118 protein-coding genes and 1 other RNA gene (1 of these 119 running past the window's edge) are annotated in these 115,343 nt (G+C 41.6%); 34 read left to right on the forward strand and 85 right to left on the reverse strand.

Translation table 11 applies throughout. The annotated features are described in order from the left end of the window. The coding region (locus AKG37_RS00005) for a collagen-like protein (protein WP_149865057.1) at positions 1-1,378 on the forward strand (1,378 nt) is incomplete at its 5' end. Positions 1,379-1,397: 19 nt separating this feature from the next. Here the strand turns inward: AKG37_RS00005 and AKG37_RS00010 are convergent. From AKG37_RS00010 to gltB, 7 genes are all read right to left on the reverse strand, one after another. Beyond that, positions 1,398-1,958, reverse strand: a complete 561-nt coding sequence (locus tag AKG37_RS00010; protein WP_060697014.1) for a CatB-related O-acetyltransferase — start codon at positions 1,956-1,958, stop codon at positions 1,398-1,400. Positions 1,959-2,022: 64 nt separating this feature from the next. Next, positions 2,023-3,390, reverse strand: a complete 1,368-nt coding sequence (locus AKG37_RS00015) for an MATE family efflux transporter (RefSeq protein ID WP_060697015.1) — start codon at positions 3,388-3,390, stop codon at positions 2,023-2,025. A gap of 25 nt (positions 3,391-3,415) precedes the next feature. After that, entirely contained in the window at positions 3,416-4,900 is a 1,485-nt protein-coding gene (gene dacB / locus AKG37_RS00020) for a D-alanyl-D-alanine carboxypeptidase/D-alanyl-D-alanine endopeptidase (protein ID WP_060697016.1), read from the reverse strand. A gap of 127 nt (positions 4,901-5,027) precedes the next feature. After that, positions 5,028-6,014 (reverse strand): pectinesterase family protein, encoded by a 987-nt coding sequence (locus AKG37_RS00025; protein WP_060697017.1) that lies wholly within the window; start codon positions 6,012-6,014, stop codon positions 5,028-5,030. An 87-nt stretch (positions 6,015-6,101) separates the two neighbouring features. Beyond that, positions 6,102-6,803, reverse strand: coding sequence for a DUF421 domain-containing protein (locus tag AKG37_RS00030; RefSeq protein ID WP_060697739.1), 702 nt, complete (start codon positions 6,801-6,803; stop codon positions 6,102-6,104). Between the two features lie 179 nt (positions 6,804-6,982). Next, entirely contained in the window at positions 6,983-8,467 is a 1,485-nt protein-coding gene (gene gltD / locus AKG37_RS00035) for a glutamate synthase small subunit (protein WP_060697018.1), read from the reverse strand. 16 nt (positions 8,468-8,483) lie between these two features. Next, on the reverse strand, positions 8,484-13,055 hold the full coding sequence (gene gltB, locus AKG37_RS00040) for a glutamate synthase large subunit (RefSeq protein WP_060697019.1): 4,572 nt from the start codon (positions 13,053-13,055) through the stop codon (positions 8,484-8,486). Positions 13,056-13,207: 152 nt separating this feature from the next. Between gltB and gltC the strand changes: the two genes are divergently transcribed. From gltC to AKG37_RS00055, 3 genes are all read left to right on the forward strand, one after another. Next, positions 13,208-14,110, forward strand: coding sequence for a glutamate biosynthesis transcriptional regulator GltC (gene gltC, locus AKG37_RS00045; protein WP_060697020.1), 903 nt, complete (start codon positions 13,208-13,210; stop codon positions 14,108-14,110). Positions 14,111-14,204: 94 nt separating this feature from the next. Beyond that, on the forward strand, positions 14,205-15,938 hold the full coding sequence (locus AKG37_RS00050) for an ABC transporter ATP-binding protein (protein WP_060697021.1): 1,734 nt from the start codon (positions 14,205-14,207) through the stop codon (positions 15,936-15,938). Further along, a complete protein-coding gene (locus AKG37_RS00055; protein WP_060697022.1) occupies positions 15,931-17,760 on the forward strand; it encodes an ABC transporter ATP-binding protein in 1,830 nt (609 codons plus the stop codon). Before AKG37_RS00050 ends, AKG37_RS00055 begins: the two co-directional genes overlap by 8 nt. A gap of 38 nt (positions 17,761-17,798) precedes the next feature. Here the strand turns inward: AKG37_RS00055 and AKG37_RS00060 are convergent, their stop codons facing one another. Beyond that, positions 17,799-18,638, reverse strand: a complete 840-nt coding sequence (locus AKG37_RS00060) for a MerR family transcriptional regulator (RefSeq protein ID WP_060697023.1) — start codon at positions 18,636-18,638, stop codon at positions 17,799-17,801. Between the two features lie 87 nt (positions 18,639-18,725). Here AKG37_RS00060 and AKG37_RS00065 point away from each other — a divergent pair, with 87 nt between their 5' ends. Then, on the forward strand, positions 18,726-19,295 hold the full coding sequence (locus AKG37_RS00065) for a GNAT family N-acetyltransferase (RefSeq protein ID WP_060697024.1): 570 nt from the start codon (positions 18,726-18,728) through the stop codon (positions 19,293-19,295). A gap of 70 nt (positions 19,296-19,365) precedes the next feature. Here the strand turns inward: AKG37_RS00065 and AKG37_RS00070 are convergent, their stop codons facing one another. The 3 genes from AKG37_RS00070 to proC are packed head-to-tail and all read right to left on the reverse strand — an operon-like array spanning position 19,366 to position 22,596. Next, complete coding sequence (locus AKG37_RS00070; RefSeq protein ID WP_060697025.1) at positions 19,366-20,634, reverse strand: glutamate-5-semialdehyde dehydrogenase; 1,269 nt, start codon at positions 20,632-20,634, stop codon at positions 19,366-19,368. 18 nt (positions 20,635-20,652) lie between these two features. Beyond that, positions 20,653-21,771: a glutamate 5-kinase gene (proB, locus tag AKG37_RS00075; RefSeq protein ID WP_060697026.1), complete on the reverse strand. Its 1,119-nt coding sequence runs from the start codon at positions 21,769-21,771 to the stop codon at positions 20,653-20,655. A 27-nt stretch (positions 21,772-21,798) separates the two neighbouring features. Further along, the gene (gene proC, locus AKG37_RS00080; RefSeq protein ID WP_060697027.1) at positions 21,799-22,596 is read right to left on the reverse strand and encodes a pyrroline-5-carboxylate reductase; all 798 of its coding nucleotides are present in this window, start codon (positions 22,594-22,596) and stop codon (positions 21,799-21,801) included. 470 nt (positions 22,597-23,066) lie between these two features. Here proC and AKG37_RS00085 point away from each other — a divergent pair, with 470 nt between their 5' ends. Both AKG37_RS00085 and AKG37_RS00090 read left to right on the forward strand, forming a co-directional pair. After that, complete coding sequence (locus AKG37_RS00085) at positions 23,067-24,263, forward strand: cytochrome P450 (RefSeq protein ID WP_060697028.1); 1,197 nt, start codon at positions 23,067-23,069, stop codon at positions 24,261-24,263. Between the two features lie 129 nt (positions 24,264-24,392). Then, on the forward strand, positions 24,393-26,435 hold the full coding sequence (locus AKG37_RS00090; protein ID WP_060697029.1) for a molybdopterin oxidoreductase family protein: 2,043 nt from the start codon (positions 24,393-24,395) through the stop codon (positions 26,433-26,435). A gap of 42 nt (positions 26,436-26,477) precedes the next feature. On the opposite strand, the gene AKG37_RS00095 is transcribed toward AKG37_RS00090, so the two are convergent. The 3 genes from AKG37_RS00095 to xylA all read right to left on the reverse strand — a co-directional run bounded on the left by AKG37_RS00095 (position 26,478) and on the right by xylA (position 30,130). Then, on the reverse strand, positions 26,478-27,164 hold the full coding sequence (locus tag AKG37_RS00095; protein WP_060697030.1) for a glycoside hydrolase family 11 protein: 687 nt from the start codon (positions 27,162-27,164) through the stop codon (positions 26,478-26,480). A 93-nt stretch (positions 27,165-27,257) separates the two neighbouring features. Next, entirely contained in the window at positions 27,258-28,757 is a 1,500-nt protein-coding gene (gene xylB, locus AKG37_RS00100) for a xylulokinase (protein WP_060697031.1), read from the reverse strand. Between the two features lie 35 nt (positions 28,758-28,792). Next, on the reverse strand, positions 28,793-30,130 hold the full coding sequence (xylA, locus tag AKG37_RS00105; RefSeq protein WP_060697032.1) for a xylose isomerase: 1,338 nt from the start codon (positions 30,128-30,130) through the stop codon (positions 28,793-28,795). 211 nt (positions 30,131-30,341) lie between these two features. Here xylA and AKG37_RS00110 point away from each other — a divergent pair, with 211 nt between their 5' ends. Continuing rightward, positions 30,342-31,502: an ROK family transcriptional regulator gene (locus AKG37_RS00110; RefSeq protein ID WP_060697033.1), complete on the forward strand. Its 1,161-nt coding sequence runs from the start codon at positions 30,342-30,344 to the stop codon at positions 31,500-31,502. Positions 31,503-31,548: 46 nt separating this feature from the next. Here AKG37_RS00110 and AKG37_RS00115 read toward each other — a convergent pair whose 3' ends face one another. The 3 genes from AKG37_RS00115 to csaA all read right to left on the reverse strand — a co-directional run bounded on the left by AKG37_RS00115 (position 31,549) and on the right by csaA (position 35,418). Continuing rightward, the gene (locus tag AKG37_RS00115) at positions 31,549-33,156 is read right to left on the reverse strand and encodes a glycoside hydrolase family 43 protein (RefSeq protein ID WP_060697034.1); all 1,608 of its coding nucleotides are present in this window, start codon (positions 33,154-33,156) and stop codon (positions 31,549-31,551) included. Positions 33,157-33,180: 24 nt separating this feature from the next. Beyond that, a complete protein-coding gene (locus tag AKG37_RS00120; RefSeq protein ID WP_060697035.1) occupies positions 33,181-34,572 on the reverse strand; it encodes an MFS transporter in 1,392 nt (463 codons plus the stop codon). A 513-nt stretch (positions 34,573-35,085) separates the two neighbouring features. Beyond that, a complete protein-coding gene (gene csaA / locus AKG37_RS00125) occupies positions 35,086-35,418 on the reverse strand; it encodes a chaperone CsaA (RefSeq protein ID WP_060697036.1) in 333 nt (110 codons plus the stop codon). Between the two features lie 243 nt (positions 35,419-35,661). Between csaA and AKG37_RS00130 the strand changes: the two genes are divergently transcribed. Beyond that, positions 35,662-36,141 (forward strand): site-2 protease family protein, encoded by a 480-nt coding sequence (locus tag AKG37_RS00130; protein ID WP_060697037.1) that lies wholly within the window; start codon positions 35,662-35,664, stop codon positions 36,139-36,141. Here the strand turns inward: AKG37_RS00130 and AKG37_RS00135 are convergent. From AKG37_RS00135 to AKG37_RS00165, 7 genes are all read right to left on the reverse strand, one after another. Next, positions 36,131-37,762: a YndJ family protein gene (locus AKG37_RS00135; RefSeq protein WP_060697740.1), complete on the reverse strand. Its 1,632-nt coding sequence runs from the start codon at positions 37,760-37,762 to the stop codon at positions 36,131-36,133. The genes AKG37_RS00130 and AKG37_RS00135 overlap by 11 nt on opposite strands. Beyond that, positions 37,755-38,363 (reverse strand): DUF4166 domain-containing protein, encoded by a 609-nt coding sequence (locus AKG37_RS00140; protein WP_060697038.1) that lies wholly within the window; start codon positions 38,361-38,363, stop codon positions 37,755-37,757. Before AKG37_RS00140 ends, AKG37_RS00135 begins: the two co-directional genes overlap by 8 nt. A gap of 2 nt (positions 38,364-38,365) precedes the next feature. After that, on the reverse strand, positions 38,366-39,208 hold the full coding sequence (locus tag AKG37_RS00145) for a hypothetical protein (RefSeq protein ID WP_077233665.1): 843 nt from the start codon (positions 39,206-39,208) through the stop codon (positions 38,366-38,368). Positions 39,209-39,356: 148 nt separating this feature from the next. Continuing rightward, complete coding sequence (locus AKG37_RS00150; protein ID WP_060697039.1) at positions 39,357-39,929, reverse strand: TetR/AcrR family transcriptional regulator; 573 nt, start codon at positions 39,927-39,929, stop codon at positions 39,357-39,359. Positions 39,930-39,932: 3 nt separating this feature from the next. Continuing rightward, the gene (locus AKG37_RS00155; protein WP_060697040.1) at positions 39,933-40,652 is read right to left on the reverse strand and encodes an MBL fold metallo-hydrolase; all 720 of its coding nucleotides are present in this window, start codon (positions 40,650-40,652) and stop codon (positions 39,933-39,935) included. Positions 40,653-40,689: 37 nt separating this feature from the next. Continuing rightward, positions 40,690-41,163, reverse strand: a complete 474-nt coding sequence (locus tag AKG37_RS00160) for a GyrI-like domain-containing protein (protein WP_060697041.1) — start codon at positions 41,161-41,163, stop codon at positions 40,690-40,692. Positions 41,164-41,217: 54 nt separating this feature from the next. Beyond that, positions 41,218-42,150, reverse strand: a complete 933-nt coding sequence (locus AKG37_RS00165) for a helix-turn-helix transcriptional regulator (RefSeq protein ID WP_060697042.1) — start codon at positions 42,148-42,150, stop codon at positions 41,218-41,220. Positions 42,151-42,268: 118 nt separating this feature from the next. Between AKG37_RS00165 and AKG37_RS00170 the strand changes: the two genes are divergently transcribed. After that, positions 42,269-42,793, forward strand: a complete 525-nt coding sequence (locus tag AKG37_RS00170; RefSeq protein ID WP_060697043.1) for a CcdC protein domain-containing protein — start codon at positions 42,269-42,271, stop codon at positions 42,791-42,793. Positions 42,794-42,990: 197 nt separating this feature from the next. Here AKG37_RS00170 and czrA read toward each other — a convergent pair whose 3' ends face one another. After that, positions 42,991-43,320, reverse strand: coding sequence for a Zn(II)-responsive metalloregulatory transcriptional repressor CzrA (gene czrA, locus AKG37_RS00175; protein ID WP_060697044.1), 330 nt, complete (start codon positions 43,318-43,320; stop codon positions 42,991-42,993). Between the two features lie 186 nt (positions 43,321-43,506). Between czrA and AKG37_RS00180 the strand changes: the two genes are divergently transcribed. Both AKG37_RS00180 and AKG37_RS00185 read left to right on the forward strand, forming a co-directional pair. After that, positions 43,507-44,832, forward strand: a complete 1,326-nt coding sequence (locus tag AKG37_RS00180) for an APC family permease (RefSeq protein ID WP_060697045.1) — start codon at positions 43,507-43,509, stop codon at positions 44,830-44,832. Between the two features lie 97 nt (positions 44,833-44,929). Then, entirely contained in the window at positions 44,930-45,592 is a 663-nt protein-coding gene (locus AKG37_RS00185) for a lysozyme family protein (RefSeq protein ID WP_060697046.1), read from the forward strand. Between the two features lie 76 nt (positions 45,593-45,668). On the opposite strand, the gene prpB is transcribed toward AKG37_RS00185, so the two are convergent. The 4 genes from prpB to AKG37_RS00205 form a co-directional block, all read right to left on the reverse strand. Beyond that, the gene (gene prpB / locus AKG37_RS00190; RefSeq protein WP_060697047.1) at positions 45,669-46,586 is read right to left on the reverse strand and encodes a methylisocitrate lyase; all 918 of its coding nucleotides are present in this window, start codon (positions 46,584-46,586) and stop codon (positions 45,669-45,671) included. A 12-nt stretch (positions 46,587-46,598) separates the two neighbouring features. Continuing rightward, entirely contained in the window at positions 46,599-48,035 is a 1,437-nt protein-coding gene (locus AKG37_RS00195; protein ID WP_060697048.1) for a bifunctional 2-methylcitrate dehydratase/aconitate hydratase, read from the reverse strand. A 2-nt stretch (positions 48,036-48,037) separates the two neighbouring features. Then, positions 48,038-49,180 carry a citrate synthase gene (mmgD, locus tag AKG37_RS00200; RefSeq protein ID WP_060697049.1) on the reverse strand — a complete coding sequence of 381 codons (1,143 nt, stop codon included), beginning with the start codon at positions 49,178-49,180 and terminating at the stop codon, positions 48,038-48,040. Between the two features lie 168 nt (positions 49,181-49,348). After that, on the reverse strand, positions 49,349-49,888 hold the full coding sequence (locus AKG37_RS00205; protein WP_024422676.1) for a DUF420 domain-containing protein: 540 nt from the start codon (positions 49,886-49,888) through the stop codon (positions 49,349-49,351). A 198-nt stretch (positions 49,889-50,086) separates the two neighbouring features. Between AKG37_RS00205 and AKG37_RS00210 the strand changes: the two genes are divergently transcribed. Continuing rightward, a complete protein-coding gene (locus AKG37_RS00210; protein ID WP_060596695.1) occupies positions 50,087-50,599 on the forward strand; it encodes a GNAT family protein in 513 nt (170 codons plus the stop codon). Between the two features lie 153 nt (positions 50,600-50,752). Here the strand turns inward: AKG37_RS00210 and AKG37_RS00215 are convergent, their stop codons facing one another. From AKG37_RS00215 to AKG37_RS00245, 8 genes are all read right to left on the reverse strand, one after another. Next, positions 50,753-51,544: a LysM peptidoglycan-binding and 3D domain-containing protein gene (locus AKG37_RS00215; protein ID WP_060697050.1), complete on the reverse strand. Its 792-nt coding sequence runs from the start codon at positions 51,542-51,544 to the stop codon at positions 50,753-50,755. A gap of 255 nt (positions 51,545-51,799) precedes the next feature. Next, on the reverse strand, positions 51,800-53,581 hold the full coding sequence (gene recQ, locus AKG37_RS00220) for a DNA helicase RecQ (protein ID WP_060697051.1): 1,782 nt from the start codon (positions 53,579-53,581) through the stop codon (positions 51,800-51,802). Positions 53,582-53,714: 133 nt separating this feature from the next. Continuing rightward, positions 53,715-53,900, reverse strand: a non-coding RNA gene (ssrS, locus tag AKG37_RS00225) — 6S RNA. A gap of 132 nt (positions 53,901-54,032) precedes the next feature. After that, positions 54,033-54,533, reverse strand: coding sequence for a TraR/DksA family transcriptional regulator (locus AKG37_RS00230; protein ID WP_060697052.1), 501 nt, complete (start codon positions 54,531-54,533; stop codon positions 54,033-54,035). Positions 54,534-54,624: 91 nt separating this feature from the next. Next, positions 54,625-55,272, reverse strand: coding sequence for an SDR family oxidoreductase (locus AKG37_RS00235; RefSeq protein ID WP_060697053.1), 648 nt, complete (start codon positions 55,270-55,272; stop codon positions 54,625-54,627). 175 nt (positions 55,273-55,447) lie between these two features. Then, a complete protein-coding gene (locus AKG37_RS00240; RefSeq protein ID WP_024422682.1) occupies positions 55,448-55,786 on the reverse strand; it encodes a PH domain-containing protein in 339 nt (112 codons plus the stop codon). A gap of 278 nt (positions 55,787-56,064) precedes the next feature. Next, entirely contained in the window at positions 56,065-56,202 is a 138-nt protein-coding gene (locus AKG37_RS18320) for a DUF4025 domain-containing protein (RefSeq protein ID WP_078060949.1), read from the reverse strand. A gap of 49 nt (positions 56,203-56,251) precedes the next feature. Next, the gene (locus AKG37_RS00245) at positions 56,252-56,464 is read right to left on the reverse strand and encodes a DUF6501 family protein (protein ID WP_060697054.1); all 213 of its coding nucleotides are present in this window, start codon (positions 56,462-56,464) and stop codon (positions 56,252-56,254) included. Between the two features lie 214 nt (positions 56,465-56,678). Here AKG37_RS00245 and AKG37_RS00250 point away from each other — a divergent pair, with 214 nt between their 5' ends. The 4 genes from AKG37_RS00250 to AKG37_RS00265 all read left to right on the forward strand — a co-directional run bounded on the left by AKG37_RS00250 (position 56,679) and on the right by AKG37_RS00265 (position 62,063). Next, positions 56,679-58,163: an aldehyde dehydrogenase family protein gene (locus tag AKG37_RS00250; protein ID WP_060697055.1), complete on the forward strand. Its 1,485-nt coding sequence runs from the start codon at positions 56,679-56,681 to the stop codon at positions 58,161-58,163. A 103-nt stretch (positions 58,164-58,266) separates the two neighbouring features. Beyond that, positions 58,267-60,141 carry a terpene cyclase/mutase family protein gene (locus AKG37_RS00255; protein ID WP_060697056.1) on the forward strand — a complete coding sequence of 625 codons (1,875 nt, stop codon included), beginning with the start codon at positions 58,267-58,269 and terminating at the stop codon, positions 60,139-60,141. Beyond that, positions 60,134-60,955 carry a superoxide dismutase gene (locus AKG37_RS00260; RefSeq protein WP_060697057.1) on the forward strand — a complete coding sequence of 274 codons (822 nt, stop codon included), beginning with the start codon at positions 60,134-60,136 and terminating at the stop codon, positions 60,953-60,955. The genes AKG37_RS00255 and AKG37_RS00260 overlap by 8 nt, the downstream gene beginning before the upstream one ends. Before the next feature lie 151 nt (positions 60,956-61,106). After that, complete coding sequence (locus tag AKG37_RS00265; protein ID WP_060697058.1) at positions 61,107-62,063, forward strand: bile acid:sodium symporter family protein; 957 nt, start codon at positions 61,107-61,109, stop codon at positions 62,061-62,063. 27 nt (positions 62,064-62,090) lie between these two features. Here the strand turns inward: AKG37_RS00265 and odhB are convergent, their stop codons facing one another. The 7 genes from odhB to cdaS all read right to left on the reverse strand — a co-directional run bounded on the left by odhB (position 62,091) and on the right by cdaS (position 72,314). Beyond that, positions 62,091-63,347 carry a 2-oxoglutarate dehydrogenase complex dihydrolipoyllysine-residue succinyltransferase gene (gene odhB, locus AKG37_RS00270; RefSeq protein ID WP_060697059.1) on the reverse strand — a complete coding sequence of 419 codons (1,257 nt, stop codon included), beginning with the start codon at positions 63,345-63,347 and terminating at the stop codon, positions 62,091-62,093. 14 nt (positions 63,348-63,361) lie between these two features. After that, a complete protein-coding gene (gene sucA, locus AKG37_RS00275) occupies positions 63,362-66,196 on the reverse strand; it encodes a 2-oxoglutarate dehydrogenase E1 component (RefSeq protein ID WP_060697060.1) in 2,835 nt (944 codons plus the stop codon). A 224-nt stretch (positions 66,197-66,420) separates the two neighbouring features. After that, positions 66,421-68,337, reverse strand: coding sequence for a vWA domain-containing protein (locus tag AKG37_RS00280; protein WP_060697061.1), 1,917 nt, complete (start codon positions 68,335-68,337; stop codon positions 66,421-66,423). Between the two features lie 11 nt (positions 68,338-68,348). Further along, entirely contained in the window at positions 68,349-69,227 is an 879-nt protein-coding gene (locus AKG37_RS00285) for an ATP-binding protein (RefSeq protein ID WP_060697062.1), read from the reverse strand. 89 nt (positions 69,228-69,316) lie between these two features. Next, positions 69,317-69,895 (reverse strand): superoxide dismutase family protein, encoded by a 579-nt coding sequence (locus AKG37_RS00290; protein WP_060697063.1) that lies wholly within the window; start codon positions 69,893-69,895, stop codon positions 69,317-69,319. A 77-nt stretch (positions 69,896-69,972) separates the two neighbouring features. Continuing rightward, positions 69,973-71,283, reverse strand: a complete 1,311-nt coding sequence (locus AKG37_RS00295) for a peptidoglycan endopeptidase (protein WP_060697064.1) — start codon at positions 71,281-71,283, stop codon at positions 69,973-69,975. Positions 71,284-71,687: 404 nt separating this feature from the next. Continuing rightward, the gene (cdaS, locus tag AKG37_RS00300; protein WP_060697065.1) at positions 71,688-72,314 is read right to left on the reverse strand and encodes a sporulation-specific diadenylate cyclase CdaS; all 627 of its coding nucleotides are present in this window, start codon (positions 72,312-72,314) and stop codon (positions 71,688-71,690) included. Positions 72,315-72,397: 83 nt separating this feature from the next. Here cdaS and AKG37_RS19245 point away from each other — a divergent pair, with 83 nt between their 5' ends. Next, on the forward strand, positions 72,398-72,523 hold the full coding sequence (locus AKG37_RS19245) for a hypothetical protein (RefSeq protein ID WP_008359993.1): 126 nt from the start codon (positions 72,398-72,400) through the stop codon (positions 72,521-72,523). A 59-nt stretch (positions 72,524-72,582) separates the two neighbouring features. Continuing rightward, a complete protein-coding gene (locus AKG37_RS00305; protein WP_060697066.1) occupies positions 72,583-73,944 on the forward strand; it encodes an MATE family efflux transporter in 1,362 nt (453 codons plus the stop codon). 34 nt (positions 73,945-73,978) lie between these two features. Here the strand turns inward: AKG37_RS00305 and bshB2 are convergent, their stop codons facing one another. From bshB2 to rarD, 4 genes are all read right to left on the reverse strand, one after another. Continuing rightward, on the reverse strand, positions 73,979-74,644 hold the full coding sequence (bshB2, locus tag AKG37_RS00310) for a bacillithiol biosynthesis deacetylase BshB2 (RefSeq protein ID WP_060697067.1): 666 nt from the start codon (positions 74,642-74,644) through the stop codon (positions 73,979-73,981). 18 nt (positions 74,645-74,662) lie between these two features. Further along, positions 74,663-75,013, reverse strand: coding sequence for a YojF family protein (locus tag AKG37_RS00315; protein ID WP_060697068.1), 351 nt, complete (start codon positions 75,011-75,013; stop codon positions 74,663-74,665). Beyond that, positions 75,010-75,291, reverse strand: coding sequence for a hypothetical protein (locus AKG37_RS00320; protein ID WP_060697069.1), 282 nt, complete (start codon positions 75,289-75,291; stop codon positions 75,010-75,012). Before AKG37_RS00320 ends, AKG37_RS00315 begins: the two co-directional genes overlap by 4 nt. 78 nt (positions 75,292-75,369) lie before the next feature. Then, complete coding sequence (gene rarD / locus AKG37_RS00325) at positions 75,370-76,281, reverse strand: EamA family transporter RarD (RefSeq protein ID WP_060697070.1); 912 nt, start codon at positions 76,279-76,281, stop codon at positions 75,370-75,372. Between the two features lie 86 nt (positions 76,282-76,367). Between rarD and AKG37_RS00330 the strand changes: the two genes are divergently transcribed. Continuing rightward, positions 76,368-76,841, forward strand: coding sequence for an Hsp20/alpha crystallin family protein (locus tag AKG37_RS00330; RefSeq protein WP_060697071.1), 474 nt, complete (start codon positions 76,368-76,370; stop codon positions 76,839-76,841). Positions 76,842-76,881: 40 nt separating this feature from the next. Here AKG37_RS00330 and AKG37_RS00335 read toward each other — a convergent pair whose 3' ends face one another. Both AKG37_RS00335 and AKG37_RS00340 read right to left on the reverse strand, forming a co-directional pair. Beyond that, positions 76,882-77,103, reverse strand: a complete 222-nt coding sequence (locus tag AKG37_RS00335; RefSeq protein WP_060697072.1) for a hypothetical protein — start codon at positions 77,101-77,103, stop codon at positions 76,882-76,884. Between the two features lie 75 nt (positions 77,104-77,178). After that, complete coding sequence (locus AKG37_RS00340; protein WP_060697073.1) at positions 77,179-77,511, reverse strand: winged helix-turn-helix transcriptional regulator; 333 nt, start codon at positions 77,509-77,511, stop codon at positions 77,179-77,181. A 141-nt stretch (positions 77,512-77,652) separates the two neighbouring features. Between AKG37_RS00340 and AKG37_RS00345 the strand changes: the two genes are divergently transcribed. From AKG37_RS00345 to AKG37_RS00355, 3 genes are all read left to right on the forward strand, one after another. After that, a complete protein-coding gene (locus AKG37_RS00345; RefSeq protein WP_060697074.1) occupies positions 77,653-78,270 on the forward strand; it encodes a nitroreductase family protein in 618 nt (205 codons plus the stop codon). Positions 78,271-78,507: 237 nt separating this feature from the next. Next, positions 78,508-78,711: a DUF3311 domain-containing protein gene (locus AKG37_RS00350; RefSeq protein ID WP_060697075.1), complete on the forward strand. Its 204-nt coding sequence runs from the start codon at positions 78,508-78,510 to the stop codon at positions 78,709-78,711. Beyond that, a complete protein-coding gene (locus AKG37_RS00355; RefSeq protein ID WP_060697076.1) occupies positions 78,711-80,204 on the forward strand; it encodes a sodium:solute symporter family protein in 1,494 nt (497 codons plus the stop codon). The genes AKG37_RS00350 and AKG37_RS00355 overlap by 1 nt, the downstream gene beginning before the upstream one ends. Positions 80,205-80,242: 38 nt before the next feature. Here AKG37_RS00355 and AKG37_RS00360 read toward each other — a convergent pair whose 3' ends face one another. Further along, the gene (locus AKG37_RS00360; protein ID WP_060697077.1) at positions 80,243-81,628 is read right to left on the reverse strand and encodes a S41 family peptidase; all 1,386 of its coding nucleotides are present in this window, start codon (positions 81,626-81,628) and stop codon (positions 80,243-80,245) included. A gap of 151 nt (positions 81,629-81,779) precedes the next feature. Here AKG37_RS00360 and AKG37_RS00365 point away from each other — a divergent pair, with 151 nt between their 5' ends. Then, positions 81,780-82,478 carry a class I SAM-dependent methyltransferase gene (locus AKG37_RS00365; protein WP_060697078.1) on the forward strand — a complete coding sequence of 233 codons (699 nt, stop codon included), beginning with the start codon at positions 81,780-81,782 and terminating at the stop codon, positions 82,476-82,478. A gap of 92 nt (positions 82,479-82,570) precedes the next feature. Next, positions 82,571-82,822 carry a hypothetical protein gene (locus AKG37_RS00370; protein WP_060697079.1) on the forward strand — a complete coding sequence of 84 codons (252 nt, stop codon included), beginning with the start codon at positions 82,571-82,573 and terminating at the stop codon, positions 82,820-82,822. A gap of 50 nt (positions 82,823-82,872) precedes the next feature. On the opposite strand, the gene AKG37_RS00375 is transcribed toward AKG37_RS00370, so the two are convergent. The 5 genes from AKG37_RS00375 to AKG37_RS18325 form a co-directional block, all read right to left on the reverse strand. Next, positions 82,873-83,703, reverse strand: a complete 831-nt coding sequence (locus tag AKG37_RS00375; protein ID WP_060697080.1) for a M15 family metallopeptidase — start codon at positions 83,701-83,703, stop codon at positions 82,873-82,875. A 68-nt stretch (positions 83,704-83,771) separates the two neighbouring features. Further along, positions 83,772-84,467: a purine-nucleoside phosphorylase gene (gene deoD / locus AKG37_RS00380; protein ID WP_060697081.1), complete on the reverse strand. Its 696-nt coding sequence runs from the start codon at positions 84,465-84,467 to the stop codon at positions 83,772-83,774. A 112-nt stretch (positions 84,468-84,579) separates the two neighbouring features. After that, positions 84,580-84,897, reverse strand: a complete 318-nt coding sequence (locus AKG37_RS00385; protein ID WP_060697082.1) for a hypothetical protein — start codon at positions 84,895-84,897, stop codon at positions 84,580-84,582. A 54-nt stretch (positions 84,898-84,951) separates the two neighbouring features. Then, positions 84,952-85,560 (reverse strand): phosphatase PAP2 family protein, encoded by a 609-nt coding sequence (locus AKG37_RS00390; RefSeq protein WP_060697083.1) that lies wholly within the window; start codon positions 85,558-85,560, stop codon positions 84,952-84,954. Positions 85,561-85,610: 50 nt separating this feature from the next. Then, positions 85,611-85,781 (reverse strand): YozD family protein, encoded by a 171-nt coding sequence (locus tag AKG37_RS18325; protein WP_077233667.1) that lies wholly within the window; start codon positions 85,779-85,781, stop codon positions 85,611-85,613. A 119-nt stretch (positions 85,782-85,900) separates the two neighbouring features. On the opposite strand from AKG37_RS18325, the gene AKG37_RS19250 reads away from it, so the two are divergent. Beyond that, the gene (locus AKG37_RS19250) at positions 85,901-86,035 is read left to right on the forward strand and encodes a hypothetical protein (protein ID WP_255290989.1); all 135 of its coding nucleotides are present in this window, start codon (positions 85,901-85,903) and stop codon (positions 86,033-86,035) included. On the opposite strand, the gene AKG37_RS00395 is transcribed toward AKG37_RS19250, so the two are convergent. The 7 genes from AKG37_RS00395 to cgeC form a co-directional block, all read right to left on the reverse strand. Next, positions 86,032-86,712, reverse strand: a complete 681-nt coding sequence (locus tag AKG37_RS00395; protein WP_060697084.1) for a hypothetical protein — start codon at positions 86,710-86,712, stop codon at positions 86,032-86,034. The genes AKG37_RS19250 and AKG37_RS00395 overlap by 4 nt on opposite strands. A gap of 144 nt (positions 86,713-86,856) precedes the next feature. After that, entirely contained in the window at positions 86,857-87,081 is a 225-nt protein-coding gene (locus AKG37_RS00400) for a YozE family protein (RefSeq protein WP_060697085.1), read from the reverse strand. 80 nt (positions 87,082-87,161) lie between these two features. Beyond that, a complete protein-coding gene (locus tag AKG37_RS00405) occupies positions 87,162-87,443 on the reverse strand; it encodes a YokU family protein (RefSeq protein WP_060697086.1) in 282 nt (93 codons plus the stop codon). Between the two features lie 2 nt (positions 87,444-87,445). Continuing rightward, positions 87,446-88,846 carry a lysine 2,3-aminomutase gene (gene kamA, locus AKG37_RS00410; protein ID WP_060697087.1) on the reverse strand — a complete coding sequence of 467 codons (1,401 nt, stop codon included), beginning with the start codon at positions 88,844-88,846 and terminating at the stop codon, positions 87,446-87,448. A gap of 117 nt (positions 88,847-88,963) precedes the next feature. Then, a complete protein-coding gene (locus AKG37_RS00415; RefSeq protein WP_060697088.1) occupies positions 88,964-90,340 on the reverse strand; it encodes a sigma-54 interaction domain-containing protein in 1,377 nt (458 codons plus the stop codon). A gap of 148 nt (positions 90,341-90,488) precedes the next feature. Next, the gene (locus AKG37_RS00425) at positions 90,489-91,784 is read right to left on the reverse strand and encodes a glycosyltransferase family 2 protein (protein ID WP_060697090.1); all 1,296 of its coding nucleotides are present in this window, start codon (positions 91,782-91,784) and stop codon (positions 90,489-90,491) included. A 17-nt stretch (positions 91,785-91,801) separates the two neighbouring features. Continuing rightward, the gene (gene cgeC / locus AKG37_RS00430; RefSeq protein WP_060697091.1) at positions 91,802-92,122 is read right to left on the reverse strand and encodes a spore maturation protein CgeC; all 321 of its coding nucleotides are present in this window, start codon (positions 92,120-92,122) and stop codon (positions 91,802-91,804) included. Positions 92,123-92,329: 207 nt separating this feature from the next. Between cgeC and AKG37_RS00435 the strand changes: the two genes are divergently transcribed. Next, positions 92,330-92,731 carry a hypothetical protein gene (locus AKG37_RS00435; RefSeq protein WP_060697092.1) on the forward strand — a complete coding sequence of 134 codons (402 nt, stop codon included), beginning with the start codon at positions 92,330-92,332 and terminating at the stop codon, positions 92,729-92,731. Between the two features lie 15 nt (positions 92,732-92,746). Beyond that, positions 92,747-93,709: a CgeB family protein gene (locus AKG37_RS00440; protein ID WP_060697093.1), complete on the forward strand. Its 963-nt coding sequence runs from the start codon at positions 92,747-92,749 to the stop codon at positions 93,707-93,709. Positions 93,710-93,738: 29 nt separating this feature from the next. Here the strand turns inward: AKG37_RS00440 and AKG37_RS00445 are convergent, their stop codons facing one another. Continuing rightward, a complete protein-coding gene (locus AKG37_RS00445; RefSeq protein ID WP_060697094.1) occupies positions 93,739-94,461 on the reverse strand; it encodes an acylneuraminate cytidylyltransferase family protein in 723 nt (240 codons plus the stop codon). A gap of 250 nt (positions 94,462-94,711) precedes the next feature. Between AKG37_RS00445 and AKG37_RS00450 the strand changes: the two genes are divergently transcribed. Continuing rightward, positions 94,712-95,740: an SDR family NAD(P)-dependent oxidoreductase gene (locus AKG37_RS00450; RefSeq protein WP_060697095.1), complete on the forward strand. Its 1,029-nt coding sequence runs from the start codon at positions 94,712-94,714 to the stop codon at positions 95,738-95,740. A 47-nt stretch (positions 95,741-95,787) separates the two neighbouring features. Here the strand turns inward: AKG37_RS00450 and msrB are convergent, their stop codons facing one another. Next, positions 95,788-96,219, reverse strand: a complete 432-nt coding sequence (gene msrB / locus AKG37_RS00455; protein WP_048239398.1) for a peptide-methionine (R)-S-oxide reductase MsrB — start codon at positions 96,217-96,219, stop codon at positions 95,788-95,790. Further along, positions 96,219-96,752 (reverse strand): peptide-methionine (S)-S-oxide reductase MsrA, encoded by a 534-nt coding sequence (gene msrA / locus AKG37_RS00460; protein ID WP_060697096.1) that lies wholly within the window; start codon positions 96,750-96,752, stop codon positions 96,219-96,221. The genes msrB and msrA overlap by 1 nt, the downstream gene beginning before the upstream one ends. A gap of 137 nt (positions 96,753-96,889) precedes the next feature. Between msrA and AKG37_RS00465 the strand changes: the two genes are divergently transcribed. The 3 genes from AKG37_RS00465 (at position 96,890) to AKG37_RS00475 (ending at position 98,421) form a co-directional block, all read left to right on the forward strand. Further along, on the forward strand, positions 96,890-97,321 hold the full coding sequence (locus AKG37_RS00465; protein WP_041091282.1) for a MarR family transcriptional regulator: 432 nt from the start codon (positions 96,890-96,892) through the stop codon (positions 97,319-97,321). A gap of 54 nt (positions 97,322-97,375) precedes the next feature. Further along, positions 97,376-97,636, forward strand: a complete 261-nt coding sequence (locus AKG37_RS00470; protein ID WP_060697097.1) for a hypothetical protein — start codon at positions 97,376-97,378, stop codon at positions 97,634-97,636. Between the two features lie 119 nt (positions 97,637-97,755). Then, complete coding sequence (locus AKG37_RS00475; RefSeq protein ID WP_060697098.1) at positions 97,756-98,421, forward strand: DUF4397 domain-containing protein; 666 nt, start codon at positions 97,756-97,758, stop codon at positions 98,419-98,421. Positions 98,422-98,452: 31 nt separating this feature from the next. On the opposite strand, the gene ypmT is transcribed toward AKG37_RS00475, so the two are convergent. The 7 genes from ypmT to ilvA all read right to left on the reverse strand — a co-directional run bounded on the left by ypmT (position 98,453) and on the right by ilvA (position 103,278). Further along, positions 98,453-98,650, reverse strand: coding sequence for a protein YpmT (ypmT, locus tag AKG37_RS00480; RefSeq protein ID WP_060697099.1), 198 nt, complete (start codon positions 98,648-98,650; stop codon positions 98,453-98,455). A gap of 20 nt (positions 98,651-98,670) precedes the next feature. After that, complete coding sequence (locus tag AKG37_RS00485; protein WP_060697100.1) at positions 98,671-99,237, reverse strand: YpmS family protein; 567 nt, start codon at positions 99,235-99,237, stop codon at positions 98,671-98,673. 10 nt (positions 99,238-99,247) lie between these two features. Continuing rightward, positions 99,248-100,009, reverse strand: a complete 762-nt coding sequence (locus AKG37_RS00490; protein ID WP_060697741.1) for an SGNH/GDSL hydrolase family protein — start codon at positions 100,007-100,009, stop codon at positions 99,248-99,250. A 69-nt stretch (positions 100,010-100,078) separates the two neighbouring features. Beyond that, entirely contained in the window at positions 100,079-100,633 is a 555-nt protein-coding gene (locus AKG37_RS00495; RefSeq protein ID WP_237697593.1) for an SCO family protein, read from the reverse strand. A gap of 58 nt (positions 100,634-100,691) precedes the next feature. Next, positions 100,692-101,534 carry a DegV family protein gene (locus AKG37_RS00500; RefSeq protein ID WP_060697102.1) on the reverse strand — a complete coding sequence of 281 codons (843 nt, stop codon included), beginning with the start codon at positions 101,532-101,534 and terminating at the stop codon, positions 100,692-100,694. 187 nt (positions 101,535-101,721) lie between these two features. After that, positions 101,722-101,973 (reverse strand): YpmP family protein, encoded by a 252-nt coding sequence (locus tag AKG37_RS00505; RefSeq protein WP_060697103.1) that lies wholly within the window; start codon positions 101,971-101,973, stop codon positions 101,722-101,724. 36 nt (positions 101,974-102,009) lie between these two features. Beyond that, complete coding sequence (gene ilvA / locus AKG37_RS00510) at positions 102,010-103,278, reverse strand: threonine ammonia-lyase IlvA (RefSeq protein WP_060697742.1); 1,269 nt, start codon at positions 103,276-103,278, stop codon at positions 102,010-102,012. Between the two features lie 181 nt (positions 103,279-103,459). On the opposite strand from ilvA, the gene AKG37_RS00515 reads away from it, so the two are divergent. After that, positions 103,460-104,428, forward strand: a complete 969-nt coding sequence (locus tag AKG37_RS00515) for a sigma 54-interacting transcriptional regulator (RefSeq protein WP_060697104.1) — start codon at positions 103,460-103,462, stop codon at positions 104,426-104,428. A gap of 14 nt (positions 104,429-104,442) precedes the next feature. Beyond that, positions 104,443-105,081, forward strand: a complete 639-nt coding sequence (gene trhA / locus AKG37_RS00520; RefSeq protein ID WP_060697105.1) for a PAQR family membrane homeostasis protein TrhA — start codon at positions 104,443-104,445, stop codon at positions 105,079-105,081. A gap of 35 nt (positions 105,082-105,116) precedes the next feature. Here trhA and AKG37_RS00525 read toward each other — a convergent pair whose 3' ends face one another. The 12 genes from AKG37_RS00525 to AKG37_RS00580 form a co-directional block, all read right to left on the reverse strand. Further along, the gene (locus tag AKG37_RS00525; RefSeq protein WP_060697106.1) at positions 105,117-105,740 is read right to left on the reverse strand and encodes a lysophospholipid acyltransferase family protein; all 624 of its coding nucleotides are present in this window, start codon (positions 105,738-105,740) and stop codon (positions 105,117-105,119) included. Positions 105,741-105,759: 19 nt separating this feature from the next. Continuing rightward, positions 105,760-106,245 carry a type 3 dihydrofolate reductase gene (gene folA / locus AKG37_RS00530; RefSeq protein WP_060697107.1) on the reverse strand — a complete coding sequence of 162 codons (486 nt, stop codon included), beginning with the start codon at positions 106,243-106,245 and terminating at the stop codon, positions 105,760-105,762. Then, on the reverse strand, positions 106,242-107,036 hold the full coding sequence (locus AKG37_RS00535) for a thymidylate synthase (protein WP_060697108.1): 795 nt from the start codon (positions 107,034-107,036) through the stop codon (positions 106,242-106,244). Before AKG37_RS00535 ends, folA begins: the two co-directional genes overlap by 4 nt. Before the next feature lie 103 nt (positions 107,037-107,139). Beyond that, on the reverse strand, positions 107,140-107,667 hold the full coding sequence (locus tag AKG37_RS00540) for a phosphatidylglycerophosphatase A family protein (protein WP_058014866.1): 528 nt from the start codon (positions 107,665-107,667) through the stop codon (positions 107,140-107,142). An 18-nt stretch (positions 107,668-107,685) separates the two neighbouring features. Continuing rightward, positions 107,686-108,303 (reverse strand): YpjP family protein, encoded by a 618-nt coding sequence (locus AKG37_RS00545; protein ID WP_060697109.1) that lies wholly within the window; start codon positions 108,301-108,303, stop codon positions 107,686-107,688. A gap of 430 nt (positions 108,304-108,733) precedes the next feature. Further along, on the reverse strand, positions 108,734-109,522 hold the full coding sequence (locus AKG37_RS00550) for a class I SAM-dependent methyltransferase (RefSeq protein ID WP_060697110.1): 789 nt from the start codon (positions 109,520-109,522) through the stop codon (positions 108,734-108,736). A gap of 66 nt (positions 109,523-109,588) precedes the next feature. Continuing rightward, on the reverse strand, positions 109,589-110,023 hold the full coding sequence (locus AKG37_RS00555) for a BrxA/BrxB family bacilliredoxin (protein WP_060697111.1): 435 nt from the start codon (positions 110,021-110,023) through the stop codon (positions 109,589-109,591). Positions 110,024-110,104: 81 nt separating this feature from the next. After that, positions 110,105-111,781 carry a dihydroxy-acid dehydratase gene (gene ilvD / locus AKG37_RS00560; protein WP_024422739.1) on the reverse strand — a complete coding sequence of 559 codons (1,677 nt, stop codon included), beginning with the start codon at positions 111,779-111,781 and terminating at the stop codon, positions 110,105-110,107. 307 nt (positions 111,782-112,088) lie between these two features. Beyond that, positions 112,089-113,225: a conserved virulence factor C family protein gene (locus tag AKG37_RS00565; RefSeq protein ID WP_060697112.1), complete on the reverse strand. Its 1,137-nt coding sequence runs from the start codon at positions 113,223-113,225 to the stop codon at positions 112,089-112,091. Positions 113,226-113,255: 30 nt separating this feature from the next. After that, positions 113,256-113,867, reverse strand: a complete 612-nt coding sequence (locus AKG37_RS00570; protein WP_420805442.1) for an HD domain-containing protein — start codon at positions 113,865-113,867, stop codon at positions 113,256-113,258. 13 nt (positions 113,868-113,880) lie between these two features. Next, positions 113,881-114,363, reverse strand: a complete 483-nt coding sequence (locus AKG37_RS00575; protein ID WP_060697114.1) for a glutathione peroxidase — start codon at positions 114,361-114,363, stop codon at positions 113,881-113,883. A gap of 73 nt (positions 114,364-114,436) precedes the next feature. Continuing rightward, a protein-coding gene (locus AKG37_RS00580; RefSeq protein WP_060697115.1) for a formate--tetrahydrofolate ligase crosses the window boundary here: on the reverse strand, positions 114,437-115,343 show its 3' portion. The gene runs 776 nt beyond the window's last position; only the last 907 of its 1,683 coding nucleotides appear in the window; its start codon lies off the right edge, out of view; the stop codon is at positions 114,437-114,439.

Consider the following 115,343-nt stretch of genomic DNA (forward strand, 5'->3'; position numbering starts at 1 on the left):
AGGATCTACTGGTGCAACGGGTGGCACTGGACCAACTGGAGATACTGGGGCCACGGGTATCACTGGAGTAACCGGATCTACTGGTGCGACAGGTAGCACTGGAGCAACAGGACCTACCGGCGCAACGGGGATCACTGGTTCAACCGGTCCTACTGGAGCAACGGGGATCACTGGACCAACTGGTCTTACCGGCGCAACCGGTAGCACTGGAGCAACGGGCTCTACCGGTGCAACGGGAATCACTGGACCAACTGGAGATACTGGGGCCACGGGGATCACCGGTTCAACCGGATCTACTGGCGCAACGGGTGGCACTGGACCAACCGGACCTACTGGCGCCACTGGTAGCACTGGACCTACCGGACCTACTGGTGCGACAGGTAGCACTGGAGCAACAGGACCTACCGGCGCAACGGGGATCACTGGTTCAACCGGTCCTACTGGAGCAACGGGGATCACTGGACCAACGGGTGGCACTGGAGTAACTGGACCTACTGGCGCAACCGGTAGCACTGGAGTAACCGGATCTACTGGCGCAACGGGTGGCACTGGACCAACCGGACCTACTGGTGCAACCGGTAGCACTGGAGCAACTGGACCTACCGGCGCAACGGGGATCACTGGAGTAACTGGACCTACTGGCGCAACCGGTAGCACTGGAGTAACCGGATCTACTGGCGCAACGGGTGGCACTGGACCAACCGGACCTACTGGTGCAACAGGCAGCACTGGACCTACCGGCGCCACTGGTAGCACTGGGTCTACCGGTGCGACAGGGATCACTGGAGTAACTGGACCTACCGGTGCAACGGGGATCACTGGACCAACTGGACCTACCGGACCTACTGGCCGCACAGGTGCCACCGGTTCAACCGGACCTACTGGTGTCACAGGTATTACCGGTGTGACTGGACCTACTGGTCCTACTGGCGTGACCGGTATCACTGGGGCTACTGGAACAGGTGGCTTTACGGATACTGCACTTTATGCTGCTAATAGTTCTGGACCTACCATTGTTACTGTAGCTGGTGGAACGAATATTCCTCTGCCAAACTTCCAAAACATCACTGGATTTACAGCAAACGGAACAAACACTGTTTTTACTGTTCTGCAAACTGGTAAATATTATATTACGTATCAAGTCAACACCACTACAGCTCTTTTAATAAGTACACGTTTGCTTTTAAATGGAGATACTGTGCCCGGTTCTGTTCAATCACCGGTTCTCTCTACTTCGTTTATCAATAATACTTTAATCGTCAATTTAACAGCTGGAAGCACCATTTCACTTCAGTTTTTCGGGGCCATTGTCACAGCTATTTTAGTTGGAGGGGGCGGTGCTACAGGTGCTACCTTGACCATCATACGGCTTAGCTAAACGAAAAAAGAAAGGCTTTTCAGCCTTTCTTTTTTATGTCTTCTATTACATTGATACAATGTTCAATATCATGAGATTGCAAATGATGAAAAATAGATTGGATGATTGTAAACTCTAAATTCCACCATTCTAATAACTGCAGTTTTTCAATAACTTCAGATGAAAATCGATATTTCATGAGCTGCTGGGGATTTCCGGCAGCAATTGCATATGGCGGCACATCCTTTGTGATCACACTATTTGCTCCGATCACGGCCCCATTCCCTATACTTACTCCTGACATGATCGTTGCACCATATCCAATCCATACGTCATGTCCTATATGCACATCTCCCTTCGTTTTGGGATGTCCTTCGATATGGGCAGCTTCTTTGAAAATTTGATTAAACGGATACGTTGTGACCCAATCTGTACGGTGTTCACCGCCTAGAAAAATTTTCACTTCGTTTGCAATGGAACAAAACTTCCCAATATTTAATGTCGCTCCCTCTCCCCACGTCAGCACTTGGAAATCTGGTCCGGCATAAGAAAAGTCACCGATTTGATAAGAGCTTAGTTCACTTCTTTGATTTAAAAACATAGAAGATCTGACCTCCTTAAAAGTGATAGATCTTCGTATGTATATGCTGATTCACGCCTTCACATTATGACTGAACAAGCGCCACAATCTGTTTTTTCTTCCATACGAGCTGATAGTAGCTGTATTGAAGGAGTAAGTTCACAAAGAAAGCTGCAGGGTAGCCGATCCATATTCCCTTAATGCCAAGAGATGTATAGTGTGATAAAACATAAGCGACTGGTACTTCTACAAGCCAAATGGAACAAATGCTAAAGATCGTCGGCCAAAGAACTGTTCCACTTGCTCTCATCGTGGCTGCAACAATTTGTCCCGTTCCAAAAATGAGATAGCTCCATAGTGTGATGACGACCAAACTATAGGCAATGTCTATCGTTCCAGGATCTGTTAAAAAGATTGATAAAATCTGCGGTGCAAAAATATAAACGAAAATAATGATCAATCCGCCTATGGCGAAGTTGAGTCCTAACCCAATTTTAATCACATCTTTCAGACGATTCATATTCCCCGCACCGATGAATTGTGCAGCAAAAATAGAGACCGCAATACCAAGACTCACTGCCGGCATTTGCACATAACTTACGACTTGATTGACAACACCATAGGCAGCTGTCGCCTGTGATCCATAATCGTTGACAAAAGAAATCACAGCAATTTCTGATAAAGAAATGAGGATCATATTAATGCTTGATGGGATACTGAGCTTTAATAACGTTTTTAATAGATCCCCCTTCATCAATAAATGCTTTCGCACTGATGCATCGATGCGAAGTGGGTGCTTTGTTTTATATAAGTAGATATGTAGAATGATAAACGTCACAAAAGTTGAAATCACAGAAGCATATGCAGCGCCGTATAACCCAAACGCAGGCAATCCGAGCCAGCCAAATAATAAAATAGGCAGCATCAAAATATTCGTTACGGTACTAATCATTAAGAAATAAAAAGGCGTTTTCGAATCCCCTGTCCCTCGCAAGAAGGTCGTATAAACAAAATAAAGAAATAAGATCGGCATAGAGATGAATAGGATTCTGGCATATGCCGCACTTTCCTTCACGATATTAGCGGGTGTTCCCATAATGTTTAGGATGTCTGTTGCGAAAAACCCTCCAATGATCGCTAAAGATAGTCCAATTAAAAAAGTGAATGAAAGCGTTGTGCCGATAATTTCTTTTAATCTCTGTTCATTTTTTGCTCCATACGCTTGTCCAATCAGGATCGAGCTTCCCGATCCAATTCCAATGGAAAAAGAAACGAGTAAAAAGAAAAGCGGAAAGAATGCAGAAACGGCAGCCACTGCATCCTCTCCAATCCATCTACCGACAAGCACAATGGACACAAGCTGTCCGATCGATTGCAAGATATTGCTTAGCAACAACGGGATGAGAAAAATGGACATGGTTTTTACTAAAGATTGATTGTTATCTAACGTCATGATGGTTCCCCTTCTCTATCTAAATCTAAAGATTCTCAGCTAATATGCTGACAATACGGTCTTCTATCTCTTTCCCTTTTTCGTCATCAACAAGGTGATTGAATAAGATGGAAAAAGCAAGCGTCTTTCCGCCCTGCGTGTCAATATATCCAGAAAGTGTGCTGACCGCTGTTAACGATCCTGTTTTTGCACGGACTTTTTCTAGTGTAGCAGGTCCTTTCAATCTGTTTCTTAACGTTCCTCCTACCATTCGTTCACTTGCCCCTGCTAAAGGAAGCGCATGTTCATAGGTTTTAAACCATTGTTCCTTTTGAATGTTTGTCAAAAATAAAGTGAACTGGTTGGCAGAGACAAGATTAATAGGTGATATCCCCGATCCGTCACGCAGCACTGCAAGCGAAGGATCAACACCAAACGCAGGAAGCCGTTCATTCATGACATCCAGCCCAGCTTCAAAGCTCCCTTTGTTTTTTACTTTTTTACCAAGTTCTTTTAATAAAATTTCTGCATGGGTATTGTTGCTGAGTTTCATCATGGGAACAAGCAGCTCTGATAAAGGCATCGATGAATGGGAGGCGATTTTTTTGGCTTTTTTAGGAACTTGTTTTGTTTTCAGTGGTCCTTTTACTTGAATGCCTTCTGCCTTTAACGCTCGTTTCATTAAATCTAAAGCATAGGCTGCCGGGTCCCATAAAGCGACCCATTGTTTAGATGAGCTTGCTTTAACAGGGATGGTTCCCGTCAAAGTGATCTTGTTTGTTCCGTGAGAGCGCTTAAAAGAGATTTTCTTTTTTCCGTCTTCTGGGACTGTTTTCACTTGATTAATGACTTGAGCGACATCTGTCTTCGGGATCATCTCATAGTCGGCTTTCTGCCCTGCTTTCTTTCCTGGTTTTACTTCAAGAATGATAGTACCAGCATCATAATCTTGATTTGGCGAAGCCGTAAGAGCAGATATTTGTGCACCATAATATTGATCCTCATCACTCCAAGGCAGATCGATGGAGTATCTCGTATCATCATACCATGTGTCATCTGCCGCAAGCTGTCCGCGAATGGTATGTATTCCAGCCTTTTTGACCTGTTTGGCAAGTGCTGCAAAATCCTCCTCTAATAAAGTCGGATCTCCAGTACCGCGAAGATAAAGGCTACCATGTAACGTTTTCTTTTGAATAGAACCATCCATCCAGATGTCTGTAGGGAATGTGTGTGTTTCTCCAAGTATATCAAGTGCGATAGCTGATGTGAGCAGTTTCATATTAGAAGCAGGAGTAAGACGAATATCGGCTTGATGTTCATAAAGAAGAGAGGTGTCAGAAGTATCGCGGACGCTGATGCCAGAGATCGCGCCCTCTAAATCAGGTGCTGTTCGTATGAGTTCGTCTAAAGCTGTGACCCAAGTCAGAGAATCGTCACGAGCTGTGAGCTGTTCATCTTTCGCTGAAAAAGGGAGAAATAAAATCGACAGGATACATATTTGTAAAAACATGAGCTGTGAAAAACGCTTCACCCAATCCCTCCTTTATTGTAGCAGCCAATTTTAGAAGAATATGTTCATTATACACAAAAGAACGTTTGTTCTCAAAGGTTTTTTAAACAGAAAAGTCAGCTTTCTTTGACGAAAACTGACAAGCCCTTTACCTCTTTTCTGGATTCCAGCCATCGGCTCCGCCAAGAACTGCTTGAACCGTGATCTGCCTTGCTTCGTTATTGGTTAAAATAGTTGACCATTTGACGCGGTTTGCTGGACTGCTTCCTGCTCCTGTCGATCCAAACTCTTGATACCTGGCCGTTTTTTCGTTGTCACGGTTATCCCAGTTATGCCATCCCTCTGCTTTTATATGGTCATCCATTGTTGTATGAAGGAATGTCACAGCCGAATAAGGTCTCCACGGACGTCCCAAATAAACCGATTGCGCACCTGCCGTTCCCTTTTTCAACGTAGAATCCATAAATACGTAGCCGTACCTTTGTGCTTCTGTAGTGGATGCTGCAGTAATATACCCATTTCCAAGGCTTTTTATTTCAGCTCTTTTAAACACTGCTGTGGCTGATCCAAAAATAAAATCAACCGTACCCTCGATGTAGCAGTTTTCATAATATTGCCGCCCTGTGCCTGTTGCATAAAGTGTATCTTGATAGCCTAAGACCCTTATTTGCTTGAACACAGCCCGGTCTCCAGACACGTACAGCGCAACCGCCTGACCAGCATGTCTGCCGGCTGTATTTTGAAAGGTGATATTTTCTGCATAAAAGTCGTTTGCACGGATCATTGTGCTTGAGCTATTGGTTGTGCTGCCAGTGCTTGCATTTGTATCATCATACGTAAGAATCGTATTGTACTGATCTTCACCGATAAAAGATACGTGCGGTTTATTTTGCGGAAGCAGAATTTTTTCTTTATATACACCATTTTTAATATAAATCGTTACCTGTTGTTGATTATTTGCTGGAATGGCATCAATGGCTGACTGAACGGTGCGGTATGAGCCACTGCCCTTTTGATCAACCACGAGAACACGGTTCGTTTGATTATGATGCCCGGCTTCTGCTGCTTGAATTGAAGCTGAGTCAAAAAGAAATAAAAACAAAACGATGACAATCCATACGTTTCTATACTTCATCCCACATCTCCTCCTCGCTATGTGAACGTTTTCATTTAACATTCTTTTTGATCCTATTCCATACACACGGAAAAAACACCCACAAATTTATGTTGTGGATGTTTTTTTAGATTTTTCATATTGCATCGCATAAATCCCTTCATTTTCAATCCATTCACAAAATAGAACATCTCGATAGGAAGAAATATGTTGCTTTTTTAACTGATCATTCAGCCAGGATTCATCAAAGCCAGCTTCCTGTAAATCTTTTTTTAAAATTTCGCCATCGATAATAAATGTTCTAGGCAATTTCACTTCTTTTCCTTTCACGTTCACATCTTCTGCTGTGGCTGGTGCGTATTTCATTTTTGGTAGAACACTGATCGAGCCGTCTGTTTCCAAAATGGCGTATTCAATTTCATTCAGGGCAAAATGGCCTTTCGCTCGAATCAATGTCTGCAGCTGATTGAGATCAAGCATATTCTTCTTCAAGCGATTGTAGCGAATCTTCCCCTGATCAATCACAAGAGTAGGTCTTCCTTCTAAAAAAGCCCGAATGGATTTAAAGTGCTGCGAAAGCCATTCAACTGTATAAATGAGAACGCCCCATACCGCAACTGCAAATAAAATGTGCAGAATACTGACTTTTGGATCAAAAATAGCGTTTCCGACCATTTCTCCTAAAATCAGTGCAGAAATAAAATCAAACGGTGTGATCTGTGCAAATTGTGTTTTTCCTAATAATTTTGTAATAAAAAATAAGGCGAAAAATCCGATTAAGAGTTCAGTCAAAATATTAACGTACGGCACAAAAATTCCTTCCTTTCTTGCTGCATTTACATACAGCATATACATGAATGGAAGGATCTAAACGTTTTCGTCTTTTCAACCAATGCACCCACTCTTCATCTATACCTTCAATACATAAAAAGCCATGATCCAAAGTATGGTCATGGCTTTTCTATATATTGTAACACCCTTTGTTTGACCTATTTTGGCAGAACCGAACTCCCCATTAAATAACGGTCTACCTCGTGCGCCACTTGTCTGCCTTCATTAATTGCCCAGACAATCAAGCTTTGCCCGCGTCTTGCATCTCCCGCTGCAAATACGCCTTCTACATTTGTTGTATATTCCCCATATTTTGCGTCAATGCGATTGTTTTTGCTGTCCACGCCAAAGTGTTTCACAAGCGGCTGTTCAGTTCCCTCAAAACCAATTGCAATAAAGACTAGCTGAGCAGGCCATACCTTCTCTGTTCCTGGAATTTCATGAAATTCAAACTTCCCTTGTTCGTTTTTCACCTTTTCCATTTGAATGGTATGAAGCTCTTTTAATTTCCCATTTTTATCTGCCACAATTTTTGTGGTTTGAATCGAATATTGACGCGGATCTGCTCCGAATTTTGCTTGTGCTTCTTCATAAGCATAATCCAGTGAGAAGACATAAGGCTGTTCTGGCCACATGTTATCCCCTACACGTGTATCCGGAAGCTTTGGATGCTTCCCAAATTGAACAACACTTTTTGCTTTTTGGCGAAGTGCAGTTGCGACGCAGTCCGCACCTGTATCTCCTCCGCCAATCACAATCACGTCTTTTCCTTTTGCATCAATGAAATTTTTATCTTTAAATCCTGAATCAAGCATGCTTTTCGTTGCGAGGGTTAAATAATCCATCGCTAGGTGAATTCCCTTTGCTTCCCGGCCTTCAATTAACAAATCACGCTGTTTTTGTGCACCTGTACAAAGAATAACCGCATCAAACTGCTCTTTCAGCTCATCGGCAGTGATGTCCACACCGATCTCTGTGTTCGTCACAAAGTCAATGCCTTCTTGTCTTAGCAATTTGACTCTTCGTTCAACCACTTCTTTGTCCAGTTTCATATTTGGAATGCCATACGTCAGCAGTCCGCCAAGACGATCAGAACGTTCGAACACTGTCACGGCGTGTCCTGCTTGGTTTAATTGGTCAGCACTTGCAAGTCCTGCTGGTCCTGAGCCAACAATGGCAATTTTCTTTCCAGTACGGCTTGAAGGGATTCTTGGTGTGATCCATCCGTTTTCAAAGCCTTTATCAATGATCGTACGTTCGATATTTTTAATCGAAACAGCTGGATCATTGATGGCAACTGTACAGGAACCTTCGCAAGGTGCTGGACAAACTCTCCCAGTAAATTCAGGGAAATTGTTTGTTTTTTGCAATCTTTCAAGTGCTTCTTTCCATCTCCCGCGATAGACAAGGTCATTCCACTCTGGAATTAAATTATAGATCGGGCAGCCAGATACGCCGCCCCTGATCTCCATCCCGATTTGACAAAACGGTGTTCCGCAATCCATACATCTAGCGCCCTGCTTCTTCAATACGTCATCTGTATAAGGAGCTGAATATTCTTTCCAGTCATTTTGACGAGTGAGAGGGTCACGTTCATTTGGCTTTTCTCTTTTATATTCCATAAAACCTGTTGCTTTGCCCATTGTCCTCTCCCCTTTCTTAATGAGCGAGGGCTGCTTTTTGCCCGTTTGCCGTTTCCTGATTTTTCGGTTTTGTGTTTGCTTCGAAGGCGAACATCACCGCTTCTTCATGACTAAGGCCCGCTTGTTTTTGTTCTTCAATGCTTTGAAGCATCATTTTGTAATTTCTCGGAATAACTTTGATAAATTGATCCTTTTCTTGCTCCCAGTTTTCGAGAAGTGCTGATGCTTTTGAGCTGTTTGTATAATCAAGATGCTCTTTGATCATCTGCTTCACTTCTTGTTCTTCTTCATGATCTGTGAGCTTTTCAAACATGATCATTTCCATATTGCACATTCTTTTGAACTGCTTTGCATCCGATGTATGGATGTAAGCAACCCCGCCAGACATACCTGCGCCAAAGTTTTTCCCTACGTCTCCTAAAATGACGACACGTCCGCCAGTCATGTATTCACAGCCGTGATCACCGATTCCTTCAACAACCACATGTACTCCTGAATTACGAACGGCAAAACGCTCACCAGCACGCCCGTTAATATAGGCTTTTCCGCTAGTTGCGCCGTAAAATGCGACGTTTCCGACAATGACATTTTCATGTCCATTTTGCACAAAGTGTTCAGATGTTTTAACAGCAATTTTGCCTCCTGAGAGTCCTTTGCCGATATAGTCATTTGAATCACCTTTTAAATATAAAGACATGCCCTTTGGCACAAATGCACCAAAACTTTGCCCAGCTGAACCAGTGAATCGTAGTGTGATGGTATCCTCTGGCAAGCCTTCTTCCCCGTAGCGCTTAGACACTTCACTGCCAGTAATGGTTCCAGCCACACGGTTGACATTGCGAATGTTCAAAGATAGATCAACCGGTGTTTGATGATTCAGCGCTTCTTGTACATAAGGAAGAATTTCATTCACATCCAGCGATTCATCAATTTTATGATTTTGTGGTGTTCTGAATGTCCGCGCACCTTCTGGCTGATAAAGCAGTGTTTCAAGGTTTAGCTGGCCTGCTTTCCAGTGAGCTTTTGCTCGTTCACTGACCGCAAGAACGTCTGTGCGTCCGATTAATTCATCCATTGATGTAAAGCCAAGTTCTGCTAAGATTTCTCTTACTTCCTCTGCAATAAACATCATAAAGTTCACAATGTGATCAGGGTTCCCCATGAATTTTTTGCGAAGCTCTGGATTTTGTGTGGCAACACCGACTGGGCAAGTATCTAGATGACATGCTCTCATCATCACGCAGCCTAATACGACAAGTGGAGCTGTCGCAAAGCCGTACTCTTCTGCTCCTAAAATCGCAGCCATAACAACGTCGCGGCCAGTCATTAACTTTCCGTCTGTTTCAAGAACGACTCTCTCACGAAGACCGTTTAACACAAGGGTTTGATGTGCCTCTGCCAGCCCAAGCTCCCAAGGAAGTCCAGTATGTTTAATACTCGTTTTCGGTGAAGCTCCTGTACCGCCGTCATAGCCGCTGATGACAATGACATCCGCAGTTCCTTTTGCTACACCTGCAGCAATCGTGCCAACGCCGGCTTTAGACACAAGCTTGACACTGATGCGGGCATCACGGTTCGCATTTTTCAAATCATGGATCAGCTGAGCCAAATCCTCGATGGAATAAATATCATGATGCGGCGGCGGAGAAATCAATCCGACACCTGGTGTAGAACCACGTACATCTGCAACCCAAGGATAGACTTTATTTCCTGGCAGCTGTCCGCCTTCTCCCGGCTTTGCTCCTTGCGCCATTTTAATTTGCAGTTCCTCTGCATTCACCAAGTAATGACTCTTCACACCAAATCGGCCAGAAGCGATTTGTTTAATGGCACTTCTTCTGTCATCACCGTGTTCATCTACTGTAAAGCGAGCTGGATCTTCCCCGCCTTCTCCGCTGTTACTTTTACCGCCAATACGGTTCATCGCAATCGCAAGTGCTTCATGTGCTTCTTTACTTAAAGATCCAAATGACATGGCACCTGTCTTAAAGCGGCGCACGATAGATTCAGCAGATTCAACTTCCTCCAGACGAACTGGCTTTTGTTTTGACTGGAAAGCAAACAAGTTTCTGAGGAAGCCGATTCTTTCTTCGTCCGCTGCCTTTGTATATTGTTTAAATAGATCGTAATCATCATTGCGGCATGCCCACTGGAGCGTATGGATCGTTTTTGGGTTAAAGGCATGGTGCTCTCCATTTTTTCTCCACTGGAATTCACTTCCAGATTCAAGTGTTTGGTCAGTGGCTGCCTGATACCCTGCTTCATGACGCAGTTTTGCCTCACTCGCAATGGTGTCAAGATCAATCCCGCCAAGCTGAGAAGCTGTTCCTGTGAAATACGCCTGAATGACGTCTTCACTAATGCCGACTGCTTCAAAGATTTGCGCGCCTCTATAACTTTGCACTGTGGAAATTCCCACTTTAGACATGACTTTGACGACACCTTCTGTCACGCTTTTACCAAACTTTGTGACAGCTTCATCAAAGCTGATCGAAATCGCTTCGTCTGCAATCAGCTGTTTGTACGTTTCGTACACAAGGTAAGGGTGAATCGCATCTGCCCCGTAGCCAATTAGTGCGGCAAAATGGTGGACCTCTCTCACCTCTCCAGATTCCACGATCAGACTGACCTTTGTACGTAAACCTTGGCGTACAAGGTGCTGATGAAGTGCACTTAGCGCAAGAAGTGGTGGAATCGGCACTTTTTGTTCTGTCATCTCACGATCTGAAAGGATTAATAAAGACACACCTTCTCGGATGGCTTTTTCCGCCTCTTCAAACATCGCATCCAGCCCGCGCTTTAAATCATCGGTGAACAGTGTATGAATTGTTTTGCTTTTAAAAGCATTGTGAACAATCGTTTTCAAGCCGTTAAATTGTCCGCTCGTTAAGACCGGTGTATAAAGTTTAATTCTTCGGCATGAGTATTCATTTGGGTGTAAAATATCTCCTTCAGCACCTAACCAAGTCATGGTTGATGTGACGAGCTGCTCACGAATGGCATCAATTGGCGGATTCGTGACTTGTGCGAACAACTGCTTGAAATAAGAAAACAGAGACTGCGCACGATCTGATAACACAGCAAGCGGTGTGTCACTTCCCATTGAGCCAATTGGGTCCTTACCTTCCTCTAATAAAGGAATTAAATACTTTTGAATGTCCTCGTACGTATAATGGAACGCACGCTGACGAGTCAATAAATCGTCAATTATACTAGAATTTTCTGAATTTTCTTCTGAGCGATTGACATGGACCATTTCTTCATCAAGCCATTTTTGATAAGGAAGTTCACCGGCAATGGTCGATTTCACTTCTTCATCAGAAATAATTCGTCCTTCCTCTAAATCAATTAACAGCATTTTGCCCGGCTCAAGACGATCTTTATACTTCACATCTTCTTCATTTATGTCGATCACGCCGACCTCAGAAGAGAAAATGATATGATCATCATTTGTGACATAATATCTTGCCGGTCTTAATCCGTTTCGGTCTAAGATGGCACCGATTTGTTTACCATCCGTAAAGGAAATGGCTGTTGGTCCATCCCATGGTTCCATGAGAGAACTATGATATTCATAAAATGCCCGTTTCTCTTTCGACATGTGCGTGTTTTCTGTCCAAGGCTCAGGAATCAGCATCATCGCTGTATGAGCAGGTGTACGGCCTGCAAGCACAAAGAATTCGAAGGCATTGTCTAGAATGGATGAATCACTTCCGTCTGCATTCAGCACTGGCAAAATCTTGTCTAAATCGTCTCCGAACGCTTCGGATACGAATTGTTGTTCTCTTGCTCTCATCCAATTGATGTTTCCTCTTAATGTGTTGATTTCTCCGTTGTGAATTAAGTAACGGTTTGGATGGGCTCTTTCCCATGTAGGGAATGTATTTGTACTAAATCTTGAATGAACAAGTGAAAATGCAGAAACAAATGTTTCATCCTGTAGATCAAGATAAAAAGCATTGACTTGATCTGATGTTAAAAGCCCCTTGTATACAATGGTTTGACTCGACAAGCTGACAAAGTAAAATTGTTTTTCCTCTGCTGTTCCCCAGTTCTCAGCCTGCTTACGAATGACATATAATTTTCTTTCAAATGACAAACGATCTGTAACGTTGTCGTTTGCTCCAATAAAGACCTGTCTCACTACGGGACAGCTTTTCGCTGCGACCGTACCAATTTTCCCGGCATCGACAGGAACCGTTCTCCAGCCAATTAATGTTTGACCTTCTTGTTTAATGAACCCGTTGATTTTCTGTTCGATGGCTTGACGCGTTTTTTCATCATCATCTTTTGAAAAGAAGACCATTCCTACCCCGTAACGGCCCTTTTCAGGAAGTGATAATTCTTTGCAGTTTTTTCTAAAGAAAGCGTCTGGCAGTTGTACCATTAAGCCGGCACCATCACCTGTATACGGATCACTGCCTTGCCCGCCGCGGTGATCAAGCTGGCACAGCATTTGTAATCCCTTTTTGACGATGCTATGTGTCGCCTCCCCTTTTAAATGGGCGTACAGTCCGATTCCACATGCATCATGTTCAAATTCAGGACGGTAGAGACCTTGTGGTTGTGGTAGTTGATTATAAGTCATCGTTTCTCTCCCCCGTTTAAAAGATCCGTTTTTCACAGTAATAAAATCTCACAAACTCTGTAACTTATTTTAAGTTTTCAAATTAATATAAACAATATATAATTTAGATCAAAACAATCTCTTTTTGAGATAGATGGGTGTGAAGTGCAAAAATGGAGCTTCGTCAGTTACGTTATTTTGTAGAAGTCGCAGACCGTGAACACGTGTCAGAAGCGGCTGAAAACTTACATGTTGCCCAATCTGCCATCAGCCGGCAGATTGCGAATTTAGAAGAAGAGCTTGGTGTAGCCTTATTCGAACGAGAAGGACGAAATATCAAATTAACGAAGATCGGCAGACAATTTTTAGATCATGTCAGAACTGCACTAAAAGCCATTGATTACGCAAAAGAGCAAATTGACGAATACTTAGATCCACACAAAGGAACGGTAAATATTGGCTTCCCTACAAGTCTAGCAAGCCAAGTACTGCCTTCTGTCATCTCCGCATTTAAGCTGGAATATCCGGAGGTCGATTTTTTACTTCGTCAAGGATCCTATAAATTTCTCATTGAAGCGGTAAAAAATCGAGATATCGACCTTGCCTTTTTAGGACCCGTACCAACAAACGATCCTCAAATAGAAGGAAATATTTTATTTTCAGAAAGCATTTATGCCCTTTTGCCTGTTAGTCACCCCTTTAGCGGACAAAGAAGTATTCATTTAAGTGATTTAAGAAAGGATCATTTCGTGTTATTTCCTGAAGGGTATGTGCTGAGACAAATTGCGGTTGATGCTTGCAAGCAGGCAGGCTATAAGCCAACCATTTCATCTGAAGGAGAAGATTTGGATGCGATTAAAGGTCTCGTATCGGCGGGTATGGGCGTTACCTTATTACCCGAAAGTGCCTTTTATGAAACCACACCGCGATTTACAGTGAAAATTCCGATCGATTTTCCGCAAGTGAGAAGAACTGTCGGAATTATTGCCTCGAAGTCACGAGAAATGTCTCCGTCAGCCCATGATTTTTATGTGTTTGTGAAGGATTTCTTTTCTAAAATTGAACAATATAAATAATTCATTCAAACAAGACATTTCATTTGTAGAAATAATCACTCTTTGTATATGATGGGTTACAGAACAACAGACTATATGGAAGAAAGGTATTCGTATGAAATCAATTTTATCGTTTTTAAAGCCGTATCGGCTATCCGTTGTGTCCATTGTCATCCTCACCTTTCTAAGCAGTATGCTTCAGCTGTATTTACCGACTTTGACGGCAGATATTGTCGATGTCGGAATCGTGCAAGGAGATATTGCTTATATATGGAAGGTTGGCGGCTGGATGGTGGCTTGTTCTTTACTCGCCATCCTGCTCACCATCTGGAAGTCTTATTTGTCATCAAAGACTGCACTTGGCTTCGGACGTGATATGAGAAGACAGCTATTTGTGCATGTCGAAAAATTTTCACTAGAAGAGTTCCAAAAGATCGGCACGTCTTCCTTCATTACAAGATCAACAAATGATGTGAAGCAAGTCCAAGATGTCACGATCATGATTTTACAAATGATGACGCGAGCTCCGCTCATGCTTGTGGGCGGAATCATTTTGGCTGTTTCCCGAGATGCTGTCCTGTCTCTTATCTTTTTAGCAGCCCTTCCCCTTCTTGGCGGGTTTATCTATTTGGTATCAAGAAAAGCCATCCCGCTGTTCGGCAAGCTTCAGAAAAAAACAGACCGGCTGAATTTAATTATGCGGGAATCTCTATCAGGCATCCGGGTCATTCGTGCATTTAACCGCGTCGATGATGAAAAGGAGCGATTCCAAGAAGCCAACACGTCCTATAAGGATACTGGCCTTAGAGTCAACCGGTTAATGGCTTACTTGTTTCCATTTATGCTGATTATCATGAACTTCACGAATATCGGTATTGTTTGGCTTGGTGCAAACCGTATTGACGCTGGAGAAATGGAAGTTGGGAACCTCATTGCCTTCATTCAATATGCCATGATGATTTTAATGGCTCTTATTATGCTATCGATGAGTTTTATTATGGTCCCAAGAGCACAAGCATCAGCTAAACGCATGAACGAAGTGTTAAACATGGAACCAAAGATTAAAGATAAAGAAGGAGCGATGACCGACCTTCAGCGCGCACAATCCATTCGCTTTGAGGATGTGTCATTTTATTACTCAAATGCTGAAAAACCGGCCGTTCAAAATATAACGTTTGAAGCCAAAACTGGCGAAACGACAGCTATCATCGGAAGTACGGGTTCTGGGAAAACAACGCTTCTCCAGCTGATGACGCGCTTTTACGAAGTGACAGAAGGCAAGATTACAATAGATGGTGTAGACATTAGAGAGCTGCCACAGGAGAAATTAAGAAGCCAGATGGGCTATGTTTCTCAAAAGGCTGTTTTATTCAGCGGAACCATTGCCGATAATGTGCGCTTCGGCCGGCAGGATGCAAGTGATGAAGACGTCTGGCAGGCGCTGCGAACTGCGCAGGCGGAAGAATTTGTTTTGCAAAAAGATGGCGGAATTGAAGCAGAAATTGATCAAGGTGGATCGAATCTATCTGGCGGTCAGAAGCAGCGGCTTTCCATTGCAAGAGCGCTAGTGAGAAAACCATCATTCTATTTGTTTGACGATAGTTTCTCAGCACTTGATTACAAAACAGATGCAAAGCTTCGGGCATCATTAGAAGCAGAAAAATCGCAGGCTGCTCTCATCATTGTCGCGCAAAGAATCAGCACAGTGAAGCATAGTGATAAAATCATTGTACTTGATGAAGGGAAAATCGCAGGTACCGGAACACATGAACAATTATTGAAGGACAATCTTGTGTATCAAGAAATTGTCGCATCACAGGAAGGTCAGGAGGTGGACGAAAATGAGTAAGAAAATGTCTTCCGGCATGGGCCATAAAGGCGGTCACCCTAAAGGGACAGTCGCAAAACCGAAGGAATTTAAGAAAACACTGCTTCGTTTGACAGGCTATTTAAAACCGAGGAAATTTCAGCTGATCCTAGTGTTCATTGCAGCGATCGGTTCAACTGTCTTTAACGTCATTAGTCCAAAGCTGCTAGGGGATGCCACCTCTTCCCTATTTGACAGCTTTACGAATGGAACAGCCGTTCAATTTGATGTCATTTCACGAATTCTTTTGCTCCTTGTTGTGCTATATATCGTTGCTTCTCTCTTTTCATTCGTTCAGCAATATGTCATGGCAGGTGTCTCTCAACAGACCATTGCTGAATTACGGCAAGAAGCAAATGACAAGCTCACACGTCTCACCCTTCGGTATTTTGATAAAACAACCCACGGGGACACGCTAAGCCGTGTGATGAATGACATCGATAATATCAATACATCGCTTCAGCAGGCGCTCACCCAGGTGATTACATCTGTAATAACGGTCATTGGGATTGTCGTGATGATGCTATTGATCAGCCCGCTGCTGACCTTACTTGTTTGTTTGACGCTGCCACTCAGCCTATTTGCGATTCGCGGCATTACGTCATTTTCTCAAAAGCATTTTAAAGCGCAGCAAAAAGAGCTTGGGATGATCAACGGACATATTAATGAAATGTTCACAGGACATCAAACGGTTCGTGCGTATGGCTATGAAAAAAAAGCAACTGATACATTTGATCAATTAAATGAACAGCTGTATGAATCTTCAAGGAAAGCGCAGTTCATTTCTGGCTTAATGATGCCAATGATGACCTTTATCGGGAACCTTGGCTATGTAGCAGTCAGTGTAGCTGGCGGTATTCTTGTCATTAACGGAAATATTCGTGTCGGAGATGTGCAGGCGTTTATCCAATACACGCAGCAAATGTCTCAGCCACTTGTGCAAGCATCAAGCGTCGCAAACCTAGTTCAGTCAGCGATCGCTTCTGCTGAAAGAGTGTTTGAAATCCTCGATGAAGAAGAAGAAAGTGCCGAAGAAGATGCGGAAGTTGATCTTGAAACACTCTCAGGTGATGTGAGCTTTGAACAAGTTCAATTCGGATATGAAAAAGATCATCCGATTATTAAAGATTTGAATTTAGATGTGCAAGAAGGGCAAACGGTAGCCATTGTCGGACCAACAGGTGCAGGAAAAACGACTATTATCAATCTGTTGATGCGTTTCTATGAATTAGATCAAGGCTCCATACGTATTGGCGGTGTCAAAACAACCGACCTCAGCCGTCAGCAAGTACGAGACTTATTTGCGATGGTTCTTCAGGATACATGGCTTTTTGAAGGAACGATTTACGACAACATTGCTTATGGCAGACAGCACGTCTCAAAAGAGGATGTTATCAACGCCGCCAAACATGCCTATGCAGATGATTTCATCCGCACGCTTCCAGACGGATATGACACACTTTTAACAGAAGATGCCGGCAACCTGTCACAAGGTCAGCGCCAGCTGTTAACCATCGCCCGTGCCATTTTATCTGATCCAAAGATCCTCATATTAGATGAGGCAACAAGCAGTGTGGATACACGGACAGAGATGCACATTCAAAAAGCAATGAATGAATTGATGAAAGGCAGAACGAGCTTCGTCATTGCGCACAGACTTTCTACGATCAAGGATGCCGACCTCATTTTAGTGATGAAAGATGGCACCATTATTGAAAAAGGAACACACACTGAGCTTTTGAAAGAAAAAGGCTTTTATGCCGACCTATATATGAGTCAATTTGCCGAAAACCAAGTCGGTTAACATCAAAAAAGAGGATAGACGCGCATTTCACACGCTGTCTATCCTCTTTTTATTTGTTCATCTTCGCGCTTCTTCACTTTTACACTGAGCTTCGTTATATACTCTGCCTCATCTTTAGACATGAGTGAATGAAGTAAATACTCCTCAAATACATCTCCATCCAGTATCATGTCCTCTTTCTCGATTTCATCTAATACATGCGAATATGCAGATTCAATCTCCTCATATGTTCCTTGATGATACATCATCGCATAGAGGCCGGCAGGTTTTTTAACTGCTCCTGGCCCTTCCATTCGGCAAAACAGTCGATCTGACTGATGAAAGTGGCGCTTACAGAACTGTTCCTTTTTTAATACAGAACCATTTGCGGCAGCTCCTTTTATCCCAATTTCCTTTAGAAATTTTCCTACAATGCGTGAAATTTCTTCTACAGGAGTATGTAAGTCAATTGGATTTGGTGCGCTTAGCATGATTGGTTCCGCTGGCTGCTCTTGAAACAAAACCTCCCCTATTTTCACAGTTGATAATTCACTTGTCGTCTCCATTACCCTCATTAGAAAAGATTGAATATCTTGCAGCTTTTCAATCTCTTGTTTCACCTTTTCTACTTGTTCGGCCGCTAGGCTTTCCAGTCTTTCGCGGGAAGGCGCTGTGAAATATTGTTTTAACTCTTTGATCGGAAATTGAACAGCTCGCAGAGATTGAATCGCAATAAAGTGATCAAATTGCTCAAGTGTATAGTAACGGTAGCCATTTTCATGGACGCCAGCTGGCTTAAATAAATCGATTTTATCATAGTAAAGCAGTGTATCTTTTTTGACATCAAATAGCTTGGCAAATTCTCCAGTGAAAAATGTTTTTTGCACTTCATTGATCATGATTAGGGCTCCCCTCTTGACTATGGAGTTACTCTACCCTTTATCATAACATGCAGGAACACCACTACACGCAGAAAGGATAAGAAAATGAACAAAATCAATCAACATGAAGTGACATTAGCACATGCAAATAAAGAGGACTTCCCTTCTATGAAAAAAGAGCTGCAGAAAGCTTTTACAGCTGGCGTGATCGAGGCATTCGGGGATGCACAAGCTGGACCAATTCCCCCAGATGAAGCAATTGATGAGTCTTTTCATGCGAATGAGAACATTGTTTTTCATATTTTGCGAAATGGAGAAAAGGCTGGCGGGGTTGTCATCAAAATCAATCCAGAAACACATCATAATTCGGTTGACTTGCTATACATCTCTTCGTCTTCACACGGCCGTGGCATTGGTCAGGCAGCATGGAAAGCCATCGAGGCGCAATATCCAGAAACCATCGTATGGGAGGTTGTGACTCCTTATTTTGAAAAACGCAACATTCACTTTTATGTGAATAAGTGCGGATTTCAAATTGTTGAGTTCTATCACTTACGTCACCCAGGCCCAAACGCACCTCGTGAAGCTCATCAAGGAAACGAGCCTTTAGCCCCTGAGGAATTTGAATTTTTTAAATTTGAGAAGGTCATGAAGAAAAAGGGTTCGAACGTATGAAAGCATAGATTTTTTCAAGATAAATTAAAAAACACTACCCCATAAAAAAGGTAGTGTTTTTGTCTCTCTCCTAGCTTCTAATCTGACCGTCACCAGACAGAAGCAGCTTTGATGTCGTGAGTGCTGGAAGTCCCATTGGCCCTCTTGCGTGCAGCTTTTGAGTGGAGATACCAATTTCAGCTCCATAGCCAAGTGCGCCGCCGTCTGTAAAGCGGGTAGATGCGTTGTGATAGACGGCCGCCGCATCGACTTCGTTTTGAAATGTGAGGGCATTTTTTTCATCGTCTGTCACGATCGCTTCTGAATGTTTTGTGCCGTACTGATCGATATGGCTGATCGCTTCCTCCATTGAATCGACTACTTTGACCGCAAGATCAAGACTTAAATACTCATCTGTCCAATCCACTTCCACAGCAGGAACCACGTTTGAGAAGTAAGACTGTGCTGCCTGATCGCCGTGTACAGTGACATGGTGCTCCTGCAGGGCTTCGTTCAATGCTGCTGCATTCTCTTTCAGCCAATCGCGATGAATGATCAGTGTCTCAAGCGCATTGCATACAGCGGGACGATTCGTTTTTGCATTGATCACAATCTCAATGGCTTTTTTCACATTCGCAGTTTGGTCAATAAAGACATGGCAGTTTCCTGTCCCTGTTTCAAGCACTGGAATAGTGGATTCTTCCACCACTGTTTTAATTAAAGAAGCCCCGCCTCGCGGAATTAAGACATCGATCCATTCTTTTAGTTGAAACATCGCCTGAACCGACGAACGGTCTGTTTGTTCAATAAATTGCACCGCATCACGAGGAATCTTTGTTTGATCCAGTGCTTTATGCATCACACTGACGATGGCTTTGTTGGAAGAAATAGCGGAGGAACCGCCTTTTAATATCACTGAGTTGCCTGCCTTTAAGGCAAGGCCTGCTGCATCAACAGTGACGTTCGGTCTCGCTTCATAGATCATCCCGATCACACCGAGCGGTACTCTTCGGCTTTTCACGTGTAAGCCGTTTTCAAGAGTCCATTCATCCAATATTTCTCCAACAGGATCTGTTAGTCTCGTCACAAGCCGCAAACTTTCTGCAAACTCATGAATTCTTTCTTCGTTTAGCATTAATCGATCTAATAGTGCTTCAGAAAAGCCTTTTTCTTTTCCTTCCTCTAAATCCTTTTGATTCTCCTGTAAAATGAAGCTGCTATTTTGTTCTAGCGCTTCTGCTATTTTAAAGAGCGCCTCATTCTTTTCCTCTGTCTGAAGTAAACCTAGTTTTTTGGACACGTGCTTTGCTTTTTTCGCTTTTTCTTTGACCGATGTGACAACTTCAGCTGTCAGTGTCATGAAATTCCTCCTTTGTCGTTAGCAGACTGGTATCGATAAATCTAAATGACAAACAAATGCTTCAAGATCGACTACATGCACAATTTCATCCTGTAATAAGTCACTTGTAAGGGTGAGTTCATCTGACGCATAATTCACAATGCCAAGCCCTATTTCTCTTCCATCTTCATCTAATATACGTACTACATCGCCTTTTTTAAACGAACCTTTCACACTGACAATCCCATCAGAATCAAGGCTTCTCTCACGGTGCATAAGAAATTCCTGTGTTTTCTCTTGAACCACAATCTCACCTTTTGGTCCAGAATGAAAGGCAATCCACTGCTTCTTATAATTCAGCGGGGCTACATTTTCGTCAGCGGTAAAATAAGTCCCATCCTCTGTCCCGTTGATTGCTTTGTCTAAAATGTGAGGCGTATCTGCTTTTCCTAAAAAGCCGTTGATTCCTGCGGCCATTGAAATTTTAAAGGCATCAAGCTTTGATTTCATTCCGCCTGTACCTACGCTGCTGCCTGCGTCTCCAGCAGCTGCTTCGATGTCTTCTGTGATGTCTGTTACTTCGAGAATTTTCTTTGCATTTGGATTTGTATGAGGATTATCTTCATACAAGCCATCAATATCAGATAAAATGGCAAGGAAATCCGCATCAATGAGTCCAGCTACTTTTGCAGACAGTGTATCGTTGTCTCCAAACTTCAGCCGATTGATCGTCACTGTATCATTTTCATTTATAATAGGGATGATGCCTCGATCTAATAACACATTCATCGTGTTGCGCACATTTTGATAGCGCGTTTCATCAGAAAAATCACTTCTTGTGATTAAGAGCTGTGAGGCAATATAACCGTGTGATAAAAACAAAGTAGAATATGATTCCATTAAAAGCCCTTGCCCAATTGAGGCAGATGCCTGTTTTTCCGGCAGTGTTTTCGGGCGATCGATAAATCCTAGTTTTCGGTAACCAGCTGCAACCGCGCCAGAAGAAACCAAAATGACTTCGTGTCCTTCATCTTTGAGTTTCACAATTTGATTGACGAGGTTTTCTAATTTTTTCAAACTAATCTCACCTTGAAAGCTAGTAAGAGAGCTGCTTCCAATTTTCACAACAATTCGTTTTCTCTCTTTATCTGCGTACACCTTATCACTCCTGTACCTGAGCTATATTTATATAGATACTTTTTGTTTTTGCTCATTGCTTATCTCTTTTGATCGATTGGCGGCATGTTTGACGGCCTGCTTGATCGCTTCTCCTCCGCCAAAATCATTTAATGCATTTAGTCCTGCAGCAGTTGTTCCATTTGGTGACGTAATTTTCTCTCTTAAGACAGAAGGATTTTCCTCTGTTTCTTGCAGCATTTTTGCCGCACCGAGAAGTGTCTGTGTACCGATTTGGCGAGACAGTTCCTTTGATAAACCCGCTTCTTCGCCAACTTCTTCGATTCTTTCCATTAAGAAATAAAAGTAGGCGGGCCCGCTTCCGGCAATCCCCGTGAAAATATCCATTTGTTCTTCTTCAATGGTATAGACTTCGCCCATTTCAGATAAAAGAGCTTGACTCATGCTGATATGGTCATTTGTTACATAACGTCCTGCAGATAAAGCGGTCGCTGATGCCCCGATCGTACTTGACGTATTTGGCATGACCCTCATGACAGGCTGACCTTCATGCAGCATGTCTTCAATATACGATAGCTTCACACCTGCTAGGACAGACAAGATGAGCTGATCTTTCTGAATATGAGATTTTAATGATTCAAGTGCTGCTTCAGCATCCTTTGGCTTCATGGCCAGGATCAACATATCCATTTCTTCAAAAGGAAATGAATCCATTGTGGCTGTTTGGATTCCGTATCGTTTCGTTAGTTCATTCAATCGAAGTTGATTTTGTCTGTTTGTTGCGTAGATTTGGCCTTGCGGCATCTTTCCTGATCGCACAATCCCTGCAATCATTCCTTCCGCCATAGAACCTGCTCCAATGAAAGCAATTTTCTTTTGATCAATGATATTGATCCTCTCCCTTGTTCGCTTTTTGTTCGTGTTTTTCGCACGTTAGTAATCGTAACATGATGAGAAATCGTGTCAAGAAAGGGCCAGCGCTTTTCAAAAGTCCCGAATGCCCAGCGGACAGCTTGCTGCAAGTATGTTAGACGTGTTTTTCGAAAACAGCATTTTAGATCAAAAGAACTACACTCATTTGAATCATAGGACCCTTTCGTTCGACTGAATTCACCATTTTATTTTTGGTTTCGGTGACTTCAATTCTATTTTTTAGAAAGCGCTATCAATTTAATGACTTTCTATTTTCCTAAACAATGAATGTGCTTGAATCTTTCGATTAGACTATTGACATATTTTAGAAAACATGTCCGTTGAAATGATATTTTACTGGTGATACCGTGAAAGAGAAATCATGTGAAAAAGGAGCGTTCATAATGAAAGTGAAAGAAAACTATGTCAATGTCATTCCAATGAAAGAAATCCGTTCTACCGATGACCTTCTTTTCCCATTCCCTATTTACAATGAGCTACGCGCGCAGAGTGATATTCGATATGATGAGACAAGAAAGTGCTGGGATCTCTTTCGATATGCGGATATCCAGTCTGTTTTGAAGCAGCCTAAAGTGTTCTCATCACAGCGAGGAAGAAGCACGTCTAAAACAAGTATTTTAACGATGGACCCTCCAAAACATACAAAGATGAGAGCGCTCGTGAATAAAGCCTTCACACCAAAGGCGATCAAGCAATTAGAAGATAAGATCAAAGACTTGACACATCATCTATTAAATCAAGTCAAGGATCAACGTACTTTTGATATCGTGCAAGATTTAGCAGCTCCCCTTCCAGTGATGATCATCGCTGAGCTTCTCGGTGCAGAGGTGCAGGACAGAGAGCTGATTAAAAAACATTCTGATTCCCTTGTAGCAGGTGCTAAAGATGAATCAAAAGAAGCCATTCAGGCTGTTGTAGATATGCAGAAACGCGCTGAAGAGGAGCTGTCCATTTATTTTGCTCATCTGATCCAAAAACGAAAAGAAGCGCCTGCCGATGACTTGATCTCGCTTCTCATTCAAGCGGAAATTGATGGTGAGCGTTTAACGGAGAATGAATTGCTTGGCTTTTGTATTCTATTACTCGTGGCTGGAAATGAGACAACGACCAATTTAATCACAAATGCAGTTCGGCTGCTAACAGAACAGCCGCAAATCGCCGAAGCAGTACGGCAAGATCCCTCTCTTGTTCCTCAATTGACGGAGGAAACGTTACGATATTATCCGCCTGTTCAAGCCATTGGCCGAATCGCCGCTGAGGATGTTGAGATTGCAGGATCACGCATTGAAAAAGGAGACTACCTCATCAGCTGGGTAGCTTCGGCAAATCGGGATGAACAAAAGTTTGAAGATCCAGATACGTTCCGGCTTGACCGGAAATCAAATCCGCATATGAGCTTTGGTTTTGGCATTCATTTTTGTCTAGGTGCACCGCTCGCCCGGCTTGAAAGCAACATTGCGCTTGACGTTTTACTCCATACGTTTCAAGACATCACCTGCGCGGCAGATCAGCTAAAACCGATTCAAAGCACGTTTGTTTTTGGGGTAAAAGAATTTCCTGTACAAGTCACTCGTTTTTAAAAGCCCCTATTCAGGGGCTTTTTTCATTTTCATTCAATTCACCATCTCTTTCTTACCTTCCACCCCCGAACATGCTAAAATAAAGTCCATACAAAGTGATAACGGAATATAGAAAGGAAGTCAAAACTCATGACCGATTTTACAGCAATGAAAGACGGAATATTCAAATCAGTTTGTTCGTTAGATTGCCCGGATCAGTGTGGTCTTTTAATACATAAAGAAAATGGAAAGATCGTGAAAGTGCAAGGAGATCCGGACCATCCTGTCACACAAGGAAACATATGCAATAAAGTGCGGAATGTCACCGCCCGTTTATATGATGAAAAACGGCTGACCACTCCTTTAAAGCGTGTTGGCCGAAAAGGTGAAGCTCAGTTTGAGCCGATTACGTGGGAAGAAGCCATTGAAACCATTCGGCAGAAATGGACAAAGCTGATCGAAGAAAAAGGTCCAGAAAGCATCCTGCCTTACAGCTTCTATGGGAACATGGGCAATCTGAATGCAGAAGGAATGGACCGCCGCTTTTTCTATCGTCTTGGTTCAAGCCAGTTAGACCGTACGATCTGTCAGTCAGCAGGAACGACTGGCTATAAATATACAATGGGTGCAAGCATTGGGACAGATCCTGAAGACACCATTCATACGAAACTATTTATCTTTTGGGGCATCAATGCAGTGTCGACCAATATGCACCAAATCACACTGGCACAACAAGCAAGAAAGCAAGGAGCAAAGATTGTCGTAATTGATGTTCACAAGAATCAAACCGGCCGGATGGCAGATTGGTTCATTCCGCTTCGTCCTGGCACTGACAGTGCGCTTGCCCTTGGCATCATGCATGTCCTTTTTAAAGAGGAACGTACAGATGAAGCATTTTTAGAAACTTACACAGTCGGCCATAAAGAGCTGCGAGAGCATGTGAAGCAATATGATCCAGACACGGTTGAGCGCATCACCGGTGTTCCTAAAGAGGACATCATGACTCTTGCGAGAATGTATTCCGATACAACACCTTCTCTCATTCGCATTGGCAATGGTTTGCAGCATCATGATAATGGCGGAATGAGTATTCGGACCATCTCCTGCCTCCCTGCCTTAACTGGTCAGTGGCTGCATAAGGGCGGCGGTGCGATGAAATCAAATTCTTCTTTTCTCAGCTATAATGAAGCAGCTCTTCAACGCCCGGATTTATTAAAAGAACGCACGCCTAGATCATTTAATATGAATCAGCTAGGCAGCGTGCTAACAAGCGCAGAGCCTTCCGTTGATTCTCTCTTTATCTACTCGTGCAACCCAGCGGTTGTAACACCCGAGGCAAATAAAGTCAGAGAAGGTTTGCTGAGAGAGGACTTATTTACGGTTGTGCATGACTTGTTCATGACAGAGACAGCCACTTATGCAGATCTTGTTCTGCCGGCAACTTCTGCCTTTGAAAATGAAGATTTCTATACATCGTATTGGCATCATTATATTCAAATTCAAGAACCAGTGATAGAGCGCTATGGAGAAAGCAAATCCAATACTGAAGTATTCCGGCTGTTAGCCCATGCGATGGGTTTTGAAGATGAAGCCTTCCGTGAAACAGATGCAGAACTGATGAAGCAAGCCCTTCATCATCCAGAAAATCCGCATTATGAGGACATTTCATACGAAGCATTAAAAGAAAAGAAATGGATCAAAGCAAAACGTGGACCTTTCCAGGAATTAAAGCTTCAAACCCCAAGCGGGAAAATTGAGCTTTATTCAGAACAAATGAAAAAAGACGGGTATCCTGCACTTCCAACCTATGTACCCCTTTATCAGGAAAGTGATTATCCGCTGACGTTTATACCGGGACCGAACCATAATTTTCTGAATTCCACCTTCTCACTTCATGAAAAGCATCAAAAGCTTGAGAAATTTCCGAAGCTTCACATGAATGAACAAGATGCCAAGGAAAGAAAGATTGAAGATGGTGACATGGTGCGTGTGCTGAACGATCGAGGAGAATGTGAGCTTGTCGTGTCAGTCGGTCACAATGTTTTATCTGGTGCGGTGGTCAGTCAAGGGTTATGGGCAGATCAAAAAGGCAAAAAGCATCTCGTCAATGGATTAACACCTGATCGATTGGCAGATATGGGCGGCGGCGCAACGTTCTTTTCTGGCAGAGTGGAAGTTGAAAAATTGTCATAGAAAGAAGAAAAGCCAGCAAAATTGCTGGCTTTTTTATATGCTTTATTGTCCAATAAACAGCTGGTTGGTCATTACATTCGCACTTCCGCTACTTTGGTAGCCTTCTACAGTAAATGCCGTTTCATACATTTTGCCCATTGGCATCCCTAAGCTTTCCCATTTTTTAAAATGTGCACTGACGGAGACTGTTCCGCTTGTACGTTTTGTTTGACGTACACTCCAATATTGCTTGAAGGTCGCAATCCCGATAATGGAAGGCTGATTGACGCGGGTCGTTTCATAAATGTCATATGTGCCTCCATCGGCATAAAATGATCCTTTATACGCTCCTGTTGGACGATACGTGCCCCATGAATCAACAATGTAGTATTCTGCTAGTGGAGATTGTGTCCAGCCATAGACACATAAATAGGAATTCCCGCCTGGGTTAAAGTTTGCGTTGTAATTGATGGAGATGTTGCCAAGTTGATGATGAGTTTTAGTGGAATCGAACTTCTTTCCTTTCCGAAATAAAGCATTTCCGATACTGTTCCAGCCTGCACTAAATGCCCCGCCGTTATTGAGTGTCATCGAGGTATTTCCATAATCCTTCCATAATTCATAATCGTACCCGCTATGTGAGCCCATTTCATTATTATAAATCGTTTTCGCATCAACTGGTACAGCAGTCAGTGTCAGCACTAGTCCAATACACATAACAAACAAAAGCCTCAATCTTTTCAAATTCATTTTCCATCCCTCTCCTTTTTCATTCGTATTGTTCTGTCTTCTCTAAGATGAATAAAGCGAGCCCATCACCTCCTTTCATATAATCCTTCTCTTTTAGACCGATCGATACGGTTCTAGCCCGGCATGGATGTCTCTTGTTTGTGTATAAATCCGTTGATACAAAGGAAATAGATCGGCGTATACATTTGCATGCTGCTGCTTTGGCTCATAAATGGCTGTTTGATGGATCAATAGATCTGCACATGCATCAAGTGATGGATACCATCCGCAGCCAACCGCAGCCAGCATGGCTGCACCTAAAGCAGGTCCTTGTTCATTGTCTAGCTGGATGACTTCAGCCTGAAAAATGTCTGCTTGCATTTGAAGCCATGTTCTACTTCTCGCACCACCGCCAATGGACACAATAGAATTTATGTTTTTTCCTGCTTGCCGGAACAATGCGATGGACTCATTTAACGAGAAGGTGATACCTTCTAGCACAGCCCTGACGACATGTGCTCTTTCATGCCGGCTGTCTAACCCAATGAAGCTGCCGCGAATGCTCGAATCCGCATGAGGTGTTCTTTCTCCGACTAAATAGGGGGTAAAGAGCAACCCTTTTGCTCCTGGCGTGATATTAGCTGCACCCTCTAACAGCGATTGGAACGATTCCTCTGGAGCGAGTAAGCCTTTTATCCAATTAAGGCTATATCCTGCTGAAAGGGTGACGCCCATTGTGTAAAAAGCATCTTTTTTTGCATGATGAAACAAATGTAAATTCCCTTGAAGCTCTCTTTCATGATCCTCTTCGTAGGAAAGAATCACCCCAGACGTGCCAATGCTGCATAACGTGCGATCAGAGGATACGATGCCAGCACCAATGGCTCCGCAAGCATTGTCTGCCCCGCCAGCAAAAACCTTCGCACCTTCCTTGATCCCTACTTCACGTGCAATTTGCGGCAAAAGTGGACCAACCTCCGCCTCTGATGTGACAAGCGGCGGGCATATATGACGAGGTATATCAAATGCCTGACAAATCTCTTCACTCCACTCACTGTCTCCAATATTGAACATCAATGTACCGGCCGCATCAGAATAATCACAATGGAGAGCACCGGTTAAACGAAATCTAACATAATCTTTTGGAAGTAAAAACATGTCGATTTGCTGATCAATATGTGGTTCATGTTCCTTTATCCATAATAGTTTTGGCAGTGTGAATCCTTCTAACGCCCGATTTTTTGTGATCTTTTGCAGCCTGTCTCCAAGCCTTTTTGTGATATGTGTACATTGTGCTGTCGTTCGTGTATCATTCCATAAAATCGCAGGGCGGAGCACTTGGCGGGATTCATTTAACAGAACTAGACCATGCATCTGTCCAGAAAAGCTGATGCCTTCTACTTCCCTTGAATGATCAGGCAGCTTTTCCATCAGTTCTTTCATCGCAGCGATTGTCTGCTTGACCCAATCCTCAGGCTGCTGCTCACAATATCCTGGCTCTTCTTGAATGAGGCGGTAAGGCTTTGAGGCTTCAGAGCACACCTTTCCGTTCTCATCTACTAATATCACTTTGACCCCGCTCGTTCCAAGATCGATTCCCATCACATACTTCATGTTTTCACTCCTTTAAAACAGGCCCGCCCCTTCAATTAATCTTCTAACAAGTATTGATTTAACCGGGCTTTCAGCTGTTCTTCTCTTCCTGATTCATTTCTGATCAAAGGATGTTTCAGCGCATATTCTTCTAGCGTATGAAAGTTTGCCTTCCCTTCTGAAATGTCACGTCCAATTCCTTCAGAAAAGCTGCGGTACCGGTGTTTGATAACATCTTCAAACACACGATCTTCTATGAGTCTATGAGCTACCCTCAGTCCTTTTGCAAATGCATCCATCCCTGCAATATGCGCATATAAAATATCTTCAAGTTCAAAAGAAGCTCTTCTCACTTTTGCATCAAAATTGAGACCGCCAGACCCCAGCCCGCCATTTTGCAGAATTTCATACATAGCAAGGGTTGTGGCATATAAATCGGTTGGAAATTCGTCTGTGTCCCATCCGAGAAGTGAATTTCCTTGGTTTGCATCAACAGAACCGAGCAGTCCATGAATTCTGGCGACACGTAATTCATGCTCAAACGTATGACCAGCCAGCGTCGCATGATTGGCCTCAATATTCAATTTAAAATGAGTATCTAATCCGTATTGTTTTAAAAAGGCGATGGACGTCGCTGCATCAGTGTCATATTGATGAGTCGTTGGCTCCTTTGGTTTTGGCTCAATTAGAAACTGGCCAGTGTACCCAATTTCTTTTGCATAATCAACAGCCATATGAAAGAAGGCCGCCATGTGATCAAGCTCTCTTTTCATATCTGTATTCAGCAGCGTATCGTACCCTTCTCGTCCTCCCCAGAAGACGTAATTTTCTGCGCCGAGTTCTTTAGCCGTTTCGATGCCTTTTTTAACCTGTGCGGCCGCATAAGCAAAGACATCTGCATGACAAGATGTTGCAGCGCCATGTACAAATCTAGGGTGCTTGAACATATTGGCAGTGTTCCACAGCAGTTTCACCCCACTATGCTTCATGTACTCTTTCATTCTATCTAAAATGATGTCTAATTGTTGATTGGTCTCTTGAAGCGTATCTCCCTCTGGTGCAATATCACGGTCATGGAAGGAAAAATACGGAACATCCAATAGATCAAAAAGCTGAAAAGCCACTTCTAATCTAGCTTTCGCTAAATCCATTCCGCTATAGGAGTCCCAGGCTCTCTCTATTGTGCCCGTTCCAAACATGTCTGTTCCATCAGCAGTCAATGTATGCCAATACGCGACTGAAAACCGCAGATGGTCCTTCATTGTTTTTCCGCCAATCACTTCGCTAGGATTATAGTATTGAAAAGCGAGTGGGTTTTTTGATTGTTTTCCTTCATATTGAATTTTACCGATTCCTTCTAAGCTGTTTAACGTTTTGATATTTGATTTACCCATCCTTCATTCCTCCTGAGTACGCTTTGTAAGTTCATTCAACAAACTAATGGTCAATCTATGATCAAATCACTTCGAATTTTCCATATTTTTTAGTTTTTTAGAAATATTTTCGTTATAATAAAGTTAAAATCATCCTTCTTCCTAAATAACACGCGAAGAAAAGCAGCATTTCTCAACTTAATCTAAAGATGAAACAAATGGAGTGGATAACGTGGATATCGCTGATCAAAACTTTGTAAAAAAGATCAATCAAAAACTATTATTAAAAGAAATTCTCCAGCATGCACCAATTTCGAGAGCAAAATTATCTGAACGTACTGGATTAAATAAATCGACTGTTTCTTCTCAAGTAAGTACATTAATGAAAGAGCATCTCGTCTACGAAATCGGTCAAGGTGAGTCTAGTGGCGGAAGAAGACCGGTTTTACTGATGTTTAATAAACGGGCTGGCTGCTCCATCGGGATTGATGTCGGCGTTGATTATGTCAACGGTATATTAACAGACCTTGAAGGTTCTATTCTTTACGAAGAGCAGATCAAGCTCCCATCCAGCTCTCCTGATGTGACCACACGCATATTAATTGAATTAATACAGCAGCTGATCGCACAAATGCCCTCTTCCCCCTACGGGCTCATTGGCATTGGCCTCTGCATACATGGATTAGTGGATGCAGATGAACAAATCGTGTTTACACCTCATTCTAAATGGAAAAATGTTGATCTAAAAAAGGCGCTCAAAGACACATTTCAAGTACCCATATTCATTGAAAATGAAGCAAATGCGGGTGCATATGGTGAGAAAATTTTTGGTGCCGCTAAACACTATGACCATTTGATCTATGCAAGCATCGGCACCGGGATAGGGATTGGAATCATTATTAACCACCATTTATATAGAGGTGCATATGGTTTTTCTGGTGAAATGGGACATATGACCATCGACTATAATGGACCAACATGCAGCTGCGGAAACCGCGGATGCTGGGAGTTGTATGCATCTGAGAAAGCCTTGTTTCAGTCTCTTCAAACAGATGATCAGCATATTTCGCATCAAGATGTGGAACAGCTGGCAAATGTAAATGATATGAAAACACTAAATGCTTTGCGCAACTTTGGTTTTTACCTTGGCGTTGGTCTCACGAACGTCATGCATACCTTTAACCCGCAAGCCATTATTTTAAGAAACAAAGTGATTGAATCACATGAGGCTGTGCTACATGTGATTGGGGAGGAGTTATCCTCGAGAATGGATACTCAGTTCAGCTCACGTGTAGAACTGCTCCCTTCGTCATTAGGACACAACGCACCAGTATTGGGGATGACATCTCTTGTCATAGAAGCTTTCCTGCAAGATACCACCCTCACTACATAACCTATCCATTGTTCAAAAAAGACAGCTCTTCGCGTGTTGTCTTTTTTTATTTATCTGTTTCCTCATAGCGAAAATAGTTGAAATCAGCAGGAAGACGCTCGCCGCTTGTATCTTGGCACTGCATGCCGACAAATGCCCCTGTAAAAAATCCCCCTCCTCGAATGAAATCATCGGATAAATGGCTTGATTCAAGCGACACATCAATTTCCTTCCACTCTTTTTGATCAAAAGAATAAGAATAGGTATATGTCTCTTTCTGGACGGTCACCTTTAAATAGACATACGTGACCTCTTCTGGAATGACGATTTTATGTGTCAATGGCTGAGAAAAGGCAAGGTTTTGACAGACAGATAGTTCAAGAATGCGGCCAAGTTTCTCATCATATGTCACCTGAAGTGCAGTCCAATTTTCCGTATTATAATAATTCACAAGACCAGCGGCTTGCTGAAAGTTTTCTGGGAAGAACGAAACAGCTGTCTCTGCTTCAAAATAAAAACTTTGCCAGCGCCTTGCAACAAAGGCTTGCGTAAACTTAGACGTTAAGGATTCGTGACCGTATAACCTTAAATGCTGAGGTTTCTCCGTTAACGAACCAATCTGATCGGTAAACGGAATTCTTAACGTTTGGAAATGTCGATTCAGCGTTGTTTCTTGAAACTCATCGACTGTATGATAGGTTGGTGCAAAAACCTTTTCGTCGATCTCTGGCGCTTCAACCTCAAGCGTTCCCTCTTTTCCGCCTACAACATATGGCCAGCCATCCTTCCATTCGAGCTTTTGAATTGCAGTTTCTCTTCCTAAAGGACACCAGCCCCTTTGTTGAAATACCGATTCCTTGCTTGATTGAATCGGTCGGCCAGTAAGATGAGCGAGATACCATTCATTTGTATGCGTTTGAACGATTGAAGCATGCCCGCATTTTTGAAGCGGATGTTCAGGCACGTGAAAGGCACTTAAAATTGGGTTATCAGGATGAACCTCATAAGGCCCTTCAATATGCGAGGACCGGGCGATCGTTGCCGCATGCTCATACCGGGTACCCCCTTCTGCCGTTAATAAATAGTAGTAGTCACCGATGTGATACAGATGCGGCGCTTCTGTCAGTTTAATCGGTGTACCTTTAAAAATGACCTTCCGCTGGCCGATGAGCTTCTTTTCAGCCACACTATATTCCTGCAAAGCAATACCTGCAAAGGAATGATGCTTTTCCCTATGATCCCACAGCATATTTAAGACGTATTTCTTCCCGCTTTGATCATGGAATAAGGATGGATCAAAACCAGAGCTGTTGAGCCAAACTGGCTCACTCCAATCACCGTCCACCTCGCTTGCCGTGACCAAATAATTATGACCGTCTTTAAATGGCCCATCCACAACTTTGATATCGGAATAAATCAGCCAAAACTGCCCATCTGCATAGCTTAAGCACGGAGCCCATACTCCGCCAGAATCAGGATTTCCCTTCATATCCAGCTGCGACGTTTTTTGCAAAGGCCGCGCAGCAAGCCGCCAATGGACGAGATCCTTTGAATGATAAATTTGAACCCCTGGAAACCATTCAAATGTAGAGACCGCCATGTAGTAATCTTCTCCCACACGACAAATACTTGGGTCAGGGTTAAACCCCTTGAGCACTGGATTCGTAATCTTCATTGAACTTCCTCCTCTTTCAGTGACCTACATTTTAAAATCGTCCATATGATCGACATACACCTTGTCTCTATTCTCAAGCTCCCTGACGACTTTTTTGTGTTTTTCTTCATCTAAGTTATAAAAATTAATATCAATCATCGCTAAAATCAGTAAGCATACAGGAATGACCGTTGTCGTGATTAAAATGCCTAGTAAGGCTTCTGGTGTTTGCATTTGGTTCGCGACATAGCCAAATCGATCAAGTACAAGCCCTGGCACAATCCCGCCTAATGCCATCCCGAATTTAAAGAAAAATCCAATGACGGCATAGATGAGTCCGCCCATCCTTTTCCCTGTTTTATATTCGCCATATTCAACGGTTTCAGGAATGAGCGCCCACATGTAAGCACCGGCTGTAATACTTCCTGCAGCTGCAACAAGCCTGGAAACAAGAATTAAAGTGATTTGACTCGGCGGTATTACAATTAAAGCAAGAAGACCTACGATATTCAGCAATAATGAATAATTCAAAAGCTTTTTCTTTCCTAACAGCTTGTGCAGTTTTGGAATAAACGGCAGCACCATTAAAGCTGGCAGACTGCCAATGAGTCCGTACCATTTCACTAAATCCTCTCTGCCAAGGTTATATGTCACATAATAGATTCCAACAGAGTTGCTGATTGAGTTCACGCCAAAAATAATAATAAAGAAAATACTTAATACAACAAGCGGGCGATTCACACGTAACTGAACAAAGATATCACTGAACTTAATTTTTTCCTCGGGCTTTTGAAGCGTGACACGTTCATTTGTGCTCTTAAAACAGAAAATAAGTAATGCACCGCCAAGAATGCCGAGAAAACCCATCGTCATCTGCCAGCCGAGTGCTGTATTTCCTGTTGTATCACTCAAAAAAGTCGCAAGAAAAGGAACAAAAAAAGCAACAACCAAACCACCTAGATTGGCAAAAAGCATACGAACAGACGTAATACTGACGACCTCTTGGTTATTTCTCGTCATTGCGGATGTTAAAGCGCCATAAGGGACATTGATGAATGTGTATGTAAGCGATAAACCAACATACGTGATGTAGGCATAAACGAGTTTACCCATTTCAGAAAAATCAGGCGTGGTAAAGCAAAGGATGGCAAGTACAACAAAAGGAAATGCACCGAATAACAAGTAAGGTCTAAACCTGCCAAAACGGCTGTTCGTTCGATCTACCATTGCACCAATAAACGGATCTGCAAGCGCATCAATGGCACGAACAACTAAAAACATCGTCCCTGCTGCTGCCGCTGACAAACCATACACATCTGTATAAAAAAATAATAGATACGTAGAGACAGTTGCATAAATTAAATTACATGCGAAATCTCCTGAAGCATATCCGACTTTTTCAGACATACGAATCTTCTTTAAATTCTCACTAACCATGAGCTTTCTCCCTTCTACTCTTAACCTCTTTTAATAAACAGATGATGGAGGGCAGCGGCAGTCAATGCGAAGAATATAAAGCGCTTTCAATTTGTTGTAAAAATGAAGCTGAATATTTCATCCTTTCAGCTTAGCCCACTAGCGTAGCAAATCATTTGAATGATGGAATCATCCCCTTTAATGGTCGGCATATGATGTGAAACTCATCTTAGTTTATCGACTAAACAAACTAAGATGAGTTCATTTTATAAAATCTGATCTGACTTTTCAATATCTTTTGAAAAAATAATCCAAATAATCGATATCTTGTCATTTTTCTTCTAAAATGATGTGAAAATCTGAAGGAATTCATTTAATGGTTGCAATTCAGCTCATCCCATGCTATATTAATCAAGCGATGAGCTGAATTGTGTAAGTCGGGTAACATGTCTCTTTGAGACACACACGAATGTGGCGTGTGGTTATTCCGCCTCAATACGCAAAAGACATCTTCTGATGAAGATGTCTTTTTTCTTATCCTATTTTTGTCCCATTTTCAACCGGCTCATCTGTAGCTAGTAAAACCACGTCTTCTTTTGACGGCATGCCCCCTAAGACAAGCACTTCTGATTTGAACCCTGCAATTCTTCTTGGCGGAAAATTAACAACTGCTACAATTTGTTTCCCAATAAGATTCTCAGCCGTATAACGTTTTGTCAGCTGAGCACTAGATTGCTTTAGACCAATCTCTTCACCAAAATCAATCTTCAGTTTCAAAGCAGGCACTCTTGCCTCTGCAAAAAATGCTGCTTCTTTGATCGTCCCAACGCGAATATCTAACGCCAAAAACTGTTCAACATCTGCCATATGACTCTCTCCTCTTCATTAAGGTAAGTTCATCTACTAAGGTAATCTATTGATTTCTTCATTGTAGCACATTCATTTCGTCAAAAAGGTGATGCAAAAAGCCTATTCATCGCAAAAACCATTCTTTAGTTTACATAATGATTTTATCGTGATGTATTAAATGTTTGCATCCTGAAAATGAATTCAGTAAAATGGCAAATAATCCTACTGCTTCCTCCCGAATATATTGGGGAGGGTTAACACTTGTTTACATTATCAGATATGTGGACGTTTTGCTGGTCGTTTTTCGTCATTCTTCCTATCGTTGCCATTTTGCATCAGCTTGGCCATATTTTGGTCGCGTGGATGTTTGGGGCAAAGGTTTCTTTTGCTCTTGGCAGAGGCAAAAAAGTATTGAAAATAGGCGTTGTTGAAATTAGACGAATCTATTTTTTAGATGCATTTTGCCACTATGAAGAAATGAGGAAAAATAACCGGTTGTCGCACATTCTTGTCTATCTAGGCGGTTCATTATGCAACCTGCTCAGTGTTCTCATACTGAATACAATGATCGCCAATAATATCCTGCCAGAACATCAATTTTTCTATCAATTTGCTTACTTTTCAATCTACTATGTATTTTTTGCACTGCTGCCCGTTCAGTATGCAGATCATCATCCGAGTGACGGGCAAGCGATTGTGAACATCATTCGGCACGGTGAACCGTGTGACATCATTGACTAACAGGATGATTTTCGCTGTCAATTTGATAATGAATCTTTAAAAAAGGAATACCGAACAGCTTCATTTGATGAATCGCTGTGAGACTTTTATCTGACTTCGGCTTCATATGAAAGCTTTCTTCCATTGGCAGTTTCATGGTGATAAATGGCGTATGCAAATACAATCCTTCGTCACCGGTACTGCCTTTTGGACATGCGCTTTTTAATAGAAAGTCTTCCTTTTCATTAAAAGGTTTTAAAATGGCGGTCATCTGTGAATATGGAAGCGGCAGTGCAATATTCATATAGCCCACAGCTGCATCGTGATGGTGAGCATAAAGCGCAAAAAAGACCTGCTCCCCTTTTTCGTTTTGACGAATCCACGCCCGGACATTCTCCCTCTCTTCCTTAGGATGTTGAAATGTTGTCAGACGTCCCTTCATTTCATACGGCCTGCGAGCTGTTCCCAAATAGAGCTGGCCTATTTTCTTAAAAACTGGCTGAAGTAAAAAAACAAACGGCCTCATCCACCAATGAAAACAGACGGCTGCTTTTAACGTAAATGACATAGGGGTTTCATAAAACCTTCGAATCACAGGTGATACCCTTTCAGCCGAAAATGTCGTTCCATTTAATTCATCAAGTGAATCGACTAAACCGAGCTTCTCCCGCTCATGCATTCTTTCCTTTTGAAAAGAAATCAAATGAAAGCGGCCATGCACTCTTGAAATCGGGAACTCCTTCTGCCTTAATTGATCCCTCGGTCCTTCGATCAGCCATCCAATCAGATCTGGTAAAATAACAAAAAAGGCATTGATACTGCCATGAAACCAAATCATCTGATCAATGCTGATGTAGGTCACGCGCATGAGCATACCAGCTGAATAAAGAAGAGACAGCATGATTGTCCCCATTAACACGCAGCTAGAAAACACAACGAGCCCCTTTGACACAGTGGATCGAAATCTAGTTTTCATACAAAGTAAGCCATACAAATAAAGAGCCATCACATAAAGAAAAACGCTGAACGTATCAAATAGACGTGAGAAGCTAATCCCAACAGCAATCATCACAGGCGACAACAAAATCACCCATCCTGCCGCTTTGTATAAAGCTGTCTCTTTTTCTCGCTGCCTTCCTAATAATCCATAGAAAAGCGGGATAAAAAAAGCCGAATAATGAAAATGAATAGCGGTCAAAAGCACAATGATCGGTGAAAAGGTCATCACCTGTATATCTGCCGTATACAGCCAAAACCAAAGTCCGCCTAAAGCGAGGTACATCCATGCACCATCAATCAGTAATTCATGAAGCGGAAATGTTCCCCTTTTCAGCAATCGAGTGAAACCAAATAGTGCCAAAATGAGCGTATACAAAAACCAGCCGGATGCAAACAAGGCGGAATGATAGATAAATGCAGCAGTTGCACAAAAAGCAGCTACTGGGAAGGCTTTCATTAAAAAGCCGATCAGCAGCCCCGAATTTCTCTCCTTTGCTTCCTTCGCAAAAAAGGCTAAAACCGCTGGAAGGAAAAACAGAATCGCGATAAGCACAAAAAATTCGGCTATCGGTCCAGTCATCAAACGGGTGGCGATAAAACAACACATGAAGATGAGACTTGATAGGAAATGCCATTTATTCATCATGAGACACCACCCTTTCAGTAAACCGGCCTTTATATGTAAAAAGGGTCCCAAACAGTCGATTCTTCACATGGACATGAATCGTATACTCATCTGCATGCTCGTCGTAGCCTTCTGTGACATCTGACTCGCCATAAAGCCATGAAGGCAGCGGCCACTCTTTTCCAAAGATCAACAGCTTCTGCCGGCCGGATTGAATGTGCAGAAACCCATGTTTTGTTACTGTAAAGTGAAGCTCTGACATAAGAAGTCTGGGCTTTCCAAAATAGTCTAGTACTTTATGACTCTTCTGATCAATGATCATATCGGCATCAAAGTGCCGTTCCTTCTTTGAGAAATAAAACGTACGAAACCAGTGCATACCTTCCTCTCCCTTACTTGTTAGAAAGGGCTCATTAACAATTCGGAAGGGAATGTTTTTTCCTCTCTCAGGGAAAAAACAACGAAACAATGGGCCAATTTTGAAGAAAAATCGAATGAGCCTCGTCCCGCCGCCTATTTCCTCCATAGTGCCTTCAGCAGTAAACGCACGGTTGTATCTCTCTTTTAATGTTGGATGCAGCTTATCGTAATTCTTTACTTGATGACGATGAACGACCATTTCTATCCCCCCCTTTTTCGTTTGATCGAAAATACATCTACACAATCTTTTAAATTAATCATTCCTGCAATAGACAAGATGAAAAAGGCACTCATCACAAGCGGCTCATGAAGTGTCGTTTGCGGGGATAGGACCCCTATACAAAGCAAGATCAACAGATACATGCTTTGAAAAATGAAGAGATATTTCTTCGATAGCTTAGGGATCAGCCATGATACACCTAAAAGGGCATAAAATAACCGAAATCCGCCGCTATGATCAAAAGCAGAATGTGAAAAAGGGATGACCGCTTGGCATAACCAAACAATGGCAAACAGCAAACAAATACCGTAATGGGCAAGTGTTCTCTCCAATAACAACCGAGGATGCGTTCCCTTTTCAAGCCACGTCTTTAATGCGCCAAAACTAAAGGCTGTCATAAACCCGATCATCGGGCGAAAAAGAAACCGATCTGCCCATGACCACCCTTTTCCTTCTTTCGGTTCGTAATCAAATTGAGTTTGAAATACAATATGTTCGTTCGTTTTCACATATTTCCAATAGCCGCCGCCTTCTTTGATGAAGGACAAGGGGTGTGACGATTTGAATTTGAGAGAGGACGCCCGTTCATTTCGTTCATCCATCATTCTTGTTCGATACGCTCCTGTCCCTGTAACACTTACACCAAATCCAAGGTGTTTTTCATACAAAAAGGTTTGGGGCTGTTCATCTTGAGGACCATTTAATGAAATGGTTGAAAAACGCATATCCCACTGTTCGTGAAGCTTTGGATTTTGCGTATATTCCCATACTTTCTCTATAGGTGCATGAATCGTTGTTTCCACATAAACAGGCTTTCTTTTCATCTGCCTCTACTCCCCTATGTGAATTATTTCACATAATAAGCATACCATGTTTCACAAAACTGTCAAATCTTTATTCGTTTTCTATCAAAAAAATTGTTCCAGACAGACGCCCCCTTATGATATCGATTTGCTGCAAAAAAAAGACCTGTCAAGTAGACAGATCTTCTTTCTGCAATACACCTGTAATGTAGAGCCGGACCGCATAGCTCACACTTTCTTCAAGCTCTTCTTTTCGTTGAAACCCCTTTTTATTAGAAATATCACCGAATCCGTGCAGTAAGCTTCTCAGTCCTCTGACGACATGTGTCATTTCTTTTTCTTTTACACCAAAGCGTGACATGATGGTTTGAACAAACTGAACAAGGCGCTCTGCCGCAATACTTACTTCATTTTCGTTCATATGTGAAAAGGCGGCTTCATAAAGGCCAGGGTGTTCTCGGACAAATTGCACATATTGTTTGGCAAAGGCTAAAACAGCTTCTTCTTTTTCCAGCCCCTCTGTGACTTGTATACCTTCCTCACAAAGCATAGACAGCCCCTTTACGGCGAGTCCTGCCTGAATCTCGTGAAGGCCGGATACGTGATTGTAGAGAGAAGGCGGTCTGATGTTCAGCCTTTTAGACAATGTAGCAATTGTCAAAGCAGAAAAGCCCTCTTCATCTACAAATGCTGCCGCTGTATCCATGATTTTTTCTTGTGTGATACCCATTCTCGGAGACACGGTTTACTGGCCCCCTTTCTTTAGCTGATACTGCCTTTTACGGACAGCAGCTTGAAGCCTTTCATGAGGTTCTATGATGAGATCACCATGTCCTGCTGCAAGACAGGATACGTGCAGAGTCAATAATTTTTCGGCACTTTTTAGTGCAGTTTCTGCATCCCATGTGGCGAATGCCGGGAACGGAAAGCTCCACCGAAATTCACCCGTTACCGATAAGCCGCCTTTTGTTACAAGTGCATCCCCTGCAATGACAACTCCTGATCTTTCATCATATAAGGAGATGCTGCCAGGTGTATGCCCTGGTGTTGCAATGACTTTCAGTGGTCCAATCTCATCTCCATCTTCAACAAGCACATCCGGTTTTGTGTGAATACCTTTTGAAAAACTGCCTTTGATTTTTTTCTGGGGTTCACCAGGGAGCAAGGAAAGGTCACCTTCAAATAGACGGGCATCTCGTTTTGATAAATAGACAACTGCCTTTGGAAAAGCCTTTTTCACTTCATCTAATGCACCGATATGATCCATATGACTATGGGTAAGAATGATTTTGTCGATTGGTTTGTCCTTTTTACGAGCAAATTCGATGATCGAGTTGGCTGCCATCTTTAAAGAAGCATCAATTAAAATCAGTCCATTTTCTTCTTCAAATACATAACAATTTACCGGAAATACTCGCGGCATTAATGTAAGCTGGTGCAGACGGTCAAAAGTTGTCAATCTCATCATGTGTCCCCCTAAAACTAATGTTGTTAGTTTTATATTAACTAATACTATTAGTTTTAGCAAACATTTTCTCGTCAACCGCAATATAAATATCAACTTGAGCTTCTTTTGGATCTAAAGATCTTTCATCATACCATTCAAAATCACCTGTATATGTGCGGAAATGGCGCTGATCCCACGTCCAAATCTTGTGCCACGCTTCAAGCACAACCTCTTCAATCGGTCCCTTTCTCGTTTGAAATCTTGCGTAGGTGGACGCAGGAATCTCTATGACAAGATCTCGATGCTGGTTCGCGAATTGCCCAGCCGTGAATAAATACGAGCCATGTTCATCTTTTTCATAATCTGAATACAGCCCTATGACGGGTGCTTGTCCTCCATGAAGCTGCTGCGCGAAAAATTGCTGCCAGAGCGGGGCAATCTTCCGTTCTTTTGTTTGCTCAATTTCGTTTGTTGTTCGAGCAGACATCCCCTTGATCCATTGTTTCTCTAAAGTCACGATATCGTACATACATTCTCATCTCCTTTTTTCCCATCATATAAAAAGAAACCTGACAACATTGTGTCAAGTTCCTTTTTGTTTCAGAAATTGTTTTAATTGGAGATCAAACGCTTCCTTGATATGCTGCGGTGAAAGAATGTCCACATCCGGTCCTAAATAAAATAAGAAACTATTGAGCCAATCATCTTGAGGCACACTCAATGTTGCCAGATAAGTTCCGTCTGAACAAACAATCCATTCGTTCTCATCCACCCATTCCTTCACTTTGCCCACTGATGCTTCCGTTAGCCTAAGTGTGAGATTGGTGACTGAAGGCTCATCATGCCAAGAGTCGTTCCAAGGCTTCTCCTCATTTTTGATTTTTTTCGGCTTGAAATAACCGGAAATGGTCATGAGGTCTGTCATTCTTGTCAGCTTGAACAGACGAAAAGCTTTTTTCACACAGCAAAACGCATATAAATACCAATGCCTTCCTTTTAAGACGAGCGTATAAGGCTCCACTTTCCGTGGAAGTGTTTCACCTTTCGCATTGCGATAGATGAACTGAATGTATTGGTGCGCTGAGGCAGCTGTATGTATGAGCTGGAGCTTCTTCTCTGCCTGACTGTCTTTCCCCCAGGAGCTTAAATCAATGAAAACATGATGCTGTTTGTCGCTTTCATCGGTATGTGACGAGATGAGAGATTTGATTTTCTTCAAAACATGCTCACTTTCTTTAAAGGTGTATGCACTCGTCATGCTTTCAAGGGCTGTTAAAATAAGCTCAATATCATCATCGGTAAATAGTTTTTTCTCTAAACGATAATCGTCAACGAGTGAAATGCCTCCTCCTGCTCCTTGCGTTGTTACAACAGGAATACCCGCTTGGTTGATGGTCTCAATATCACGATAAATAGTCCTCACGCTCACTTCGTGAAGTTCAGCGAGCTCTTTCGCTTGAACTTGCTTCTTGCTAATGAGCAGCATCACAATAGATAAAACGCGATCGATTTTCATGACTTTTCCTCTTTTTCATAAATGTAGGTTTTGATTTGATAAAAAAAGAAAGAATGGTAAAGATAAGTAACAGTCGGCATTCTTTTACATCCCTGCACATGCAGGAGGAGGTTGCATCATGACACATCACGTGTGGCAATTATTCATCATTGGGGGAATTATGCTGATCTGCATCATCATTCGAATGAATCGAATGAGACGTTATCAGCTTGTCCGCCCGATCAGCCTTTTGATGAGAATGTATGTATTTGGACTCACTGCCCTTATTCTTATATCAGAAGGCTTGCAAAATCACAGCATCTTCATCTATGCCGTCATTGGTATGCTCTTTGGAAGCAGTCTGGCCGTTCATGCCTATGAGACGATTCGCATGAAAGAAGAAAATGGCCGGCTTTATGTGAAAACGAGTAAATGGATTGAAAGCTTCATTTTATGTTTATTTTTATCTAGACTTAGTTTTAAGCTGGTTGAGCTGACAAACCATTCGTTGACAAAGATTGGTGTCGTTGAACTGTATCAGCATATCGTAAGTGATGATGCCATGACCATGCTCAGCTTTTTTCTGTTAGCTGCTTACTATGTCGTTTTTTCTTATCAAATGATAAAAGCAGGTAAACGAACGGCGCATGTGCATCAAGTATAAAAACCTTCCTAAAAGAATAGGAGATTTCAGCCTGTAGACCCTCGCATTCGGTGTCAGGTCTGCGCTCTGGTGCTCCCCCTTCCTAGACTTCAAGGTTCTCATGTCACGCTAAAAAGAAGACAAAGAGCTAAAATAAAGATCATTTTAGCCCTTTGTCAACAATCTGAACCCTTCCTATAAGAGCAGGAAGGGTTTTCTTAGTCATGCTGTGCATGGTGAATCATTTGTTCAAGTACTTCCATCACATGCTGATCTTCAGGGCTGTAAAAAATTGAGGTCCCTGCTCGTCTAGATTTTACGAGACGAAGGTTTTTTAAAAAGCGCAGCTGATGAGACACGGTTGATTGCATAAGATCCAGTGTTTCTGCTATATCATTTACCGAGTGTTCACCTTGAGACAGCAGGTGCAGGATTCGAATACGCGTCGGATCAGATAAGGCTTTAAATGTTTGGGAGACAAGAAATAGACTTTCTTCATCCAGCTCCATCCGTTCCTGTTCTTGATTTGTATTCAGTTCTTCCTTCATTTCGCTTCACCTTTCTTGTCAGTCAAATCACGACTTATTCTATGTATCATCATATACCAAAACGTGCGGCGTGCAAAGCGGGCACACTTTAGAAAAACGATTTATTCAAATAGCATTGACACTTGGTAGCATTCTTTTTAAAATGAGCATTATTTATTCATTTTTTTAGAGGAGCTGATAGACAAATTGACTGAAGAGCCAAGACTAAAACGCAGCCTGACTGTCTTTCCACTTGTTGTGATCGGGCTTGCTTATATGGACCCACTTGTCGTATTTGATTCATACGGCATTGTTGCTCAGCTAACGAAAGGACACGTAGCTGCAGCATATATATTTACGTTACTTGCATTACTATTGACAGCGCTTAGCTATGGGAATATGGTGAAGGCTTTTCCAAAAGCAGGATCTGCTTATACATATGCGCAAAAAAGTATTCATCCTCATGTCGGCTTCATTGTAGGCTGGACACTTTTACTGGATTATTTATTTTTGCCTATGGTGAATTTTGCGATCGGAAGCGCGTATTTAACCGCAGCCTTTCCTGATGTACCTCATTACATTTGGATCATCATACTTGCTATCGCCATAACGACTGTCAATGTAATCGGTATTCGGCTAACAGCCAACATTACGGCACTATTTGTGACCTTCCAAGTCATTGTCGCCGTCACCTTTGTTGGGTTTATTATTTATGGACTCACGCAAAACGCAGGCAGTGGCGAATTATTGTCAGCCCGTCCTTTTTATTCAGCGAGCTTAGATCCAGCACTTATTTTTTCAGGAGCGACCATTTTATGTTTTTCTTTTCTGGGATTTGATGCTATTTCAACTATGTCCGAGGAAACCATTAAGCCAAAAAAGACGATTCCTCTCGCAATTTTCTTAACAGTCGCCATTGGAGGCGTGCTGTTTACCTTGACATCTTATTTTTTACAGCAGGTGTTTCCAAATTTTCAGCAGTTCAAGCATCCCGATGCAGCCTCACTTGAAATTGCGGAATTTGTGGGCGGCGCATTTCTCCACTCTTTCTTTTTAGCTGGCACAATGGTCGCTGTCATCTCTTCTTCCTTATCGTCACATGCGAGTGCAGCAAGGCTTTTATATGCTATGGGAAGAGATGAGTCATTACCGAAACGTTTTTTCGGATATATTCATCCGAGATTAAAAACCCCTGTCTTTAATATTTTATTAATCGGAGCTTTCTCCTTAACCGCAGTCATTGGCGAACTTGAAGTCATTTATTCCTTTATCAGCTTCGGCGCGTTGATTGGATTCACTTTTGTTAACTTGTCTGTTTTTGCGTATTACTTCATCAGACAAAAACAAAGAGGTGTACTGAACACATTGAGGTATGCAGTGATTCCTCTATGCGGAACAGCCTTTTGTATGTGGCTCTTAACGAGCATCAGTACAAATGCATTGATCATTGGCATGGTTTGGCTGATTATCGGTTTTGTTTATTTCTGCTACAGACTGAAAACAAGACCTGAATTTACGTTTGGGTATGATTGATTATAAGGTTTTCACTTGGTATCCTGCGCAGGATATGGCATAATAAAAAGGCTGTACTTCCCTTTTAAAAGCGGGGCAAAACAGGGGTGAACTGACCTTGAAAAAGAAAAAAACAGGATGTTTTGCCATTTCAGGCTGTTTCACGATTTTTCTGTTTGTTTTCGTATTAGCAGCCATTGTCATTTCCTTTAATCAAAAGGAGTTAAAAAAGCTGCCGATTGATACGGAATCAATTGTTTTGTCGAGATTGGATGATTACAAACCGCTTGTAGAAACAGAGTTAAGAGATCAAGATCTAGATCAGTATACCGCGTTAATCCTAGGTATGATGTATCAAGAATCGAAAGGCAGAGGCGGAGATCCAATGCAGTCCTCTGAATCTCTTGGTTTGAAACGAAATGAAATCAATGACCCTCAGAAAAGCATTAAACAAGGAGTCCAGCATTTTTCGACTATGTACAAGCATGGGAAGAAAAAAGGCGTTGATTTGGAAACCATTATTCAAAGCTATAACATGGGAATCGGCTATATTGATTTTGTTGCAAAAAACGGGGGAAAACATTCCGAGAAATTGGCAAAGCAATACTCCAAAAAGCAAGTGAAACGAAACCCCAAAGTCTATACGTGCGGTGGCAATAAAGATAACTTCCGCTATCCGTATTGCTACGGTGACTTCACTTACGCTGAAAAAGTAAAAGAAAAAACGAAAACAGTTGAAGAAAAGATGAAATTGGCTTCATCATCCACACCATCATCGTAAAAAAAGCACTTCCTTTCGGAAGTGCTTTTAGATTGTTGCCAAAGGGCTTATTTTAGCCCTTTTTCTTCTTTTCATTTTATCGCTGTTCTTTCCCAATTTCCGGCAGGATTGTTTTCGCTAAATGCTGATCCATTTCCTCATATTCCTCATAATGAATCGTTTCATACAGCTCTTTTCTCGTTTGCATATCCTCAAGCATTCCATGCTGCGTCCCCTTTTCCATGATTTCTGTAAATAAACGCTCATACGCTTTTGCAGCGACTCTAAGTGATGACACAGGGTAAATCACCATTTGAAAGCCAAACACAGAAAATTCGTCTGCATGATAATAAGGGGTCTTGCCAAACTCCGTCATGTTTGCAAGAAGCGGACCTTTTATATTGTTTGATGCATACGTAAAGTCCTCTGCTGTAATCAACGCCTCAGGAAAAATAGCATCAGCTCCTGCCTCTACGTAAAGATTGGCCCGGCGGATGACATCCTCCATCCCATTTACAGACTTTGCATCGGTTCTCGCAATCACCAAAAGTGTTGGTGCCGCTTGTTTGATGGCTTTGATTTTTGCGATCATTTCTTCTGCTGGAACGAGTGATTTTCCGTTTAAATGCCCGCATTTTTTCGGCATTTGCTGATCTTCAATTTGTACAGCTGCCACCTTACTCTCAACCATTTCTTTTGCCGCCCTTGCTGCATTTAAAACACCGCCATAACCTGTGTCCATATCGACCAAAAGCGGCAGCTGAGAAGCTCGAATGATTTCCTTCGCTTTTTCAGCCATTTCTGTTGAATGGATCATGCCGAGGTCAGGAAGTCCTTTGCTGGCACAAAAAGCGGCACCTGATAAATAGAGCCCTTGGAAGCCCATTTTTTTCGCATAGAGCGCAGACATTCCATCGTGAACACCTGGAATTTGAAATAAAGCTGATTTGTGCATTTGTTTTTTAAAGGCTGCGGCTAAATCAGCCTGACTTGTTTCTCCATTCACGATCCACACGCTAGTTCCCCCTTATATGACGAACAAGTCCATAAATGCTGGTACTGTCGTTGTTTTTAATTGATTTGGATTTTGGCAGAGTGACACAATTTGATCCACTTGCTTTTGAGGAAATCTTGTCTTCAAATGATAGACCCATTTCTTTTCAAGCAGCGGAATACCTTCCTGTCTTCTCCTGCGATGACCAAGCGGATATTCAATTTCGATTCGGTCTGTCATCGTCCCATCTTTAAAGAAGATTTGCACACAGTTTGCAATCGATCTCTTTTTCGGGTCTAAATAGTCCTCTGTATAACGTTTATCCTCTTTCACGACCATTTGATCACGAAGGCGGTCAATGGCCGGGTTTTGCGCCGTTTCTTCTTCATAATGATCAGCTGTCAGCTCACCATAGATCAGTCCGATGGCTGTAATATACTGCAAGCAATGATCACGGTCTGCCGGATTATAAAGCGGCCCTTTCTTATCTATAATCCGAATCGCTGACTCATGAGTCGTAATCTCTACACGGTCAATTTCATCCAGCCGATCTTTGACAGCGTCATGTAGCATCACAGCCGCCTCTGCAGCAGTCTGTGCATGAAACTCAGCAGGATACGCAATTTTAAAAAGGACATTTTCTATGACGTATGATCCAAGGGGCTGAGCAAGCGTGAGCGCTTTTCCTTTCATGAGAACATCTTCAAAGCCCCACTTCTCTGCACTGAGCGGTGTTCGATAGCCCATTTCCCCTTTTCGTGTCATCATTGCCAGTCTCACGCCGCGGCTTGTTGCATCCCCCGCTGCCCACGATTTCCTTGATCCTGTGTTTGGAGCGTGGCGATACGTTCTAAGCGGGGAATTATCAACAAACGCTTGTGATAAAACATGCTGCACTTCCCCCTTTGTGCCGCCAAGCATCGCGCACACAACTGCACTTGTTGCCACTTTGACAAATAACACATGATCCAAGCCATTTCGATTTAGACAATTTTCTAAAGCAAGCACACCTTGAATTTCATGTGCCTTAACGATTGCATGCAGTACGTCATTCATCGTTAGCGGCTCTTCTCCGTTTGCAAGGCGTGTTCTGCTAATATAATCACTGACAGCTAAAATTCCGCCTAAGTTATCTGACGGATGCCCCCACTCCTTTGCAAGCCATGTGTCATTATAATCTAACCAGCGAATCATACAGCCAATATCAAAGGCTGCTTGAACAGGATCTAGCACAAAAGAAGTGCCTGGAACTCTTGCTCCGTTAGGCACAACAGTTCCAGGGACGATAGGTCCAAGGTGCTTCGTACATTCTGGAAAATTGAGCGCCAGCATTCCGCATCCGAGTGTATCTATAAGGACATACCGCGCTGTTTCAATGGCTTCTTTGCTCGTAATTTCTCCGTCTACTGCATAGGCAGCAATTTCTTCTAATAGCTGATCTGTTTGATTGACGACTGCTGTTTTGTTCATGTTCATTCCCCCATTTTTCCATCATCATTTGAAACCTTTAATCCTCTTGGTCCTAAATACCGGACTCTCGGTCTAAAAATGCGATTATACAAATGCTGTTCTATGACATGCGCAGCTAACCCGCTGGCTCTTGCAGCAAAGAAAATGGGTGTATAAAGTGAAATAGGAATTCCGAGCACGTAATAAATGGGTGCGGCATAATAATCAAGATTCGGATAAAGGTTTTTCTGCTCTTTCATGTAGGCCTCTCCTGCCACACACATGTCATATAGCGTCGTGTCTCCCTTTGATTCCGTAAGCGTTTTCAATGATTTCTTTAAAAGAGCGGCTCGCGGATCCATTTTTCTCATATATACTCTGTGGCCAAAGCCCATCATTTTTTCTTTTGCGGCTAATTTCCGCTCAATGAGCGCAAGGAATCCTTCTGTTGTTTTTCCTTCAAGAAGCATGTGCATCACTGCTTCATTCGCTCCTCCGTGCAGGTCACCTTTTAATGAAGAAATAGCTCCAGTAAAAGCACCATACATGTCAGAATGTGTGGATGCAATGACTCTGGCCGCAAACGTTGAGTTCGGCAGTTCATGTTCACTATATAATGTGAGTGTTTGGTCAAAAGCGGTGATTTCGTCTTCTGTTGGGGTGCGTCCTGTTAGCATAGCTAAAAAGTTTTCGGTGTAGGATTTGGTCTGATCTGGGGAAATAGCGGCGTCTTTTGTGAGAATATGATAGCTTCCAGCAACAATAGCTGGCAGCTGGCCTAATAATCGAACAGCACGCCTTTTCTGGCACGCTTCTGATCGATCATGTAATGCATCATCGTACCCTGCAAGAGCAGATAAGCACGTTCTCATCGCATCCATCGGATGAGTGGATTTTGGCAGCGTGGTTAAAATGGTTTGAATGGTTGGATGTAAGCTGGTTTGAGAGGATATATCTTGCTGAAATTGGTGGTATTCCATCGTATCTGGTAATCTTCCATAAATAAGCAGATAGGCTGTTTCTAAATATGTCTTGTTTTGTGCTAGCTCAATGAGGTCATACCCGCGAATCACAATTTCCTCTTGCTCCACATCTAAGTATGATATGGATGTTTCGCTTGCCACAATGTCTTCAAGGCCCGGTTTATACTGCAATTGTTCAGTCATCATATAACCCCCGTTTCGTTCAATTGTTGATCTCCAAACGAGCAAACGGCCAGAAATGATGTGAATCTATAGATGGGAAGATACCGTGCAAGTCGGATACCCAATTCCCATTTTATCCAAAGCACTTCATCTTGTAAATAAAAGAACGTATGTCCAAATGGACATACGTTAGCTGTAGTATGGAGAAATCATGATATAGACAATGACGCCAGTGAGACTAACATAGAGCCAAAGGGGCATCGTCCAGCGGGCAATTTTACGGTGACGCTCAACCTGCATTTGTGCGCCTCTAAATAGTGTAATCAGTGCAAGCGGTACAATAATAGCTGACAGCACAATATGTGTAATCAAAATAAAGAAGTAAATTGGACGGATGATCCCTTCTCCTCCAAAGTGTGTATCAGCTGCCATTGAATGATACGTCACATACGAAATTAAAAAGACAAGTGTTGTTGAAAATGCAGCAAAAATAAATCGTCTATGAGCTTTAATATTCTTTTGTTTAATCATAATCAGTGCTGAAAGTAAGAAGATAAATGTAAAGCTGTTCATCACGGCATTCAGTAACGGCAGAAATGTAATATCCAGATGACTAAATTTATCTGTTTTTGGCATTAAAAATAACAAAGCGATTAATCCGTTTATGGCTATTGTTAAAATGACAACAATGCCGGTAAAATTTTTCGGTTTTTGATTCTGTTCGTTCATGTTTGAAAACCTCTCTTTATTAGTTCCGACTAAGAGTATGTTATTTAACTTTCTCTATAAAGTCAATGAATTCGCTGTCTTCGTCGAATTTTAGACAAACTTGCCGATTGCCGGCGTTCTAACAGCTTGAAAGATCCATCCACTTCCTTTAGAATGGGAATTTATGTGGTTTTTATGATTTCTTATATGAAAGGAGTAATGGACTTGTCAATCTTACAGGAAACAGCGAAAGATGTGAAGACGTTAGAACAAGAATTACAGCAATTGCAGTTCCAAATGTATCGAATGCAAGAAAATATGAAAGACATTTCAAAAAAAGCAAAGATCATTGGCATTGATCAAGCGAAAGAAGATGAATGGATGATTGTCTCCGCTATTGAAAGTGCCGATACATGTAAAATCATGCTCAGCGATTGTGAAAAAGCTTTTCGCGGACAATCTGATTTTTCCTTAATAGCGGAATATCCTGAAGAAGGAAAGATTCATATTGCTGATATTAAAGGACCTCCCGATAATGGATATGGTTCAATTTGTATGAAGCATTTAAAAGAAATCGCAAGAGAGCAGAACATCCCAGTCATTACAGGTGATCTCGTCAAAAGAGATTGGAATCACGTGGACCGCTTGATTCACTTTTATGAAAAGCACCAATTTGATGTCCAAATCAATTGGAAAGAACAAAGCGGAGAAATTTATTGGGTGGACAGCTAACGACAAAAAACCAGCGTGTATGATGCAATATACGCTGGATTATGTCGAAAATACGAATTTTTCTGAAAAATATGTGTTTTTTTGACCAAAAAAAGGGTACAATAAAAGCATCAGGCCGCCACCTGATGCTTTCTTCCAAAAAACAATAGACTACTAGTTAAGTACTTTCACTTTGACTGATTTTACGCCCCAATTTTTCGCTTGGGATTTGCTTGGTACGTGTACATCAATTTTGTTACCTTTAATTGCGCCGCCAGTATCTGCTGCGATGGCTTCACCGTAGCCTTCAACATAAACCTTACTTCCTAATGGAATGACATTAGGATCTACTGCAATGACTTTTGCATTTGGGTTTTTGTTTAAGTTTACCCCTGTTGCAGTGATACCTGAGATGCCACCATCATTTGCTGTATAAGCCGTAGCTGTTACAGTCATTTCTTTTTGAACACTTTGACTAGCAGAAGATGATTCTGCTTTAGCTGTTTCCTTTTTAGGAGCAGCTTTTTTCGTTGTTTGCTCTTTTTGGACAGGTGCCTGTTTTTGAACAGGCTCTGAGCTTACCGGAGCTGAGCTTTGACCAGCAACACTTAATGTTGAACCAATCACAATTATATCTGAGTTTAAGTTATTCCAAGACTTAATATCGCTAATTGATACATTGAATTTTTGAGCGATTTTCCAGAGGCTGTCCCCCTTCTGGACTTTATACTGCTCCTGAGTTTTCTCTTTTGAAGAGATTGTCAATTTATCACCTACAAAAATCATGTCTGTAGATAAATTGTTCCAACCCTTTAGGTCCTTTAGAGACACATCATTTTTTTGAGAGATTCCCCAAAGTGTATCACCTTTCTTCACAGTGATTTCCTTTGCAGAAGCTTGCTGTGCTCCAAATGCTGTTGTTGAGATTGCTGCAACAGCAACCAAGGACATAATAGTCTTCTTCATAAAGTAAATCCTCCCTTGTTAGCTTTTTATGGCGGCTAACGAGTGCTATCGTAACATATGTAAATGTCAATTCAATAACAAAACGATATGTTTTAGATTACAGTTCCTTTACATGAAACATCTCTCTCCATTGGTAAATCAGACCACAAAACGGTTCAACTACCCGCCATATCAAGGTTTTGAAAGGATCAGAAACCTCCTGATGAAAACGTGTCCAAATGCAGCGGAAAAAATTTATTTTTTTCTTCAACCTCTTTATTTTTTCTCTTTTTCTATAAATAAACGAATTTCTTCTAAAAAAACATCCCCATATTTCTCTCTTTTTTGAGCGCCGATTCCCTTAATATGGAGAAGTTCTTCTTCTGTTTTAGGCTGAACGGCTGACATTTCCTTCAAAGTTTGATCAGAAAATACAACGAATGGCGGAACGCCCTGCTCTCTTGCCAGCTTCATCCTTACCGCTCTCAGCTGCTCAAATAATGCATCGTTTTCTTGAATCGCCTCTCTTTTAACCGCCTGCTTTTTATACACAGTCCCTTGGCCAACTAACACTTTCTTTCCTTTATGTGTCACTTTTAATGTTGGATAAGCTCCTTCAGACATATGAAGGTACTCTTCAGTAATTAAAAATTCGATGAAATCACTGATTTGCTGGGCTGATTGCTGTTTCATTAAAGCGTATGTAGGCAGGCGATCAAAGCCAAGTTCAAGCACCTTTTTGTTTTTAGAGCCCGCCAATACTTGGGCAATCATCATTTTTCCGAATCGCTCGTTCATTCTAACCGTACATGATAAAACCATTTGCGCTTCTCGAGTGACCTCTTCACTCTCTCTCTCATCAAGACAATTGCTACATTTTTGGCAAGGAGTACTTGCTGATTGATCAAAATAGTCCATCACAAATTGCTGCAGGCATTGCTCCGTATGACAATAATCTACCATTTGTCTTAGTTTGAGCAGTTCGTGCTGATAGCGCACTTCATCATCTGTTGACTGTTCAATAAGAAAGCGCTGCATTCTTACACCCTGCGGAGAAAACAGTAAAATGCATTCACTTTCAAGACCGTCTCTGCCTGCGCGCCCAGCTTCTTGATAGTAACTTTCAATATCTCTTGGGATTTGATGATGAATGACAAAACGAACATTCGATTTATTAATTCCCATGCCAAATGCAGATGTAGCGACCATGACCTGGATGTCATCATTTAAAAATAGGTTTTGCTGCTCTTCTCTCACATCGTCATTTAACCCGCCATGATAAATGCCAGCTTTGATCTTTTGCTTCTTTAGACGATTGTAAATGTTCTCAGCTTCTTTTCTTGTAGCTGTATAGATAATGCCAGACTCAAGTTTATTTTTCTTCATATATTGTGTGATAAACCGGTCACTATTTTCTCCTTTGACTACCTGAAAAGACAAATTCTCTCTAGCAAACCCAGTAAAGATGGTTTCTTCTTCGTTCATGTCAAGCTGTTCACATATATCTTGGTGGACCTTTTTCGTGGCTGTAGCCGTTAACGCGACAACGACCGGCCTTTTTGACAGCTTATTTAAACATTCTTGAATAAAGCGGTAGCTTGGCCTAAAATCATGGCCCCATTCAGATATGCAGTGCGCTTCATCAATAGCAATTAAAGGGACCGTTAACCGATCAAGGAGCTGAAAAAACCGTTCATTTTGTAAGCGTTCAGGTGTGATATAGAGAAGCTTATATTCACCATTTTCACATTTTTTCAGCCTTTCATTCATGTCTGCTGCGGAAAGTGTGCTGTTTAAAAAGGACGATCGTATGCCCATTTCATTTAGTGCATCAACCTGATCTTTCATTAAAGAAATAAGCGGAGATACAACGATCGTTGTTCCTTCCATCATTAGGGCAGGAATCTGATAGCAAACCGATTTCCCGCCGCCTGTCGGCATGATACAGACAGTATCGTTCTGTTTGTTTACAATCGATTCAATGGCTTGTTTCTGTCCCTGCCTAAAGGCATCAAAGCCATAATATTGTTTCAGGAGTGCTTCTGCTTGTTCTAACATCGAATTCCCTCTCCGTCATTTGTTTTGTCTATTTTAACATACATTCATGTCTCTTCCGGCTGTCTGTTCAATTTCGTTTTTTCACAAAATAAAAAGCCATTTTCCGAAATGGAAAATGGCTTGAATCATCCTAGGAAAAGCTGCGGATGCCGTAATCTAAGTAAGAAAGTTTTAAACCACCACTCCTCAAAGTGGGTGTTTGCAGAAACGTTCCTATCTTCCTCTCTAAGGAGGCATGACATTCCGGCTTCAATATAAAACTCCCTATTACAGCTTAAAGGTTAAAACTTAATTAACATTACGCGCATCGCAGCCTTTAAACTATACTACACGAAAGTTAATTAAATTTCAAGAGATCTTTTTTCTTTGAAATACTCATGTACACAAGATTTTTGTCCACTAGTACATATGGAAACATTATTCTGAAAAAATTTAAACTTCTCCTATATTGTTATTTTTCCTCATCCACATCAATATCTTGCTCTTCCTCTAATCTTTCATACGTATCTGAATGCATTTGATCCATTGTTTCTCTATTCGTTAAATCACGCATTTGATCAGAAAATGAACGGTCAAACTCGTTCGGATCGTGAGTCGTTTCCTCATTTTTCTTTGCATCAATTGAAAAACGTGTATATGGTACTGCCTTTAAACGCTCGTATGGGATCTCTTTCCCTGTTTTCTCACATACCCCATACGTTCCGTCTTCCATTCGTTTCAGTGCTGCATCGATTTCATCTTCAAGCTGATCATCGACTTGATCCAATGTTTGTTCTGTCATGCGGTCTAAATAAATGCTCCCATGATCAGCGATATGATTCCCCACACCATTTGAAATCTCACTCGATTCAACGAGCATAGATTCTTCCTTCTTTTTTGATCCTTTCACATCTTCTTTTAATTGAATCAATCTTTCGTATAAATCAGCTTGTTGCTCTTTCGTTAATCCCACGGTCAATCACTCCTTTCTCATTACCTTCCCGCTGCAAAGAAAAAGAAAACATGAAAAAAACCACCGCCTTTTTGGCAGCAGCTTTTTTCATTTAAAGCTTGCGAAGAGCTTCTTCTACTGGTGTATCACCTTTGATCAAGTCAAAGGCCTTATTCTTCACATTGGATTCTGTTAAGCTTTCCACAAGAACAACAGCTACATCCGCTCTTGAAATCTCGATGTTTTGATCATCTGAAATATGCTCGGCAGCTTCAATTTTCCCTGTCTTATCCTCATGCAGCAAGGCACCTGGACGAACAATGGTATAGGAAAGACCGGACTGTTTTAAGTGCTCATCTGCTTTTCTTTTCGCTTCATAATAAGTTTCCATACTTCCTTGCCCTTTTCCCTGGTTCGGGTCATCGGCATTATAGGAACTAAGCATAACAAAATGCTGTATGTTTTCTTTTTTCGCTGTATCAACGAGGCGTTTTGCCCCTTCTTGATCGACGGCAATGGTCTTATCTGAACCTGTTTTTGAGCCTGAACCAGCTGCGAAGATGACTGCCTCTGCTTGTTTCACAGCATCTGTCACATCCTGTTCAAGATCACCGATGACAGGTACTGCACCAAGTTCTTTTAACGTATCAGCTTGTTTTTCATCTCGAATGAGAGCAAGCGGCTCATGTCCTTTTTCTTTTAAATAACGAACGACAAGCCTGCCTGTATGTCCATTTGCTCCTGCAACTAAAACTTTCATCGTTCATTCTCCTTTCTGTATCTGTTTCATCTTTATCCTTTTTTGCGGTCATTCAAACACCTATGCAGAAAAAAGCCCTTCCCATCAGAGGGGAAAGGCTCAGCAATGTGCGATCTATGAAAATAAGAACGAAGAATGAGAAAAGTGCATATGATCTATGTAATCGCAAAATTGATCAGCAAAGATGTTTTGTCAAGATGGCTTGCACATCACTCAAATCTGTCTCTTTAGAAAAGTCGAGTTCAAATACTTTTGAGCTTGTGACAAGCAGCATACCTGTGTCCTGATCAAACACGCCAGCTTCTTGAATGGCAAAACTTTCAATTGATCGATACGGCAAGGAGACCCTGACTTTCTTCTTAGAAAATACGCGGTTATCGCCAAAGATCAGTCGTTTATTGGTAAAGCAAATTTGGTCGTGACGCAGTCTGTAAACAGCCTCAATTCTTTCCCCTTCAATCAATAAGGATTCGAATTTCTTATCATTTTGTTTACTGACAGAAAAAATACCCACGTAAACCCCCTCTTCCTGCATCAAATTCCTTTATGACAAAACGGCCACACGGCTCTGTGGGTACGTTTTATTCTCACTTATAGAATACGCTATAAATGGTCGTTATTCCATTACGAATAGATTAAATTTCATTTAACTTTTTCTTTTTGATCCGATGCTCTTTCCTCTACTTATTTAGACTGTTAAAGCAGGAAAAAAGTTTCAGCCCTTTGCAAGAAAAAATGCTGAATCATTCCAATAAAAAAACAGTGATTGTGTCAAATCACTGTTTTAAATGACTATTCGTCTTTTGGTGTATCAATCGTTCCCTCGGCATACACATCGGAAATCTGCTCAAGCGTAATCGCCATATCAGCATCCTCGTTCTCAAGCCAAGCATGTTGATTTTCCTGCTCGCCATTTTGCTGCTTTTTCATCATCATCACCCTTTACTGTTTTTCTTAGTATGAGTGATGACCCTCAAAATCATTCAGCCGAAAAATCTTCGAAATACTCCTTGTAATACCCGCCTACTTTACCCGTATTATCAACGACAAATAGGAATTCCTCAGTTTCATTTTTCACTTCATATGTGCTTCCAACCGTTAATGCACGGTCGACCATATATTTTTTCGCATTCGTATGTACACATTTTACTTGTTTTAACGTTTGAGCCGTTTGCCAATTTTGATGGATCATGATTTAAAAACTCCTTTTTTCATCTATACATTTATTGTAGCCAAATTTTCGTGAAATGCAATGAGTGTTATAGATTGCTTTCAAACAAGTCATGTAATATGATAAATGTATACGTTTACAACCTTGTACGTATAAAGGTTTAATTGCTTCATGTCCGCTTTTCCCACCTAGAACTCGCAGAACAATCCATATCTTTAAGGAGGTTTGTTTATTTATGAGCTCTACAACACTTCAAATTAGTTCAAAACTCGAATCTTTTCTCCAAGGGACGAAAAAACTCTACATTAACGGTCAGTTTGTCACAAGTCACGATAACAAAACCTTTTCAACTCCTAACCCGGCCACAGGCGAAACCCTTATTGATGTATATGAAGCAGGTGCAAAAGACATTGATGAGGCAGTTAAGGCTGCAAAAAAAGCCTTTCATGGTCCTTGGCGCTCGATGTCTGCCGCTGAACGCGCCCGCCTTATGTTTAAGCTTGCTGATTTAATGGAAGAAAACCAAGAAGAGCTGGCACAGCTTGAAACCTTAGATAACGGAAAACCGATTAATGAAACAACAAATGCAGATATACCGCTCGCTATTGAGCACATGCGCTATTATGCAGGCTGGACGACAAAAATGAATGGACAAACCATTCCTGTCAGTCAAGGTTATTTTAATTATACCCGCCATGAGCCGGTCGGTGTTGTAGGACAAATTATTCCATGGAACTTCCCGCTGCTCATGGCCATGTGGAAAATGGGCGCTGCACTTGCCACAGGATGCACCATCGTTTTAAAGCCAGCAGAACAAACCCCACTTTCTGCTCTTTATTTAGCAGAATTAGTGGACAAAGCAGACTTCCCAGAAGGCGTCATTAACATCGTTCCTGGATTTGGCGAAACAGCTGGTAACGCATTAACTGATCATCCTGACGTGGACAAGCTGGCCTTTACTGGGTCAACAAGTGTTGGGAAATTAATCATGGAGAAAGCCGCTAAGACCATTAAGAGGGTCACTTTGGAGCTTGGCGGAAAATCACCGAATATTATTTTACCAGATGCAGATTTAAAGAAAGCCATCCCAGGTGCTTTAAATGGTGTCATGTTTAACCAAGGCCAAGTATGCTGTGCAGGCTCCAGAGTATTTGTTCACCGGAGTCAATATGATGAAGTGGTCGATCAAATGGCCAAATATGCAGGATCACTTAAGCAAGGTGCTGGTCTACATCAAGATACGCAAATTGGACCTCTTGTAAGTAAAGAACAGCACGAACGCGTGTTAGGCTATATTGAAAAAGGAAAATCAGAAGGTGCAACAGCCGTTGTTGGCGGCGATTGCCCTTATGAGGCTGGCTATTTCGTCTCCCCTACTATTTTTAAAGATGTAGATGATGAAATGACCATTGCCAAAGAAGAAATCTTCGGACCTGTCTTATCTGCAATTCCTTACGATTCTATTGATGAAGTGGTCGAACGGGCCAACCAGTCTGAGTATGGATTAGCAGCAGGACTTTGGACAGAAAACTTAAAACATGCCCATGATATCGCTGCGCGTCTTGAAGCAGGAACGATTTGGGTTAACTGCTATAATGTCTTTGATGCCGCTTCCCCGTTTGGAGGATATAAGCAATCAGGTCTTGGCAGAGAAATGGGATCATACGCCCTTAACAACTATACAGAAGTCAAAAGTGTCTGGATTAACCTTCAAGATTAATGAAGCCAAGAAAGCCGGTGACCCTGTCATCGGCTTTTTTTGTGATTGCATGTGACAGGCCGGCTCCTGAATATAGTATGAAAGGAAAGGAGCACGGCCGAATATGCAAGATTTCAAATTGAAGGTAAACGAATTTATCGAAGAATTGCACATACACATGCAGCGAAGACAACGAGAAGATGGCGCCTTTGTTTTCTGCTTTGAAGGTCCAATGATGACAAATGCTTTTTTCATTATGCTGTTAAAGGCTGTCGGCGATTCGGATCAGGCCTTGGTTCACCAATTGGCAGAAGCGATTCGCGAAAAGCAAAATGAAGATGGGTCTTTTTCTTTGTATCATGATCAAACGGGACATGTAACAGCCACTGTACAAGGTTATTGCGGAATGCTCGTTTCAGGCAGGTTTCAACAAGATGAACCGCATATGGAAAAAGCAGCTCAATATATTCGATCAAAAGGTGGATTAAAAAACGTTCATTTTATGACAAAGTGGATGCTTGCCGTCAACGGAATGCACCCTTGGCCATATTTCTATGCACCGCTTTCATTTTTACTTATCCCTACATACTTTCCGCTTCACTTCTATGATCTTAGTGCATATGCAAGAATTCATTTTGTGCCAATGATGATTGCACTTAACAAACGATATACCTCTCATGAAAAGTTTCCCAGCTTAACGCACCTTGATGCGAACATGTCTAAAAATCCTTTTGACTGGTTTATGGCAAGAGAAGAACGTTCCACTCACCATTTTCTGACTTACATGCGATCGTATACAGCACTGGACAGCCGGCTGGACTTTTTCGGTTATGAAGCAGCTAAGCGATACATGTTTGACCGCCTTGAAAAAGATGGCACGCTGTACAGCTATTTAAGTGCAAGTATCTTTATGGTCTATGCCCTCATGAGTCTTGGGTACTCTCCGGGGCATCATCTTATTTTAAAAACCGTCAAAGGCATGAAAAAGCTGGTCACTGACTGTCAAGGAAGGATGTATGCAGAGAATTCTACATCCACAGTTTGGGATACTGCGCTTGTCAGCTATGCTTTGCAGAAAGCTGGCAGAAAACAAGAAGATCCAATCATCACAAAGTCTTTCACATACTTATTGAACCGGCAGCAAATGAAGAAAGCAGATTGGGCCATTCATAACCGGCATGCTGCTCCGGGAGGCTTCGGTTTTTCAGATATCAACACAAATAACCCTGATTGTGATGATACGCAAATCGTGTTAAAAGCCATTCCTCAAGCATACGCACCAGTTCAGTGGAAACGAGGATTTGATTGGCTTCTTTCCATGCAAAACCGAGACGGCGGCTTCTCTGCCTTTGAAAAAAATCAAGATCACTTCTTGCTTCGTCATCTCCCGCTCGAATCTGCGGAAGATGCGGCCATAGATCCATCTACTCCCGATATTACAGGACGTGTGCTTCATCTGATTGGTCTTAAAGAAAAAAACATGCCGTCATCTATTCACACGCAAAAAGATCAATGTGTAAAATGGCTTCTTGATCACCAAGAGAAAAACGGATCATGGTTTGGCAGATGGGGCGTTTGCTATATTTACGGAACATGGGCAGCATTAACAGGATTAAAAGCTGCTGGCGTCCCCTCATCGCACCCTGCTGTTCAAAAAGCATGCCGATTTTTAAAACAAATTCAACAAGAAGATGGTGGCTTCGGAGAATCGTGTAAAAGTGCGGAGGTAAAATCATATGTTCCGCTTCCATTTGGAACTGTGGTTCAAACGGCTTGGGCAGCAGAGGCACTTTTGCAATATGAGAAGCCAGATGACAAAACAATTTTAAAAGCCATCTCATTTTTGATCCATCATCAGCATACGAGTGAAGTCGTAGACTATCCAGTAGGTATCGGACTTCCAAAGCAATTTTACATCACCTATCATAGCTACCCTTTTGTCTTTCCAATGATGGCTTGTTCCACATTTTTAAAAGAAATGAGGCGTAAAAATGAATAAGGAAGAGTATCGAATGCAGCTCAAAGAGTGGCTTAGCTCCATTCAACACGCGGTTCAAGATGACTATATCCGTCAGAAAGTAGACAATTTATGGTTCACAATAGATGATGAGCATTCCAGTGAACAAGAGTGGTACGAACTGGCTGAAGGGATTGCAGAGGACATGAAACCACGCGAAGCACTGCGGGAGGTAGCAGCTGGAAGTCATACATTACCCCCTCTCCCTTACCGGTATGATGCCTTAGAGCCATTTATTTCAAAAGAGATTATGTATTTGCACCACCAGAAGCATCATCAATCTTATGTAGATGGTTTGAATAAGGCTGAGCTTGCTTTAAAAAAGGCGAGAAGAAGTAATGATTTTACAATGGTGAAGCATTGGGAGCGGGAGCTTGCTTTTCACGGAGCGGGACATTATTTACATTGTATCTTTTGGTTTTCTATGAGTCCTTCAGGTAAAAGAAAACCTACTGGTCAAATGCTTCGACTCATTGAACAATCATTTGACAGCTATGACGCATTCAAATCTCAATTTTCAGCTGCAGCTAAACAAGTAGAAGGGGTTGGCTGGGCCATCCTTGTATGGGCGCCCCGCTCACAACGGCTAGAGATTTTACAGGCTGAACGCCATCAATTTTTGTCACAATGGGATGTGATCCCTCTCCTATCCCTTGATGTATGGGAGCATGCTTACTATCTTCAATACCTGAATGAAAAGGCTCAATACGTCGATCGGTGGTGGAATGTTGTCGACTGGCGTGAACCAGAAACAAGGCTTAAACAAGCACAGCAAGTGAAATGGACACCTTTTTAAGCCCGTACTCCATATAGGCAAATGCTTATATGGGATATATTAGTTTACATAACTTTATTATGAACAACAATTTTATAAAAGATGGGTTGTTTTTTCAGAAAATTCGTTTAAAATAGGAAAGATATGTGAGGAAAGAGAGCTGAAGCAATAAATGAACATTCTTATAACTATTAGTCGATTTGCAGGAAGAACCTTTGCGATTTGGGTCATCATCTTTGCATGTCTTGGATTTGCCTTTCCTGACGCATTTTCTCAAATTGGACCGTATATCCCTTTTTTACTCGGTGTCATTATGTTTGGGATGGGGCTTACCTTATCTGGTGAAGATTTTAAGGAGCTGTTTCGAAAACCTTTCTATGTACTAATCGGGGTTTTGGCGCAGTACACACTCATGCCGCTGATCGCCTTTCTACTAGCTTATGGATTAAGGCTCCCGTCTGAAATTGCAGTAGGTGTTATTCTTGTGGGGTGCTGCCCAGGTGGTACAGCATCCAATGTCATGACTTTTCTGGCAAAAGGCAATATGGCATTATCCGTAGCAGTCACAACCATATCGACACTTCTTGCTCCCTTTTTAACGCCTCTTTTTATTTTCCTATTTGCAAGATCATGGTTACCTGTATCACCAGAGGCACTTTTTTTATCGATTGTCCAAGTTGTACTCATTCCTATTATCTTAGGCGTTATCGCACAAGTGTTTTTCAAAAAACAAGTAAACTATGCGGTTCAAGCATTGCCGCTTGTATCTGTCGCTGGCATTGTAGTGATTATTGCAGCAGTTGTCAGTGCAAATAAAGAGCAAATTCTTCAAACTGGATTGCTGATATTTGCCGTTGTCGTTTTACATAATGGGCTAGGTCTTTTATTTGGTTATCTTATTGCAAAATGGTGTAAAATGGACATCCCTTCTCAAAGAGCGATTTCGATTGAAGTAGGCATGCAAAACTCTGGACTCGGTGCAGCCCTTGCAACAGCACACTTTTCGCCACTTGCAGCCGTACCAAGTGCCATCTTTAGTGTATGGCATAATCTATCTGGCTCCTGGCTTGCAACGTATTGGTCAAAACGAGGAAATCCTGAAAACGATAAGAAAAAAGCTAGCACCTGAATGAGTGCTAGCTTTTTATATTGAAGATTATCCTTCAAGCAATAACTGCTCAGGGTCTTCAAGCAGATTTTTGATTGTGACAAGGAATCCAACTGCTTCTTTACCATCGACAATTCGGTGGTCATAAGAAAGAGCTAAATACATCATCGGACGGTTCTCAAAACGTTCTGCATCAATTGCTACAGGACGAAGCTGAATTTTATGCATTCCTAAAATTCCAACTTGAGGGCTGTTTAAAATCGGTGTTGAAAGTAGAGAACCAAATGTTCCACCGTTTGTGATTGTGAATGATCCACCTTGTAATTCATTAAGAGACAGTTTGTTATCTCTTGCTTTTTTCGCAAGATGACCAATTTCTTTTTCAATGCCTGCAAATGACAATCTGTCTGCATCACGGACAACCGGTACAACAAGTCCTTCGTTTGCAGCAACAGCGATACCGATGTCATAGAATTTCTTCAAGACAAGCTCATCACCTTGAATTTCTGCGTTCAACAGCGGATATTTCTTCAGTGCTGCGACAACTGCTTTCGTAAAGAAGGACATGAAGCCAAGCTTGACATCATTTTGTTCTAGGAAAGCATCTTTACGGCGCTTTCTTAAATCCATGACAGCTGTCATATCGACTTCATTAAATGTCGTCAGCATCGCAGCCGTTTGTTGAACCTCAACTAAACGTTTTGCAATGGTTTGTCTGCGGCGTGACATTCTTTCACGTTCAATTGGCTTTCCTGGTTGATCATTTTGCACCGCAGCATTTGCTTTTGGCGCAGCTTTCGGTGCACTTGCAGGTGCTTCATTTTTTTGATAAGAAGCCACATCCTGCTTTCGTACCCTGCCCAGCGGATCTACGGTTGGAATCTCAGATAAGTCAAGACCCTTCTCTCTCGCTAGTTTTCTAGCTGCAGGAGAAGCGATGGTTCTGCCATTACCAGATTTCGGCTCTTCTTTGACTGCTTCTTCTTTTTGGGCAGCTGCCGGTTCTTCTTTCGAAGCTGGTGCAGAATGTTGCTCAGGTGCTGGAGCTGCGGACTCGCTTCCGCCAGCTTCACCTGCTGCAATCGTTCCGATGACTTCTCCAACCTGTACAGTGTCACCAGAATCTTTCAGTACTTCTTTGAGTACACCAGATTCTTCGGCTGTCAGTTCGACATTGACTTTATCTGTTTCAAGTTCTAACAGGTACTCTCCCTGTTCTACATAATCGCCTGGCTGCTTTAGCCACTGGGCAATCGTTCCTTCCGAGATTGATTCCGCTAATTCAGGTACTTTAATTTCCGCCATTTTTCATTTCCCCCTTAGTTTTTGCGAGTCAAGCTATCAGATACAATTCGTTCTTGTTCTTTTTTATGCACAGTTGGATCACCCTCAGCCGTACTTGAACGTCTTCTTCGGCCGATGTAACGTACTTTTACTTTTTCAGGCGCAATTTCACGTAAATATGGCTCAATGTATCCCCAAGCTCCCATATTTTGTGGTTCTTCTTGCACCCAAATGATTTCTTCTAAGTTTGTCAGCTTTGATAAAATTGCTTTAATATCTTTGGCTGGGAATGGATATAGCTGTTCCACTCTTGCAATATGAAGCCAATCTTTTGGCTCTTCCATTTGGGTGAAGCGGTCACTAATATCAATGGATACCTTCCCGCTAGATAGCACGAGACGTGTTACTTTTTCGTGATCATGCACAAGACCTGGCTGTTCAAGAACTGGACGGAACTGTCCATCCGTTAATTCTTGGACTTCGGATAATGTGTTCGGGTTACGAAGCAGACTCTTCGGCGTCATGATGACAAGCGGACGAATCTCTTCACGAAGCAGCATTTTTGCCTGTCTTCTAAGAATATGGAAGTATTGTGCTGCACTAGTCAAGTTCGCCACTGTCCAGTTATTCTCAGCCGCTGATTGCAGGAAGCGCTCTGTTCTACCACTTGAATGCTCAGGACCTTGTCCTTCATATCCATGCGGCAAGAGCATGACTAAACCTGATTTTTGTCCCCATTTTGCGCGGCCTGCTGAGATAAATTGATCGAAATACACTTGAGCCGCATTGGCGAAGTCTCCGAATTGAGCTTCCCAAATGACTAACGTTTCAGGAGAATAGACATTATAACCATATTCAAACCCGATGACTGAGCCTTCCGACAGTGGGCTGTTATGAACAGTAAATGAAGCATTTGCATCACTCAATTCATGAAGAGCAATAAATTCATCTCCTGTTTGACTGTCGTGAAGAACAAGGTTTCTTTGAGCAAAAGTACCACGCTCAGAATCCTGTCCGGTCATTCGAATTGGCGTACCGTCTTTTAATATAGATGCAAATGCGAGTGCTTCCCCAAGTGACCATTCTACTTTACGGTCATCTGTAAACACTTTTGCACGTTTTTCAAGGATCCGCTTCAGCTTACCAAATACTTGGAAATCACTTGGCCAGCTGATCAATTCTTCATTGAGCTTTCGTAATGCATCAAATTCGACTGATGTATCCACTGCTGGGAAACCATTTGATACAGGCTCTGGCAGTTCGATTTCTTGAATCTTATGCTCTTTCTTTGAAGGCACCTTTTGATAGGCTTCTTCTATTTTTACCGTCACAGCCTGCTCGATTTCTTCGCGCTGCTCTTTTGTCAAAAGACCTTCTGTGACAAGTTTATCTGCAAAGATATTCTTGACCGTTTTGTGCTTTCTGACCGCATCGTATAGCATTGGCTGAGTCGTAGAAGGTTCATCCATTTCGTTATGACCGTATCTGCGGTAACCGATCAAGTCAATGAGGAAATCTTTCTTAAAGCGTTTGCGGTATTCTACAGCTAGCTGAACAGCCGCTAAACACGCTTCTGGATCATCTGCATTGACGTGAACAATAGGAATCTCAAACCCTTTTGCAAGGTCACTTGCATATTTCGTCGAGCGAGATTCATTGCTTTCTGTAGTAAACCCGATCATATTGTTTGCAATAATATGGATGGTTCCGCCCACTTGATAGCCTACAAGTTGACTTAAATTTAATGTTTCTGCCACAATTCCTTCACCAGGGAATGCTGCATCACCATGAATTAAGATGGCTAACGCTTTTTCAACGTCTTGAACTGGATAGCCTTTTTGAGTACGTGATTCCTGAGCAGCACGCGTGCTTCCTTCAATGATTGGATCAATAAACTCCAAGTGACTTGGGTTATTGGCAAGCGTAACTCTCGCACTCTTTGTATCTTCGTCTTTGATTTGACGATCAGCTCCGAGATGGTATTTAACATCCCCTGTCCACCCGTAGCTGATGCCAATAGAGCCTTCTGATGGAACTAGCTCTTTATTTGGCGCATGCTGGAATTCCGAGAAAATAATCTCATATGGTTTTCCTAACACATGTGCTAATACATTTAAACGGCCTCTGTGTGCCATTCCAATGTTAATATTTGAAGTCCCTTGTGTAACAGACTCTGAAATAATTTCATCAAGTACTGGGACAAGTGCGTCTAAACCTTCTATAGAGAAGCGCTTTTGCCCAACAAATGTTTTATGAAGAAACTGCTCGAACTGCTCAACTTCTGTTAATCTCTTGAATACAGAAACTAGTTTATCCGCTGGTTTTTTCTTGAATAGTTCACCTGACTCGATCGATTTTGAAAGCCAGTTTCGTTCTTCGAAATCATGCACGTGATCAAACTCAAATGAAATGGTACGCTTATACGTATTTCTCAAATGGTTAATGGCTTCTATGCCGTTTGAAATGTGTTTTGGTGCGTCAGGACTAATAATAGATATCGGAATATTCTTGACATCTTCTTCTGTTAAACCGTATTCCTTCAAAGGAAACAGCTCTTGTAATTCCTTTTCTTTGCGAAGAGGATTGACGGAAGCATTTAAATGGCCATACGTTCTGATGTCTTCTGCCAGTTTAACGACTGATGCTATCTTTTGGATTTGTTCAGAAGTAACTACGCTATTTTCTTTTTTCCCAATTTCCTCCTTCATTTCACTCGGTGGTGCACCAAGTTCATCAAATATGTCTCTTAGATCTTCATCAACACTAGCAGGATCTTGGACATACTGATCGTAGAGCTCGAGCACGTAGCCGAGGTTTGGACCATGAAATTCTTCCCAACTCAACGGTTGCTTCACATCATTTTGAAACATTTTGAACACTACCCCCAACTTTGATCATCAAGTGATTGAACACTATTTCGATATAACTTCCAGAACATAATGACCAAATTTATGTAATAAAACGCTTCCAATAATATTCTACCACTGTTTTGGAATACTTTCTACATTCTTTGTTCAATTAAAGATAAAAAATTCACAGAAAAACAAAAAATTTAAATGATTCCGAAAAATAATTTGAAGAAAGGGGCAAAACCTTATGCCCCAATGCTTTTATGCAGCAACTTCTTCAGTAATGGATATAAGACATCTGGCAAAGTATCGACATCTGGTACAAAAATGCTGAACTTACCATACATATCTTGAATGGTTTTCATCTGTGCTTCCTCTATCGGCGAATTGGATAAAAACACATTGATCACCTCAATGCCCTTTTTCCTCGCTTCTAGCACAGCTTCATGCGTATCGACAATTCCATTTTGTTCGTAGCTGAACGCAGCTGGCTCTCCGTCTGAAAAAACAATGAGAAACTTTTGCTCTTCTCTTCGTTTTAAAATCATTTTTGTCATTTGGCGGATCGCATAGCCATCTCGGTTATCCTCTTCTGGCTCAAGAGACATAATGGATGGTCCTGCATCAAATAGAGAATCTCTGAACGACACGACTGTGTTGAAATAGTTTGGCTGACTTGTTTCTGTTGCATCGTTTGTATCTTCCCAAAATCCGACAATTTGATGCGGGACTTGCACGGATTTTAACGCTTCATGAAATAGAACAATTCCTTTTTTCGTCTCGTCCATCTTGTCAAACATGCTTGCTGAACAGTCTACTAATAAGGTGAACACAGCATCAATTTCAGAAGAAGGAGCCTGTTTTTTATAGAAAAGACGCGGATTAGACTCTGTAAAATAGCGAATCAGCTTTTTACTAAGACGTCCTGCATGAAGGTCTGTTTTTGGCCACGATTTTTTATGTTCAAGTGTTTTTTGAATCATTTGTTTTAAGCGTTTCTGGTAAGGCTCAATCTCCTTAGCATGCTGCTTGTACACATCGATTTGTTCTGGCACAGGTGGATCTGGTGAAATCATGACTGGAAACGCATATTTGTTCTCTTTTCCATTCTCATTACCATCTGCTCCGCTCTCTTCGCCTTCAGCCTCTTCCAGCGCCTCAAGCTTTGAATAATCTTTTCGGTGTGTTTGCTTTGCAGAGCCTTGGACAGTTCCGAGTGCCTGATCTCCGTCATCGCCTTCTCTTGCTGCATCCTTCCCAAGATCACTTTTACCACCATGCTCTAAATCAAATTGAAGAAAACTTTTTGATGGCGCTTCGGTTTCTCGATGCCACACTTCCATATACTCTTGATGGATGTCTTCATCGCCTTCTTTTTCCCGGTCGACTTTGATGTCCTCACTTAATTTAGGTTTTCTTTTCAAGTCATGGAACAGCGGTTCTTTTGCAGCTTTTTCATAATCCAATTCCGGAAAGAAAAAGTACGTATTCAGCATATCCTTTTCGAGAAGCTCATCAAAGCCTTCCATCAATTCTTTTACAATAGCTGCGATATCTGCTGTTGAACCTGCATCATATACACGCTCAAGACTTGACTCAATAAACGGAATCATTGGGTTGACCCGCTCATGAAGAGGTGGAATCTCTTCGAGCGGTGAATCAGCTGTCAACTTCACATAAATCGCACAAAAGAGGGCATCCGTTAAAATGCTTCTTTCTTGGTTAATAGTTAATTGCGTCTTAAAGTGGCGCCTGTATAGCTCTCTTCTTCGTTTAAACACTTTTTTTGTTCCTGGGCGGCCATGTTTAATCTGCTCTTCAATCCGGATATCTTCAAACAGCATAAACAATTGTTTACATAGATCAGGAATGGATAATGTATGGGCATAGCGAATAATCTCCTGAAATACCGTCAGATCACTATAAACCGTCCCTACTGCACGAAGGAACACATCACTTTTCAAACCTGCTATCATATCTTCTTGTTTACGATCATCCCAAAAATGACTGATGAAAATTTTCTTTTCAAATGGTTCATAGTAGGATTGCACACCGTATTCAAGCTCGACATCGTCACTTTTTGCTAACGTTTTGGCTAAATCCGTTAATTCCATAAATAGAAATGAATCGATTCTGCTGTCATTAAATTTGATGAATTTCAAAAGTCAGAACCTCACTCGAATAATGTTTGGGCGATATTTCTTACCGCTGCTTTTTCTCGATCATCTTCCAGCTTTTCAACAATCCCTCGTTCAACAGCACGAAGCGGCGGGATGTATTGCGCAAGATCACAAGTATCTAGGAGCGCACGGATGGATGCCGCTTCTTCACTCACCTGTCCGTTGTGTGCTTGTGTAATGAGGTCTGATGAGAGCTGTACGAATTGATCAATTAACCGCTCATCCTTTAAAACGGATTGAGATTGTAGCACATCCTTCAGAATACCGCCGCCGATATATGGAACGTCAATGACAACAAAACGGTTTTTTAGTGCTTCATTTAGAGGCACTGTGCCGACATATCCTTCATTGATAGCCGCAATGACACCAAAGCCTTCTTCTGCTCTCACAACCTCACCTGTAAATGGGTTTGTCATCATTTTTCTGTAGTCGAGTACGCCATTTAAAATAGGCAGTGTTTCTGGCTTTGCCATGTTGATTTCATCAATATATAAAAGATGACCTTTTTTCATTGCTTTCGTTACAGGTCCTTCAACGAATTCAATAGAAGCCACCTGACCATCATTGTGAATGGTTTTGTAGCCAATCAAGCTTTCAGCATCAAGGTCAACCGAGCAATTCACACTGTGCATCGGCTGTTGAAAGAAAGCGGATAATGTTTCTGCTAGTTTTGTTTTACCTGAGCCGGTCGGTCCTTTTAAAAGAACGTTTTTTCCTAGTGCTAATGCAATCATGGCATCTTGAATGATAGATGTATCCTGTGATTCATAGCCGCCCGTTCCAATCAGCGGACGATATTCTTCATCCAGCACTTTTGCTTTTGCTTCAATCATTGCTTGAATTTCTTCTGGGAGTGATTGTTCGTTCAACATATATGATTAATTCCTCTCTTCGATCATTTTCCTCACCAAGTATACTAAAAAAACCTTTATGCACTCAATACATAAAGGCTAGACTTCTGTTATTTTACCATTTCTTTTGTAATCGCTCCGCAAGCGATACGTTTCCCTGAATTCCCAGAAGGGTTACTTAAGTAATCATCGGCTTCTGCATGAATGATAAAGCTTCGCCCATTTTGATCGATTAATTGATTTGGGCCTCCCTTTAGCGTCACATCCGGCACATTTACAACAACATCAATTTGTCCATCTGCCCCTACCTCTAAATTAGGCATATCTCCAGCATGATGCCCTTTTGGATTGTCAAAACCATGCTCTCTATGAGTTGGATTAAAGTGCGACCCTGCCGTTTCAAAATCTGGCGCCTCACACATTCCTGTTTCGTGTATATGGAAGCCGTGTGGACCTGGCGGCAGTCCTTTCGCTTTCACATGTAAATCCAGCCCGCTTTCTGAGGATTCTCTTATTTCGATGTTTCCTATTTTTTGCCCGCTTTCGTTTATGAGTGACGTGTTGACTGAAGCTTGTTTAGGTGCTGCAACTTCACTAGTTTCTTCTGTCGTTTCTTTTTTCGGTGGTGCATGACATGCTGTTGTGACGAAAACAAAACACATCAAGATCATCCACACTGACTTTTTCATGTATGACTGCCCCCTTTTGTTATCAGTATGGACAATCTCAACAGCGGGCAAACAAAAAAAGCCGAAATTCGGCTTTTTTAGAAGAAACGTTTCGCACCTAAGTAGGCTTTTTTCCAATATGGGTTGCTTAAGTTCGAGATCCCTACTCCATTGTCACTTGCATGAAGGAAATCTCCTCCGCCAAGGTATAGGCCCATATGAGAAGGACCCGCTTTGTATGTTGTAAAATAAACAAAATCTCCAACTTGTGGTGTGCTTACAGAAGTCATCATATTCCAGTAACCTGCTGTGCTTAATCTGGATACAGATGACACTTTGTTAATGAGATAGTAAACAAAGCCGCTGCAGTCAAATCCTGCTGGTGTATTACCGCCCCATCTGTAAGGAACGCCTGTCAGCTTTTTCCCTTCTTGGATCATTGTCGTGATCTTTGCATTCATAGGTACATCATTTTTGTTATTGTTGACCGGTGTTGTTGAACCGTTAGATGTAGAACCATTCGATCCAGTTGAGCCGGAAGCTGCCCCATTAATTTTTAATACTTGTCCAATTCTAAGCACATCACTTTTCAAGCTGTTGACTGTGCGGATAGATTGAACCTGCACTTTGAATTGATTCGCAATTTTCCATAACGAATCGCCTGATTTTACAGTATAAGATGTTGTTTTCCCGCTAGAAGACTGGTTACTGTTTGAATTGCTTGGTTTAGTAGGTTTCGACTGACTTGGTTTTGAAGCAGCTGTCCCTTTTACTTTTAACACTTGATTCGTATAAATCACATCAGATTTTAATCCGTTCAATGTTTTAATTTCAGCAATCGTCATATTTAACGAATTCGCAATTTTCCAGAGAGAATCCCCTAATTTGACCTTGTATGTACTTGATGATGAAGAACTAGTTGAATTAGTTGTCTTATTGCTTGAAGATGAGTTTGAATTTGATGACTGGCTACCGCTCGTCTTCGTGCTTCCAGATACCTTTAGCTTTTGACCAGGTCGAATCAGGTCACTATTTAAGCTGTTTAGGCTTTTTAAGCTTGCAACTGACATTTTATGATTTTTTGCAATCAGCCATAAAGAATCTCCAAGCTTTACAGTATAGCTGGAAGTCGTTGAAGCACTTGATTTCGTTGCTTTTGACCCTGTTGATGAGCTGGATTTTTTGCTTTTTGCACCAGGAATTTTTAAGCTTTGTCCTGCAAAAATCATCGTTGTTTTTAATTGATTAAGAGATTGAAGCTCCGAAATACTTGTATTGTACTGTTCGGCAATCTTCCAAAGTGAGTCACCGCTTTTCACCTTGATCGTCTGTGCTTCTGCCGGTGCAGCAAAAACCGCTGAGCCAGCGATCGCTGAAACTGTGAGGCCGGTTACTACTTTTTTCTTCATAGAGGAATCTCCGCCTTTCATGATTTTGTTCAATAAGACCTATGTACTAGTTTTGAGTTTAGCATTTAATGGTTCTGCTTCTCTTGCACTATTTTATCTTTATTTCTATTATATTACTCGACATGAAGACGTTGGGCAATAACAAATAGGCTAAAGCAGCCAACTCAAAATGCTAAAACAAAGCCATATCGTTTCTATCGGCTGTTTGTTGTATTTATAAACCTTTTTTAAGGAATTTTTAAGTTGACGTTTAGAAATTTGTCAAAACAAGCACGCTGCTAGTTTCATAGTTCTATTCTACATGACAAATTTTTCTGTATCAAATGACTTTTTACTTAATTGGCTGTTTTTTCTCCGCAAATGAAAAAAGCATCCTTCCGAATGAAGAATGCAGCGGTTCGTTGTTATTTTCTTATTTCCGGATCTTTTACGGTAAGCGGATAAAGCACTCCTTCTTTCGCAAACGACATTTTTCCCGTTTCTTCTGATACGACAAGAACAAGTGCATCGGTCATACCAGAAAGTCCGATTGCCGCCCTGTGCCTTGTGCCAAGAGAAGGACTGACTTTTTTTGATGTGAGCGGCAGCACATTTGCAGCGGAAACAAGTGTATTTTCTTTGACTAAAAGAGCACCATCATGCAGTGGATTTCCTGGGTAGAAAATGCTCTCTATTAACGATGCACTAATTTTCGCATGAAGGTTTGTCCCTTTTTGAATAAAATCCTCCACCTCATCCCGCCTTTGAATCACAATAAGTGCTCCATGCTTTTGTTTTGATAAGTTCTCAATGGCTAAAGAAAATTGGGCAAAGCCCGGTGTGAATTCTTCCATATACGCTTGTAGATAAAACGATGAAGCCTCTGCATGCATTTCGTTAAACTCATCATGCAGTGACTCAAGCTCACAAAGAAGACACTGCTCTATCTCATCAAGAGAATCGATGATGCCACTTGCATCCTTCATAATTTTCATCAAATGTGTTCTCATGTCTGCTTTAAATAGCACTTCTTCGTTCGTACGATGGATCATTCTGATCTTTTCCCTCCTTCTTTCACTTGTTGTCATAAAATAGAAAATTGTGCACATTCTATTTGTATGGAGGTGAGCTTAATATGACCATTCAGAAAATCATTCAATATGCTTGCAGCATTTTAGGTGTTGTCAGTCTTTCTTTTATTTATGCCCAAATGTTTAAAAAAACGAAGCCATCTAAGAAAAATAATCCGACGGAGAATTGATTTTTTTACATAGCATGATATAATTCCTCTCGTTATTTCTGTTCAGAGAGGAACTTGTGATGAGAGAAACAAATAGCATTCGAGCAAAGCTGACACTATTTTTAACTATTTTGATTCCGATTTTAATCACTCAAGCAGGTCTATCGCTTATTACATTTTTAGACACAGTGATGTCTGGAAAAGTGAGTGCAGAAGACCTTGCAGGTGTCGCGATCGGTTCTAGTATTTGGACACCTGTTTATACAGGACTTGCCGGTATATTGATGGCCGTTACTCCGATTGTGGCTCAGCTGATGGGCGGAGGGCGGAAGGAAGATGTTCCTCGGGCTGTCTTTCAGGCGATCTATTTATCGTTTCTTTTAAGTATCGCTGTGATTGCCATTGGTACAATCAGCGTTCCTTACATATTAGGAGGACTTGGACTCGAGCACTCCGTAGAGGCTATTGCCCGGCACTTCCTCAGCTTTCTTGCTTTTGGCATCATCCCGCTGTTTGGTTATTCGGTGCTACGGTCATTTATTGATGCATTAGGGAAAACACGTGTGACGATGTTCATCACGCTCACAGCACTGCCTATTAACTTTGTTTTAAATTATGTATTTATTTTTGGGAATTTCGGTTTTCCAAAGCTTGGCGGAGCGGGGGCTGGTCTTGCATCTGCAATGACGTATTGGGCCATTTTCATCATGAGTATTTGTATTGTCATCAAAGCAGAACCATTTGCCTCATTTCGCTTGTTTCAAAAACTGCCTCAAATCAATCTTTCCCGTATAGGGCAAATACTGAAAATTGGGCTTCCTATCGGGTTTGCGATCTTTTTTGAAACGAGTATCTTTGCAGCAGTCACGCTGTTAATGGGCCACTTTGATACCATTACAATCGCAAGTCACCAGGCTGCGATGAACTTTGCTTCTATCCTATATATTTTACCGCTTAGTATCTCAATGGCGTTAACGATTGTTGTTGGGTTTGAAGCGGGGGCTAAAAGGTATAAAGATGCGCAAAGCTACAGCTATATCGGCATTGGAACTGCGGTTTTATTCTCATTATGTACGGCCGCACTCATCTTATTATTTAGACCAGATATCGCCGGTTTATATACAGCTGAATCGGCTGTTTTACAGATGACACAGCACTTTTTGATTTACGCTATATTTTTCCAGCTTTCAGATGCGATTGCTGCACCAATTCAAGGGGCTCTGCGGGGCTATAAAGATGTGAACTATACACTCATTGCAGCGTTTGTTTCCTATTGGGTCATCGGTCTTCCTGCCGGCTATTTGATCGGCACATATACCACATTTGGAGCATTTGGTTATTGGATAGGACTGATTGCCGGGCTTGCTGCAGGTGCTATCGTCCTCTTTATCCGACTCAGGTTAATTCAAAAACGTCAACTTCAACATGTATCTACGACATAAAAAAGCAGCTGATCTATATCAGCTGCCTTTTTATTTAATCATTCCATTGGTACGTCCAGAAAATTTCTTCGTCGAACCATTTTTGGACGACTGGTTCTTTGTTTTTCAGCTTCTGTTCAAGCTCTCTCAGCATACCTTCTGTTTGCGTTCTATGCGCTCTCAGTGCATTTAATTTGATATTTGCAACATCTGTAATATCAATGACAATATCCGCATTTCCGAGCACTTCTTCTCTATTTCTCGTAATGGCCATGCAGTATGTCGCAGGACGGTCTTCTTTTTTCTTACGGTATAGAGCACGAATGACAGCTTCGCCTGTCGCATCATGATCAGGGTGTACACCATGTCCTGGATAAAACGTGACAATGAGTGTAGGTTTGACTTCATCAATGATATTTTCCATCACATCTGCCAAATACTCATCATCTTCAAATTCCAATGTTTTATCACGTAGTCCAAGCATACGCAAGTCAGTGATATCCATTTCTTTGCAGGCGTTGATTAATTCCTGTTTTCTTAATTCAGGAAGTGTTTCACGGTTGGCATAGGTTGGGCTGCCCATATTTCTGCCCATTTCCCCAAGTGTCCCGCACGCATACGTGACAGGAATTCCGCGTTTTCTGCTTTGCGCAATAAGACCTGCAACCCCAAAGGATTCATCATCGGGGTGAGGCAGCATCACTAATACATGTTCGTTCATGACTCGTCACCCTTTCTTCTACACCTGAAATGGTGTTTCACTAATTTGTAATGAGATCGCTAGTTTCCCGTCTGGCAAGTGCCCTGCTAATAGCAGACGGCCTTGGCCATCAAACACATAATCGGTTAATCCTTCTGCGTAAATCCAGCCATCTTCAGTTTTCATTCCCACACGGTATGGGCCTTGTCCTTTTATTTTCGCCTGTGAATAGACGACTTTTGCATTGCGGATATATGCCACAACCGTCATGTTTTGCTCGTTTACATGAGCTGAATAAGAGCCAGTTGTCGTTTCAAGATGAACAAAGACTGGACGATTTAAAAACGATTCAAGATGTGCGGTGACATCTTCCGTTTGAATTGGTTTCATGAGTGGTTCCTTCCTTCATTTTGAATTAATTCACGCAGCTTTTTTGTATGTAAGCTGATCAGCTGCAGCTGATGATCATGCTCAAGCTCACTTTCTAATATTCTCTCCACAGCGAGCACGTACTTTTGGTGTAATGATTTTCTCGCCCGCGGATGGGTGCGTGCATCGAGTAAATCATCACTTATTGCCTCGTGTAAAGAAGACATATCATCCACTTCAAGCTGGCGATTTTTCCATAAAGATTGATAGGCCGCTGCAAGTTCATTAGCTGAAGACATGTGATCACCTCTACTGTATTGGTAACAACTTATTATGACATGATCCGCCTTCAAAAAAAAGCAAACTGCTCGTTTGGCTTAATGAGAATTCGCTGTTTTTTTCATACGTAATTGAGAGGTGGTAAACAGTAAAATTGCCACCCAAATACAAAGAAACGTCACAATTTTAGCTGCTGATAAGTGTTCATGATACACAAACAGTCCTAAAAACAGCGTAATCGTCGGTGCAATGTATTGCAAAATGCCCACTTGATAAAGAGGAATTCTTTTTGCACCTTCTGAGAATAAAAGCAGCGGCACAGCTGTAAAAACGCCTGCAAAAAACAAGAGACCGAGCGACCCGAAGCTGTTAGCATTCATTGTCACTACAGGTTCTTTTAGGAAAAATAATAAGTACACAAGTGCTGCTGGTGCTAAAAGAAGCGTTTCTATCGTTAAACCAATCGCGCTCGTAAAGCTCATTCTCTTTTTAATCAATCCATAAAAACCAAAGCTAAAGGCTAATACGAAAGCAACGACAGGAAATGCCCCGTATTGAACCGTTGAAAGGATCACCCCAGCGGCAGCAATGAGAATGGCAATGGTTTGCAATTTATTCAGCCGTTCTTTCAAGAAAATGATCCCTAATAGGACGGATACAAGCGGATTAATATAATACCCTAAACTCGCTTCGAGCATAAGATCATGATTGACCGCCCAAATGTACACATACCAGTTGACCGATATTAAAATAGCAGATAAAAGTAATGAAAAAAATGCTTTACCATCCAGCAGGAGACCCTTCACTGTCTGCATCGCTGGGCGGACTTGTTTTAAATACAAAAGAATACCGCACATAAAAACAAATGACCATATTATTCTGTGCGCTAAAATTTCGCCTGACGAAATATGCTCCATCAGCTTCCAATATAACGGGAATAATCCCCATAGTGTAAAAGATGCTGCCGTATAGAGAACACCTTTTGATTGTTGTTCGTTCAATGTAACCATTCCTTTCTAAATCTATCGTATATTATAGCACGCTCTCAGATGAATGGGCATATACTAATTCAGGGCATTTAGAAAGGATGATTCGCATGTTCGACTGGAACCGATTATTCCCTTTTCAAAAGCAATTTTCAAAAGAAGCCTTAAAGAATTCAGACCCTAAAGACGTTGAGCAGTATGTCAATCAAGTAATGGAAAGTGTATTCGGCTCCAATTATCCTGCTCAGTTCCCATTTCAGGACCCCCTTTCTCAACAACAAAAAACGAGAGAAACAGACGTCAAAAAAGAAAAAGAGCCGGAAGTCGAAGTGTTTGAAACAACTGATCATGTATTTGTCAAAATTGAGCTCGCTCGTCCCAATACAGAAAAAGTAAAAATCAAACATACAGCCAATCTGCTGTTTATTGATCATTTTCCTGAAGAGGACGCGCAGAAAAAAGTCGTCCTCCCTGCTGCTGTGAAACGAAAAGGAACGAAGGCTTCGTATCAAGACGGCATTTTGGAAATTATGTTTTTAAAGCACGATGATCCAGGGATTTCTGAAATTGATATTCCATTATAAAAAGCCTGCTTTGAAATGGAAGCAGGCTTACTCTTTTTTCTTAATAGTATGGTGGATATCCGCCGCCATAAGGTGGTGGAGCAGGCGGTGGTGGTGGTGGCGGGTAATATGGACGGGGATAATTAAAAATCGCACTTCCTAGAAATCCGCCAAGCAGTCCGCCGACTAAAGGAGCGCCAAAACCAAAAAACAAAGGGACTCTGGATTCATATGGCGGAATGCCAGGGGCGCCGCCTCGAAAATACGGAGTATGAGGGTACATGCATTTCTCCTCCTTTGTCATGTGCCTAACATCAGCATATTCATCAGGAGTCAAAACGTTTGGGCAAACCTGAAACTAGGCTTGCTCCTTTTTTTCATCAGAGCCTATATACTCCCCTGCCCAGCGAGATACTTCATGAAACACAACATTTAACGCATTTCCTTTTTCAGTTAAACAGTAAATGACTTTGACAGGCGTCTCAGGCAGTACAGTTCGCTCTATAATTCCTTCTTGCTCTAGCTCTTTTAAACGCTCTGCGAGCATTTTTTGACTGATAGATGGGATCGTGTCTGTGAGGTCTTTAAAGCGCTTGGGACCATCAAGCAATACATGAATAATGAGACCGTTCCACCTTTTGCCTAAAAGTAAAAAAGCTTGCTGAATGTGTGGACATAATTGGAATTCCATAAATTTCAGCCTTTCTTTTCATGATTGTTTGACAAACTAACGGTATACAATTTAAAATATATCTCTAGTTACAATAAGTAAGTTTCTCACTTTTTTAGTTATTGTACCATACTATTTGCAAAAACGGGAGGAAATATCCATATGGCGACTGATCAAAAAACGATCGACATTTTAAAACAAAGAGCTTCAGTAAAAGAGTATGATACTACTCATGAGATGACAAAAGAAGAGTTAACTGAACTTCTTAATATCACAACAAAAGCACCATCTGCTTGGAACCTACAGCATTGGCATTTCACTGTTTTCCATAGTGCTGAAGCAAAAGCAAAATTACTTCCAATCGCTTATAACCAAAAGCAAGTATCACAGGCATCAGCTGTTATTGCTGTACTAGGTGACCTAGAAGCCAACCAAAATGGCGAAAAAATCTACAGTGAGCTTGCAGAACAAGGCTTCATTACTGAAGACATTAAAGAAACATTGATGACTCAAATCAATGGCGCATATCAAAGCGAGCAATATGCACGCGAAGCAGCGTATTCAAATGCTTCATTAGCTGCTATGCAATTAATGATTGCTGCAAAAGCAATGGGCTATGACACATGTGCAATGGGTGGTTTCAGTAAAGATGCGTACATCAAAGAATTCAATGTAAGTGGACGCTACGTGCCAGTCATGCTGATTTCAGTTGGGAAAGCAGCGAAAGAAGCTCATAAAAGCAATCGTTTCGACATCGAAGAAGTTTCTGATTTCCTTTAAAAATTGGCAAAGTCTCAGCTCTCATGCTGGGGCTTTTTTATTTGCTTTAAATATTATTCCTCCATACTTTTTTTAATCTCTCCCCTCTTTTCATCTCCATTCATCGTCCTTTTTTAGAATGAAAGCGTTATATTAGTATGATATTCATCAAAATGATTGTTTTTTCAGAAAATGGTCTTGTGATCTAATCTGACAACTGCTATTATTATGAAATTACAAAATATTCAGGAGGAAATCATGAATAAAAAATTGATGCTGGCACTACTTATAGCGATTCCATTCATCGGACAGCTCGCACTGCTTCCCTTTGCGAATCGCATTCATCCATTTGTCATTGGGCTACCCTTTTTCCATTTCTGGCTCTTACTATGGATTGTTCTCACACCAATTTGCACATTTATTATTTACAAGATGCAACATTCAAACGGAGGAACTAACTAATGCAAGGAAATTTAACAGCTTTATTGATTACTGCAAGTATTATTTTTATCGTCGTGGTCATCGGATTTGCCGCTGGTCGTGACAAGTCATCAAGACAATCAGTGGAAGAATGGTCTGTCGGCGGGAGAAAATTTGGCGGACTGCTTGTCTGGTTCCTCGTTGGCGCAGACTTATATACAGCCTATACCTTTTTAGGGCTTACCAGTACAGCTTATACAGCTGGAAGCGTCGCTTTTTTCGCTATTCCCTATTCAGTTTTAGCTTATTTTGTTGCTTATTTCTTCTTACCGAAACTATGGACGGTGGCGAAAAATCACAACCTCACAACGCTTGCTGATTATGCACGTGAGCGGTTTGACAGCAAGCTGTTATCCAGTTTGATCGCAATTGTTGGAGTACTTATGCTGATTCCTTATATTTGTCTTCAGCTGAGCGGGATTCAAGATACATTAACTGTCGCTGGAACTAGTTATATTAATGTGAATGCAGTTGTTATTATTTCATTTATTTTAGTCGCACTTTATACATTTTTCAGCGGGATTAAAGGTCCTACTTATACAGCCATTATTAAGGATATTCTCGTTTGGGTCATCATGCTGTTTATGGTGGTCTCACTGCCAATCATTCACTTTAACGGCTGGACACCGATGATGAATACGTTAGCCAAAGAAGCGCCTCAGCTTCTAACGATTCCTGATGGCGGACCAAAAGGTATTTTATGGTTCATTACTGCTTCGGGGGTTTCTGCCCTAGCTTTGTTTATGTGGGCACACGCGGCAACTGGGGTTTTTACAGCCAAAAGCGCAGATGCGATCCGTAAAAACAGCATGTTTTTGCCTCTTTATAACATCGTATTGATTTTGGTTATCTTCCTTGGATTTATTGCCTTTTTAGTCTTGCCAGAAGATACGAATCCAAGATTTGCTCTTCTTCATTTAATTCAAACGTCGTATGGCGGCGTGATGCAGGGACTTGCTTATTCAACAATTGCACTAGCCTCTCTCATTCCATGTTCAATCATGGCCATTGGTGCATCGAATTTATTTGCTAATAATTTATACCGTGACTTAATTCATCCGAATGTGTCACCAAAAAGATTGACCATCATTACACGTTCGATGGTATTTATCGTCATCGGACTGGCTCTTTTATTTGGGATGCTGTTCCCAACTGCACTGGTCACGCTTCAGCTCATTGGCGTTTCAGGTATGGTTCAAATCTTCCCTGCCATTGCCATCAGCTTGTTCTGGAAAAAGCAATCAAGAGAAGCCACGATTGCCGGATTAGTTATTGGTATCATCGTCACCTTCTCAGCGAATATCTCACATGTGACGTTCGGTCTTTATGAAGGTTTTCTTGGTTTACTAGCAAACGTTGTGGTCATCTTGATTTTGAATCCATTCTTCCAAAAGAAGGTCACATCCAATTCTGTCATGAATGATCTATTTGAAAAGGATCACGACAAAACAGAAGCAGTCACAAACGAGGTGTAAGATAAGAAAAAGCAGTCCCTTGATGGGGACTGCTTTTTTTATTTCATTTGTTTTTTCAAGATTTCAATGGCTTTTTTCATTTGCGTATCGTTGTTCTTTAGCTTATCTTGGATTTTTGTCATCAGTACGGTCGTTGTATCTCCAGTCAGAATACCGTCTGCCTTCAGAGCGTTGTCTGTTTGGAAGCTTTTGACGATTGACTGGAATGCTTGATCAAACTCACCGTTTGCTTTTGCTTTGTAGCCAAGCGCTTGGAACATTTTTTGAGCCGCTTTGACTTCATCTCCATTGTCATTCAGTTCATACGTTTTTTTCGGGCTTAAGTAAGGCAGCTTTGCATAGCTTGGGAGAGCTGCTTTGACCTGTGGTTCGATTCCTTTTTTGTGAATCCAGGAACCGTCTGGAGTCAGCCATTTTGCAATGGTTAACTTGACACTAGAACCATCATTATAGCTTTGCGCATTTTGAACAGTTCCTTTACCAAACGTCTTTTCACCAACGATTTGAATGCCTGAAGATTGATGAAGAGCCGCCGCCATAATTTCAGCAGCGCTGGCTGATCCGCCATTTACAAGAACAACTGCCGGCTGATGGACTTTGCGTTCTTTTTCAGCCTTGTACACTTGTTTCTTCCCTTTTTCTTCAACCTGCATGATGACTTTCCCTTTATCGATAAAGTCATTGCTCATTTCAATGGCTTCTGTCATGATGCCGCCTGGATTATCTCTCAGGTCAATGACAAAGCCTTTTGCCCCTTTTTTCTTGAGGTCATCAATTGCTTTATCTAACTCTTTCGATGTCGTTTCAGCAAAGGACGTAATTTGGATTTCTCCTATTTTGTCTTTTGTGAGTTTTGCATACACCGTTTCAAGCGGAATGGTGTCTCTTGTGATGGTCACATCTACATTGCCAACCCCTTGACGATTGAGATGGAGTTTGACATCCGTTCCTTTTTTCCCTCTGATAAGAGAGACTGCTTTATTGACCGACATTCCTTTTGTGCTTTTTCCATCCACTTTTAAAATATGATCATGAGGTTTTAAACCAGCTTTTTCAGCAGGAGAGCCTTTAATCGGTGCGACAATTAAAATTTGTCCATCCTTTTCTTCTACTTGTGCACCAATTCCTTCAAATGAAGAAGAAATGGTGTTATTAAATCCTTCGGCTTCCTCTTGATCCATATATGTAGAGTATGGATCATCAAGTGATGCAATCATTCCTTGTATCGCACCATCTACTAGTTTTTGATCATCCGTTTTTTCGTAATACTCATCCTTTACCTTCGTATATGCAGCCATGAGCTTACTAAACTTCTCGTCTCCTGAGACGCTGACAGCCCCTTGTTTTGTGATGACAAATGTAATCGCTGAGGACAGTGCAGCAGTCACCAGAATGGCGATCACGAACTTAAATTGCTTTTTCAAAAAAACACCACCTTTATCTCCTTTCATTATTATCAAGGACGATGCTTCATCCGTCAACCAAAGGATCAAACTTCTATTTGAAAAGATAAGCCATTTGCCCCTCTATTGCATAATCTTTAGAGAGGAACTTGATAAGGAAAGAAGGGATTTTATGAGTGATTATGTAGAAATGCTTGCCTATTTTGGCGTTTCCAGTGCCCATCCTGGTGGAATTGAGTTAACAAAAACAATGCTTGAGCATATAAAACTGCCGCCCCGTGCGCGTATACTGGATGCTGGATGCGGTACAGGACAGACGGCCGCCTATTTAGGAAATGTAGGTTATCAGGTGGAAGCGATCGATACGCACCCTTTAATGATTGACAAGGCGAACGTGCGGTTCAAACGGGAAGAACTGCCGATCCGTGCCTTAGAAGCATCCATTGAACAGCTGCCATTCCCAGATGAAGCGTTCTCTCTACTCATCAGTGAATCTGTATTGAGCTTCACCAAGCTGCCTGCTGCACTTGCTGAGATTAAACGTGTGCTTGCTCCTGGAGGTCAATTGATTGCAAATGAAGCGGTGTTAAAAGCTCCTCTTACAGCTGAAGAGATGGCAGTTATTCGCGATTTTTACGGCTTTCACTCGCTCTTGTCACTTGAAGAATGGAAGAAGCAGTTAACAGCAGCAGGCTTTCGTGACATTCAGATTCTCTCATTCGATGAACACATGGTGCAGGAGGAACCGACAGAAATGGAACTCTCTGAACAAATACCGCCTGCTCTTTACGAAACGCTCCAAACACACTACGATCTCATTCAAGCACACCGAGAGCAGCTAAGTCACATTCTATTTGAATGTACTGTATAAAATGAGCGAATCTCCTATATGTTTTGTCCAAACTCTATGAGGTCTCTCGCATAGGATAAGAGTGAAAAGAGTTTGTCATAAGGAGGAAAAACATGGAGCGCTATCACAAGCTTTGTCAGCAGCACATGGGGAAAGTCGCTAGAATCACTGATCGTAATGGCAGAGTACATGTCGGACGCATTGAGCGGGTGACAAACCGCAAAGTTTATATTCGTCCAGTCGGCGGATCTCGCGGGGGCTATGGCTTTGGCTATTGGGGAGGATATTATGGCTGGGGTGCAGCTTATGGCATCGGACTCGGTTTCATTACCGGCTTCGCATTAGCAGGATTGTTCTTTTTTTAAAAGAAGAATAAAAGAAGGCCTCCCGAATAGCTGGGAGGCCTTTTACTTGTTTAGATTTTCTTCACTTTGTTCATGTATTCTTCAAATGTTAAATCGTGATCATGCATTGCTTTTGCTGCTTCTTTTCCAACATAGCGCAAATGCCACGGCTCATATTCATATTTTGTAATATCTTCTTTTCCTTTTGGATAACGGATGATAAAGCCATATTTATAGGCGTTTTTAGCCACCCATTTGCCATCAGGTGTTTCACCAAACTTTTCAGATATTTCAAAGCCGGCACTTTTTGAGGAGATGTCCATAGCGAGACCTGTTTGATGTTCACTTTCGCCTGGTAATGCGACTGCTTCTTGTGCTTTTTCTTTCCCTTTTAATTTGACCTCGCTATCAAAAATGACTTTTTGACGGTCATAGGAGCGATAGCCAGATACTGCAGCAAGCTCGAAGTTTTTCTTTTTTGCTCCTTGGAATAACTTCTCTAGCGCTTCCGCTGCTTCTTTGCGGATATAGCGTTTTTCAATATCCTCTGAAAAAGAGAATTCTACTTTTGGTACAACGAGATCAGAAGGTTTATAGGTTCCTGGTAATGCGTATTCTTTGTTGACAAGTGCTAGCACGTTTTCAGGATTTTGAATGGTTTTTAGACCGCTCACAACCTTGATGTCATTGAAATATTCACTCTTTAACGTCAGCTCTTGATTCGATGAATCTGCCGGTTCGTTTGAGTTTTGCTGGGGAGTTGAATTTGCTGCGTTTTTTTGTTCGCTTGTTTTGTTTGATTCTGATGTACCGCTTTTTTGATCCAGCAACTGGCAGCCCGATAGTGCGGCTGTCAAACCAAGAATCGATGCGATTGAGAGTATTTTGTAGCTTTTCTTCATGACATACCTTCCTTTTGCTCTTCTAAAAAAATAAAGATGCGCTACATTGTAGCACATCCTTTATACTATTATAAAACGGAGTCTAGCGCAATTAAGATCATTTCATCAAACGTCGTTTGACGCTCTTCAGCCGTTGTTTCTTCTCCTGTGAGAACATGGTCACTTACTGTCAGAATGGATAACGCTTTTCGATCAAATTTTGCTGCAAGAGAATAAAGAGCAGTTGTCTCCATTTCAATCGCTAGGATACCATATTGAGCCATGAGCTCAAGCGGTTTTTCATTGTAAAATTGGTCTGCTGTAAATACATTTCCGACACGTACAGCTACATTTTTTGCTTCTGCTGTGTCATAGGCTTTCTTGAGCAGGCCAAAATCAGCGCAAGGCGCATAATCAATCGGTCCAAACGCCACACGGTTCATTTGTGAATCTGTTGATGATGTCTGGGCTAAAATAACGTCGCGTACATTGACATCCTTTTTGATCGCTCCGCAAGACCCAACGCGGATTAGGTTCTGAACATCATAGCTTTGAATGAGTTCATTCACATAAATCGAAATAGATGGTACACCCATCCCAGTGCCCTGTACAGAAACACGTTTTCCTTTATAAGTTCCAGTATAACCATACATTCCGCGCACTTCATTATAGCACTCGACATCTTCTAAATATGTATCTGCAATATATTTCGCACGAAGCGGATCGCCTGGCAGCAATACCGTTTCTGCAATTTGTCCTTTTTCTGCTCCAATATGTACACTCATTTTTTAGCCTCCACTTACGTTTACTATGTGTTTTATCCTATTTATTATAAACGATGTGGACCAAAAAAGAAAATACCAGCTGGACCTCAAGCTGGCATCATCCATCATCTATTTAACTTATCGTCATGAGCCGTTCACTGCGTTTCCATCCTGTCGGAAAAAGCTGATAATAGCACTTCCCTTTTTTTCTATCATCAATCACAACAATATCACCTGTTGTGATAAACCGTGCATTGTAATCATTAGGGACTGTATCATGTACATTAAATGTCGAGAATGCTTTTTCCAGAACATCAAGGTGTGTTCTGCCGCCAATCTTTGTGCGGTACACAGGCTGGTGGCCGCTTGCAGCGCCATATTCAGGTGTCTGATAAATGGTTAAGTGAAATGCTGAAGGTTTCTTTTGAAAAAATCTCAACGTCAATTGCATTCAAATCCCTCCCCTTTTATATAAGATTGGCTGGGATCTGTCAATTTCCTTCTTCTATTTTTGTCGAATGACAGGCAATCTCTCGTCAATCTTTTTACAAATGAGAAATAAAGCGAGTCCTATCGCAAAGCCCCCTGCAACATCTGTCAAATAATGCACGCCGATATACATCCGGCTGATGCCAATGACTAGGACGCCTAGCCCCGTGATCAAATAGACGATCTTTTGCCTTTCTTTCAACCACGGGATCATCTCCACTAATAGATATGCCATAAAAGGATAGATTGTGGCTGCATTCATCGAATGTCCGCTTGGAAAGCTGTAATACGTTTCATTCACAAGATGATCAAAGGCTGGACGCTCTCTAGCAAACAGTCCTTTTAATTCATGATTGATTGTTTTTTCTGTGAGATATAATAGAAAAAGCAGCATGATAGAGTAGTAGCGCTTATACATAAACAGGACCACACTAAAAATAAGCATGATTGGAACGAGCAGCGCGCTGATGCCAAAGTCAGTCAAAGCCAGCATGACATCATTTAAAAAAGGGAGTCTGATGCTTTCAAACCATAAGATGATCTGGTTGTCCAAATCTTGACATGCCCCAGATACCATAAGTGCAGCAATGGCGCCAAATAAAATGAAAAGAAATAGGATATACACGCGAAAGATTCCCCTCCCTCTCTCTTCAGAATCTCTTCAAAGTATAGTGCCTACCATGCTTCTTCTTCAACTATCATTGCTTTTTTCAGCAAATATTCAAATGTAATGTCGGCCAGCTCAAACGTTTCAAGCTCAGCAGGTATGTACCCTCTTTTGATCAGCTCCATGTAGAAGAACTCCGCAATTTCCTCTGTATCAATCACCAAATCTGCTTCTTTCATTGCATTCCGCCTCCTTTTTTATGATGTATGAACGCCGTCTGTTTTTTATTACAGTTTGTCATAATGGCGTATTCCATACATATAAATGCAGTAAACAAAAAGAAAAGGGGCTTGAAGCAATGAAATGGTTAAGCATTTTAGATGGAGAAACATTCGATCAGGTGATGGGCCGTATCTTGAGGGGATGGTTTTATGTGATTGCATTTTTCTGTGTGCCTTATTTTTTATTCGTGTTAGGACAAGTCTTTCTTTAACCAAAATGTTCGTTTAAACTTTCCAAAATAAAATCCATCATGTCCTTATATTCTGGATCTTTGAAAAATTCGTAGAGAATTTTATAATCGTTATAAATATCAAGAAGCTCATCCACTATAGATACAGCGAGAAATTCTAGTGAAGCTTCGCTTTCTTGTTTCTCTTCTAGCTGTAATAGAGCCGTTTGGACCATGTCTTCTTCTAACTCTTTTGATGTTTCTCCGACGTAATGCACAAAAAGAAGCTGATGAACAAACTGGTCCATCTCATATTTCCTTAGGACAAGCGTTAAATCTTCTTCTTCAGTCTCCAGCCACTCTCCGTCTTTTAGCCTCGTGAGTTCGTATATGACATCTTCCCAGCCATCTTCAAGGTAGCGCCAAATTTCAGTCCGATGACCGATGATTTTAAATAGCTCTTTTCCGTAATCTTTTACATATACAACATCGCCAATGAGGAACTCATATTCAATGTCCAGCTTTTCTGTATCCACAATCACCCCATCGTACTCATCGTAAAGCTGAAGTGATGTTTCAAAATAAAGCACCTCATTATGATTGACCTCATATAGATAGTGCTGGTCAATTTGATGGACTTTTGTAATCGTTCCAACTGTGCCGTACATGACAACGACGACAATATCCCCTACTTGATATTTTGGTGCTTTCGCCTTCATTCTGTCTCCCCCTTGCCCGACTTTTGGTCTTAACGTATCGTATGCCGGCGCAAGGAATTCTGCATGGGCAACCACACCATGCAAAACGCCATTTTATTTCTCATAAAAAAACCGCTTCTCCCATACGGAACAAGCGGTTGTGTGTTATTTTTTTTTGACTTCTAATTCGTATTGCTCAAACGCTTCGTCAAATGTTGTCATTGAGCTTAAATAATCACCATTTAGTTCTAAATAAGCGCACAGCTCATGATAATCAGTGGAAGCTTTAGGAAAGCTGTGATCCTCGTAAGCCGCATTTGCAAAATGGCTAATTTCATCTTTCGGTTTTGGATGTCTGTACTTCATTAAATAATGGTAAAACGACTTCACCTGTTTTTTCCCTCCGCGACACTCTATTTTGTTGTTATATTATACAGCAATTTGATGACTTGTATAGGCGGAGGTACAACTTATGATGAAAAGTCAAAGTAATTTCGCTTTAATAACCGCTCCATGCTCATTAATTCTTCGTAAGAGATTTTTTCTGGAAGTTTTGTCTGATCCACTAAAATCAATTGATCTTCTATCTCTTTAACCGTCTCATCCTTTTGATAAGTCATACCGCAGTGCGTGCAGGAAATGGATGGCGTTTCGATGATTTCAATTGATTGTGTGCCAGTGATCAGTTCCCAGTAGACTGTTGTCTGCTCTCTCTTTGCTTTGTTTTCCTCACACCAATCACATGTCAGCAAGGTTATTTCTCCTCCTTTACGGTTTGTTCTTTTTTAAGCTGTGCTTGATATTTCTTCTCTTTTAATTCATCTCGTTTTTCGCGTTTGTTTTTGAGCGTGTCATGCTCAGGATTTGTCTCATAAGCTTCTCTTCGTTTCATTCGGCTTAAATTCTCAGGTGTAAACGATCTCGCTTCATCCTGAAATAGTGCGGTAACCCCAATTGCTGGTTCTTGTTTTTCTTCATAAATTTCATTGAAATACGCATCTGCCTGGCCAGCGACGTAATGCTCTGGTTCTGGATAAGAAGTGATGACCCCTTCAAAGTTACGAAGGACAACTTTGTCAGGACTTTGCGATAATAAATAATTTGGTTGTAAGGCGATCTTTCCTCCGCCTCCTGGTGCATCGACAACAAAGCTCGGTACTGCATAACCGCTCGTATGCCCTCTTAAGCCTTCAATGATTTCAAGCCCTTTTGACACTGGTGTTCTAAAGTGGCCAATACCCTCAGATAAATCACATTGATAAATATAATAGGGTCTGACCCGAATTTTCACGAGGTCGTGCATCAGCTTCTTCATAATCGGTACACTGTCGTTAATACCTGCAAGGATGACGGCCTGATTACCTACTGGGACACCGGCATTCACAAGACGTTCGCACGCTTCTTTTGCTTCTTTTGTAATTTCAATACTTGTGTTGAAATGGGTATTTAGCCAAACCGGGTGATATTTTTTCAAAATATCGCAAAGCTCATCTGTAATACGCTGCGGAAAGACAACAGGCGCACGGGTTCCAATTCGAATAATCTCAACATGCGGAATGTCTCGTAAATTTTTCAAAATATATTCAAGCACTTGATCATTGATTAACAGCCCATCTCCGCCGGAAATCAACACATCCCGCACCTCAGGTGTTTCTCTAATATATCCAATGGCAGCATCTAACTGCTTTTTCGGCACACCCATACCGATTTGGCCGGAGAAACGTCTTCTCGTACAATAGCGGCAGTACATGGAGCACTGATTTGTCACAAGAAACAGCACACGATCTGGATATCGGTGCGTTAAACCTGGGACAGGTGAGTCCTCATCTTCATGAAGCGGATCTTCCAAATCATATTTTGTTTTATGAAGCTCTTCTGCAATTGGCACAGATTGCATACGTACTGGACATCTTGGATCGTCTGGATTCATCAGTGAGGCATAGTAGGGTGTAATGTTGAGTGGAATGGTTTTGGTGGAAATCTTCACCCCTTCTCTTTCTTCTTCTGTTAAGTTGACGATTTTTTCTAAATCCTCAAGTGTTTTCACGGTATGCGTCAGCTGCCAAATCCAGTCGTTCCACTTTTCCTCAGGTACATCCTTCCAAAGCTCAATGTCCTTCCAATGACGCCCCGGTTCATACAATTTCTGATTCATATCCATTCCCCCTATCAGCATTCACTTTATACTATGCAAGTTATGTGCCAACATGGGAAAATGCCCCTATTCTTTACAAAAGGAGCTTTACCCGTCATATTCGATGGATTGAAGTGCCTAAATTTCGGCATCTGCATATTTCTTCAATTTATATTGCAACGTTTGTCGAGGGATGTTTAAAGCAGCGGCGGTTTTTTTTATATTTCCATTGTGCTGGTGTAAAGCTTCCTGAATCAATGTTTGTTCAAATGAAGACACTTGATTTTTTAAGGAGGACTTAGGTATGCCTTTTTCCAGCTTATGTGCACATAAATGAGCCGGAAGGTATAAAGGGATGATCTCTTCCGCTTCCTTTGGCATCATCAACACGGCATGCTCTATAGTATGTTTTAATTCTCTAACGTTCCCTGGCCAGTGGTGAGCCATAAACAATTGTTCCGTTTCTTCAGATAGACGTGTGACGTTTTTTGAAAACTGATGATGATAGGTTTGAATGAAATGGCGGGAGAGCAGTGTGATATCTTGCTTTCTCTCACGAAGCGGCGGGATATGAAAGGATGACACATGCAGTCTATAAAATAAGTCTTCTCGTAGAATTTGCTTTTTCACTGCTTCGAATGGGTCCATATTGAGCGCAGTAATGAGTCGAACATCCACTTGAATGGATGCTGCATCACCGATGCGGCGCACAACACCATCCTCCAACACACGTAATAATTTCGTCTGGAGCGTGAGCGGCATCGCTTGCAGCTCATCAAGAAAAAGCGTGCCCCCATCAGCTAATTCGAAAAGTCCCTTGCGATCAATTGCGCCTGTATAGCTCCCTTTGACAGATCCGAACAATAGACTCTCAAGTAATGATTCTGGGAGTGCGGCGCAGTTTTGCGGAATGAATACTTGATTTTTTCGGTCAGATTCATGGACAATGGCTTGAACGAGCACTTCTTTTCCTGTCCCTGTTTCTCCGTAGACAACAACTGATGACGGGTAAGCAGCTGCTTTTTTTGCCCTTTCAAGCATTTCTTTTAAAAGCGGATCATTGGTTAAAAATGAAGAAAAATCATGCATTTGTTCTCTCCTAGTCACACCGTTTGTTCGCTTTTGTTGACCTAAACGATTAGAAAGCGCTGATAGCTTTGATACATCTTTGGCGACTTCGACCGCACCTATTAACTCGTTGTCTTCAATAATGGGCAATGTTGTGTTTACTGTTTCAATTCTTTCTCCATTTTTATTCAAATAGGTTTGCAGCGAATGATAAATTGGCTTCCCTGTTCTCAAAACATGCATGAGTGTACTTGTTTTTTCTGTTAAAGACGGATACACATCAAGGATGTACTTGCCAATCACCTCTTCTTTTTGTAAACAGTCAAACTTAGCCGCATTGTGGTTGTAAAAGATCGTCATCCCTTGATCATCTACAACGTGAATGGCTTCATCGATGGCTTCTAAAATTAATTCAAACCAATCTGCTCTTTCGACAACCTTCCCCATTCTTTCCCCCTCACTTTCAGTGCCGAAAAACCGGCTTCAATTGCCGATTTTTCAGCGGCTTGATCATGTCTAATTGGTTCCCTGTCCTTTTCATGTTTCGCTTTTTCCCTCCTACTTCCTGCTTGAATGGCTAAAAAAAGCACCCCTCTTATGAGGAGTGCTTTCGCCCGGATGTTTGATAAAGAGACATATCGAATTCCTGCAGCGATTCCATATACAGCGGCACAATCGGCTTTCCTTCTTGGAACAATTTAAATTGGGATGGGTATAGTTTAATGGGCTGATGATAAAAAGCAAACCGCTTCACGACCTCAGGATCAATACGGCAAAAGGTATGATGCACAAGTAAATAGACATCTTGTTTCCATTTAAACAGACGTCTGTTTGGCGGACTGAATGCAGGAGATATTTGAATGACGCTGCCTTCTTCAAATGTCTGCAGCTGGTCATTTGAAATCGTATAGATCTCCTTTGAATGAAACTGAAAATATTGCACATCACGTTTTGAAACAAACCGTCTTTTTTTCTGATCTTCAATATAAAAAAACGTTTTCCCACGATCTGCGGTGACGACTGTATAATTGGGTACTGCCAGCTTTTCTTTCATTTCATATTTCATCGTACATAACAGCGGCACACGAATTGCACGCCTGTTTTTTTCATTTATCCAGCGCCTTTCAATTCCATGAAGATAGCCGCCTGCGATTTGAAAGTAATCCCCTTCTTTTTCGATGACCGTTCCATCAATTAAATCATAGGGCATACTCGAAAACATATGATGAAAGGAATGAGGCGTTTTATATGTTGTATCAAGTACATCTTTTAATGGAAAAAACGCAGCAAAATAATTCAGTCTCATCCAAAAAACAGAATCTGCATGATGCCAGTGCTTTGGTTCATCATCCCAATATTGCCCGTATTTTTCATGAATAAGTGGAAGCAAGCGCCTTCTATGCATGACCGAACAATGGTCCACTTGAAAGGACGCATGATCTAGGATTCGATCTGCTTCACGAACATAACTCATCGTTTCCACTAATTGCTGATCAATATGCACGACCCGCTGCGATGAATACACAATATCTATATGAGGCTTTGACTGAAAAACCTCCACCATTTTTTGCAAACGATCTTTATGGTACACGGTATCATCGGTTAAATAACAAATGAGCTCACCTGTTATACGTGTTAATGCTTCATTAATGAGCGTCGCATAACGTGTGGTTAACAGCCGTTTTGCAGGATGAACCGTGTGTGAATACAGATGAATGCGTTCATCACCTAAATAGGGCTGGATCTTTTGAATGGTGTCTTGTTCTGAGCCATCATCCATGATCAAAAGCTCCCAATGCGGATACGTTTGTTCTACCATACTCTTTAGCACACGATCAATGAAATCAGGTTTATTGTAGCTTGTTAAAATCACCGATACTTTCATGATCATTATCCTTTTTATTTAGATTAAAAAGCCCCCCAGCTGACAATGTTCACATAAGGAACACTTACTCTTAACTGATTTGTCGCGTTTTTAAAGACCGCAACCGTATCAAACAATTGCACGACAACCACATTTTGAAGTACATCTCCATTCACTAAATGAACACGCGGTACCGGAATGCCAAGTTCTAGCCATGGGAGAAGTAATTCTTTGATGTCTGACACTCTCTCTTCCTCACTTTCCTCTAAAAGACGAAGAAGAAGTAATATTAAGATCACCTCAAGCACTCCTTCTGCTTCTAGTAATTCTTCGTTCCAACCATTTAATATTTGTTCAAATCCCATTCATAATCCCTCTCTCTTCTCATTTAATCTTTACTAGAGTATGAGCGTCACTTCATTTAGCCTCAGCATTTGAAAACATTTTTAAAAATGTGTGAACTAATTAATTGAAAAAAAGAATCAGGAATCAGCGTTCTGCTTATGCCAAAAAAAATGAACGGCATATACATAGGGGTGAGTTTGAATTGATGAAGAAAGGATGGGGAAAAAATGAGCGACAAGCGTGCTGAATTAAAAAAAGAATTATTGAAAGTGTTTTTCAAACCAATTACTCATGCATTAACAGCTAATCTCGAAGAAGGAGGAGTTCAAATGGAAGAAAAATTGAACGATTTATTAAGTGAAGTAGCAGCTGAGGCATCACCTTCAGATTCTGCTACAACACTCGATGTATCTCAGCCAGCAAGATGGATCTTTGCAAGACTTTCACCAGGAACAGTCATTAGCATTGTCACTGACTCAGGAGATTTAATTGGGCCAGTTCAATTTGTATCATTCGATGCTTCAACAGGTGTTGTATTTGTTACACAAGAAAGCTCTGTCACACCTACAGGATCAGCAACGACTCTATTAGATGTAGATAAAGTTGAAAGTGTTACATTCACATCTTAATGTGAGAGGGTCATCATGAAGCTTCTTTATATCAGTTCTGGCTACGGCGGAATCTATCACATGTTTGATCAATGGGTAGAAGAAAGCTTCATTGATTCCCCCTTTTCATGTGTAAAGATTGATAGAGAATCTCTACCCACTAACATGCACAAAATCCGGACATTTTCTCCGGATTTTGTTTTGATGATGATTGGTGATCATGTTCCGAAAGAAGTGCTTCATCAATTCAAACAAGAAAAAATTCCGATCGTTCTATGGATGACAGAAGATCCCTTTTATACAGATGTATCAGCTGCCTGCGCCCAAGATGCGCGGCTCATATTAACAATCGACGAAGGGGTTTTGCCATTTTACAAACAATTAGGAAAAGATCATGCACACTACTTTCCCATTCCGACAAATACACGTGTCTTTCAGAAAGATGAATCACCAGAAGAGATATGCACCTACGACATTGCACTCGTTGGCTACCCTTATCCCAACCGCATCAAAGCCATCGATATTCTTTTACAACAAAACAAATGGCGTATACTTGTTGCGGGTAAGGAATGGCACCGTCATTTCAATAAAGCACGGAGAAAACATCGTGATTTCACACTTATGACCAATTGGCTGAGCCCTCAGCAAATGGCGGACATCTATCAGCATTCAGCGATTGTCCTGAATCCGCACAGACCGGCTCAATTTGCTTATAACAAAAACAAAGCCATGATTCAAAATATGAGCCTGAACAACAGAGCGTTTGATATTGCTGCAACTGGAAGTTTTCAATTGACGGATTTACCTCCGCCGCATGCCTTTTCAAGCTTCGCTTATTACAAAGATGAAGACAATTTGATAGAGCAGGTTGAATACTATGGATCAAATGCGGAGAAAAGAAAAACGATCGCACTGAACAACTACGACCAAGTGGTTCGCTGGAATACATTCGATACGATGCCAAACAGGCTTTATGAAATCGTAAAAAGCGCCCTATAACTGGGCGCTTTTTCTTGTTGAGTGTGAGCTTATGCATAACCTTCTGCATCTCGGCGAGCCAATAAGACGTTCTCTGCCTCCTTCAGGTCTCTTTCCTGTTTCACCACAATCGACCGCGTATGATCCATCATATATGCTCCGACAGAACCTTCTAAGAAGGAATGAATGCACTCTTTTGCGTAATGAGCATGAAATGCATAAACCGCTCCATTTAGCCGGCCATACGTATATGGCTGCTCATGCTTTGGCATGAAAAAGTAATGATTGTCCTTATATAAAGTAGCTTCATTGTTTTCATGCAGTGTCCATGTTTCATTTGGGTTTTCTAGCGCCTCTGTAAAAGATGCTGTACAATCATATCCCCCTTCTACTAAAAGCTGCAAGCACTTCTCGATATCTGCCGGCTGTCTTAGTGGAGACGATGGATGCAGATATAAAACAATATCAAAGGTTTTCCCCTCCCGCTCTAAATAAGCAAGCGCATGCTTCACAGCTAACAGCGAAGGGGTTTGTTCTGTTACATGTGTACTTGGCAGTTCAATCACATTTGCTCCGTAGTGAGATGAAATGATTTGAGTATTGACATCCTCTGATGAGACGATGACTTCATCTAACTCAATCATTTGCAGTAACGGCTGAATGGTCCAATAGATAAGCGGCCGCTCTGCCAATATGCGTATGTGTTCATCATGCTGGTCTTGCTGACTCCTAAATGCTGGTATTATGGCTACAATACGATTTCCCCTATACATGTATTCTCTTCTCCCCTCGCGCACAGCTCTCTTACGATTTATTCTTTGCCCAAGCTGACCGCAATACTGAAGTGTTCAGGTTTCTCGTTTTTCTAGTTAATCTCTTATCTCTCCATATTCTATTAAGACGACAAGCAGATGGTTATAATTTGTTCACCTAATTTATAGATAAAGTGGTTCTTTTCCTCAAACGGATACTGCTCTTTCACATATGATGCAAAGTAGAGAAATGAGAGTTGGGGGATTAGATATGTCCAAACAGATAGAAACGACTTTGAAGACCTTTTTTCGTGACAAAACGATATTAGTTACAGGCGGTACGGGGTCCATCGGCCGGCAAATCGTGAATAAATTAACAGATTGCTCTCCAAAGAAGATTATCGTCTTTAGCAAAGATGACAGCAAACAATACATGATGAAACAGGAATACGAAGACCATCCAGAGGTCGTATTCGCTTTAGGAGATGTCCGGGATGCCAGCCGCGTGCGACAGCTCGTCAAAGGTGTTGATATCATTTTCCACGCAGCGGCCTTAAAACAAGTACCTACTTGTGAAGATAATCCGTTTGAAGCCGTTCAAACAAATATCATCGGCGGGCAGCATGTCATTGAAGCCGCAATCGAACATGAAGTGAGTCATGTCGTCAACATTTCAACAGACAAAGCAGTTTCTCCGACAAATGCCATGGGTGCCACAAAGTTAATTTCAGAAAAACTATTTTTCCAAGCAAACGAAAGTATTCCAAATCAAAAAACCATGTTTTGCTCTGTACGCTTTGGGAATGTGCTTGGATCAAGAGGTTCCGTCATTCCGATCATGCTCCAGCAGCTCTTAAATGAAAAGCCTTTGACTGTGACGGACCCTCATATGACACGTTTTTTTATGTCCATTGAAGAAGCGGTTTCCCTCACACTTCAAGCAGCGATTATGATGAAAGGCGGCGAAACCTTCATTCTCAAGATGGAGTCCTTACAGCTTGCCGATCTCTTAAAAGCATTTCATGAATATGCCACTCAAATCAAAGCTAAGTCTCCGAATATTCTCGTTGTCGGAAAAAGACCCGGCGAAAAGCTTCACGAGGAGCTTACATTCCCGCATGAAGCAGATGCACTGTTTGAGCATGATCAATTTTATGCGATCTTACCGAGACCGCACCTACACCCTTCCTTCCAAAAAATCGACTTAACCAATTACACCTCAAATGAAGCACCGCTCATTACAAAAGAAAAGCTGTTCCACATCATCAAACAATTACATCATACACATCATAAAAAATAAAAAATCGTCACACGGAAGCAGATGCTTTCCATGTGACGATTTTTAAATCAATCAAATAGATGTTTTAAATCCCCATAGCCTTCTTTTTCAAGATCATCCTTTGGGATAAACTTCAAAGCGGCTGAGTTAATACAATACCGAAGACCGTTTGGCCCTGGTCCATCAGGAAAAACATGGCCCAGATGAGAATCGGCTGTCTTGCTGCGAACCTCTGTCCGCACCATCCCATGACTCGTGTCAACCTTCTCTGCTACTTCCTCGTCTTCAAGCGGTTTTGTAAAGCTAGGCCATCCGCAGTGGGCATCGAACTTATCTAGAGAAGAAAAAAGCGGCTTTCCAGAAATGATATCCACATAAATCCCTTCTTCTTTATGATCCCAGAATTCATTTTGAAATGGCGGCTCTGTGCCATTATTTTGCGTGACTTCATACTGCATTCGGTTTAATTCTTTTATACGCTTTTCTTTTTCATTTGCCATTATTTATCACTCCAATGTGACTCAATAAAACCTGCTCTGCCCGAACCGACATGATATCGTTCATAGTGCATTTTGTTCTTTTTATAATAATGCTGATGATATTCCTCTGCTGGATAAAAAGGACCTGCGTCTAAAATTTCTGTAACGATTGGCTTTTGGAAAATTCCGCTTTGGTTCAGCTGCTCTTTCGATGCTTCTGCCAGCTTTCGCTGCTCGTCATGATGAACATAAATACCTGTACGGTAGGATTCCCCTCTATCACCAAATTGCCCGCCATCATCTGTTGGGTCTATTTGCTGCCAATATAATTCTAACAGCTTCTCGTATGGGAACACATCAGGATCAAACGTGATTTGAACCGCTTCTCTATGTCCCGTTGTATTTGTACATACTTCCTCATAGGTCGGATTCACTGTATGTCCGCCAGTATACCCTGATTCAACTTTGATAATGCCTGGCTGTTCGTCAAAAGGTTTAACCATACACCAGAAGCAGCCTCCTGCAAATGTGGCTAATTCTTGTTTTTCAGACATATTAGTGCCCCCTTCATTTAAAAAATGGTATCATCATATTATAACATGATAAAAAATAATGAAAATGATACGACTTGTATACCTAAAATAAAAGAAAGCATTCTGTCGTATCTTAAAATATAATGGGGGTTTAATGATTGGAACAAAGAAAACAAATGATGTATGAAATGGATACTTTACTGAGAACCGTATTCAAACAGATCCGTTATGAAATCAACAGCCTGCTCGAAAACGAATTATCTCGGAATGAATTTCTCATTTTAAATCTGCTCCGCGAGCAAGGTGCAAAAAAAGTAACGGAATTCGCTTCCATTCTTGGCGTATCTGCAAGTCATATTACAGCTGTGACTGACACACTCGTAGAAAAGGGCTGGATCACCCGTATCCGTTCAAAAGAGGATCGCCGCATCATCAAAATCCACTTAACCGATAAGGGTAAGGAAATTACTGAGCATTTCGAGAAAAAGAAAACAGAATACTTTATGGAGCGATTTGAGTCATTTGAGGACGAAGAACTGAAAACAATGATCAAATTATTTAAAAAACTGGATAAAAGTCAGAAGGATTAAGCATAGATTTTAGCGCTCAGGACATGCTACGGATAAAAAGAGGTGGAATCAACCATGACAAGCCCTTACCTTTGTCCAAACTGTAAAACAAACAGAACGCGCTTTAATCTCATTGAGCAGCTTTCAGAACCTGTAAAGCTGGATCCTGCGACTGGAGCAGTTGTCGAAAGATACGAAGGAGAGCAGCTTTCTCCTTTTCATATGAGCTATCAAGGTCCTCAAATGAAAGTCCAGTGCGGCGTTTGTGGTTTAATTGAGGATGAAAAAACATTCATTAAACTGGCTGAATACCATCAATATTCTTCTCCTTCTTAACATGCATGGCCTGACGGAAAACGTCAGGCTTTTTTCTATGCTTCTTTTGCCTATACAGATCGCCTTTTTCATGCATACGCTACAAAAAACACCATCGGTTGAAAGAAGGGATTGATGACATGCAGCAGGTCTTTTATCATGACTTTCCATATCGGCCATTCGCTGACGCCTACGAGCATCTTCAAAGCAGCACTTCATCAAAGGCCTTTATTCGTCTATTTCACGCTGCACCAGATCTCAGTGAGCTTGCTGTGTATGTGAATCAAAAGCAGGTTGTAACAGAGTTGCCTTACAGCCATTTGACCACTTATATGGAGTGGGATGAAGGAATTTATGAAGTAGCAGTGTTCAAAGTGGCTACAAAAGAAAGAGTTCTTCATTCCCGCATGAGATTTAAAACCGGAGAGACATACACACTATGTATCACAGGTGCTCATGCAGGCTTTGCACTGCTGACGGAGCAGCAAGACACTGCGATCAAACAAGAAGACCTGTCAGCCCTTACATTTGTACAACTGTCTCCGGACCTTCCTTCTATAGATATATATGAACGCGACCAAGGGATCTTATCAAAGGAGCTTGGTTATGTAAACGGCACCCATATCCATCATTTCTCACCGAATAAATATCATTTTGAATTGAAAGCTGCTGGCACTCAAAGTGTATTGCTTGATATCCCCAAAGTTCATCTGCAGCCAAAGCGCGCATACCTGATTCTGCTTCATGGTTTTGCTAACGGAGAACCAGAACTTATGGCGAAGGTGGTCTTGTCTCGGCAATTATAAAAAAAGAGCCTTTCCACATGGAAAAGGCTCCTTACGAGACATCTTCAGCTTTTTCTTGCTTTTGAAAATCAAAAGCAAGAATCATGATGCCTAGAAATAATGCACAGTAGGCAATATTTAAGTAAAACTGATCGATATTTTCTGCTTTTAAATCATTGGCAGCTGTAATGCCAAAGTACGCAGCAAATAAAAGCGACAGTAAACTAAAATATTGATAGACTCGCTTCATGATTTCACTCCTGACCCACACTATTGCTTTGGATGATAATATGAGAATTCAATTTCATCGTTCTGTAAATCAATTTTGTTTGCTTTGACATACATATTATTCGTCAGTGGCATTTCTGACAGACGTACTTCAACCGTTTTTTGATCCGGTTTGACATGAACGAATTCTGGCAGCTCATAGAACTGACCCATGTAGCTTAAAACAAAACTAATCGGAATGCTCAATTGTCCAATTGAAAAGTCATCCACTTTCAAAAGCACATCACCATTATCTTCAACAGTTGGCGTAAATGAGACGTTTGCATCAATCGTTGAAGAGAAAGCTTTAATTGCACCTGTCACCTTCACATCTTGATCGATTGCTACATGAAAGTCCGGCATATCACTTGACCCTTGATTTTTCAAATAATCATTGACAAAGCTGGTGAGAGATTCCTTCGAGCTGGATATATGAAAAGCATACTCGCTTTTCACGTCTTTCGGTGAAGCGGATTGACCGCCTGGCAGCAGCATCAAAATACCGCAAGCAAGAACAATCAACAGATTGATGGCAAGTAAAATAAAAAATAAGCTTTTCCATTTTTTCATATATGTCACCCTATTCCTTCGGCAGTCCTTCTTTTTTCACTTCGGAGAATAAACGATTTGCCATAAGAGAGTACCCCTTTTGGTTTGGGTGGAAATCATCATCTGCCAATAATTTTTCATCAGAATCTTCTTCAAATAAATCTGCTACATTGATCATATCCGCATTGCCGTCTTTTTTTAGTTCCTTTTTGGCAGCTGCGTTCCAGTCTTTGACGACTTCATCAATATCTCGCAGCTCAGACAAACTGAACTTAAAGGGATTGTACATGCTGACATACATGATTTTCGCATGGTCATTCTGTTCTCTCAGTTGAGAAAGAATGGTTTTAAAGCGCTCCTCAAAAGGACCTTGCTCTTTTTGAAAAGGAGCAAAAGTCAAATTCAGCACATTTTGTCGAACAACATGCATTAAGTCATTTCCGCCGATCGTAAAGAAAATATAGTCAGCGTCTTTCAATCCGTCCTGCACTTTTTTTTCTTTTAATCTTTTTAATAAATCTACGGTTCTACTGCCTTTAATGGCATAGTTTTTTAATGTAACAGATTGCACGCCGTCCTCCGCTTCTATCTTGTCACGGGTCATGCCTGCATATCCTTTTTTATCTTGATCTCCGATTCCTTCTGTTAAGGAATCTCCAACCGCTGCGATGGTAATATGTTCTTTTACGTTTTGTGTGTCTTCTAGTTTATCCTTTATGCCAGCCTCTTGCGCGGAACATGCAGAAAGAACAATAGCTAGAGACATCACAATCAAAATCAAACGAGCCTTCAAACGATGATGTCCCTCCTTTTTCTGATTAAAAAAGTGTATCATGTTTTTGCCCATTTGAACATCCTTATGCTAGCTTCGATTCAGCGTTTTGATGTCCTTGATCATGTCATCATATGGTGTGTTTTGCACGCCGTCATAATTTTTCATCACTTTCCCCTCCTGATCGACAAGGAAAAACAGGGACTGATGAATCACTTGGTCTTCATCTTCAGGTTTTTTCACAATGGTTTTAAAGCTTTTCATCGCGAATTTTTCAATTGCGGACTGTGAGTAGCCAGTGAGAAAATCCCAATTCTTAAAGGACAATGGATATGCTTTTGCAAATTCTTTGAGCTTTTTCGGTGAATCGACCTCTGGGTCCACGCTAAAGGAAATGATATGTACATCCAGCTTTTCTTCTTTTAAGCGTTTTTGCAGCTCTGTCATATGCGCAGTCATCGGCGGACAGATCGTTTCACAGCTTGTGAAAATAAAATCTGCCACCCATACTTTCCCCTTCAAATCATCCAATGACACCTTTTGACCATCCTGATTTTCAAACTCAAACGGCTCGATTTGATAATTTAATGCATCCTTGATTTGTCCATTTGAACACGAGACTAAAAGAAGCACGCTTATCATCATAAGCGCACCAACCAAGGCTCCCCTTTTTCTATACATGATATGTCCATCCCCTTTTTCATCAATCGGTATAAAAAGTAAAGCCTATTGCGCCCTTTCCAGTATGACACGAAATAATCGGTGTTGTGTAGGCGATGTCAACAAGTGCTTCAGGTGTGTGGTCAAGCAGCGCTGATTTGAGCTTTTCGGCGAGCTCTAATGCATCTGCATGCGCGATCCCGATAGCTTGAACTGTTTTTCCTTTTACCGCCTGTACATACTGTTTTGTGAGATAACGGACAAGAGCAGAGTAGCTTCTCACATTCGCTTCTGGCGTGTATACCCCGTCTGTCAAGCTGGCAATTGGTTTGATGTGAAGAAGCGAGCCGATCAGCGCTTTTCCTTTTCCAATTCTCCCACCTTTGACGAGATTTTCTAATGTATCAATTGTGACATATAACTTTGTTTGAAGGCGGATTTTATCTAGCTCTGAGATAATGTCTTCACAGCTTGCACCCTTTTTGGCAAGTTCTGCTGCTTTAACGACTTGAAATCCTAATCCATAGGAAATATAATTCGAATCGATCACCGTGATGTTTCCATCTACCATTTTCGAAGCGCTTTCAGCAGTTTGAACAGTACCACTCATCCCACCAGTTAAATGAATACTTATTACTTCGCTTCCATCTGCCGTCAGCTTTTCATATAATTCGACGAATTGACCTATCGCAGGTTGAGACGTTTTCGGCAGTTCCTCAGCGGCCTCCATTTTTTCAATAAATTCATCTGGCTGTATATTCACTCGATCAATATAATCAACTCCAGAAATGGAGATATTGAGCGGAATTACGTGAATGGAAAGATCATTGATTTTGTCATGCGGAAGGTCCACAGTTGAATCTGTTACAATTTTAATTTGTTTCACTATCGTCTCATCCTTGCTGTCTTAGTCTTTACATATGATATTACCTTATTTCCTGCACACTTGAAAACAACTGTCAGAACGTTTTTGAATTTGTCACATTTTCTTCTTTTCACGAAAAAAATCCTTGCCAAACTGAGCAGCGGCCATTTCAAAATGGCGGTTCACCCCTTTTGACAAAGATTATTCCTTACGCATTGTGCTTCAGTGTAGGCTCTCGGTAGATCTGTTCATATGTGCTCCACTTGACGTTACGTTTCACATCCTCTCTGAAAGAGTACACAGCTCTCTTTCCTTTAGATACATAGACTTTTTTCAAGAAAGCTTCAAGTCTAAAGGTGAGCATGAAACGATATGTCTCATCTCCCTTTAGAACAGGGACTTCTGTTACCTTGATCTGAGCTCCATCCATCCGTCTAAAACATATTGTTTTGAGCAGCACAACCGATCAATCCTCTTTTCCAATTATCTGTTAAGCCTAAATAAATAGGTGGAATAAATCTTGATCTTTATTCACTTCAACATAGTGGAAGCCTTTTTTATTCATTCGTTCAATCAGCGCCGCATAGTCATCTCTTTCTTTCAATTCGATGCCGACAAGCGCGGGGCCTTTGCTTCGGTTATTCTTTTTCGTATATTCAAAACGTGAGATATCATCATTTGGCCCTAACACTTCATCTAAAAATTCTCGAAGTGCTCCTGCTCTTTGCGGAAAGTTGACAATGAAGTAATGTTGAAGACCTTCATAGATCATCGAACGTTCTTTGATTTCTTGCATTCTGCCGATGTCATTATTTCCTCCACTGACAATACAAACAACATTTTTGCCTTTAATCTCTTCGCGATGGGCATCTAATGCTGCGATCGGCAATGCACCTGCTGGTTCTGCTACAATTGCACATTGATTATACAGCTCTAAAATGGTCGTACATACTTTCCCTTCTGGTACAAGACTGATTTTATCAACAACAGATTGAAGCGTCTTAAACGTCTTTTCACCAATTCGTTGAACCGCTGCTCCGTCTACAAACTTATCAATCGAATCAAGTGTTACAACCTCGCCCTTCTCATGGGAAGCATGCAGTGAAGCTGCACCAAGCGGTTCGACTGCAATGATTTCGGTTTCTGGTGCGATATTTTTGATATATGTACCAACACCAGATAACAGGCCTCCCCCTCCGACACTTGCAAATAAATAGTGAGGCTCTACTTCGATATCATTTAATATTTCTACAGCAGTCGTTCCTTGTCCTGCCATCACATCCAAATCATCAAACGGATGGATAAATTCGCGCTTTTCTTTGTCTCCGCATTTTACGGCTTCATGGTATGAATCATCAAACGTATCTCCGGTTAAAATAATTTCAACATATTCTTTTCCGAATAGCTCCACTTGGGATACTTTTTGCCTTGGCGTCGTAGCAGGCATAAAGATTTTCCCGTGGATACCTAAATATTTACAAGAATAGGCAACACCCTGTGCGTGATTTCCAGCACTTGCGCATACAATGCCATTTTCTAGTTTTTCTTTTGGAAGCTGGCTCATTTTATTAAAAGCGCCTCTTAATTTAAAGGAACGAACTACTTGAAGGTCCTCTCTTTTTAAGTAGACATTACATTCATATCGTTCAGAAAGTCGCTCATTTTTTTGAAGTGGTGTATGAATGACTACATCCTTCAAATTTTGATGGGCCTTTAAGATGTCTTTCACTTGAATTAGCGTGTTTTCTTTGAGCAACGGTTTCATGTACAAGATCCTTTCTCTTTAACCTTATTTAATTTGTCATTATAACATGAATATTCAAAAAATAAACCAATAGATCAAGGATCAAACATAAAATTTAAAAACTTTTTCGTTTTCCTGTACATTTGTTTTAATTGGGTGTTACAATTGAACCAATTAGAACCACAAAGAAAGGAAACACCCCATGGCCACACATTTATTCACGTCTATCTATGGAGATCATCAAGACATCAAGCGTGCCATTCATCTGGCAAAACAATTCTCGAAAAACGAGCAGCCAGTCTTGATAACGGGAGAAATCGGCACAGGCAAAACTCGATTCGCCCAAGAAATAGCAAAAGCATCTGTTCCACACACAGCACTGTCACACATATATTGCCCCACCTTGAATGAAGAAATCTTGCAGAAAGCCTTCATGGAAAAGAACAATCAAATTCTTTATTTAGACGAGATTGGTGCCTTAAGTATTCCACTGCAGCACCAGATCATTCGTTTTCTAGACGCTTCACCTGCAACAAAAGTGATCGCTTCTTCGTCTTTATCAATAGAGGCACTCAGGGTTTCCTCTACCTTTTTACCTGAGCTGTTTTATCGTCTGAATGTTCTTCATTTGGCTCTTCCAGCTTTAGCCGAACGAAAAACAGACATTCCTGTGTTAACAAATGCTTTCTTTCAAGAGCTGAACATGGCACCAAGTATTGATTCAAGTGTTTGGGAGGCCTTGCAGCAGTATCCATTTGAAGGAAACGTGCAAGAACTCAAAAATATCGTTCATTACGCTGCAGCGATACTAGAGGGACAAACGGTCTTTTTACATCATTTACCGCCCTTTGTGTTAGCACCTCTTCCGTCAGCTGTGAAAGGAAAAAAGGAAGAACACCAGCTTACACTAATGGAAAAACAAGAGTTTGTTTTCTTGCTGGAAGCCATTAAATCTCTCAATGAAAAAGGAGAAGCTGCCAGCAGACGAATCTTATCTGAATTAAGCAAACAAGGAGATATCCCGCTGACCCCTCAGCAGGTGAGAAACCGCTTAGATGATCTTGAGAAAAAAGCATATGTGACGAAAGGAAAAGGCAGGGCCGGAACGAAGATTACACTTGAAGGTCTTTCATTTCTGAAGTCGCTTGATGGTTATATACCGGTTCAATAAAAGGAGGACATCCATTGTTTACTGTAAAAGAAGAAATTGCAAATGCCATTACACATGGCATTGGAGTTATTTTATCCATACCAGCCATTGTGTTTCTCGTATTATTCGCTGTTCAATACGGCACCGTCACAGATATTATCAGCTTTTCGATATTCGGTGCATCCATGCTTCTGCTTTATTTAAGCTCGACCTTGCTTCATAGCATCCGGCACAAAAAAACAAAAGATATTTTTGAAATCCTTGATCACTCGGCCATTTATGTATTGATTGCTGGTACATATACCCCCTTTTTACTTGGACCATTAAAAGGTGCACTCGGCTATACACTGCTTGCAATTGTGTGGGCCCTTGCTGCTGGCGGTATTGTCTTTAAAATCTTTTTCGTCAAACGCTTTATTATCGTATCCACCCTCGTCTATTTATTAATGGGCTGGATGATTATTATCGCTATTAAACCGCTCTACATCCAATTAACAGGTGCAGGATTTGGCCTCTTACTGTTAGGCGGAATATTATATTCAGTCGGAACCATCTTTTATATTTGGCGGAAAATCCCCTATCATCATGCGATTTGGCACAGCTTTGTCCTTGGCGGCAGTGCGTCGATGTTCTTCTGTATTCTATTTTATTGCGTGAACGTTCCTACTGCATAAAAAAACCAGCATCCACTATTCGGATGCTGGTTTTTCTATGCACGCTTTTGTACGTAATCACTGATCATGACAGGTGCTTTAATATGAATATCGACATTGACAGGACGCATTCTTTTTACGATCTTCCCAGTTAAAAGACGATCCGTTCCGCTCGTTTCAATTGGTACAAGCGGACAATTATATTCTTCAGCAAGCGCCTCTGCAAAATGACAATATGCTTCTGCAAGCAATACACTTTGCCCAGACACGATTCTTTGCTTTGCTTCTTCTAATAAGACCTCATCAGACTGGTTCTGACGAATGACGGCCATTTTTTTCAGCCATTGTTTTAAAATGGGATACCGAAAAAGATTCGGCTTTGTCATGAAAGCAAATGGCTTCTCAAGATGGCCAATCAATAATGTCGTCGTGACTGGACTCAGCTCTTTTGTGATATAAATTACGGGGCCTTCTGGCAGCTTTTTTTGCTGATGAATGGTCATGACTGATCCTGATTGATCAATACAACCTCGGGTAAATCTTTTTGCATGCTCATGAATGAGATGCATTCGTTTCGTATAGGAAATGCGTGGATCTGTTAATTCATGATCGTACAAATGCCTCATACTTTTTAAAAAGGATACAACAACATAAATCGTTAAAAACCAATAACGAAACAACCGTACTCCTCCTACTCATTTATCCTTTTTTGTCATAAACGACAAATTCATAATTGTAGGGGTTCTTTTCGTCACGATGGCCTTTTTCGCGTGATACAACCGTCCATTCGTCTTCATTGTAATCAGGAAAGTAGCGATCTCCTTCAAACGCATGGTGAATATGCGTGATATATAGACGATCTGCATATGGCATCATTTCTTCATACAGCTTAGACCCGCCAATGATAAATAACTCGGTTTCGCTTTCCCCAATTGCCAAAATATCAGCTATTGAATGAACAACCTCGCATCCTTCCGCTTCAAAAGAAGAACTTGTGGTGAGCACAATATTTCGGCGGTTAGGCAGCGCTCGTCCAATGGATTCAAATGTTTTTCTGCCCATAACAATCGTATGCCCGCCTGTGACTTTTTTAAAATACGCTAAATCTGCGGGTAAATGCCATGGCATTTGATTATCTTGACCAATGACTCGGTCTTTTCCTGTCGCCACAATCATGGAAATCATACACTGACTTCTCCTTTAATATGCGGATGCGGATCATAGTTCTCAAGCACAAAATCATCGAATGTAAAATCAAAAATGCTCTTTACATCTCTTGTGATGCGAAGCTCAGGCAGCGTGCGTTCCTCGCGCTCTAGCTGCATTTTCACCTGCGGAAGATGATTTTGGTAAATATGAGCATCTCCAAGTGTATGAATAAACTCTCCTGGCTCAAGATTTGTCACTTTGGCAATCATCATCGTTAGAAGAGCATATGAAGCAATATTAAATGGCACGCCTAAAAAGATATCTGCCGATCTTTGATAAAGCTGGCAGGAAAGCTTCCCATTTGATACGTAAAATTGAAACAGACAATGACAAGGAGGCAGCGCCATTTGATCAATTTCCCCCGGGTTCCAAGCGCTGACGATCAGTCTTCTTGAATTCGGGTTGTGCTCAATATCATGGATCAGCTTTGTGATCTGATCCACGGTCTCGCCGTCTCCGCTCGCCCATGATCTCCACTGCGCTCCGTACACACGGCCCAGTTCTCCATTTTCATCTGCCCATTCGTTCCAAATCCGGACACCATTTTCTTGAAGATATTTGACATTTGTATCACCTTTTAAAAACCACAGTAACTCATGAATGATCGATTTCAGGTGCAATTTCTTTGTCGTTAAAAGAGGAAATCCTTCCTGTAAATCAAATCTCATCTGGTAACCGAACGTGCTGATTGTACCTGTTCCCGTTCTGTCACCTTTTTCATCCCCGTGCTGTAATACATGACGGCATAACTCTTTGTATTGTTTCATTTTTTTCATCCTTTATTTATGTTCTTGTTGTAGTTTACCTTATTTCTGCTTTTGTTGAAACCAAAAAAACATGCCTGCGTAATGAGCAGACATGTTTTTCTGTTTATACTTGATTCACTCGATCCTGCTCTTCATCCTTAATATCTTGGTGTGAGTGAGCAATGCGGCTTGCTGCTGCTGCGGCAAGTGCAGCGACTAGGTCATCAAGGAAAGTATGCACTTCACCTGGACGGCCTTCATCTAATTCTCGAATAATCCCGAATTTCTCTTTATCCAAATAACCGAAGTTGGTCAAACCGATTGATCCATATACATTGACAATGGAAAGCGGAATAATCTCATCAATTCCATATAGCGGCTCATCTGTTTCAACTAAGTGCTGTAAAGGTTCTGGCAAAAGCTTTTGTTCTGCCAGCTGATCAAGGGCAAGACCTGTTAAAACTGCATGGACAATTTCCCTTTTATTCAGCACTTTTTCAACATTTTCAATACAGACACTAAGTGGAAGGTTTGGATGATATTTTTCTTGAAGCTTCAGCACAATGTGTGCGATATCTTCAATTTTCACACCGCGCTCGTTTAACATTTGTTTTGTAATCTGCACCATTTCGTTCATTGTATACTTTTTCAATTGGCATGACATCTCCTTCTAGTGGCTCATCCAGCTCGGCGGGGTGTTTTTGTCCCAGTAAATATTACCGAGTTCATGATGCGTCTGGAATCCATCATCTGCTGTATGGTAATGAAAGTTAAACCAATATCCGCTGTGTGGCGGCTGATCTCTTCTTACATGGAAACGGAGCAAATCTTCTCCGGTCTTGCGGTTATAAATATGAAAGATTTTTTCACCATTTCCGCTTGAAGGCTGATCAGTTAAAACAACATCTTGAAATTTTTCGTCATCTTTGAAATTTGTTAAATAGTCGGTTAACACTTGTTCAATCTTCGGTTGAATCTCTTCTCTGTACTCGTCCTCAATGACAGGTGTAATTTTACGACCAAATTTGAGAAAGGATTGATTTTCTGCACTTGATAGCACCTCTTGCTTATATTTCTCAAAGGAGTCTATCTGCTTTTTGTTGTCCTCTTGCGATAGTTCCCAGCTGCGCATTTCATCTGATGTCTCATAAACCGCTGTATAAGGCGTTTTATCAGATGAAGAAAGTTCAGAGGGCTTGTCTGTCATCAAAGCCGACGGAGGAGAGACTAAACCAAAAGTTGCAATCGTAAAGAGCACAACAAGTGTTTTTCTCATCCACATCTTCATGATATCTAATTCCTTCCATAAGTTATCATACTGCTATTCTAGCATATAATGAATTTTCAGTCATTCAATTTGGTCACCGATAAGAGACTTTCTTTTTCATAATAAAACGTTTACAATGGCAATAAAGGCGACTAAAATTTGGGAGGAATGGATATGCTTGAAGGTTTTTTCATTACGGCTTCCTTGCTGACGTTATTTTATTTTGTCTATATGGAGATTACGGATTAAAAGCCTTAATGAGGGTTTTTCAGATTGTTGACAAAGGGCTAAAATGATCTTGATTTTAGCCCTTTGTCTTCTTTTCAGCGTGATAGAAAACCTTTGCAGTCTAGGAAGGACGAGCAGCGGAGCGGAGCGAATTTGATATTCGTGAGCACCGGAGCGCAAACTGACACCGAATGCGAGGGTTTGTCTACACGCTGAAAAGCCCTTAATGAGGGCTTTTTTCTTTTTCTATATATCCATAATGAAATTGGGCTGTTTTTCGTTTTAAGACGTGAAATTGATAAGAGTCTGCTAGAAATCGTGTGCTTTTCCAGTGATCTTTTAAAACCACTCTTTTTCTCGCTACTCTCAGCGCTTCTTGTACGGCTATTTCGTTGTCAAATTGGTGCTCTGCCGCATGACGAAGCGGGGCGATACTTGCAGATTCTTGAATGGTTTCCTCAAACATTGGATCAAAATAGACGACATCAAATGAATCATCAGGGAGCTCCTTTAGCTGCTCGATACTGTCTCCGCTTAAAACAGAAATCCGTTTCATCGCTTCATCTGCTTCTTTTATCCCTGTTTCCCATGTGTTTAGTCCTTCTCGTACGAGTAATGCTGTAATGGGATTCTTTTCGATACCGACGACCTTTCCATTCTTTCCTAATGCCGAGCTTGCTGTAATGGCATCTGACCCTAAGCCAAGCGTACAATCTAAAAAAGAATCGCCCGGCTGAAGCTGCGTGGCTTCAATTAAAGGATCCTTTTCTCCGCGCAGGAGCCGCTTCACTCTGAACATCGCTGAGCTTGGATGAAAGAAGAACTTTTCACCATTTGGCTGATACCATTCGAATCTTTCTTTCCCCACAACAAGGACGTCCCCTCGTTTCAACGCAAGCTGCTTGACAGATTGTTTGCGCCTCTCGATATACTCACCATGTAACTCCTCTGCAAGTGCCTTTGCTGTTTCAATCGTTTGGTCATTTGCTCTAAAGCTTGTTGTAATCAGCATGCTGTGCCTCCATCATGATTAAGAAAAAATGCCCTGAATAAATGACAGGGCATTTCAACACTTGTATTAGCAATGTTTTTCGAATGCAGATAAGACGTTTTTCATGATGTCTTCCATTTCATGACCTTCAATTTCGTCACGTGGGATAAAATGAACGAGTTCATTTCCTTTTAAAAGTGCCATAGATGGAGACGATGGCTCTTCGCCTGTGAAGTATTCTCTCATTTTCGCCGTTGCGTCCCTGTCCTGACCAGCAAAAACGGTCACGATTCGATCTGGTGTTTTTTCTGCCTTCATCACTGCTTGAGTAGCAGCTGGGCGTGCTAATCCAGCAGCGCATCCACATACAGAATTGACTACCACAAATGTCGTTCCTTCTGCTTCCTGCATCGTTTGTTCTACTTCTTCTTCCGTTGTTAGTTCTTGAAATCCTGCACTTGTCAGCTCTTGACGCATTGGTACAACGAGCTGGCGCATGTATTCTTCATATGCCATTGACATAAAAAAGCCCCCTCTATAATCCTTATGTTGTGAATAAAGGATACTATAGAGAGAGGCAATTTTCAAATGTTCGATATCAGATTAAATTTTCATGATTCCGCCTGTATTGGCTGATGTCACAAGTTTTGAATATCTAGCAAGGTAACCCGTTTTCACTTTTGGCTCAAAGCCTTTCCAGTTTGCTTTTCTTCTTTCCCATTCTTCCTCTGGAACATCTACGCTTAAAATGCGCTGTTCAATATCGACAACGACGTGATCACCATTTTCAACAAAGGCAAGCGGGCCGCCCTCAGCTGCCTCTGGAGAGACGTGTCCGATCGATAATCCGCGAGAAGCGCCGGAAAAACGTCCGTCTGTAATTAATGCAACCTTTGGCCCAAGCCCCATTCCGACAATTTGTGAAGTAGGTGCAAGCATTTCAGGCATACCTGGTCCGCCTTTAGGTCCTTCGTAGCGAATAATGACAACATGTCCTGCTTCTACTTTTCTATTAATGATGCCTTCAAGGGCTTCTTCTTGAGATTCAAAAACGATCGCAGGTCCCTCGTGGCGTGTAATCCCGTCTTGTACCCCGCCCGTTTTAATGATCGCGCCATCTGGTGCAAGGTTTCCAAATAGAACGGCTAAGCCGCCTTTTTCAGTAAATGGCTTGTCAATTGGATAAATGACGTTATAATCTTTTACCTCATGTCCCGCAATGTTCTCGCCAAGCGTTTTCGCAGTGACGGTCATTGTATCTAAATGTAGAGCTCCTTCTTTTTTAGACAATTCATTGAGTGCCGCTGTAACGCCGCCTGCTTCATGTAAATCCTCAATATAAACATCCGAAGCTGGTGCAAGCTTTGATAAATGAGGCACACGTTCTGCTACTTCATTGATACGTTCAAGTGAATATTCAACACCTGCTTCATTTGCAATTGCCAGTGTGTGAAGAACTGTATTTGTTGAACCACCTAGAGCCATATCTAATGCAAATGCATTATCAATTGCTTTTTCAGTGACAATATCTCGTGGTTTAATATCCTTTTTAATGAGCTCCATGAGTTGTTTTGCTGATTTTTTCGCAAATTCTCTTCGCTCTGGTGATGTCGCCAAAATCGTTCCATTTCCAGGAAGAGCAATACCGAGTGCTTCTGCCAAACAGTTCATTGAGTTAGCTGTAAACATACCAGAACAAGATCCACAGGTTGGACAGCCAAACTGCTCTAATTCATTTAATTCTTCTTCATTGATTTTACCTGACTGATATGCGCCAACCCCTTCAAATACAGAAGAAAGAGAGATTTTTCTGCCATCACTTGTTCTACCCGCTTCCATCGGCCCGCCGCTCACAAAAACAGTTGGGATATTCACGCGCATCGCTGCCATCATCATTCCTGGTGTGATTTTATCGCAGTTAGGAATACAAACCATTCCATCAAACCAATGTGCAGATACAACGGTTTCTACAGAGTCAGCAATGATTTCACGGCTTGGCAATGAATATCTCATTCCGATATGCCCCATCGCAATTCCATCATCGACGCCAATCGTATTGAATTCAAATGGAACCCCTCCAGCTTCACGAATGGCTTCTTTGACAATCTTCCCGAATTCCTGAAGATGGACATGTCCTGGGACAATATCAATATAGGAATTACATACGGCAATAAATGGCTTGCCGAAATCCTCATCCTTTACCCCCGCTGCTCTTAGTAAGCTTCGGTGAGGTGCTCTGTCGATTCCTTGTTTAATCATATTACTGCGTAGTTCTGCCATCTGTTTAAAAAGCCTCCTATACTACAAGTCTTGTTGACTGCATGATTTTGAGTTGATTTTATTTTACAAATTTTCTGTTTATTTAGCCACCTATGAATGACTGATGACCAACATGGCTGCTGAAGCAAGCGCTCAGCAAGGTTCGTGTCATAAAATCTGACCTCCAATATTCTATATTGGTACTACTATATAGAGTTTTTTCGCATATTTCAACAATATTCAAAATAATTTTTCTAAAAAAATTTTTCTGTCTATCATTTTTAGAAAAACAAGCTGCTTTTCATTGGCAGCTTGTTCATTTTCCCCATCATTCGGACGCATTCTTTCTACTTTCTGTCATTTGCTTCCATACAGAGCCTTTCGCTTCTTCCCCATGCTCAATGCGCTCAATCGCCATTTTTACTTGAAGACTAACTTCAAACTCAGGGTCTTGCTCTGCTTCTTTTAGTGCTTCAAGTGCCGTTTCGTCGCCTTCTTCATAAAGGAACATAGCAGCACGCCAGCGGACAAGCTTACTCGGGTCCTTTAAGGCAGCGATCATAGCATCAATAGCGCTTGGGTCACCAAGGTCAGAAATAGAGTCGCCAGCCGTTCTGCGGACCGTCACTGTTTTGTCTTCGAGCCCCTTATATAAAATAGGCAGAATGGCAGGATCTTCAATCATGCCAGCATTCACAACGGCTTGTCTGCGAATAGACGTTTTTGGGTCCTCCATCGCTTTCATTAAAACAGGAATATCCTTTTCTTCTGGCTGCATTTGCTCTAAATGGGCAAAACGTTTTTTCCAATCTTCCTCACGCAGCATATCTTCTGTTACATCATATGCCTTTCGGTTCACCTGTCTATCTACAGCTTCTTGACCTTCTTTAACGGCTTCTGTTAATCGGGCTAAACGCTCGTCATCATAGGCGGCTTGCAGCTCTTCTGTGACTTCCTGCCCGATATCCGCAAATTCCCCAAAACGAACGCCATGTTCTTTCCACACTCGTTCAAACACAACATTGTCTGAGCTGCTTCTAAGTTTTAAAATGGCCGCTTGAAAGCGTTCAGGCATGCCAAACCGTTCTTCTCTTTCACCGTCTGACAGTTTCACCTGCATCGGAATGCCATTAAACATTTGGACAAACACTTTCACTTCGCCAAATGTGTCATCACCTGATGACGATCCTTCCTGAAGGCCCTCCGTTTCTTGTCCAAACGCTTCTCTGACCTGTTGTAAAATACCCTGCCAGTCAAATTTTGCATTCCGTTCGACAGCTAGGAAATCCGCGACATGATAGACCCCTTTTACCCCTTCAATGTTTAAAATACGCTGAATCATCTCTGGCGCTTCGTCTTTCTGATCCTTTTTGTAATTGTTGCTTTTACCGCCGGCAAGTGCTTCTGTCAAAATCACCTTCATCGTATTCGGACTTGGCGTCGGTTCTATGGCTGTTATTTTCATTGATACATCCTCCTTACACACATAAAGACCCTACTCATCTGTAAGGCCGCATTCTTCTTTCCACGTTTTGATAAATAAACTCATCAATGCATGCCGCTCATTAGCAAGCTGCTTTCCTGCATGAGTGTTCATCAAGTCTTTTAATTTGAGTAATTTTTCTTCCATATGCTTTAGTACGGAGCCCTGCTTCGTGTCCTTTGTAAAATGGGGCTCACCTTTTACACCCGCATACGTAAACACCCTTGCGATGCCGCTTGCTCCTATCGCATCCAGCCTATCCGCATCTTGAACAATGGCCCCTTCTAATGTCATTGGTCTAAACTGCTTATGCCGATGACGAAAAGACATTGTTGTAATGATGTCCATGATATAGCGGATATCCCGCGTGTTCATTTCCCATAAAAGGAGCTGGTGCTCAAGCTGCTCCTCGGTGACCTTCCATTCACTTGACAGCTTTTCATCAATTAAATCATGAACAATCGCTGCCATTTCGATAATAAAAAGAGAGCCGCCTTCCTGATTGGCAATATGGACGGCAAGCTGGCGTACACGAGCAATATGAGCCGCATCGTGCCCAGTCGGTTCATTCTTAAGCCTATCTGAAACAAAGGAGGCAGCTGCCTCCAATTGCTTTCTCTGCATGATCGTCAGCATCTTATTTGTCCAAAAGAGCGATGATTGAGCTTTCTAATTCTTTTGGTGGTGTTTTCGGTGAGAATCGTTCAGTGACTTCTCCGTTTTGGTCCACGATAAATTTTGTGAAATTCCATTTCACTGTTTTCGTCCCAAGCACACCTTTCGCATGACTTGTTAAATGTTTGAACAGCGGGTGTGCCTCTTCGCCATTGACATCTACTTTCGCAAACATAGGGAAGGTCACTCCATAATTCAAAGAACAGAATTCTTGAATGGCTTCTTCTCCTTCAGGCTCTTGATTCATAAATTGATTGCACGGAAATCCTAAAATTTCAAGGCCCTTTTCATGATATTGATCATATAGCTCTTGTAATTGTTTAAATTGAGGAGTCAGTCCGCATTTGCTTGCTGTATTAACAATAACAAGCACTTTTCCTTTGTAGTCTGCCATCGATTTTTCCTGACCGTTAATGGTCTTGACCTGAATATCATAAATTGACATCTCATAGCCTCCTGGATTCACTTTTTCCTATCGTAACATGCTTTTTTTAGAAAATCGCTTTTTATGCTTCCGGTTAAAAGAGTCCTGTCACACTGCCGTCTTCTAATAAATCCATTTCGAGCGCCGCAGGCTTTTTAGGAAGTCCAGGCATTGTCAAAATGCTTCCGGTTAAGGCAACAATAAATCCTGCCCCTACAGACGGCTTCAACTCTCGAATCGTAATAGTAAAGCCTTTAGGTCTGCCGATTAAAGCTGGATCATCCGAAAGGGAATACTGTGTTTTTGCCATACAAACCGGAAAATGAGCCCAGCCGTTTTGCTCAATGGCCGCCAGCTGCTTTCTTGCTTTGGATGTGAGCGCGATCCCATCTGCCCCGTAAACCACTTGGGCAACCTTAGATAACTTTTCTTCAATGGAGTCATTCTCTTCATACAAATAAGAAAAACTGTTCTTCTTCTTTTCAATGAGTTCCGCAAGCTCTTCGGCTAGTGCTGTCCCGCCTTCGCCTCCTTCTTCCCATACATTCACGGCTTTGACTGGATGGCCATGATTGCCGCACCAATCTTCTATCGCTTGAATCTCTTCTTTTGTATCCGTTATAAATCGGTTCACTGCAACGATATATGGAAGACCGAAAGCCCGCACGGTTTCAATATGCTTTTCTAAATTATGTATACCTTCTAATACGGCATTTGCATTCTCTTCTTTGAGGTCTGTTTTCTTCATTCCGCCATGCATTTTCAATGCTCTGACTGTCGCCACAATGACAACTGCACCAGGTTTGAAATCACCTGCTCTTGTTTTAATGTGCAGAAACTTTTCTGCACCAAGATCCGCTCCAAATCCAGCTTCAGTTACGACATAATCGGCTAGCTTTGCAGCCATTTTGGTTGCAATTAAACTATTGCAGCCATGTGCAATATTAGCAAAAGGACCGCCATGTACAAGGGCAGGGGTTCCTTCAATCGTTTGAACAAGA

This window comes from Bacillus australimaris (assembly GCF_001307105.1).
Classification (GTDB): Bacteria; Bacillota; Bacilli; order Bacillales; family Bacillaceae; genus Bacillus; species Bacillus australimaris.

What these genes read in the sequence shown, in the direction of transcription:
- AKG37_RS00010 (WP_060697014.1), bottom strand. Translation starts at nt 1,958, where the DNA reads ATGTTTTTAAATCAAAGAAGTGAACTAAGCTCTTATCAAATCGGTGAC.
- AKG37_RS00015 (WP_060697015.1), bottom strand. Translation starts at nt 3,390, where the DNA reads ATGACGTTAGATAACAATCAATCTTTAGTAAAAACCATGTCCATTTTT.
- AKG37_RS00025 (WP_060697017.1), bottom strand. Translation starts at nt 6,014, where the DNA reads ATGAAGTATAGAAACGTATGGATTGTCATCGTTTTGTTTTTATTTCTT.
- gltD (WP_060697018.1), bottom strand. Translation starts at nt 8,467, where the DNA reads ATGGGCAAAGCAACAGGTTTTATGGAATATAAAAGAGAAAAGCCAAAT.
- gltB (WP_060697019.1), bottom strand. Translation starts at nt 13,055, where the DNA reads ATGACTTATAATCAACTACCACAACCACAAGGTCTCTACCGTCCTGAA.
- gltC (WP_060697020.1), top strand. Translation starts at nt 13,208, where the DNA reads ATGGAGCTTCGTCAGTTACGTTATTTTGTAGAAGTCGCAGACCGTGAA.
- AKG37_RS00050 (WP_060697021.1), top strand. Translation starts at nt 14,205, where the DNA reads ATGAAATCAATTTTATCGTTTTTAAAGCCGTATCGGCTATCCGTTGTG.
- AKG37_RS00055 (WP_060697022.1), top strand. Translation starts at nt 15,931, where the DNA reads ATGAGTAAGAAAATGTCTTCCGGCATGGGCCATAAAGGCGGTCACCCT.
- AKG37_RS00060 (WP_060697023.1), bottom strand. Translation starts at nt 18,638, where the DNA reads ATGATCAATGAAGTGCAAAAAACATTTTTCACTGGAGAATTTGCCAAG.
- AKG37_RS00065 (WP_060697024.1), top strand. Translation starts at nt 18,726, where the DNA reads ATGAACAAAATCAATCAACATGAAGTGACATTAGCACATGCAAATAAA.
- AKG37_RS00070 (WP_060697025.1), bottom strand. Translation starts at nt 20,634, where the DNA reads ATGACACTGACAGCTGAAGTTGTCACATCGGTCAAAGAAAAAGCGAAA.
- proC (WP_060697027.1), bottom strand. Translation starts at nt 22,596, where the DNA reads ATGGCGGAAGGAATGATTGCAGGGATTGTGCGATCAGGAAAGATGCCG.
- AKG37_RS00085 (WP_060697028.1), top strand. Translation starts at nt 23,067, where the DNA reads ATGAAAGTGAAAGAAAACTATGTCAATGTCATTCCAATGAAAGAAATC.
- AKG37_RS00090 (WP_060697029.1), top strand. Translation starts at nt 24,393, where the DNA reads ATGACCGATTTTACAGCAATGAAAGACGGAATATTCAAATCAGTTTGT.
- AKG37_RS00095 (WP_060697030.1), bottom strand. Translation starts at nt 27,164, where the DNA reads ATGAATTTGAAAAGATTGAGGCTTTTGTTTGTTATGTGTATTGGACTA.
- xylB (WP_060697031.1), bottom strand. Translation starts at nt 28,757, where the DNA reads ATGAAGTATGTGATGGGAATCGATCTTGGAACGAGCGGGGTCAAAGTG.
- xylA (WP_060697032.1), bottom strand. Translation starts at nt 30,130, where the DNA reads ATGGGTAAATCAAATATCAAAACGTTAAACAGCTTAGAAGGAATCGGT.
- AKG37_RS00115 (WP_060697034.1), bottom strand. Translation starts at nt 33,156, where the DNA reads ATGAAGATTACGAATCCAGTGCTCAAGGGGTTTAACCCTGACCCAAGT.
- AKG37_RS00120 (WP_060697035.1), bottom strand. Translation starts at nt 34,572, where the DNA reads ATGGTTAGTGAGAATTTAAAGAAGATTCGTATGTCTGAAAAAGTCGGA.
- csaA (WP_060697036.1), bottom strand. Translation starts at nt 35,418, where the DNA reads ATGGCAGATGTTGAACAGTTTTTGGCGTTAGATATTCGCGTTGGGACG.
- AKG37_RS00135 (WP_060697740.1), bottom strand. Translation starts at nt 37,762, where the DNA reads ATGAATAAATGGCATTTCCTATCAAGTCTCATCTTCATGTGTTGTTTT.
- AKG37_RS00140 (WP_060697038.1), bottom strand. Translation starts at nt 38,363, where the DNA reads ATGGTCGTTCATCGTCATCAAGTAAAGAATTACGATAAGCTGCATCCA.
- AKG37_RS00145 (WP_077233665.1), bottom strand. Translation starts at nt 39,208, where the DNA reads ATGAAAAGAAAGCCTGTTTATGTGGAAACAACGATTCATGCACCTATA.
- AKG37_RS00155 (WP_060697040.1), bottom strand. Translation starts at nt 40,652, where the DNA reads ATGAGATTGACAACTTTTGACCGTCTGCACCAGCTTACATTAATGCCG.
- AKG37_RS00160 (WP_060697041.1), bottom strand. Translation starts at nt 41,163, where the DNA reads ATGTACGATATCGTGACTTTAGAGAAACAATGGATCAAGGGGATGTCT.
- AKG37_RS00165 (WP_060697042.1), bottom strand. Translation starts at nt 42,150, where the DNA reads ATGAAAATCGATCGCGTTTTATCTATTGTGATGCTGCTCATTAGCAAG.
- AKG37_RS00170 (WP_060697043.1), top strand. Translation starts at nt 42,269, where the DNA reads ATGACACATCACGTGTGGCAATTATTCATCATTGGGGGAATTATGCTG.
- czrA (WP_060697044.1), bottom strand. Translation starts at nt 43,320, where the DNA reads ATGAAGGAAGAACTGAATACAAATCAAGAACAGGAACGGATGGAGCTG.
- AKG37_RS00195 (WP_060697048.1), bottom strand. Translation starts at nt 48,035, where the DNA reads ATGAACAAAACAGCAGTCGTCAATCAAACAGATCAGCTATTAGAAGAA.
- mmgD (WP_060697049.1), bottom strand. Translation starts at nt 49,180, where the DNA reads ATGACTGAACAATTGCAGTATAAACCGGGCCTTGAAGACATTGTGGCA.
- AKG37_RS00205 (WP_024422676.1), bottom strand. Translation starts at nt 49,888, where the DNA reads ATGAACGAACAGAATCAAAAACCGAAAAATTTTACCGGCATTGTTGTC.
- AKG37_RS00210 (WP_060596695.1), top strand. Translation starts at nt 50,087, where the DNA reads ATGGACTTGTCAATCTTACAGGAAACAGCGAAAGATGTGAAGACGTTA.
- AKG37_RS00215 (WP_060697050.1), bottom strand. Translation starts at nt 51,544, where the DNA reads ATGAAGAAGACTATTATGTCCTTGGTTGCTGTTGCAGCAATCTCAACA.
- recQ (WP_060697051.1), bottom strand. Translation starts at nt 53,581, where the DNA reads ATGTTAGAACAAGCAGAAGCACTCCTGAAACAATATTATGGCTTTGAT.
- AKG37_RS00235 (WP_060697053.1), bottom strand. Translation starts at nt 55,272, where the DNA reads ATGAAAGTTTTAGTTGCAGGAGCAAATGGACATACAGGCAGGCTTGTC.
- AKG37_RS18320 (WP_078060949.1), bottom strand. Translation starts at nt 56,202, where the DNA reads ATGAAAAAGCAGCAAAATGGCGAGCAGGAAAATCAACATGCTTGGCTT.
- AKG37_RS00245 (WP_060697054.1), bottom strand. Translation starts at nt 56,464, where the DNA reads ATGATCCATCAAAATTGGCAAACGGCTCAAACGTTAAAACAAGTAAAA.
- AKG37_RS00250 (WP_060697055.1), top strand. Translation starts at nt 56,679, where the DNA reads ATGAGCTCTACAACACTTCAAATTAGTTCAAAACTCGAATCTTTTCTC.
- AKG37_RS00255 (WP_060697056.1), top strand. Translation starts at nt 58,267, where the DNA reads ATGCAAGATTTCAAATTGAAGGTAAACGAATTTATCGAAGAATTGCAC.
- AKG37_RS00260 (WP_060697057.1), top strand. Translation starts at nt 60,134, where the DNA reads ATGAATAAGGAAGAGTATCGAATGCAGCTCAAAGAGTGGCTTAGCTCC.
- AKG37_RS00265 (WP_060697058.1), top strand. Translation starts at nt 61,107, where the DNA reads ATGAACATTCTTATAACTATTAGTCGATTTGCAGGAAGAACCTTTGCG.
- odhB (WP_060697059.1), bottom strand. Translation starts at nt 63,347, where the DNA reads ATGGCGGAAATTAAAGTACCTGAATTAGCGGAATCAATCTCGGAAGGA.
- sucA (WP_060697060.1), bottom strand. Translation starts at nt 66,196, where the DNA reads ATGTTTCAAAATGATGTGAAGCAACCGTTGAGTTGGGAAGAATTTCAT.
- AKG37_RS00285 (WP_060697062.1), bottom strand. Translation starts at nt 69,227, where the DNA reads ATGTTGAACGAACAATCACTCCCAGAAGAAATTCAAGCAATGATTGAA.
- AKG37_RS00290 (WP_060697063.1), bottom strand. Translation starts at nt 69,895, where the DNA reads ATGAAAAAGTCAGTGTGGATGATCTTGATGTGTTTTGTTTTCGTCACA.
- AKG37_RS00295 (WP_060697064.1), bottom strand. Translation starts at nt 71,283, where the DNA reads ATGAAGAAAAAAGTAGTAACCGGCCTCACAGTTTCAGCGATCGCTGGC.
- cdaS (WP_060697065.1), bottom strand. Translation starts at nt 72,314, where the DNA reads ATGATCCATCGTACGAACGAAGAAGTGCTATTTAAAGCAGACATGAGA.
- AKG37_RS19245 (WP_008359993.1), top strand. Translation starts at nt 72,398, where the DNA reads ATGACCATTCAGAAAATCATTCAATATGCTTGCAGCATTTTAGGTGTT.
- AKG37_RS00305 (WP_060697066.1), top strand. Translation starts at nt 72,583, where the DNA reads ATGAGAGAAACAAATAGCATTCGAGCAAAGCTGACACTATTTTTAACT.
- bshB2 (WP_060697067.1), bottom strand. Translation starts at nt 74,644, where the DNA reads ATGAACGAACATGTATTAGTGATGCTGCCTCACCCCGATGATGAATCC.
- AKG37_RS00315 (WP_060697068.1), bottom strand. Translation starts at nt 75,013, where the DNA reads ATGAAACCAATTCAAACGGAAGATGTCACCGCACATCTTGAATCGTTT.
- AKG37_RS00320 (WP_060697069.1), bottom strand. Translation starts at nt 75,291, where the DNA reads ATGTCTTCAGCTAATGAACTTGCAGCGGCCTATCAATCTTTATGGAAA.
- rarD (WP_060697070.1), bottom strand. Translation starts at nt 76,281, where the DNA reads ATGGTTACATTGAACGAACAACAATCAAAAGGTGTTCTCTATACGGCA.
- AKG37_RS00330 (WP_060697071.1), top strand. Translation starts at nt 76,368, where the DNA reads ATGTTCGACTGGAACCGATTATTCCCTTTTCAAAAGCAATTTTCAAAA.
- AKG37_RS00335 (WP_060697072.1), bottom strand. Translation starts at nt 77,103, where the DNA reads ATGTACCCTCATACTCCGTATTTTCGAGGCGGCGCCCCTGGCATTCCG.
- AKG37_RS00340 (WP_060697073.1), bottom strand. Translation starts at nt 77,511, where the DNA reads ATGGAATTCCAATTATGTCCACACATTCAGCAAGCTTTTTTACTTTTA.
- AKG37_RS00345 (WP_060697074.1), top strand. Translation starts at nt 77,653, where the DNA reads ATGGCGACTGATCAAAAAACGATCGACATTTTAAAACAAAGAGCTTCA.
- AKG37_RS00350 (WP_060697075.1), top strand. Translation starts at nt 78,508, where the DNA reads ATGAATAAAAAATTGATGCTGGCACTACTTATAGCGATTCCATTCATC.
- AKG37_RS00355 (WP_060697076.1), top strand. Translation starts at nt 78,711, where the DNA reads ATGCAAGGAAATTTAACAGCTTTATTGATTACTGCAAGTATTATTTTT.
- AKG37_RS00365 (WP_060697078.1), top strand. Translation starts at nt 81,780, where the DNA reads ATGAGTGATTATGTAGAAATGCTTGCCTATTTTGGCGTTTCCAGTGCC.
- AKG37_RS00370 (WP_060697079.1), top strand. Translation starts at nt 82,571, where the DNA reads ATGGAGCGCTATCACAAGCTTTGTCAGCAGCACATGGGGAAAGTCGCT.
- AKG37_RS00375 (WP_060697080.1), bottom strand. Translation starts at nt 83,703, where the DNA reads ATGAAGAAAAGCTACAAAATACTCTCAATCGCATCGATTCTTGGTTTG.
- deoD (WP_060697081.1), bottom strand. Translation starts at nt 84,467, where the DNA reads ATGAGTGTACATATTGGAGCAGAAAAAGGACAAATTGCAGAAACGGTA.
- AKG37_RS00385 (WP_060697082.1), bottom strand. Translation starts at nt 84,897, where the DNA reads ATGCAATTGACGTTGAGATTTTTTCAAAAGAAACCTTCAGCATTTCAC.
- AKG37_RS18325 (WP_077233667.1), bottom strand. Translation starts at nt 85,781, where the DNA reads ATGAAAGAAGCAGATTTGGTGATTGATACAGAGGAAATTGCGGAGTTC.
- AKG37_RS19250 (WP_255290989.1), top strand. Translation starts at nt 85,901, where the DNA reads ATGAAATGGTTAAGCATTTTAGATGGAGAAACATTCGATCAGGTGATG.
- AKG37_RS00395 (WP_060697084.1), bottom strand. Translation starts at nt 86,712, where the DNA reads ATGAAGGCGAAAGCACCAAAATATCAAGTAGGGGATATTGTCGTCGTT.
- kamA (WP_060697087.1), bottom strand. Translation starts at nt 88,846, where the DNA reads ATGAATCAGAAATTGTATGAACCGGGGCGTCATTGGAAGGACATTGAG.
- AKG37_RS00415 (WP_060697088.1), bottom strand. Translation starts at nt 90,340, where the DNA reads ATGGGGAAGGTTGTCGAAAGAGCAGATTGGTTTGAATTAATTTTAGAA.
- AKG37_RS00425 (WP_060697090.1), bottom strand. Translation starts at nt 91,784, where the DNA reads ATGATCATGAAAGTATCGGTGATTTTAACAAGCTACAATAAACCTGAT.
- cgeC (WP_060697091.1), bottom strand. Translation starts at nt 92,122, where the DNA reads ATGGGATTTGAACAAATATTAAATGGTTGGAACGAAGAATTACTAGAA.
- AKG37_RS00435 (WP_060697092.1), top strand. Translation starts at nt 92,330, where the DNA reads ATGAGCGACAAGCGTGCTGAATTAAAAAAAGAATTATTGAAAGTGTTT.
- AKG37_RS00440 (WP_060697093.1), top strand. Translation starts at nt 92,747, where the DNA reads ATGAAGCTTCTTTATATCAGTTCTGGCTACGGCGGAATCTATCACATG.
- AKG37_RS00445 (WP_060697094.1), bottom strand. Translation starts at nt 94,461, where the DNA reads ATGTATAGGGGAAATCGTATTGTAGCCATAATACCAGCATTTAGGAGT.
- AKG37_RS00450 (WP_060697095.1), top strand. Translation starts at nt 94,712, where the DNA reads ATGTCCAAACAGATAGAAACGACTTTGAAGACCTTTTTTCGTGACAAA.
- msrB (WP_048239398.1), bottom strand. Translation starts at nt 96,219, where the DNA reads ATGGCAAATGAAAAAGAAAAGCGTATAAAAGAATTAAACCGAATGCAG.
- msrA (WP_060697096.1), bottom strand. Translation starts at nt 96,752, where the DNA reads ATGTCTGAAAAACAAGAATTAGCCACATTTGCAGGAGGCTGCTTCTGG.
- AKG37_RS00470 (WP_060697097.1), top strand. Translation starts at nt 97,376, where the DNA reads ATGACAAGCCCTTACCTTTGTCCAAACTGTAAAACAAACAGAACGCGC.
- AKG37_RS00475 (WP_060697098.1), top strand. Translation starts at nt 97,756, where the DNA reads ATGCAGCAGGTCTTTTATCATGACTTTCCATATCGGCCATTCGCTGAC.
- ypmT (WP_060697099.1), bottom strand. Translation starts at nt 98,650, where the DNA reads ATGAAGCGAGTCTATCAATATTTTAGTTTACTGTCGCTTTTATTTGCT.
- AKG37_RS00485 (WP_060697100.1), bottom strand. Translation starts at nt 99,237, where the DNA reads ATGAAAAAATGGAAAAGCTTATTTTTTATTTTACTTGCCATCAATCTG.
- AKG37_RS00495 (WP_237697593.1), bottom strand. Translation starts at nt 100,633, where the DNA reads ATGATGATAAGCGTGCTTCTTTTAGTCTCGTGTTCAAATGGACAAATC.
- ilvA (WP_060697742.1), bottom strand. Translation starts at nt 103,278, where the DNA reads ATGAAACCGTTGCTCAAAGAAAACACGCTAATTCAAGTGAAAGACATC.
- AKG37_RS00515 (WP_060697104.1), top strand. Translation starts at nt 103,460, where the DNA reads ATGGCCACACATTTATTCACGTCTATCTATGGAGATCATCAAGACATC.
- folA (WP_060697107.1), bottom strand. Translation starts at nt 106,245, where the DNA reads ATGATTTCCATGATTGTGGCGACAGGAAAAGACCGAGTCATTGGTCAA.
- AKG37_RS00535 (WP_060697108.1), bottom strand. Translation starts at nt 107,036, where the DNA reads ATGAAACAATACAAAGAGTTATGCCGTCATGTATTACAGCACGGGGAT.
- AKG37_RS00545 (WP_060697109.1), bottom strand. Translation starts at nt 108,303, where the DNA reads ATGAAGATGTGGATGAGAAAAACACTTGTTGTGCTCTTTACGATTGCA.
- AKG37_RS00550 (WP_060697110.1), bottom strand. Translation starts at nt 109,522, where the DNA reads ATGCTGATTACAACAAGCTTTAGAGCAAATGACCAAACGATTGAAACA.
- AKG37_RS00555 (WP_060697111.1), bottom strand. Translation starts at nt 110,023, where the DNA reads ATGTCAATGGCATATGAAGAATACATGCGCCAGCTCGTTGTACCAATG.
- ilvD (WP_024422739.1), bottom strand. Translation starts at nt 111,781, where the DNA reads ATGGCAGAACTACGCAGTAATATGATTAAACAAGGAATCGACAGAGCA.
- AKG37_RS00565 (WP_060697112.1), bottom strand. Translation starts at nt 113,225, where the DNA reads ATGAAAATAACAGCCATAGAACCGACGCCAAGTCCGAATACGATGAAG.
- AKG37_RS00570 (WP_420805442.1), bottom strand. Translation starts at nt 113,867, where the DNA reads ATGCAGAGAAAGCAATTGGAGGCAGCTGCCTCCTTTGTTTCAGATAGG.
- AKG37_RS00575 (WP_060697114.1), bottom strand. Translation starts at nt 114,363, where the DNA reads ATGTCAATTTATGATATTCAGGTCAAGACCATTAACGGTCAGGAAAAA.